This is a genomic window from Nonomuraea sp. NPDC049695, assembly GCF_040674955.1.
In the GTDB taxonomy this organism is placed as follows: domain Bacteria; phylum Actinomycetota; class Actinomycetes; order Streptosporangiales; family Streptosporangiaceae; genus Nonomuraea; species Nonomuraea helvata.
The window spans coordinates 1-89792 of the sequence record NZ_JBFANV010000041.1 but is presented as its reverse complement, the minus strand read 5'-3'; the positions used below and the strand labels follow the sequence as shown (position 1 = coordinate 89792).

Genomic DNA, 89792 nt, shown 5'->3' with positions numbered 1-89792 from the left:
TGGTCCGCGCCGACCCGGTCAACCCCGGGCAGGCCGTGCAGGAAAGCTCGCAGCGCCGCGTCGGACGAGGCGACGTCCGCGAGCGAGGTAGTCACCATGCTCATCGCGATCGGGTCCTTCTCGTGCGAGTCGGGGCCGGCCGCCCGTCCGGCGGGGCGGTGGAGGCGCGTTCGATCAGCTTGGTGTCGAGGACGATGCGGCTGGCGGCACCTCGGGCCTCCTTCGAGTCGAGCCGGCGCAGCAGCAGCCGCATGGCGAGCACGCCCTGCTCGAACATCGGCCGGTCGATGACGGTCAGAGGCGGCTTGAGCAGCGGGCCGGTGTCCAGATCGTCGAAGCCGATCAGGCTGACCTGGCCGGGGATGTCGATCCGCATGTCGTGCAGCGCTTTGAGCACGCCCAACGTCATGAGGTTGTTGGCGGCGAAGATGGCGGTGGGCGGCTCAGGAAGCGACAGCAGGGACATCGTGAGCTGGTAGCCGCTGTGCTCCTTGAAGTCGCCGACCAGGTCGTACTCTGGCGGCACCTCGATGCCCGCCTCGGCGAGCGTCCCGACGAACCCCTCGCGCCGCAGCCGCCCCGGGGTGGTGTCCAGGGTGCCGCTGATCGCGGCCACCCGGGTGTGCCCGAGGGCGAGCAGGTGCTCGGCCGCCTGCCTGCCACCACCCTCGTTGTCGACCAGCACGGCGTCGAACCGTTCGCCGCCCGCCAGATCGCGGTCCACGAACACCAGCGGCACGTCGGCGTCGTGGACGTGCAGCGGGGTCTCGTCCTGCTCGGTGGCGGGGGCGAGGATGACGCCGTCGACCCTGCGCACCATGTCCGCCAGCACGTCGTCCTCCTGCTCGCTGCTCTCGTCGCTGTTGGCGAGCAGGATGCGGTAGGGCTCCGTACGCGTGACGGACTCCATGCCCTTGACCACCGCGGCGAAGTAGGGGTTCGTGATGTCCGGGACGACGACGCCGATCGTGTTGGTGCGCCCGGACTTCAGCGACTGCGCCGCGGCACTCGGCCAGTAGCCCAGCTCGTCGATGGCGGCCTGGACCGCCTCGTACGAGCGCACCCGCTGACCCCGCAGGAAGCGCGAGACCGTCGCGGGAGAAACCCCCGCGCGAGCTGCTACGTCATGGATAGTGACCAAGTGAGCTCCAAACTGAAATCGATGTCAGTGATGATGGCAGTAAGCGGCCACGGAGTGTCAATGGCATGTTTCCAACTCGTTACACAACCAGGAGTTTTCCCATCTCAAGGCCATGAACACCCCACGGTTGAGACTGACCTACTGAAACCGTTGTCAGTTAAGGGCTGTCGGCGCTCCCTGTACCTGCGAGGCGACCTGCCCGCGCCGGCGCTGAGCACCTGCTCGGCGCGCTCAGTCCTCCTGAGCCGGCATGCGAAGGACGAAGCGGGCGCCGGTGTGGGAGTCCTCGATGGTGAGCGTCCCGGTGTGGGCCTTCGCGATCTCGCGGGCGATGGGCAGGCCGAGTCCGGAGCCTCCGGCGTCCCGGGTTCGCGAGTCGTCCAGGCGGGTGAAGCGCTGGAAGACGACCTCGCGCTTGTCGTGCGCGATGCCCGCGCCGTCGTCGAGGACCTCCAGCACCGCCTCGCCGTCCTGCTGCCGCACCGTCACGATGATGTGCGTCTCGGCGTGCCGCTCGGCGTTGTCCAGCAGGTTCGTCAGCAGGCGGGCCAGCTGCAGCCGGTCCGCCGTGACGATCACGCCCGACTGCAGGTTGGGGACGACCCGCTTGGCACGCGGCCTGGCGATCTCCTCGGCGGCCAGCTCGCCCAGGTCCACGGGCTCGCGGCGGTCCGGGGCGCCCGCGTCCAGCTTGGTCAGCGTGAGCAGGTTGGTGACGATGGCCTGGAGCCGGTTCAGGCTGGCGAGCACCTCGTTGCCCGTCTCCCGCCAGTCGGTGTCCTCGGGATAGAGCAGGGCCTCCTCGACCTGGGCGCGCATCGCGGTGATCGGGCTGCGCAGGTCGTGCGAGGCGTCGCCGGCGAACCTGCGCTGCTGCTCTATCGCGGCCTCCTGCCGTTCCAGCGCCGCTTCCATCTGCTCCAGCGTGTGGTTGGCGGTCTCGGCCAGCGCCCTGATCTCGTCGTCGTTCTCCGGGACGGGGACGCGCATCCCGCCGCCGCCTGCGGTGATCTTCGCCAGCTTCCTCGTGATGCTGTGGACGGGCGCGAGCGTCCTGGCCACGACGCGCGACACACCGAACCAGGTCAGCGCCGTCAGCAGCGCCGTCACGCAGATCTGGAAGATGATCACTTGCGGGCTGACGTACCAGGGCACCGCCGGGTCGAAGGCGTAGATGACCCATGCGCCGTCCGGCTGGTACGCGTGCATGGCGACCGCGACCTCGCACCGGCCGGGGAACGCGCGCAGGTCGCAGAGCTCCGCGACGTCGTTGGCCCGGTTCCGGTCCGGGATCGCCCTCGTCAACAGGGGCAGGCCGGCCAGGTTCGGCGTCGAGGAGACCACCCGCCCGACCGGATCGACGACCTGGATGCCGTCGAGGTCCTGGGAGATCACCTGCTGGGGAAGCTGGTTGCGCTTGATCAGGAGAAGCACCCGCAGCGCCTTGCTGGACACTTCCTGCGCCCGGGCGTCGACGACCTCGTTGCGGAGGCCGAACAGCACGAAGCCGCTGACGACGACGTTCAGCAGCAACATGGCGATGCTGGCGAACAGTGCCAGCCGTATCCGCAGCGACCGGCGCAACAGTGTGCTCACGCGCCTTCCCCCGGCAATCAGGGGACCATATTCCCCGCGTTCGCCGCTAATCCAGGGAGATTCCCTTACAAAGACGACAAACCTGCCGTAGCCGATGGTCGAGTAAGTGCCCGTCCTAAAACCCGGTAGAGATCACGTCAGCACTCGTCCCGCCGGTGTCGCGCCGTCTCCGGCGCTTCCCCGTCCCATGGCTATATGGCAGCGGCATTGATCTTCGTAGTGAGAGCCGTGGGACGAGTCGATGAGCAAAGTAGGACGTGTGGCCGCCGGCGTGGGCCTGCTCGCCGCCCTGTGTGTGCCCCCGGGCCAGGCCGTCGCCGATCCGGAACCGTCCCTCGTCGAGACGGCACCGGTCGCGGAGCTGGTGCTGGACGGGGATTCGTTCTCGCTCCAGGACGCCTTCGCGATCCTCGAAGGCCGACCCGTGACCGCGCGGCTCGCACCGGACGCCCAGGCGAACATGAGCAGGACGCGGGCGGGAGCGCTGGCGGCCCTCGACAACCAGCGGGTGTACGGCTGGAACCAGGCGCTCGGGCCGCTGAAGGACCGACCGCTCTCACCTGAGCAGGCGGAGCAGTTCCAGCGCAACGTCCTGCGCTCCCACGCCGCGGGCGTCGGGGAGCCGCTGCCCGACAACGTGGTCAGGCTGGCCCTGATCCTCAAGGCGAACCAGATGGCCAGGGGAACCGTCGGGGTGCGGCCCGAGGTGCCCCAGCGCCTGCTGGACATGGTCAACGCCGGGGTCGTGCCGCGGATGCCGCAGGTCGGCTCGCTGGGCACCGGGGACCTGCAGCCGCAGGCGGCGGCGGGGCTCGCGGCGCTCGGCGAGGACGCGCCCGTGCGTTACCGGGGCGAAGAGGGACCCGCCTCCGAGATGCTGCCGAAGGCCGGCCTGCCCAGGGACTTCACGTTCGAGGCAGGAGAGGCGCTGCCGATCATCAGCGGCAGCACCGTCCTGGCCGCCACGCTGATGGCCGCCGTGCACCGGGCCACCGTGCTCGCCGACCAGGCGGAGGCCGCCTTCGCCCTGTTCATGGAGGCGACCAGGGCCGAGCGAGGATCGCTCGACGCGCGTACCCACAAGGAACGCCACATCCCCGAGGAGAACGCGGTCGCCGCGCGGCTGCGCGCGATGGTGGAGGGCTCGGGCTGGATGACGGAAGAGGGCCGCAAGCGCCTCGACCCGGCGAACTACCACCCCCGGGTCCAGGACACGGTGTCGGTGCGGGCCGCGCCGCACATCATGGCCGGACTGCGGCACGTGCTCGCCGACGCGCGCCGGGCGCTCGTACGCGAGGCCAACTCCTCGACCTCCAACCCGCTGATCTTCAAGAGCGACAAGGGCCCGGGGTACGAGTTCGTGATGGGCGGCAACTGGGACGGCTCCGTCATGGGGCATCTCGCCGACACCCTGAATGCGGAGATCACCGACATCGGGGTGCTGTCGCAGGAGCTGTCAGGGCGGCTGCTGTCTCCCAGGTGGAGCTACGGCCTGCCGGCGAACCTCGCCGGCGGGACGGTCGGGCTGAACTCCGGGATGGTGCAGGTGCAGACGGTCGCCGCGGCGCTGATCCCGGAGATGCAGGCCAGGGCCACGCCGGCGGGAACGCTGTCCCGGCCGGTCAAGGACGGCCAGGAGGACCACAACACGATGGCCATGGCCTCCGCCCGGCACCTGCACGAGAACCTCGACCGGCTGGAGGTCGTCCTCGCGGTCCAGTACCTGATGGCGGCCCAGGGCATCGACCTCATCGCGCAGCAGATGTCCGGCCTCGCGCTCGGCGCCGCGACGCGGAGCCTCCTGACTGAGATCAGGAGGTACGTGGCGCCCCTGGGCGAGGACCGCTATCAGACCCCTGACCTGGAGCGGGCCGTCTGGCTGGTGCACAACGGGTACCTGACGCCGTCCCTCGCGCGCTGACGTGCCGACGCCACAGGCGGTCCGCGCCTCTTGACTGTGCGTGTAAGGTGCTCGAAGCGCCTGATCAGCATCCGCGACAAGGGTGATTCGCATGTCATACCCCTCCCATGATCGCTATGACCCCCGCCAGGGGGCGACCCGGCCGAGGGTGAATCCGGCGAAAGTGTGGGGAGGAGGCGTGGCCGCGGCCGTGGTGGCCGCACTGATCGTGGTCGTCGGAGTCATGATCAGCAAGAGGCTTCTCGGCATCCGCGTCCTCACCCCCGACGGCGCGCCCGCCTACGGCAGCGCGGCGACCACGGGATACGCGATCTCGGCCGCCGGCTTGGCGCTCATCGCGACGCTGCTGCTCTACATCCTCATGCTGTCGACGCCGGAGCCGACCAAGTTCTTCAGCTGGATCGGCGGGCTCTGCACCGTGATCATCACATTCCTGCCGTTCATGTACTCGGCGGGCATCCTCTCGCAGATCGCGACAGCGGCCATCAACCTGATCATCGGCATCGCCGTCCTGTCGTTGCTGGCGACGATCGGGCGTACGGCCATCGAGTACGTGCCGGATCCGGAGCCGTATCCGTACGAGCAGCCCCGCGGGTATGACCCATCACCCGGGTACGAGCAGCGGGGATACGAGCAGCCCCAGCCCCGGTACGAGCGGTCTCCTGATCACGGGCACTCTCGCGATTACGGGCAGTCCCGCGATTACGAGCAGTCCCGCGATTACGGGCAGCGCAGGCACCAGCGCCGGGACTACGACCCGTACGACTGATCGCGCACTGCGAACAGGATGTGGGTGCCGCCGTCCAGGGCTCCGGGCTCCTGACAGGCGGCCACCTCGTGCTCCATGAACCGGGCCCACCGGGAAGGATCGGCCTCCAACGCGGCGAGCGCGTCCAGGTCTCCCAGGGAGGCCCAGTTACTGGCGCTCGCCGCCACGATCTCGCCACCCGCGGCACGGGCCAGGGCCGCCAGGTCGCGGTAACGGAACATCTGGCACACGTGGGTGTCGATGCCCTGGCCGCCTTCGTGACGCAGGTCGCCGGTGCGCAGGATCCGGTCGTTGGCGTCCTCGCCGATCCTCTCGGCCACCTTGACCGCCCCGGGGAGCAAGTGCCGCCAGGCGCCGAGCAGCGACATGACCGAGCCGACGACGAGCCCGCCCGGCCGGCTGATCCGCAGCAGGCCACGCATCGCCTCCTCGGCGTGCTCGAAGGTGTACGACAGCGGCCCGCCGTACGCAAGTACCAGGTCGAACTCGCCGTCGGCGTACCGGCTGGTGTCGCAGACGTCGAGCACCTCCCGGCGCTCCACGGCGGCCTCGCTCACGGTGCCCCGCAGGTGGTCGGCGTTGAGCGCCAGCTGGACCGGGGAGAGGTCGGTGACCACGACGGTCGCGCCGAGGGCGGCCAGCTCGATGGTGAACCGGCCGGGCCCCGCGCCCACCTCCAGCACCCGGTCGCCCTGCTGGACGAGACGGGCCAGGAAGCGGCGGTGGATCTCCAGACTGACCCGGCCTCGGACATCGCCGGTGAGCCGGTCCCACTCGGCGTTGCCGAACTCGTCGAAGTACCGCCGCACCCGTTCCCGCGACTCGATCGTCATGGGGAGCATGATGACAACGGGGTGCCCGGCCGTCGACCGAATTACGGGTCAGGCCGATCTCGAGGAGAGCGAGGAGCGAGCCCTCACCGAGCGGTCGCAGGGCGCCGGATAGAGGCCGACTTATCGGGGTAGAGCCAGGACGGTCGCAGAAGAACGCGGGAGTCGCGCATGAGCACAGTGGTTGGAACCCGGAAAATGTCCGTCACCGATGGGTGCGCTCCGGGCGACCTGCTCTATCTGGACAACGTCAGCCCCACGAACGCCCACGTCGAGCTCACCCTCTGCGCGGAGGGCGAGACGCCGCTCGGCCCGTTCCGCTCGATGGTGCCCGCGCAGCGCACCCGGGCCTTGAGCCTGGACGACCTGGTCGACTCCGACGCCCTGACCTCGGACACCCCTTACTCCGTCGTGGTGGTCTCGGACGCGACCATGGTCGTGCATCTGACTCAGCGCGGCACCCCGCATCCCGAGCCGGCGACGGCCGGCAGCCCGGTGTTTCCAGGTCTCCCCTGAGGCTCGTGGGCGCTGACCCGCCCGCATGGTGGCGTTCCGTGCTTGTGCAACACGTCGTCAGAGGCGGCCCGATCGGGCGATGAGTCTGCGGGCCCGCTCCGACTCCAGTCGGTCATGGACCCGGCGTTCGGAGGCCAGACCGGGCGGCTCCGCCAACGTCAGCCGACCGGCCAGAGTCCTGATCGTCGGGTTCTCATAGAGCGTCAGCAGCGAAACCGACTCGCCGAACTCACGCCGGATCATCGAGTGGACGCGGGCCAGCTTCAGCGACGTCCCGCCCAGGTCGAAGAAGTTGTCGGTCACGCCGGGATCCGGCACGGCGAGAACGGTGGACCAGATCCCGGCAAGGCGCTCTTCCAGCCGGCCCTTCGGCCGAACGCCCGACGGGGCCGGTGACACCTCAGGCAACGCGGCCAGGTCCACCTTTCCGTTGGGCGTCAGTGGGAGCCTCGGCACCTCCGTGATGCTTCGCGGCATGAAGGCGGGGGGCAGCGTCGCCCTGAGCCTGTCCCGGAGCCGCGGCACCACGGAGGGGCGCGGCCGGGCCGGGACGACGTAGCTCACCAGCTCCGCCCCATCCGGTCCAGGCACGGCCAGGGTCACCGACGCCGTGATCGAGGGGTCACGCATGAGTGCGGCGTCGACCTCCGCGGGATTGACGCGATGCCCACGTACCTTGACGAGAGTGCCGGCCCGGCCTTCGAACGCGACGCTGCCGTCCATCCGGTACCGCCCGAGGTCTCCCGTCGCGAATCGGCCGACACCGGGCACGGGATCCGGTTGAAAGCCCTCGCCCGGCGGCAGCGCTTCGGCCAGCCACCGGCTGCGGACCACGATCTGGCCGACCTCGCCGAACCCGCAGGAGCGTCCCTCGGCGTCGACCACGAGGAGACGGCTGCCCGGAGCGCCAGGACCCAGCGCGACCGGCCGGCCCGGCCGCAGGACCCGCCAGGAGACCAGTTGCGGTGTCTCGGTCGTGCCGTACCCGTTGACGAGCACCGCGGCGGGTGCCAGCGTCGCGAGCCCGGCCACATCGCTCGGGGCCGGCGCATCTCCTGCGAGCACGATCAGCCGTACGGCAGGCAGCCGCACACCGCTGCCGCGCGAGGCTTCGAGGAGCAGTCTGGCCAGCGGTGGCGTGAGGTGGAGCACGGTCACGTGCTCCCGCGCCAGCCACCGCAGGAGCAAGCCGGGCGTGGACCGGGTCTCCGCGGTCGGCACGCAGAGCACGCCGCAAGCCCACAGCGGTGTCAGGACGTCGCGGAACAGTGGATCGTGCGACAGCCCGGCCAGCAGGGCGAAGCGGTCCGCGGGCCCGAGGCCGAACTCGGCGCAGTACCAGCGCAGGAAGTGCACGATCGGCTCCAGCCGCCCCACGACACCGGCCGGCTCGCCGGTCGTCCCCGAGGTGAAGGCCACGTATCCGGCGCTGTCGAAGCTCGTGGTGTCCGGCTCCCGCACGGCGGCTGCCGTCGTCGAGGCGGAGCCGTCCTGGGCGATGGACACCACCGTGAGATCGGCCGGGACCGGCCGGGGCCCCAGGGTCACCACGCAGCGCGGCCGGGCGCGGCCGAGGTAGTGGTTCAGACGGTCGGCCGGATACTCCGCGTCCAGCAGGAGGAGACGCCCGCCCACGGCCAGGACGCCCAGCACGGCGCCCACGAGGTGGGGCACGTACTCGGCGTGCACGGCGACCACGTCTCCCGGCTGTACCCCGGCCTGCCGCAGGGAGTGACGCAGGCCGCGGACGACCCGGCGGAGATCGTGGTGAGTGAGGTCGCCGTCCGGCCCTCGGACGGCAAGGCGGTCAGGAGCCCGGCGCGACGACCTGAGGAGCCGGCGCGCGAGGGCGGACGGCTCGACCGGCTCGTGCTCCAGCGGGCCCTCCGGATCAGGCAGGAGACGGGCCGCGCGGGCAGTCGTGAGCCGGTGCCGCCGCATCACCGTGTCCGGGGCGGTCGCGGCGGCCCGCAGGAGCATGGCGTACTGCTCCAAGACCTCCTCGGCCGCCTCGGCGGAGCAGACCGAAGGGTCGTGCACGAGGTCGATCCGGATATCCTCGCCCTGCTCGCTCACGTAAAGGTTCAGGTCGAACAGCGCGGGGGCGACGGGCGGCTCGACCAGCGCGGTACGCAGCCCCGCCAGCTCCGGAGGCTCCACCTCCGCGCCGAGGTGGTTGAACCAGACGTGGAAGAGCGGCCGGTTCCGCCCGTGCTGCTCGGCGAGCAGGTCGTAGGAGACGCCATGGGCCAGACCGGCGGCCACCTCGTCGCGGACCCGGTCCACCAGCGACCGGTAGTCGCTGTCGCCGGACCAGCGGACGCGGACGATCGAGGTGTCGACGAAGAAGCCGACCAGCCCCTCCGACTCCGCCGGCTCACGACGGGAGAGCGGGTACCCGAGACAGACGTCGCGCTCTCCCGTACGACGGCCGACCAGCTCGGCGAGCGCGGCCATGAGCGCCACGAAAGGCGTGGTGCGCTGCCGGCTCGCCAGCAGGCGTAGCCGCCGCGCCACCTCTCGTTCGAGCCGCACCGTCCGGCGGGTTCCCGCTCCGCGCGATTCGGTGGCCGTCCCTTCGAGCGGCAGGGGCAGGCTACGGTGGCCTTCGAGCCGCTGCCGCCAGTACTCCAGCCGCTGCGGGAGGTCGTCCTGCGTCTGGGCGTCCTGCCAGGCGGCGATGTCGCCGTAGCTGACACCCGGCGAGGGCGGTGTTGTCGGCGCGGCGCGGTAGGCGCGGCCCAGCTCCTCCAGGAGGACGCGTTCGGACTCCTGGTCGGTGGCGATGTGGTGCAGGAGCAGCACCAGCCAGTGCCTGCCGGCGCTCAGCCGGAGGAGGCGGGCCCGGAGCGGCGGCTCCTCGTCCAGGGCGAAGGGCTGCTGGATCAGGTGGGCGGCACGCTCGCGCGCGTGCTCCTCGTCCGTGACGCTTTCGACGTCGATCTGAACGGGCGCCGGATCGAGCACGCGGCAGACCGGCTCTCCGTCCCGGTCCACGAAGATCGTGCGAAGGGGTTCGTGCCTGGTGACGATGCCGGTCAGGGCCGTGGCCAGCGCCGCTTCGTCGAGCTCGCCCGCCAGGTCGATCGTCGTCGGGACGACATAGGCGAGGTCGCCGGGGTTGAGCCGCCACATCAGCCACAGCCGCCGCTGCCGAGGCGTCGGCGGATGCTCGCGCGGGTCGGGGCGGGACGGGATGGCGCCAGCGGGCCGGTGCTCGGTGGCCAGGCGCTCCAGGAAGCCGGCGAAGGTCGGATGCCGATGCAGCCAGTCGGCGGGTATCCGGACGCCGAGGGCGCGGCCGACGCGCATGACCATGCGGACCGCCGAGACCGAGTCGCCGCCCATGGCGAAGAAGTGATCGTCGTCCTGGAAGCTGGGTCGCCCGAAGACCTCGCCCCAGGCCGCGCGTACCGCGCCAGCCGGATCGGCGGGCTCCGGAGCCGGAGGAGCTGACGACGGCGTCTTCGCCGTCGCAGCGGACGACGTGCGGACGTACTCCGGGGGGACCGCGGCGGCCAGGCGCTTTCTGTCCATCTTGCCGTTGACGTTGACCGGAAGGGACGCGTGATGCACGAACCGCGCCGGGACGGCGTGCGGGCCCGCCGTACGGGCGATCGCCGCGCACAGCTCCACGACGGGCGGCTCGCCGTCGGCCGCCAGATGGGCGACGAGCTCGGTGCCGTCCGGCCCCGTCGTGGCGACCACGGCGGCCTGGCGCACCTGGGGGTGGGTGAGCAGGGCCGACTCGACCTCCCGCAGCATCACCCGGACGCCCCGGATCTTGACCTGGTCGTCGCACCGCCCGACGTAGGTGAAAGCGCCGTCGTCCGCGACGCGCACCAGGTCCCCGGTGCGTACGGCGAGGCCCGGTCGGCCCCTCGGATCGGCGACGAACCGTTGGGCCGACAGCTCCGGCTGCCCCAGGTAGCCGGAGGCCACGCAGTCGCCGCCGATCACGAGCTCGCCTGCGCCGCCGGTGGCCTGGTACCCGGTCTCCGGATCGACGACGATGAGCTCGGTGCCCGGATGCGGGTGGCCCAGCGGCATGAACTCCCCCGGCGCGGCTCCGGCGGGGGGCGGGCCGAAGTGGGCGAGGTTGTCGATCGTCGTCTCGGCGAGGCCATAGGTGTTGACGATGGTGGCGTTCGGAAGGAGCTTCGAGAGCCGGTGGTAGGTCTCCACCAGCCAGGGTTCCCCGCCCAGGGCCAGCGTCCGCAGCCCGGGCAGCCGTCTCCCGGCCGCCTCCAGGTACTCGACGAGCAGGCCCAGCAGGGTCGGGGTGAACTCCGCGAAAGCGATGCCGCGTGCCTCGATGAGGTCGGCGAGCGCGGGCGGGTCCAGACGCACATCGGAGGGGCAGACGACCAGCTCGCCGCCTGACAGCAGGCACCGGAGCAGGTCCGCGACGAACACGTCGAAGCTCGTGCCGGCGTACTGCAGGTGCGGTACGGGGTCGCCGCGCAAGGAGTACCTGTCCAGCCAGCCGTCGGCAGCGACAGCGGCGCTGTGGTGGCTTATCCCAACGGCCTTGGGCTGGTGAGTCGATCCCGAGGTCTGGTTGACGAAGGCGAGGTCGTGCGGGCCGACTCGTACCCGCGAGGACGACCACGGCCCTTGCGCGACCGTGCCGAGGGACATCGGCGCCGGTCCGGACGGGCATCGATCGACGGCGTCGGTGATCAGCACCTCGGCCCGGACGGTCCGCAGCACGTGCTCCAGCTGGGTGTCGGGGTGACCGGGGTCGAGAGGCAGGAACGCGACGCCCGCCTTCACCACCGCCAGCGCCGCCACGACCACCTCGATGTCCCGCTCCATCAGCAACGCCACGACCGTTCCTGGGGCGACGCCCCTGGCGACCAGGCCGCCGGCGAGGCGTTCGGCGCGCTCATCCAGCTCGCCGTACGTGATGCTGCGATCGCGGCAGCTCACGGCCGGCTCGCGCCGGCGTTCCGCGGCCACCCGGGCGAAGGCTTCGTGGATCAGGGAGATCCGGCTGCCTGTCCGCGTCGTCGTCGGCATGCCGGCCTCAGTGCGCGATCCTGGCGTGGCCCGCCGGGGAGAGGCTCGCGGCCTGGCGTGCCGACCAGTTCTGTCCCGCCAGGACGTGGACCATCCGGGCCCAGCCGTGCAGGATGTGGTTGACGGTCGCGTCATCCACCGCGCTGCTTCCGCTCTGTGCTCCCAGCCGGAGCGCGGGCCGCAGGCCGTCCTCCACCGGCGGTGGCTGTTCGAGCATGAAAAGGTCCACGTCCGCGCCCGACGGGCAGATCATCAGCCCGGTTCTCGCCGCGCGCGCCGTGCCGACGAGCAGATCGCGCTGCTTGCCGCCGGTCAACTGCTCCGGCAGGTAGAGCAGCGCCATCGACAATCCTGCTGCGGGGCCGCCGAGGTGGGGGGCGACGCTCTCGTACGGCAGGCGCTGGTCCGCCAGGGCGGCGAAGATCTCGTCGCGCAGCACCCTGAGGTAGTCGTTGACCGTTCCCGAGAGGGGCGGGAGCGCGAGGACGCCTTCGGTCGCCAGGAGCCCCACCACTGCGGCCTCGGCCTGCGTCTCCCGTGCCGCGAAGGTCGTGGTGAGGGCCAGCGGCGCGGGGAGGGCGCCGGCGAACGCCATGCGCAGGGCGGCGGCGGCGACGGCCAGCATGGAGCCCCGCGCCTTCCGCACGCGTTCGCGCAGGGCCGTGGCCGTCTCGACGTCGATGTCGATGTGGCCGCCGGGCAGGTCCGCCCGTGGATCGGGGCACGGGCCGGAGGTGCCGACGGACACGGGCCACTGCCGCCAGGCCCCTTTGACCGACCGTAGCCGCCGATCCAGTGCCTCGGCGTGGCCGGGGCCGTCCACCCAGGCCTGACGCGCCCGCCAGACCTCGACGTAGTCGTCCGGCTCGCCCCGGCGCTCCTCACCGAGCAGGTCGTCCACGAGGAGGTTGGCCGACCACGCGTCACAGACCAGCGGATCCGCGTCGACCACCAACAGGTGCCTGCCGTGCCGGGTGGTGAACACGGCCAGCCGTACGAGCGGTGACTGACCGGCCGGGAAGCGGCGGGTGGCGTCTTCGGCCGCCATCTCATAGGCACGGGACCAGCTTTCCGGCTCGGAGCCCTCGACGAGGTGGCAGGCGAAGCCGGCCTCGGCCACCGCGGCGATGCTGTGCTCCTCCTCGCTCGTGAACCGGCTGCGCAGGGCGGGCCGGCACCGGACGACCTCCGCGAGCCTGGCGCGGAGCATGTCCTCCCGCACCGGGCCGGACAGCTCGATCGCGGCCGTCACGCACGGCCGGGGCGGGCGGCGGGAGCACAGCAACGACCGCTGTGCGTGACTGTTCGGAAGCCTGGTCTCGGGTGGCACCGGCGGCTCGTACGACAAGGCACACTCCCTCCGAACTCTCAGGTCACGATTCACGGCCCGCGGAAGGAGCGGCAATATCAATTAAATGGGGTTCACATAACACGCGACTACCGGGCCGGGACGGCCGGCACCACGATCGATGTGTGCTGCCTTTATCACAGGGAGACCCGGAGCACGACGATCTGCTCCCTCTGGGCGGAAGCCCCTGGCGCATCTGGCGACATTTCGGATTACGCAGCGCGGGATTTCCGCTGCGTGACCTGCAGCAGGCACTCGCCGCACCCGCGTCGGAGCACCCCGACCCGATGTCGTCGCCCGAAGCCGTCCAGGCAGCGGTCGATCTCGCCTCCGACGGCAGGATAGGGATGGCGCTGCTGTGGCAGAACCCCCACATCTTCGAGCACGTCGTCGGCTGGCTGGCACGCCACGCGGGCGACGGCGAAACGGCTCCCAAGAGGACCAGGGAAACCCGTCGCCGCAATGTGGACACGATGGTCAAGTATCTCCAGCGTTATCACACGAAAAACGAGACCATCGGCTTCTTCGGCCCTGCGGCGTGGGGCAGTTTCGAGCCGACCGGCCCACGCGTGCGCATTTCCGCCGGCAAAGAGGTCGTGGAACAGGAGCGGGTGCATTTCGAGGACTGGGCGATCGACAGGCTGGCCGACACGCTGGCCCGCGCCCCTGAGATCCGCCGGCACCTGCCGCCCGCGTTCAGCATGGGGGTGACCCGCCTGGGGCGGGTCATCCTGCGGGTGGGGGCGCCGCCGCGCCGCCTGTCCAGGGCCGAGGTGAGCCTGCTCGACCTCGTGGACGGCACGCGCCGCGCGGCGGAGATCGCGGCGCGGCTCCCCGACGAGGCAGTGGCCCTCGCGATGCTCGACGCCTTCGCCGAGGAGGACATCCTCCACTGGGGCTTCGACATCCCGCTCGACCTGGCCCCCGAGCGTGCCCTGCGACGCCAGCTCCGGGAACTGCCCCCTAGCGCGCCGGTCCTGCGCGCGCTGGCGGGTATGGACGAACTGTGCGAGGTGCGGGACCGGGTGCAGGCCGCCCTCACCCCGGCCGAGCTCAAGGCCGCCCTGTCCGACGGTGAGGCCGCCTACGCACGTCTGGCCGAAGCCGGCGGCAGCCGGGTCAAGGACGCCGCCGAGTACGGCAGGCGGCTGTTCTCCTCGCGCGCCACGCGGGCGGTGAACGTGCGGCTCGGCCCGGGCGTGCTGGAGGAGCTTGCTTCCCCGCTCGCCCTCGTGCTGACCAGCGCTCGCTGGTTCTGCCACCGCGTCGGGGAGGAGGTCGCCGGCTGGCTCGGCGGTTTCTACGCCGAGCTCGCGGCTCTGTACGGCGAGGGCGACGTGCCCCTGGACGCCATCTGCTGGCGGCTCTACCAGACGATGGACCAGCCGAGCGTCCCCCATGTCCTCGAGGAGCTGGCGGACCGCTGGGCTTCGGTGCTCAAGGTGGGCCCGGGCGACCGCCACGTCCGCCTTGCCTCCGGCGACCTGGCCGCTGACGTGGCCCGGCGCTTCGCCACCGACTCCCCCCGCTGGTACGGGGGCCGGCATCACAGCCCCGACGTGATGATCGCCGCGCGGGGCGCCGACGCGATCAACCGCGGCGACTACCACTTCGTGCTCGGCGAGCTGCACGCCGGCGTCGTCACCTGCGACACCAGCGCCTTCAAGGAGATCCCGCCGGCTCCCGACGTGATCCTGCGCCCCGCCGAGGCGGCGCTGTCGCAGGGCGGGCCACGCTTCGTCCCGCTCTACTGTCGCCGGCCCAGGGCGCTGACCGGCATGAGCTACCCGGTCCCCGAGACCTTCTCGCCACGCTACGAGTACCTGTCCATGGGGCAGCGCGCGGGCGCCCGTACACCGCCGGGCGGGCGCAGCCTCGACATGGCGGCCATCAAGGTCGCGCCGTCGCCGGATGGTCTTGTGGCGACGTTCCCCGATGGGCGGGCGTACCCGCTGCTCAGCGTGGTGGGCGAGCTGATCGCGATGGCCAGCGCGCCGAGTTTCAGGATCATGCCTCTGTGGCCGCACAGTCCGCGGGTGACGGTGGACCGGCTGGTGATCTGCCGGGAGACCTGGCGGATCCCGGTCGAGGAGTTCGTGCCCGAGAGCGGTCTGCCGGATCGCGAGCTGCGCCGCCGGGTGCTGGCGGTGGCGGAGGAGCGCGGGATCCCGCGTCACACGTTCTGGCGTGCGGTCGACGGGGAGAAGCCCATCTACCTGGACCTGCACAGCCCCTTCCTGGTGCAGTTGGTGGCGCGGGCGGTCAAACGGCCGGAGAAGACGGCCGGCCACCTGACCTTCACCGAGATGCTGCCCACTCCGGAGGAGCTCTGGCTTCCCGACGGCGACGGTGAGTGCTACACCAGCGAGTTGCGGATCACGGTCGTGGAGAGCACCGCGCCGGGATCAGAACTGGGTCAGCGTGCCCGCGGCCATGACCTGACGCTCGGTGCGGAGGAAGACCCAGCGACCGCCGAAGAAGAACGCCAGTGAGGTGGCCGTCGCCGCGGCCAGCTCCACGAGCGGCGGCGCCAGCGGCGCGGTGCCGACGGTCAGGTGCCGGAGCAGGTCCAGGCACCAGGTGGCGGGCAGCGGGTAAGTGAGCACGCGCAGCGCCTCGGGCAGGACGGTCAGTGGGAAAGCCACGCCGGAGAACGTCGCCGCCAGCGCCATGACCGGGTCCAGCACGGCCTCCGGGCGGCGCAGCCGCAGCCCGGCGGCGGCTGCCAGATAGCCGAGTCCGCAGTTGCCGAGAAGCATGACGCCGCAGACCGGGATGCTCAGCACTAGCCCCGGGGGCGAGTAGGAGGCACCCAGGAACACCACGGCAACGGCGATCAGCAGGCCGCTGGACGCGACGGTGAACAGCGTCCCCGTGAGCACCGCGCCCAGCACGAACGCCTCCCGCGAGGCAGGAGTGGCCCAGGAGTGCTCCAGGACACCGGTCACCCGGTCGGAGCGCACCGTGCCCGCGACGCTCATGACCGCGCCCACGAGCAGGGACGCCACGAACACGCCGACGCCGAGCCACGCGGCCAGGTCCGTCGTCCCCACCAGGCGCGCCAGCCCGACCGCCGAGCCGTTGACCAGGAAGGCCGAGCCGAGCAGCAGCGCAGGCAGGGCGAGCTCGTACAGCGGCGTGAGCAGCACGAGGTTGACCATGCTGAGCGGATAGCGGCACTGCACCTGGAATTCGCGCCGCACGACGGCCAGTGTCACGCCCATCAGAACTGCCCCAATCGTCCCGTGCGCTGGCTCGACCGCAGCGCCCGGCCCAGCACCGCCGTCGCCAACACCGCGAGCACCACCCCGGCCAGCGGCAACATCGCGACCCGGGTGCCGTGCTCGGCGAGCGCGGTGGCGTTGAGCACCTGGTCCCTCAGCAGGTCCAGGACCTGTGTCGGCGGGAGCGCCTGGCTGATCGGCTGCAACCAGCCCGGGAGCACGGCGATCGGATACGTGACACCGCAGATCAGGCCCAGCACGCCGCGGAGCGCCTCGACCACGCCGTCCGCATCGCGGCAGTACAGGACGACGACCGAGGTGAGCGCGCCCAGCCCGCACAGCGGCGGCACCGACGCGAGGATGATCACCAGTCCGCCCAGCAGCCTCCCACCCTCCAGCGGGATGCCGAAAGCGAAGCGCAACATCAGCCCGACCACGCCGAAGAGCACCGCGGCGGGCAGGAGCTGGGCCGCCACCGGGCCGAACAGGATGCTGAAGCGCGAGGCCGGCGTCAGGTGGACCGCCTCCAGCGAGCCCTGCATGCGGTCGTTGCGCAGCGCCGTGCCCGGGCCCCAGAGCATCTCCGAGATCCACAGGTAGACCGCCCAGCCCAGGTAGATGAAGCCACCCACCTGTGCCGTCCCGGCGCGGGCGGCGAAGGCGTCCATCGCCTGGCCGCTGCCGCCCGAGTAGCCCAGCGCCTGGGCGTAGTAGGTGGCCGGGATGAGTACGGCGGACAACCCGATCATCACGAAGGTGCTCGGGTAGCGGGCCATCACCTGCCATTCCTTGCGTACGCCCGCCCAGAACGCGATGGCCTCACCTCGCATCGGCGCCCGCCGCGGTCAGGGCCAGGAAGGCGTCCCTGAGGCTCACCGGTTCGCTCTCGATGTTCTGGACGGCGATCCCGTGCCGCCCGAACACGGCGATCAGGCACGGCACCAGGTCGTCGGAGAGCTTGCTCATCAAGGTCATGGCCACCCGGCCGGCGTCCCGCTCGACACCGACCTCGGCGATCTCCTCCAGCTCCAAGGTGAGGGACCGGATCCGGGCCGCTCCCGGGTCACGGAACCGCATGTTGATCACTTGGGCCGCGCCGACACGCTGCTTCAGCTCATCCGGCCGGCCTTCGGCGATCAGGCTCCCGCGGTCGATGATCCCGATCCGGTCCGCGAGCGCGTCGGCCTCGGCCATGTCATGCGTGGTCAGGACGATGCTGTGGCCGGCCCGGCGCAGCTCTCGGATGTGCTGGTGCAGGTTCTCCGCCGCGTGCACGTCCAGCCCGTTGGTCGGCTCGTCGAGCAGGAGGACCGCGGGCCGGTTGAGCAGCGCGCGGGCGATCACCAGGCGCTGCCGCATGCCGGTGGAGTACTGCTCGACGTGGTCGTCGGCACGGTCCGCGAGCTCCATCCGCTCCAGGATCTCCTGGATACGCTCCCGCGAGCGCCGCCTGGACAGCCCGTGCAGTGCGGCGAAGTACTCCAGGTTCTGGCGTCCGGTGAGCTTCCAGTAGACGCTGCGCTCCCCGCCGAGCGCGACGCCGAGGAGCCCGCGCACCTGCTTCTGCCGGACGCGGGTGTCAAGGCCGGACACCCGGACGCGCCCCGACGTCGGCAGCAGCAGCGTGGCGATCATGCGGATGATGGTGGTCTTGCCCGCTCCATTACGGCCGAGCAGGCCGAACACCTGCCCGGCAGGCATCGTCAGCGTGACCTGGTCCACGGCGGGGGCGGCGGCACCGGGATAGACCTTGCGCAGGTCCTCCAGCTCCACGGCCGCGGGGCCCGCGTCAGGATCGGGCCAGGGCATTCCAGATCACCCCCTGTAGCCGCTGCGTGGCTCCCCCGGCGGGGAAGTGCCCGCCGGGCAGCCGATGAGTGACGAACGGACCGCTGGTGATCTCACGCCAGTGGGGCAGCACGTCGACGGGGACGTTGACGTCCTCGATCCCGCCCACGGCCGTGACCGGGCAGTCCAGCCACGGCCCGCCCGGCCATGCGGCCGTCTCGACCAGGCGCAGGTCGTCCCGCATGGCGGCCATGACCTGGTCCACGAGGTCGGGGAAGTCGTGGGCCTCCGGAGGCAGGCCGCCGTACGACATGAGCTTGGCCGGCAGCCGGTCGGGCGGCAGCAGGTGGATGGGCGCGTCGGGGTCCGGCCTGCTGGGCGGGCGGCAGGCGCCGACGACCACGTGACGTGGGCCCGCCAGGCCGGCCCCCGTCATGGCGAGCGCGAAGGCGCACGCCACCAGCGCTCCGGCGCTGTGGCCGTACAGCAGGTACGGCCGGCCGGCGAGCCCGGCCGCCAGTTCGGGCAGCATGGCGTCGATCAGCCGGGCCAGGTCGGTGATGCGGGCCTCGGCGTGCCGGCTCTCCCTGCCGGGAAGCTGGACCGGCCACACCTCGATGCCGCGGCCGGCGAAGGCGGCCGGCCAGCTCCGGTAGAAGGAGGCGCCGCCACCGGCGTGGTGGAAACAGATCAGGACAGTGGGCTCCCACGCACCGGGCTTCGCGAACTGGACCCACGTCATGAGCGGGCCCGGTCGCTCGCGGCAATGTACTCGGCCAGGCTCGCCACCGACGGATGCTCGAAGAGACTTCCCATGGGGAGTTCCACCGACAGCCCGTCGCGGATCCGCGCGCACAGCTGCACCGCGACCAGCGAGTTGCCGCCGAGTTCGAAGAAGTCGTCGTCGAGCCCGATCTGGTCGACGCCGAGCGATCCCGCCCAGAATCCCGTGAGAGCCCGCTCCAGCTCGGTCCTGGGCGCCACATAGGGGGTGTCGACCAGCCGTTCCTGGGTGTGCTGCGAGGTGACCAGATGAACGTTGGCCAGTTGCTGCTCCACCACCTCCACCGTGAGCTGTTCGGTTCTGCGCAGGGCAGTGTGCAGGCCCTCTGGGCAGATGATCACATGGGGTGCGGGTCGTTGGGCGAGCACCCGCCTGAGTGCTTCCAGGCCCATTTCCGGGCTGATTCCCGTGGCGGTGATCGACTGGGCGTAGTGGCTGTCGTAGGTCATGATCGCCCGCTCACCGGCCGGGCCTGGGCGGCCTGCCGCGTAACCGATGATCTCGGCGATCGCCCGGCCGTCCTCGTGCATGAGGGTGAGGTCGAAGACGTCCTCCCCCCTGTTCCTGGCGTGCGCCCAGAAGACGGGAGGCAGGGGTTCGTGCAGCGTCACGCGCTGCCAGGCCCGGACCGCTCGCCTGCCCCCGCCCTCCAACGCGTTCAGCGCCGTGTCGAGGAGGGCCGGGTGAAGGTGGAAGAGTTCGCACTCGGGCCAGAGCTCCGCGCCGAGCTCCACCCGTACGAGCCGGTCCTCATCGCCGGTCAGCAGGTCGGTGACGCTTCCGGCGTTGGGGCGGTCGGGTGCGGGGCGGTCGGACCGCGTGCACCTCGCGGCGATCGCGGCGAGGTCGTGCCGCGTCTCCCGGGGCTCCTCGCGAGCCTCCATCCTGCAGCGCATGTGGTGTGTCCACGGCCGCGGCTCGGCGCCGACCGGCGCCGAGGTCACCGTGACGGCATGACCTCGCTCGTCCGGCCGCAATGAGATGCGGACCTCCGTGGGGCCACTCACCCTGACCGGCGTGTGGAAGAGGGCGTCGCCGGCCGTCCCGGTCCCGCAAACGCCCTCGGCGTACGCCCCGAGCACCATCTCCAGCAGGGCGGCGGCGCTCAGCACCTCGTCACCACCGGCTCCGCCGCGGGAGGTCGTCCAGTGCCCGCCCGGCTCCAGCGTCGTGGAGAAGACGATCTCGTCCTGGGCGGACCGCAGGATCCGGCGATCCAGCAGGGCATGCTTGGCCGGCTCGAACCTCACCCCGATCTGCAGGTCCCGGAAGGCGTCCGGGGCGTCGCCCGTGGTGTCGGCCGCCATGCCGAACTCGGTCCACTTGGCCCATCCGATGGAGTGGACAGGCAGGTCACGCTGCGCGGCCCAGCGGGCGAAGGCGTCCTGCACGTTATTGGCGGCGCAGTAGTCGACCAGCCCGAAGCTGCCGGTGATCGCGGCGGTCGAGGAGAACAGGACCATGAAGTCGATCTCGTCGCCGAGCAGCCGGTGCAGCGCGAACGTCCCGGTCACCTTTGGGGCGAGAACCGCGGCGGCCTCCCGGTCCGTGCGTACCGCCATCATCCCGCCGCCGGCCACGCCGGCGGCGTGGAGGACGCCGTGCACGCGACCGTGGGCGGCACGAAGGCCGGCTATCGCTCCGGCCAGGGCCACCTCGTCGCTGACGTCGCATTGGATCGTCACCACCGTCGCCCCGGACTCCTCCAGCGCCAGCAGCCGGGCCAGCCGCTGCCGCAGGGGCTCGGCGGTGGCCGGGTCGGCCGCCAGCGCCGTCCACCGCTCCCTGGGTGGTACGGCGCTCCGCCCCAGCAGCGTCAGCGTGATGGGGCTCACCCTCGCCGCGAGATCCTCCGCCACCGCGAGCCCGATGCCGCCCAGGCCACCCGTGATCAGGTAGGTGCCGCCCGGCTCGACGACCGGACCGGCCTGCTCCGAGCCGTCCCAGCGCAGCGTGCGGTAGGCCAGCCGCCAGCGTTTCCGGCCGCGCCAGGCCACCTGGCGCTCGGGGACGCGGGCGGAGAACTCGGTGATGAGTTGCCTGGCGACCGTCCCGGCGGGCAGCGCGGCGGGCAGCGCCAGGTCGACGCTGCGCACGCTGACTCCGGCGACCTCGCGTGCGATGAGGAGGGCTGGTCCGAGCAGGGCCGCCTTCGCGGGGTCCAACTGCTCGGTGCCGGTGACCTCCTGGAGGTTGCTGGACAGGACGTGGACGCGCGCGGGCCGCGCGTGCTCGCCCCTGGCCAGTTCCTGACCCAGGTGGAAGAGGCTGGAGAAGCCCTCCGCCAGGGTCTGTTCGACGCTGTCGTCGGCCAGCACGTCGGGCCGCGGATCGGTCAGCGTGAAAGCGTGGACCACGTCGGTGGGCGGGTCGGCGGCCAACTCCCGCATGAGCATGTCGAGGTCGTCGGCGCTGCCGGGGCGCAAGGTGAACTCGCCCGGCGCGACAGCCTCGAAGCCCGCCCCGGAACGTGCCACGGTGACGCGTCGCCGCTTCCTGAGCTCTGCCACCAAAGCGTCGGCCACCGGGTGGCCGGAGGCCAGCACGAGCCAGGGCCCAGCAGGGAGCGGAGGCGCGGCCAGGAGGGAGTCCTCCTCCCAGTGCGGCACGTAGGCACACTCCTCCAGCGGGAGGGAGGCCCCGGATTCCGGGTCCTGCTCGGCCGCCTGCGGGTCCGGTTCCACCCAGTACGGCTGACGCTCGTAGGGATAGGGGGGCAGCGGCGTCCTGAGCCGCTTGCCCGACCAGCTCACCCAGTCGACGTCGACACCATTCACCCACAGCTCGCCCAGCGCCCTGGCGAGCTCCGGGCCGCCGGAGCCGCGACCCATGGTCGGGATCACCGGCACGGTGTCGCGTCCCAGGCACTGGCGGGCCAGGGTGGACAGCGTGGTCCCCGGCCCGGCCTCGGCGAGCACGACGTTCCCCATGCCGGCGAGGCGCTCGACGCCCTCGGAGAAGCGCACGGGTTCGCGCAGGTGCCGGGCCCAGTAACCGGGGTCCGTCGCCTCCTCGTCAGTGATCCAATCACCGCTCACGTCGGCCACGAACGGCACCTTCGGCGCCGACAGCTCGATGTTGCCCACGATGGCGGTGAACTCCGGCAGGCATGGCTCCATCAGGGCGGAGTGGAAGGCGTGCGACGTATGCAGCCGGGTCCATGCCAGGCCCGCCCGCTTGAAGGTCGCGGTGATGTCGTCGAGCGCGGCGAGCGGACATGCGACCACCGTCGATCGCGGCCCGTTGACGGCGGCGACCCCGGCCTCCCGGGGCAGCAGGCCGGCCACCTCGTGCTCCGTACCGGCCACCGCCAGCATCGCGCCGGGCGCCATCGCGTTCATCAGCCGCCCGCGCGCGGCCACCACGGCCAGCGCGTCGGGCAGGGAGAAGACGCCCGCGAGCGTCGCCGCCACGTACTCGCCGATCGAGTGGCCGATCATGGCCGTGGCGGAGACGCCGGCCGCCGCGAGCAGGCGTGCCTGCGCGTACTCCACGGCGAACAGCGCCGGCTGGCTGTAGCAGGTACGGCGCAGCAGGTCCTCGGCGTGGTCGCCGGCCTCGTCGGGGTAGAGCAACGAGAGCAGGTCGCGGTCGAGGTGGTCCCGCAGGAGTTCGGCGCACTCCTCCAGCGCCTCGCGGAAGACCGGCTCGGTCCGGTAGAGGTCGCCGCCCATGCCCACGTGCTGGGAGCCCTGCCCGGGGAACATCATCACCACGTCCCGGCGGCCGGTCACCGCGACGGCCGTCGCCGGGTTCGCGGGCCCGCCACCGGCGAGCGTGGCCGCGGCCTGTGACACGTTCGCGGCGACTACGGCCCTGCGGTACGGCAGTGCCGTACGGCCAACCTGCAGGGTGTAGGCGACGTCGGCCAGGTCGGCGGCCTCCCCTTCGGTCAGGGCGGCGGAGAGGCGGTGGGCGGAGGCGTCCAGTGCCGTCGCCGACTTGGCCGACAGCGGCAGGGTGTGCCAATCCCGCGGCGAGGCGGGCGCCGCGGCCCGCGGGGGCGCCTCCTCGACGATGAGGTGCGCATTGGTGCCGCCGATCCCGAAGGCGCTGACGCCCGCGCGGCGCGGGGTGCCCCCGTCCGGCCACGGTGTCAGCTCGGTCACCACGTGGAAGGGGCTGCTGTCCAGATCCAGCCGGGGGTTCGGGCCGGAGAAATTGATGGTCGGCGGGATGGCCCGGTGCCTGAGCGCCTGGACCACCTTGATCAGGCCCGCCATGCCGGCCGCCGGGCCGAGATGACCGACGTTCGCCTTCACCGACCCGATCGGGCAGCTGCCCACGCGCGTGTCCCCGGCAGCGCGGTAGGCCCGCGTCAGGCCCGCCACCTCGATCGGATCCCCGACCAGCGTGCCGGTCGCGTGCGCCTCGACGAACCCGATACTGCCGGGGTGGACCTCGGCCACCGCCAGCGCCTCGACGATGAGCTGTGCCTGGCCCTCCACTCCCGGCGCGGTGAACCCCACCCGGTCACCGCCGTCGTTGTTGACCGCCGATCCCCTGATCACGGCGTAGACGTGGTCGCCGTCCCCCAGCGCGTCACCGAGCCGTTTCAGCGCCACCACGCCGACGCCTGACCCGAAGAACGTCCCGCAGGCGTCCTCCGAGAACGGGCGGATGTGGCCGGTCCGCGAGTAGATGCCGCCCTCCACCCACGTGTAGCCCACCCGGTAGGGCAGCTCGACCTCGACCGCTCCGGCGAGCGCGTAGTCGCACTCGCCCGTCCGCAGCGCCTGACCTGCCAGGTGGACCGCGACCAGGGCGGTCGAGCACGCGGTCTGGACGTTGATGCTGGGGCCGCGGAAACCCAGCCGGTACGAGACGGTGGTGGCCAGGTAGTCCGGGCTGTTGCCGACCTCGATGCTCATGTCGCCGACCGCGCTCTTGACGGCCGCGTTGCCGGCGACGTTGCGCTGGCCGTAGTGGTTGTTGGCCATCCCGCCGAACACGCCGACCAGTCCGCCGATGGCGCTCACGTCGTAGCCGCTGTCCTCGACCGCCGCATGGCACGTCTCCAGGAACCATCGACCCTGGGGGTCGCGGATCTCCGCCTCGCGCGGGGTGTAACCGAAGAAGCGGGCGTCGAAGCCCTCCATGTCGTCGATGAGCGCGGCGGCGTTCACATAGTGCGGATGCCGGAAAACGCGCGGCTCCACGCCGGCGGCGAGCAGTTCTTCCTCGCTCAACCGGCTGATGGACTCCACGCCCGCGGCGAGATTCCGCCAATACTCGTCCGGGGTCGTCGCCCCCGGAAATCTGCACGCCATTCCAACGATCGCGATGTGGTCGTCACGCAGATCGTGTGCCATCGCTCCTCCGAACCCCCGGCGCGATACATAATTGCGGCCAACGTATTTGCCGGGCACGGTCCGGGCAATGTCATACTCCGCTGTACACCAGTGAATGACATTTCGATGGACATACCGCAGATCATGAAATCGGACGTGCACGGCCTGCGAAGCCGTGGCTAGATTCGGAGGCCGAGGGGCGGCGTCGCCTGTCTCCGTCGAGGTTCGCCGGGCGACCAACCTGTTCGCTCACACATCACCTCGACGAGAGGGGCTCCCCCGGTGACTACCGACCGAACGCCCGGAAATCGCATTGCCGTCATCGGCATGGCCGTTCGTCTCCCCGGCGCCGACGACCTCGAACAATTGTGGGCCAACCTGCTCGCCGGCGTGGAATCACTCACCGAGCTCACCGACGAACAACTGCGCGCCGCCCACGTTCCGGAAAAGCTCATTCAAAGCCCGGACTACATAAGACTGCGGCCCATGCTCGCGGACATGGAGTACTTCGACGCGAAATACTTCGGATACCACGCGCGCGAGGCGGAGATCGCCGACCCGCAGCAGCGGCTCTTCCTCGAGGTGTGCGGCACGGCCATGCAACAGGCCGGCTACGGTGCCGGTCACACGGGCCCGGTCGGCGTCTACGGCGGCAGCGGGCCCAACCGGTACAGCTACGAGAACGTCTACGACAACCAGAAGGTCTGCGACGCCGTCGGGGACGTGGCCGTCGAGATCAACAACAACCAGGACTATCTGGCCACGCGCGTGGCCTACGCCCTGGGACTGACCGGCCCGGCCGTCTCCATCGCCACCGCGTGCTCGACCTCCCTGGTCGCCGTGCATCTGGCCTGCCGCGCTCTGGCCGGCGGCGAGTGTGACATGGCCATCGCCGGCGGGGTCAACATCCACCTGCCCTACAACCGGGGACAGATCTGGGAGCCCAACAGCATCTACGCCAAGGACGGTCACATCCGGGCCTTCGACGCCGACGCCGGCGGCACCAACTTCGGCCACGGCGCGGGCGCCGTGGTGCTCAAGCGCCATGAGGACGCGCTCGCCGACCGAGATGACGTGCTGGCCGTCATCATCGGCTCCGCGGTCAACAACGACGGAGCGGCCCGGTCGAGCTTCACCACTCCCGCCCAGCACATGCAGGCCGCCGTCGTCACCCAGGCTCTGCGGGCCGCGGGCGTCCACCCGGACACGATCGGCTATGTGGAGGCCCACGGCACCGCGACCGCGGTGGGCGACCCCATCGAGGTCGAGGCGCTGACGCAGGCCTACCGGGAGGCCGGCGCAAGCGGGCGGCAGTCGTGCCCGATCGGTTCGGTCAAGACCAACATCGGCCACCTCGGGCCGGCCGCGGGCGTGGCCGGGCTGGTCAAGGCCGTGCTCGCCCTGCGGCACGGCCAGATCCCCGCGTCGCTGAACTTCACCACGCCCAACCCCCGCATCGACTTCGAGTCCAGCCCGTTCCGCGTCAACGCCGCACTGTCCCCCTGGCCCGCGGGTGACACTCTCAGGCGCGCGGGCGTCAGCTCCTTCGGCATCGGCGGGACCAACGCGCACGTCATCCTTGAGGAGGCCCAGCCGCCCGAGATCCTTGAGGAGGTCGCGCCACCCGAGCCCGGCACGCCCGGACGGGCGTGGCAGGTGCTGCCGCTGTCGGCCAGGTCGGACACCGCGCTGGCGACGATGCGGTCGGAGCTCGCCGACTTCCTGTGTGCCCACCCCGATCTCTCCCGCGCCGACGTGGCGCACACCCTCACCTCAGGCAGGCGCGCCCTCGAATGGCGGACCTTCCTCGTCGACTCCGCCGACGAAAACGCCTCGAGCCACGAAGGCGGCCAGAGCCACGAGAGCGCCGGGAGTGTCAGGAGCATCGGCGGCCCCTCATGCCTCGCCTCGAAGCAGACCCGGGTGGCCTTCATGTTCCCGGGGCAGGGCACGCAGCACGCCGACATGCTCGCCGAGCTCCACGCCGGCGAGCCGGTGGTGACCCGTACCGTCGAGGAGTGCGCGCAGCTCCTCCTCCCGCACCTGGGCTGCGACATCCGGGACGCGATCTTCAGCTCGCGCGGGGCGGGCGGGCCCGAAGCCCTGGACAAGCGGCTTCGCGAGACGTGGCTGGCCCAACCGGCGCTGTTCGTCGTGGAGTACGCGCTCGCCCGGCTCTGGCAGAGCTGGGGCCTGCGTCCCACGGCCATGGTGGGACACAGCGTGGGCGAGTACGTCGCGGCCTGCCTGTCCGGGGTGTTCACCCTGCCGCAAGCGCTGGAGCTGGTCGCCACGCGAGGACGGCTCGTCCAGTCGATGCCTCCGGGGGCGATGCTGGCCGTCCAGATGCGGGAGTCCGACCTCATGCCGCTGCTGACAGACTCGGTGAGCCTGGCCGCGGTGAACGGCCCCTCCTCCTGCGTGGCCGCCGGCCCGGAGGAGGAGATCGAGTTCCTGGCCGGCTGGCTGGACTCCCACGGCATCGGCAGCCGGCGGCTGCGCACCTCCCACGCCTTCCACACACCGATGATGGACCCGGCGGCCGAGGCCTTGCGGGAGGCGGTGGCCGCGGCCCAGCCGCAGGCTCCCGGCCTGCCTTTCGTCTCCACGCTCACCGGCAGGTGGATCACCGCGGAGGAGGCCACCGACCCGGGCTACTGGGCCGCCCAGCTCCGCGGCACCGTACGGTTCGAGCAGGCGTGCGGGACGCTGGGCGAGACCGGCGCCGTGCTGCTGGAGGTCGGTCCCGGGCAGACCCTCATGACGTTGGCCCGCCAGACGCTGGGCTCAGAGGCCACCGCCTTGCACTCCCTGCCGCGCCCCGGCTCGGAGCGCTCCGAAGCCTGCTCCATGGCGTTGGCCGCGGGGACGGTGTGGGCGCACGGCGCCGAGATCGACTGGCCCGCCGTCCAGGGCCCCGGCCGGCGGCGGCGAGTCCACCTGCCCACCTATCCCTACCAGCGGCAGCGCTTCTGGGTGGAGCCCGACCCGAAGCCCGCTCGATCCGCCGCCCAGGTGGAGACCGGCACGACGCTGGACGCCGCGGACGCGACCTTCATCCCGGCCTGGCGCCGCAGCGCCCTCGCGGCCGTCGGCCCGGCCCAGGACGTCGCCGACACCTGGCTCGTGCTGGGAGACGGCGAGGCCCCGACCGGCGAGCTCGCCCACGCGCTGTCGGCCCGGGGCGCCAGGGTGGTCCGGGTGCGTGCCGGGCAGGGGTTCGCCGACCTCGGTCAAGGCCGCTACGAGATCGACCCGGTCAGCCGCGACGACTACGACCGGTTGCTCGGCGCCCTGGACGCGGCGTCGGCTCGTCCGGAAGCCGTCCTGCACACCTGGACGGCCGGCACCGGCGACCCGAGGCATCTCGGGTTCTCCAGCGTGCTCTTCCTCACCCAGGCGCTCATGGAGACCTGGCCGGGGCACAGGACCGACATCCGCGTCGTGACCAGCCGGTGCTTCAACGTGTCCGGAGCCGACCCGGTCGACCCGCTCAAGTCCCTGCTGATCGGGCCCTGCCGGGTCGTGCCGACCGAATCGTCCGCGCTGACCTGCCGCCTCATCGACGTGTCCGACGACATGATCGCCGCGACCGCCGCAACGGAGACGCTCCTGGCGGAGATCACCGCGCCCGGAGCCGAGCGGACGGTCGCCTACCGTGGCGGGCGCCGGTGGGTGGAGGACTTCGAGCACGTCGCGCTGCCCGAGCGGACCGACCTCCCGCCGGCATTGCGCCGCCGTGGCGTCTACTTGATCACGGGCGGGCTGGGTGGCATCGGCCTGGAGGTCGCCAAGGAACTGGCCCGCACCATCTCCGCCCGGCTCGTCCTGGTCAACCGCACGCGGCTGCCCGAACGCGAGGAGTGGGACGACTACCTGCTCTCCCACCATGCCGACGACCCGGTCTCCATCCGCATCCGCGGCGTCCTGGAGGCCGAGGGTCACGGCGCCGAGGTGCTGATCCTCGGCGCGGACGTGGCCGACGAGAACGCCATGGCGGGCGTCGTCCGGCTGGCCCGGGAGCGGTTCGGCCGCGTCGACGGCGTCTTCCACGCGGCGGGGATCGCCGGCGGAGGGCTGGCGGTCATGCGGCCCCTGGACAGGGCCGAAGCGGTGCTGCGCCCCAAGGTGGACGGCACGCTGATCATCGATCGTCTGCTGGGCAAGGAGATCGACCTGCTCGTCCTGTTCTCCTCGATCGTGGCCGTCAGCGGTGACTACGGCATGGTCGACTACTGCGCCGCCAACGCCTTCCTGGACGCCTTTGCCCAGTCACGCACCAGCGGCTACCGGGCCGTCGCCGTCAACTGGTGCGGCTGGAGCGAAGTCGGCATGATCCCTCGGCTGCTCGGCGCGGAGAGTGCGCCCTCCGAACCCGGCGGGCCGGGCGGGTCCGCCCGGCATCCGCTGCTGGGCAGGCGTGTCCTCGGCACCGGCGGCGACATCGAGTTCTCCACCCGAATGGACCCAGGCTTCCACTGGGTGCTGACCGACCACCGCATGGCGGGTCTGCCCGTGCTGCCCGGCACCGCATACGCCGAGCTCATCACCGCCGCCTACCGTGAAGCCGTGCAGGACGGCCCCCTGGAGATCCGGGACCTGTTCTTCAGCCGGCCGCTGGCCCTGGAGACGGCACGCGAACTTCGGGTGACCGGCGTGCGGTCCGGTCCGGACGGCTTCCGGTTCACCGTCGCGTCGCGTCCGGCCGACGATCCCGCCGCCTCCTGGGAGCAGAACGCGCAGGCGAGCGTCTCAGCGGCCGATCCGGCCACGGGGGTCCGTCACGACCTCGAGGAGATCGCCGCACGCTGCGTACCGGTCGCCGGATCCGACGGCGAGCGGGACACGCCCTCCCCCGTCGAGTTCGGCCCGCATTGGCGGGTGGTCGAGACGGTGCGCGTGGGGGAGGGCGAGCAACTGGTCGAGCTGTCGCTCCCGGACGGCATGGACGGCGATCTCGCCGACTTCACGCTCCATCCCGCGCTGCTGGACGGCGCCACCGCACTCGGCCTGGAGCGCCCGGATCTCGCGGCGCGCGGGCTCAGCTTCCTGCCGCTCGCCTATGACCGGCTGGTCGTGCGGGGGCCGCTACCCCGGCGCGTCTTCAGCCATGTCCGCGCGACAAGCGACACGCGCGCCAGCGGCGACATCGACACCTACGACATCGCTGTCACCGACGAGAACGGCAATGAGCTCGTCGGCATCAGCGGCTTCGCGATCCGGTACATCGACCCGGCGACGGTTCACGAGTCGATCTCCGCTCCCGGCTGGGCCGGCGCGCCGGCAGCGTCGAGCGGGCGGGCCGACGCGGGAAGTGACACGCTGATCAGTCCGAGGGAGGGGCTGGACCTGCTGTGGCGGCTGCTCAACGGCCCGGCGGAGCCACAGTACGTGGTCTGCCGCGAACGGCCGGAGGAGCGCGGCCGGCGCATGGCGGAGAGCGCCGTGGACATCGCGTTGACCGCGAAGGCGCCGCTGTCCGGACAGCCCGCCCGCGAGCGGGGCGCGCCGCGCAACTTCGCCGAAGCCACCACCAAGACCGAGCAGATCCTCATGGAGCTGTGGCAGGACGCCTTCGGCGTCGACGGCCTCGGCCTGGACGAGGACTTCTTCGATCTCGGAGGCAACTCCCTGGTCGCGATCCAGGTGGCGGTCAAGATCCGGGAGAGGTTCGGCACCAACGTGCCCGGGGTCGTGATTCTGGAATTCCCCACCGTCCGCGAACTCGCCACCCGTGTCGAGGACGCGCTCGCCGAGAGCGGGGCAGGCCGCTAGGCCGTCGGTGGGGTGGTCGCACTCATCGTCAGGAGCAGTTGTGGCACACGACATCATCGACGCGGCCGCCGGCCGCTTTCCCGACCCCGCGTCGGCCGCGCTCTACGCCCACGCGTTACGCGCGGGCCAGATCGCGGCCACCGTCGCCGAGGTCGCAGCGGAGGTGGGACTGCCGGTCGCGGTCGTCTCCGCGGCCGTGGCCGACCTCCGGCGGCTGCGGCTCCTGCGAGAGGAGCGCTCCGGCGGGGGCGGCCGGCTGGTGCCTGTGGATCCGGAGGTGGCAGCGGCGGCACTCGTCTCCCCCATCGATGAGGAGGTACGGGAGCGCCAGCTCGCCATCAGCCGGATCAGGAGCGAGCTGAGCGCCTTCCGTCCCCAGTACGCCACCCTCCAGCGCGGCAGGCACGACGGCGCGGGCATCGAGGAGATCCACAGCCGCGAGGTGCTGGACGGCTACCTCTATCTCGCGGCCGAGCGGTGTTGTCAGGAGTTCGTCGCCTCCAGACCGAACCACGTCACCGACGACAAGGTGTCCCAGGGCGAACTGGCCATGGCCAAGCGCGGCGTGCGGGTCCGGCTGCTGCTGCAGCATGCCGCGCGCGCCGACATTCGCCTGCGCATGGACCTGGACGCGCTGCTCGGGCAGGGCATCGAGATCCGTACGGCCAGCGAGCTCTCGCGTCACGTGCTGGTGTTCGACGCCGATCTCGCCTTCCTGCTGAACGACCACGGCGCCGACGGCGAGCCGGTCGGCGTCGTCATCCGCAACCCGTCAGCGGTGCGGCTGCTGCTCGATCTCATCGAGGCCGCCTGGACCTCCGCCGAGCCCTGCGCCGGGCGGAGGATCGGCTACCACGAGGTGATGGAGCACCTGCACGGCACCATCATCCGGCTGCTCGCGGAGGGCCTGACCGACGAGGCCGTGGCACGTCGCCTGGGCATCTCGGTCAGGACCTGCCGACGCCACATCGCCACCGTCCTGCGTGGCCTGGACGCGGTGACCCGCTTCCAGGCCGGGGTTCGTGTGGGTGCCGCCGGCCGCGGCCGGAGCGCGACCGGCTGACGGCACCTTCGCGAGTCTCATTCCCCGGCCTCCGCGAGCTGCTCGACCAGGCCACGGATGGTGGGGTACCCGAGCATCGCCGTCACCGGGACCGGGATGCCGAGCTCCTTGCGGACCTTGGCGATCAGCGAGATCGCGAGCACGGAGTTCCCGCCCAGCTGGTAGAAGTCGTCGTCGACGCCCACCGAGTCCAGGCGGAGAACACTCATCCAGATATCGGCCAGCGTTCGCTCCACGCCCTCGCGGGGCTCGGCGAAGGGCGTGGAGATGTCGGGCCGGGGATCGCGCTCCTCCTCCGCTACCTCCGCGGCCCCGGTGTCCTGCCGGGTGAGGACCCACTGCACGTAGCGCTCGTCCAGCGATCCGGTGGAGATCACCAGGTGGTCGCACTCATCGATGACGGCCACAGCCCGCTCGAAGATGTCGGCCGCCTCCTCCGGCGTCATGTCGAAGGCGCCGGTGTGGCCCACCGGCAGTGCCGCGTCATCCGAGTCCGAGCCCCAGGTGTCCCAGTCGACGGTGATCCAGCGGGCGCCCGAGGCCAGGCGGTCGGCCATCACGTGCTGGTCGAGCGCGGCGTTCACGGCCGCGTACGGCCCCAGCGCCAGGCCGCCGAGCACCGCCGACAGCGAGGACAGGGTGATCCCGCGGACGTCCGAGCCGTTCAGCGCCTTGCGCAGCGCGTGGAAACCGTCCACCTTGGGCGGGAAATGGGCCTGGCAGGCCTGCCTGCTCACCATGTGCGCCGGGCCGTACCCCGCGGGGTCGGGGTTGACCGCGGCGTGAACGACCAGGTCGATGCGCCCGAAGGTGGACAGCGTCTGCTGGACCGCGGCGGTCATGGCCGCTTCGTCGGTGGCGTCCGCCGTCAGGACGAGGAGGTCGCCGCCGGCGTCCACGATGTCCACGAGCCGGGCCAGGCGTTCCGCCGCCGCCGAGCCCGGCTCGGCGGCGGCCAGCCGCGCGCGCCACTCGCTGGGGCCGGGCATCTCGGTACGCGTGGTCAGAGCCACCCGGCAGCCTCGCCGTACCGTGAGATGGCGGGCCAGGATCAGCCCGACGTGGCCGAGACCGCCGGTGATCATGACCACGGAGCCGGGCGGGAGCGCGCCGTCGGGCACCGGCGGGAGCGGCACCTGGTCGTACGAACGGGCCCAGCGTCCCGAGCCGCGCAGCGCGATGGGGCCGGCGTACTCGGCCACGGCCTCGGCGAGCACCCGGCCGGCCATGGCGGGGGACGGCACGTCGATGTCGACGTGCCGGCATCGCCATCCCGGGTTCTCCTGAGCCAGCACGGTCAACAGCCCGCCGAGTGCCGCCTGCGACGGACAGCTGGGCACCGACCCGGCGACGCTGACGGCGTTCTCCGTGACCACTAGCAGGTTCACCGGGTCCGTCGGCAGATGCGCGGCCAGCGCGCCGGCCAGGGCGATCACCGAGTGCGTCCCGCCGGCCGGCTGCTCGTCCGCGGTGAGGCCAAACGTGTGCACGACCGTGCGCGGGGGGTACGGCAGCGCACGGAGGAACTCCCGGAGATCGTCGGCGTCGTCGGGCCGGACGGTGAACCCGCCCCGGCCGTCCGCGCCGAAGGAGAGGGAGGGCCGAACGACGAACGTGTCGGCGCCGATCCGCTGGAGCCCGGCCGCGAGTTCCTCGCCGAAGTCGCCGGCTGCGAGCACCAGCCACGGACCGACCTTCCGCAGGTCCTCCTCGCGGTCGGCGGGCGCGTGGGGGCGCACTGCGGGCTCGTGCCGCCACCCGGCGAGGTAGGTCCACCGTGCCAGATCCGAGGTGCGGCCCTGCACGGCGGGCGGGGCCGCCTGCGACGGCTGGGGCGTCGCGTCGATCCAGTAACGGCGCCGCTGGAAGGGGTAGGTGGGCAGCGGGACACGTCGTGCGTGCCCGGCGTCCAGCGGGGCCCAGTCGAGCGTGGCGCCTGCCATCCAGAGCTTCGCGACCGTGGCCAGGAACCACGCCCGGGCATCGGGTGACGCGGAGGGCGCGACGTCGATCCTGACCGCCGGTCCGCTGCCTTGTTCCGCTGCCGGGTCGCCGTACGAACCGGTCATCGTGGTGTCGAGCACCCGTCCGATGCTGCAGCCCAGCTCGCGCAGCCGGGCCACGAGCGCGGTGATGGCGCTCTCGCGGGCCGGTGCCGCCGCCTCCGGCGTCTCGCCGACCGCCGCCGCCAGCGACCGCCACCACCGGTCCGGTATCCGATCGAGCTCGCCGAGGTGGAGGTCGACCAGCGGATCACGGACCCGGGTCTCCCCTGTCAGCGGGCGGCCGGGATCTTCCAGCGCCCGGCACGCGTCGGCCACATCGGCGGCGACCACGGCCATGCGGACCGGGAACTGCGCCCGCGACTGCCGGAGCGTGAACGCCACGTCCTGGAGGCTGATGTCCGGGTGGGCGGTGAGGTGGGCGGCCAGGTCTCGGGCCGCGGCCTCGAGCGCGACCTTGTCGCGTGCCGACAGCACGAGCAGGTGAGGGCCGGGCTCGTCGGCCCTGGCCGGTCGCGCGGGAGGCTCCTCCAGCACGACGTGGGCGTTGGTGCCGCCCAGCCCGAAGGAGCTCACCCCGGCCCGGCGCGGGTGTGCCCGTTCCGGCCACGGCTGCGGCCGGGACAGGACGGTGAACCGCTCGCGGACGGCGGTCAGCTCAGGGTTGGGGGTGGCGAAGTTGGACGTGCCCGGCAGGGTCCGCCTGCTCAGCGCCAAAGCCGCGCGGATGAGGCTGGTCGAGCCGGAGGCACGGTCCAGGTGACCGATGCTGGGTTTGACCGATCCGAGCACCACGGGCGCGGCGCCGCCCTTGGGAAAGGCCCTGGCCATGGCCGCCAGCTCGATGGAGTCGCCCAGCATCGTGCCGGTCCCGTGACACTCCACGTAGCCGATCGTCTCAGGGCCGACACCCGCGAAGGAGATGGCCTCCTCGATCACCGACGCCTGGCCGTCCACCCCGGGCGCCGTGTAGCCGGCGCACGCCCGGCCGTCGTTGTTGACGGCCGAGCCGAGGATGACCGCGTCGATGTGGTCGTTGTCAGCGATGGCGTCCGACAGCCGTTTCAGCACCACGACCGAGACGCCGTTGCCGATGACGCTGCCGCGGGCGTCGGCGTCGAAGGCCCGCACCACACCGTCCGGCGCGAGGATCCCGCCCTCCTGGAAGGAGTACCCCAGGCCGTGCGGCACCTGGACGAAGGCGCCGCCGGCGAGCGCGAACTCGCACTCGAAGTTCAGCAGGCTCTGCGCCGCCAGGTGCACCGCCACGAGGGAGGTCGAGCAGAAGGTCTGCACGGTCACGCTCGGTCCGCGCAGGTCCAGCTTGTACGACAGCAGCGAGGACAGTGAGTCGCGTTCGGTGCCGATCGCCATCATCAGCTCGCCGCCGGGCTCGGCCAGGATGCGGCCGGCGACCTGCAACGCGTACATCGAGTAGCCGCTTCCGGCGAAGACACCCACCCGGCCGGGCATGGCCATCGGCGGGTAGCCGCTACGTTCGAGGGCTTCCCAGGAGACCTCGAGGAGAAGCCGGTGCTGCGGGTCCATCGCCTCGGCCTCGACGCGGGAGAAGCCGAAGAAGGGCGCGTCGAACATCTCGACGTCCTCCAGCGGTCCGCCGACCCGCACGTAGGCGGGGTCGGCGAGCTGGGCGGCCTGCACGCCCGCCGCCAGGAGCTCCTCCTCGCTCAGCCTCCGGAGCCCGTTACGGCCGGCCATCAGGTTGTCCCAGAACTCCTCGACGTTCCGCGCGAGCGGGAGCCGTCCGGCCATCCCGATGATGGCCACAGCGGCGTCGTAGTCGACCTCACTCATCGTCGGCTCCGTCCTGGGCGGCGTTGCGCCGCCGTGCGATGCGCTGCCTGCGTTGTTTCGCCCGCTCTTCGGCGCGTCCGCCGGCGTCCGCGGATTCGGCAGTGGACCCGGCGGTGGGCGCGGTGACCGACGCGGCGAGCGTGCCCACCGTGGGGCACTGGTAGATGATGTGCGCGGGCAGCCGGTCCAGCTCCAAGACCTGCCGGATCGCGGCCACGATGCCCACGCCGGTCAGCGAGTTGCCGCCCAGGTCGAAGAAGTTGTCGTTGACGCCGACCTGGTCGACGCCGAGCGCCTCGGCCCAGATCTCGGCGATGACGAGCTCGGCGTGCGACTGTGGAGCCATGTACGGGGTGGACAGGTCCGGTCGCGCGTGCCTGGCATCGCCGCGCCCGCGCTTGGCGGCCGTCTGCACGTCCTCGATCGTGTAGTTGCGGCTGCCCTCGACCTGGGCGGAGAAGTCCTGCGTGGACACCACGACGTATGGCTCGGGCCGCGCGAGCACCCGCAGCAGGCTGCGCCAGCCCTCCTCGAAGCCGATGCCGAAGCGTTCCCGGTGCAGCCGGTAGAAGTCGGCGATGACCGGTTCGTAGCCGTCCAGGCCGGCCTCCCAGCCGTTCCACGTCCATTCGCCCCAGCCGACGGAGATCACCCTGGTCTGTGGCAGGGGCTGGGCCTGCGCGAACGCGTCGAGGAAGGCGTTGGCCGCAGAGTAGTCCGCCTGACCGAGCGCCCCGGTGACGGAGGACACCGAGGAGAAGAGCAGCAGGAAGTCCAGCTTCTCGTCCTTGAGGGTGTTGGCCAGCGCCAGCGTGCCGGCCACCTTCGGCGCCAGCACCAGGTCGATGTCCTGCATCGTCTTGAACTGCATCATGCCCATGCCGGGGACGCCGGCGGCGTGCAGCACTCCGTGGAGCTCGCCGAAGCGCTCCTTGGCCGTGACGATCGCGCGCTCGACGTCAGCCTGCCTGGCCACGTCCCCGGCCACCACCACGACGTCGGCGCCCATCGCGGTGAGGCCGGCCAGCGCCTGGACCCGTCTGCGCACCTCGTCGCTGGCGGCGGGGTCGGCCAGGATCGTCTCCCAGCGCTCGGGCGGCGGCATGACGGTGCGGCCCATGAGGACCAGCCGCGCCTGATAGTGCTTGACCAACCGCTCGGCCATGGCCAGGCCGAGCCCGCCGAGCCCGCCGGTGATGAGGTAGACGCCACCGGGGCGGATGGAGGTCACCGGCTCGGCCACCATCTCCGGGGCCTGCAGGATCTCGTAGTCCGGCACCCAGCGCCGCCCGCCGCGCAGCGCGACCAGGTGGTCGCCGTACTGTGAGCCCAGCTCGGCCATGAGGTCGGCGATGGGCAGGGGCTCGCCCTCCACCAGGTCGATCACCCGCAGGGTCACGCCCGGGCACTCGACCGGGATGATGGTGCACGGTCCGAGCACGGTGGCGCGCTCGGGCCGGATCACCTCGCTGCCGATCACCTGCTGGACGCCCGCGGTGACGACGTCGAGCTTCCACGGCGGGGCTCCCACGTCGAGCATGGCCTTGACGAGGGCCACCAGCGTGTGCGCGCCCCGGCGCACGGTCTGCTCGGCCGTTTCGCCGCCCATGGACCACAGGTGGACCACTCGTGAGGGGACGCGCGACCGTTCACGCAGGCTCGTCAGCAGCTCCAGAGTGTCCTGACTGTTGCCGGGCCGGATGCGGTAGCCGTCCGGCAGTTCCTCGTAGCGCTCGCCTGGCCGGACCATCGTGACCTTGGTGACCGCGGCCGCCAGCCGCTCCCCCAATGCCGAGCCGTCGTCGGTGAAGATCAGCCAGTCGTCCCCGTCCGGACCGTCGACGGGCGGCCGCGGCGTGCGCTGCCGCCACACGGGCAGGTTCATCCACTGCGACTCCGGCAGCAGCGGCAGCGTCTCGTACTCGTCGACGAGGCTGTCCACGTCGATCTCGCCTGCGTGCTCGTTCTGGGAGCGGTGCCCGGCCGAGGGGTTGAACCAGTACTCCTCGCGCTGGAAGGGATACGTGGGCAGCGGCACGCGGCCGGGTGCCCATTCCTGCTCGGAACGGTGGTAGGACTCCCAGTCGAAGGTGACCCCTGTCAGCCACAGCTCGCCGATCGCCTCCGCGAGTGTGCGGTCATCGCCCCGGTCCTCCGCCGCCGCCGGCAGCGTGGAGACCACCAGAGGCCAGCGGGCCCGGTCACAGTCGGAGTGCGCGCGGACCATCGCGCCCAGCGACCGACCAGGACCGATCTCGATGACGGCCATGTCCTGGTGACGGAGGAGTTGCGCGAGACCGTCGGCGAACAGGACCGGCCGGCACATGTGCCTGGCCCAGTAGCCGGGGTCGGTGACGAGGTCGGCGTCGGCGACCTCACCGGTCACGTTGGAGATGAACGCGGAGGTGGGCGCGTTGAGCGTGACCGACTCCCGTACCCAGGCCGTGAGCTCCTCCGCCTTGGGCCCCAGCATGCTGGAGTGGAAGGCATGGGTGGTGTCCAGCTCGCGGCAGGCGATCTGCGCCGCACGCAGCCGGAGCGCGAGCTCCTGGACGGCGGCGGTGGGGCCGGCCACGACGGTCTGGCCGGGGTTCACCACGGCCAGATCGATCCTCTGGCCCTCCAGGTCCGGCTCCCGAGCGCGGAGCTCGGCCCAGGAGATGCCCACAGCGAGCATCGATCCGCCGGGCAGCTCGGCGATGAGCTCGGCGCGGCGGGCGACCAGCCGGATGGCGTCCCCCAGCGACAGCACGCCGGCCAGGCAGGCTGCCACGTACTCCCCCAGGCTGTAGCCGACCATCAGCGTCGGCGTCACGCCCCAGTCCAGCAGGGTCTTGGCCAGGGCGTACTCCGCGGCGAAGACAGCGGGCTGGGCCAGGCGGGTCTCCGACAACGCCGTGGTGGGGCCGGCGACCCGCCCCAGGGCGACCGCCAGGTCATCGGCCACGACGGTCCGGCCGGTCGTGAGCGGAGCGAGCAGGTCGAGGTCGGAGTGCCGGGCGAACTCCCGCAGGACATGGTCCAGGTGACGTCTGAAGACCGGCTCGGTCTCGTACAGCCGGCCGACCATGCCGGCGTAGTGCTCGCCGACGCCCGCGAACACGAAGGCCACCCTGCGTCCGCGCGACGGGTCGTGCCGGGTCATCAGCGTGGCCTCCGGGTGTGCCCCGCCCTTGAGCACGGTCGCCGCGGCCTCCGTGGTGGCGGTGACGCATGCCCTCCGGTGCGCGAACAGGGCACGCCCTTCCTGCAGGGTGTAGGCGACGTCCGCGCACAGCTGTCCCACCGTACCGGCCAGGTGGTCGCCGAGCAGGTGCCGGTACTGGTCGGCCGCGGTCTCGGAGCGTGCCGACAGCGGCAGGACGTGCCATGTGCGCGGCGACTCGGGGCGCTCTCTCGGCGGCGGGGCCTCCTGCAGCACGATGTGCACGTTCGTCCCGCCCATCCCCAGGCCGTTGAGGCCGGCCAGGCGGGGCCTGCCCGGCTGCGCGGGCCAGGGAACCGGCCGGCCCGCGACGTAGAACGGGCTGCGGACGAAGTCGATCTCCGGGTTGGGGATGTGGTAGTGCAGCGACTCGGGGATCAGCTCGTGGCGGAAGGCCTCAACCACCTTGATCAGGCCGGCCACCGACGCCGCGCGGTCCAGGTGGCCGATGTTGGTCTTCACCGAACCGATCGCGCAGTACTGACGGTCGCGTAACTCCTCGCCGGATCGGGCCAGTTCCGCGGACTTGAACGCCCGGGTCAGCGCGGCCACCTCGATGGGGTCGCCAAGTTCGGTCGCGGTGCCGTGCGCCTCGACGTAGGAGACATCCCGGGGCGAGACCTCGGCGTCGGCCAGTGCTTCCGAGACGGCCGCCGCCTGCCCGATGATGCTGGGCGCCGCGTAGCTGAACTTGGAGGCACCGTCGTTGTTCATGGCCGACCCACGGATGATCGCGAAGATGGTGTCGCGGTCGGCCAAGGCGTTGCGCAGCGGCTTGAGTATCACGACGCCCGCGCCGTCCCCGAAGATCGCGCCGCGTGCCTGCTCGTCGAAGGTCCGGACGTGACCGTCCGGGCAGACCTGGCCGCCCTCCACGTACAGGTGCCCGACCCGATCGGGCACACGCACGCAGACGCCGCCGGCGACCGCCATCTCGCACTCGCCCTTACGCAGGCTCTGGCAGGCCATGTGCACGGCCGCGGCCGAGGTCGAGCAGAAGGTCTGCACCGACACCGCCGGCCCCGTGAGGTCCAGGCGGTAGGCCACCATCGTAGCCAGGGCGTCCTTCTCGTTGCCGGTGATCACTTCGTAGGGGTCCATCGCGGCGAGGACCTCGATGTCACCGAAGCGGTCGATCATGTACATGCTGATGTTCATGCCGGCCCACACGCCCACCCGGCCGCGGTTGTCCGCCCGCCCGTAGCCGGCCTGCTCCAGCGCCTCCCAGACGACCTCCAGGAAGAGCCGCTGCTGCGGATCGGCTATCTCGGCCTCACGGGGCGAATAGCCGAAGAATCCCGCGTCGAATCCTTTGATGTCGTCGAGAACCGGCCGCACCTTGACATAGTCGGGGTGCGTGAGCAGCCGGGGATCGACATTCGACACCTGCAGTTCCTCGTCCGAAATCTGCACGAACGACTCAACGCCATCACGCAGATTCGCCCAGAAACTCTCGACGTCACGCGCTCCCGGAAAACGCCCGGCCCGGGCGATGACGGCGATATCGTGGTCTCGAACCGGGTGCTCGAACACTGTGGCTCCCTCCGCCTATGCCGACCGCGACCGATGCTGCCCCATCGCCCGCCGGGCGTCCATATCCGTACGCTGACAGCATCCTGCCAGGCAATAATGGCCACCTCCGGGAAACGGATTTCCGTGTTGACACGCGTGCGCCGCCCGGCGAAGAATCCCGGCATGACCCTGATCGGCGTGGTGGGCGCGGGGGTGATGGGTGTCGGTGTTGCGCAGAACCTTGCGGAGGTCGGACACCAGGTCATCCTTGTCGACCAAAAGGATGACATTTTAAATGAGGCGCTCAGGCGACTGGCACAGAATTGCCGGCTGGCGCCCATGCTCCGGGGCGAGCAGGTGGACGTGTCCGCCGTCATGAGCGCCGTCAAGACCTCGACCGCACTGGAAGACCTCGGCGGGACCGCGACGGTGATCGAGAACGTCACCGAGGACATCGCCATAAAAAGGGACGTTTACCAGCGGCTCGACGCGATCTGTCCGGAGGGTACGATCTTCATCGCGAACACCTCGGCCATCCCGATCACCACGCTCGCCGCCGCTACCGGCCGGCCGGGCAACGTGGTCGGCGCGCACTTCATGAACCCCGTCCCCATGAAGACCGCGGTCGAACTCATTCCCGGCGTGCACACCTCCGAGAAAACTCTGGAACGGGCCCGCGCGTTGCTCGCCGAGATGGGAAAAAGGGCGATCGAGGTGACGGACTCCTGCGGCTTCCTGTCGAACCGAGTATTGATGCTCACGATTAATGAGGCCGCTTTCCTGGTGTATGAGGGAGTCGCCTCGGCGAGCGCCGTCGACGATGTTTTCAGGAGCTGCTTCGGCCATCCGATGGGGCCGCTGGAGACGGCTGACCTCATTGGCATCGACACCATCCTGCACAGTGTCCGGGTGCTGCACTCGTACTTCGCCGACAGCAAGTACCGCCCCTGCCCGCTCCTCATCCAGATGACCGACGCGGGACTGCTCGGGCGGAAGTCCGGGCAGGGCTTCCACAGCTACCGCTGATTGACCAAGGAAAGGCTTCGAGATGCGCGAAACGGTCGCCGACATCATCTACGGCTTCATCCGCGGACGCTTTCCCGAGATCGAGATCACTCATGACGACGACATTTTCGCGCTGGGTTTCATAAACTCGCTGTTCGCCATGGAACTGGTCATGTTCATCGAGCAGACCTTTGCTGTCACCATCGCCAACGACGCCTTGCGCCTGGACAACTTCCGCACGGTGAACGCGATGGCGGGACTGGTGCAGCGGCAGGCGGCGCCGGTCGCGGCGCGTGAGATCGGATGACGATCTCCCTGCCGCGCCGCAGCGCCGAGCAGGTGCTGGACCGTGCCTCCGCGCGCAGGTTCGTGGCCGGTCACATAGCGGGGTCGGCCGACGCGTTCGACCGGCGCGGGGACCTGCCCGAGTCGCTGTTCGAGGCGATGGCCGAGGCCGGGCTGTGGGCCCCCTTCCTCTCCGCCGACCAGGGCGGCGCGGGCGTCTCCTACGCCACGCTGGGCTCCATCCACGAGGAGGTCGGCCGCGGCTGCTCCTCCGTGCGCAGCCTGCTCACCGTGCACACCATGGTGTCCTTCGCGATCAGCCGCTGGGGGAGCCAGGAGCAGCGGCAACGCTGGCTGCCGGAACTCGCCTCGGGGCGCGTCCAGGCCGCGATCTGCGTCTCCGAGTACGAGGCCGGCAGCGACACCGGGCGCATCGGCACCACCGCCCGGCGTACGGACCGGGGCTGGGTGCTCGACGGCACCAAGACCTGGATCACCGCGGGACGGCGCGCGGGACTCTTCCTGGTCTTCGCCCGCACGGGCTCGACGATCGCCGCCTTCCTCGTGCCCCGGGACACGTCCGGCGTCGAGATCACCCCGATCGATGGCATCCTCGGCACCCGGGCCAGCCTCCTCGCCACCGTCGGGCTCCGGGACGCGGAGCTGGGCCCGGAGGCGCTGCTCGGCCCGGAGAACTTCGCCGCCGGCATGCTGTTGGCAGGAACCCTCGACATGGGCCGCTTCAGCGTGGCCGCGGGCTCGGTGGGGATCGTCCAGGCCTGCCTCGACGCGTGCGCCGCCTACACCACCGGCCGCATGGTCGGTGACTCCCGGCTCCGGGATCTGCAACTGATCCGCGCGAAGATGGCGGACATGGTGACCGACGTCACCGCCGGCCGGCTGCTCTACGAACACGCGGGGCGCCTGAAGGACAGCGGCAACGCCGAAACGATCATGGCGACCTGGATCGCCAAGTACTTCGCGTCCACCGCAGCAGCCCGTCACGCGGCCGAGGCCGTGCAGATCCACGGCGCGCACGGCTGCGGGCCGGAGTACCCGGTGGCCCGCTATTTCCGTGACGCCAAGATCATGGAGATCATCGAGGGCAGCTCGGAAATCCAGCGACTCACCATCGCCGAAGCCGCCTACCGCCGGAGTGAACCATGACCGGTGAGAGTGCGAGCCGTACGAAGATCAAATGTGTCGTCTGGGACCTCGACGGCACCCTGTGGGACGGCGTCCTCCTGGAGGACGAGGAGGTCAAGCTCCGCGACGACATGGTCGAGCTCATCCACGTGCTCGACCGGCGCGGCGTGCTCAATTCCGTGGCCAGCAGGAACGACGCGGCCCTCGCGATGGCCAAGCTGGCCGAACTGGGGCTGGCGGAGATGTTCGTCTATCCCCAGATCGGCTGGAACGCCAAGTCCAGCTCCGTGGCGACCGTCGCCAGGCGGCTGAACGTCGGCATCGACGCCCTCGCCTTCATCGACGACCAGGAGTTCGAACGGGCGGAGGTGGCACGGGCGCATCCCGCCGTGCTCTGTCTCGACCCCGCGTCCGCCGCCGGCGCGATCGCGACGCCGGCGTTCACCCCGAGGTTCGTCACCGAGGACTCGCGGCGCCGGCGCGAGATGTTCCGCAGCCAGATCAGGCGGGAGGACGCCGAGGAGGACTTCGTCGGGACGCCCGAGGAGTTCCTGGCGCAGCTCGGCATGCGCTTCACGATCCGCGCCGCCACACGTGCCGACCTGCAGCGCGCCGAAGAGCTCACCGTCCGGACCAATCAGCTCAACTCGACCGGCCGCACCTACTCCTACGAGGAGCTCGAAGCGCTCTGCGCCAGCCCCGACCACCTCGTCCTGGTGGCCGAACTGGAGGACGTGTTCGGCACATACGGGACGATCGGGCTCGCGCTCGTGGAACGAGGCATGCCGTACTGGCATCTGCGTCTCCTGCTGATGTCCTGCCGCACCATGTCTCGTGGAGTGGGAACCGTGCTGCTCAACCACGTGATGAGCACGGCGCGCGGACACGGCGCGAAACTGCGCGCCGACTTCGTGCAGACCGGCCGCAACCGCCTGATGCAGATCACCTACGCGTTCGCCGGCTTCGTCGAGGCCGAACGGGACGGCGCCCACGTGGTCCTCGAGTCCGACCTGGAACGCATCCAGGCACACGCCCCCTACATCGAGGTCATCGCACCCTAGTCAGGAAGGACGGCGACATCCATGACGCTCGCCCCACGGCCGTTGATGCTCTCACCTCGCGTCCTGACTCCTGAGGAGTTGCGGACCCGGGTCCATGTCGCCGCCCAGGAGGGAGTGAACCAGATCTGGCTGGAGCAGCAGCCCGACCAGCGCGACGCCACGCTCATGGCCGCGGCCTACCTGGCCGCCGAGCCGCGGATCACGGTGGGGACGGCGGTGCTGCCGATCTACGCCCGACACCCGGTGTCCATGGCCCAGGCTGCCTCGACGCTCGCCGAGCTGTCGGACGGCCGTTTCCTGCTCGGGCTCGGCTACAGCCACCAGTTCGTCAACGAGTACGTTCTTGGGCAGCGGCAGGGTCCGCCGATCGCCGTGATGCGCGAGTACCTGTCCATTGTGCGCACCCTGACGGGCGAGGGTTCCGTGAGTGTGGAGGGTCGGTTCTTCAGCGCGCACGCGCAGTACACGAATCCCGTACGTGATGTGCCCCTCTATCTGGCCGCCCTGCGCCCGCAGATGATCCGCCTCGCGGTCGAGTTCGGCAAGGGCATCGTGATCTGGCTGTGCTCGCCCCGCTATGTGCGGGAACGCATCATGCCGGTCGTCCGCGAGGCGTGCGCGGAGTTCGGCAGGCCGCAGGACGACTTCGACATCATCACCATCCTGCCCGCCTACGTGGGCGAGGAGGCGGAGGAGCGCACCGCCACGTGGGTCAAGAGCGTCGCCTCCTACCGGATGTTGCCCTACTACCGCCACGTGCTCGACGCGTACGGCAAGCCGGACCCCCGGGAGCTCTGCCTGATCGGCGCGCGGGAGCAGGTGAGGGAGCAGCTGAACGAGTTCCGGGAGGCGGGCTGCCTGCCCGCCCCCTCACCCATGCCCGGAACGGAGAAGGAGTTCCTGCAGACCGTGCAGGCCGTGCAGAGCTGATCTCAGACACCCTCGTTCAGCAGATCGAGGTCCAAGGCGACCCTGGTCAGCCCGGCCTTGTTGCCCACGCCCACCTTGCGCCTGATGCGGTGCACGTACGTGTCCACGGTGGCTTTCGACAGCCCGAGGCGCGACCCGATCTGCTTGTGGGTGAATCCCTGCGCGACCATGGTCAGCACGTCTCTCTCCCGCGGGCTGAGCTCCATCTCGGCGTGGGCCTTCACCGTGCCTCCGTTGCCCGTGGGAGCGAGCACGTCGCGTAACTCCTGGGTGATGTACATGCCGCCGACCGCCACCGCGTTCGCGGCCGAGAGCAGAGCCGAGGTGCTCACGTCCTTGCCGACGTATCCCCGGACACCGACGAGGAAGGCCTCGCGCACCACATGAGGGGCGATGTACGTGCTCATCACGAGGACGGCGTAGTCGGCCGCGCAGCCCGACAGAGCCGGCAGGCCGCCCCCCGTGCCGCTGTAGGGGTCGACGACAAGCACCACGTTGCCGCCGACACCGTTGGGTAACTCAATCTGCTCCACCGCGGGGAAAGAGCCCAGGAAGGAACACGACGAATCATGAGACAGGACATCGATAGCCCCGCGGATGGAAACCGAGCTGTCATCTACCACGACTGCATGGAACACCGACAAAATCGCGACACCTCCAGCCACCGGAGAAGTACCACCGGGAAGTGGGCTACCTGCCTACCATGACCGTCTATATCTCTTCTATGTTGATCTCGCGTCAAAGGACGATCGCGGTCGGATGAATGCAGGGAAGGGGTCAACTTTTGCCTGACTTCATTTCCGATGTATTGCCTGTCCGGCCTCGTCGGACAGTCTGGTCCTGCGATCAGAGGATGGCGTAGGACGCGCTCAGGAAGGACACTGGGACATATGGAAAGTGCCGTGAGTGTCAGTGGCCTGGTCAAGAAGTACGGGGACGTGCACGCCGTGTGCGGTGTCGATCTGGAGATCAGAGCCGGCGAGGTGTACGCGATCCTGGGGCCGAACGGGGCCGGGAAATCCTCCACCGTGGAGATCCTCGAAGGCCATCGCGACCGGGACGCGGGTGAGGTCAGCGTGCTGGGCGTCGATCCCCGAAAGCCCACCAGGCATTGGCGGGCCCGCATGGGAATCGTTCTGCAATCGGCGCGCGACCTCCCGGAGATCACCGTACGGGAGGCCGTCCGGCACTTCGCGTCGTTTTTTCACCGCCCCAGAAATCCCGACGAGACAATGGAGTTGGTCGGGCTGACGGAAAAGGCGGACACACGAATACCCAGGCTCTCCGGCGGCCAGCGGCGCAGACTCGACGTCGCGCTGGCTGTCGTGGGCGATCCCGAGCTGCTCTTCCTCGACGAGCCGACCACCGGCTTCGACCCCGAGGCGCGCCAGCAGTTCTGGGGCCTGATCCGCGGATTGGCCGGCACCACGGTGGTGCTGACCACGCACTATCTGGACGAGGCCGAAGCACTCGCCGACCGCGTGGCCGTGATCGCCGGGGGCCGCATCGTGGCCGAGGGGGATCCGCGCACCCTGGGCGGCCGTGCCATCGCGAAGGCCACGGTGAGCTGGGCGGACGGCGAGATCCAGACGGACACCCCGGCCAAGGAGGTCGTCGAGCTGGTCACGCGCTACGGCGGCGAGGTTCCCGAACTGCGTGTCACCCGTCCCACGCTGGAGGATGTCTACCTCAAGCTGATCGAGGAGAACGCATGACGACAGTCGGCACGGCGGCCGTACGGTTACCCGGCGTGTGGCGGATCGGATGGTCCCGGGCGGTCCTGGAGCTCAAGATGTTCTTCCGGGAACGAGATCAGGTGGTCTTCACCTTCTCGCTGCCGATCGTCCTGCTGCTCCTGTTCGGTTCCATCTTCGGCGGCGCCTACGAGGGCACCGGGCTGACGGTCGCGCAGGTATACGCCTGTGGGCTGATCGGCGCGGGCATCCTCTCCGTGAGCCTGCAGAACCTCGGCATCTCCATTGCCATCGAGCGCGACGACGACGCCCTCAAGCGCCTCAAGGGCACCCCGATGCCCAGGTCCGCCTACTTCCTCGGCAAGATCCTCAGCGTGATCGCCATGACGGCGATCGAGGTGGCGGCGCTGCTGGCCGTGGCCGTGCTGGTCTACGACCTCCGGCTCCCGACCGGCGCGACGGCCTGGTTCACCTTCGCCTGGGTCGTGCTCCTGGGGCTCGTCGCCGGCTGCCTGCTCGGCATCGCGATCAGCAGCCTGCCCCGATCGGCCAAGAGCGCCACCGCCGTCATCACTTTCCCGTTCATCGTCCTGCAGTTCATCTCCGGTGTTTACATCCCCATCTCGCAATTGCCGGACTGGCTGGTCTCCGTGGCGGCGCTGTTCCCGCTCCGGTGGGTGTGCCAGGGCCTGCGGTCGGTCTTCCTGGGTGAGGCGGGTGTCGCGCTCGAGCCGGCCGGATCGTACGAACTGGGCAAGGCGGCCGTGGTGCTCGGTTTGTGGGCCGTTGGCGGGCTCATCCTGTGCCTGACCACTTTCCGGTGGACCCGCCGCCAGGACACATGATCACCCAGCCGGGTCTCTCGTTGGATTCCTCGTCCGGAGCTTGATGTTTCTCCATGGCCACTCAGACGGAATGCACGCCTGAACTGCTCCGCTACGTGCGTGAGGTCTCGCTGCGCGAGGACGCCGTCCTGCGCGACCTCAGGGAGGAGACCGCCGCGCTGCCCGCCGGGAGCACGCTGCAGGTCATGGCGGAGGAGGGCCAGTTACTCGGCCTGCTCGTCGCACTCGTGGGCGCGCGGGCCGTGTTGGAGATCGGCACCTTCACCGGCTACAGCACCCTCTGCATGGCGAGGGCCCTGCCTCCCGACGGACTGCTGGTGACGTGCGACATCACCGAACGCTGGCCGAGGATCGGCGCTCCCTACTGGCGCCGGGCCGGCGTGGCGGACCGCATCGACCTCCGCGTCGGCAACGCCGTCAAGGTCCTGGCCGACATCGAGGCCACCATGGGGCGTGCGATATTCGACGTGGCCTTCATAGACGCCGACAAGGCGAACTACGGGCTCTATTACGAGGCCGCGCTGGACCTGGTGCGCCCCGGCGGACTGGTCGTCATCGACAACACGCTCTTCTTCGGCCGGGTCGTGGAGGAGGACGCCAGGGACACGGACACGCTGGCCATCCGCGGCCTCAACAACCGCATCAGGGACGACGAGCGGGTGGACATCTCTCTGCTGCCGTTCGCAGACGGCATCACCTTGGCCCGGAAGAGACGGTGAGGTGACTCCACCGCCCGGCCGGCAGGAACCCCGCCACGGTCGGACCCGGCCGAGAAGCGCCCCTCACGGCCCTCCAGCAGCACGACCGCCGAGTCGGCGACCGCTCGATCGAGGGCGGTGCCGAGCTCGGTGAGCATCTGGATCGAGATCGCGTTCGCCTTGCCGTCGTCCATGGTGATCGTGGCGACGGAGTCCTTCAACCGGTAGCTGACGAGATCACTCATGATCCACAGAATAATATTCTGTGGGCTCAGGTGTCACGCAGGCCCGCGAACAGGTCCTCCTCGTGGTCGGGCGCGTCCACCTTGCACAGCTTCCGCTCGAACGCCTCGTGCGCGAACGCCTGGTGCTGCGCCTCCTCGGGCATGCGGAGCAGGAAGATGTTCTCTCCCTGGCTTTCGTGCGCCTTGAGCGCCTTGAGCTTGCGCTCGACGAAGGGCGTGACGTCGACGAGGCTGGTGACGCGCTCGTCAGGGGTGCCGAAGTCGTCGGACGGCTCGAAGCCGCCGAGATCGACCCCGCTGTCGCGCATCAGCTCGAACATCCGCTTGATGGCGGCACGAGGAATGGCCGTGTAGTAGAGCTTGTCGGGAATGCCGGTCGACTCGGTGGCCGCCACCGTGATGCGGTGGGTCTGAACGTGGTCGGGATGGCCGTAACCGCCGCCGCCCGTCTCGTCGTACGTCACCACGACCTGAGGCCGGTAGTGCTCCATCAGCGCGGCCAGCTTGGCGGCGGCCGTCTCGACGGGCACGTTGGCGAACGCGTCGGGGTGGGCGTTGGCGTCCCAGCCGTCCATGCCGGAGTCGCGGTAGCCGAGCAGCTCCAGGTGGTCGATGCCCAGGTGGGACACCGACTCACGCAGCTCGGCCAGCCGCCGCTCGGCCACCGCCGCGTCATCGTGACCGGGCTCGCCCGGCTTCACACCGCCCTGGTCGTCGCCCTGCTCGCCGTTGGTGCAGGTGACGAGGACCGTGCGGATGCCTTCGTCGGTATATCGGGCCAGGATGCCCCCGGTGCTGAGGCACTCGTCGTCGGGGTGGGCGTGTACGACCATGAGGGTGAGTTGGCGATCCATGGGCCGAAACACTACTCGCCGGCCCCGACAGTTCGGCCCGCCGGCCTGCGCCTGGCCGCCCCGGCAGTTCGGCCCGCCGGCCTACGCCGTGCCACCCCGGCAGTTCGGCCCGCCGGCCTACGCCGTGCCGCCGGGAACCTGGCCGCCCTGGCGGGCCAGCTTGCCGGCGCGCAGGCGGGCGGCCGCCGCCGCGCCCCGGTCGCCCAGGGTCTCGGCGAGGGCCGCCTGCTTGAGCCAGTTGTACGGGCTGCACGGGCGCACGTTGACGCGCTCGCTCACCAGCACCCGGGCCACGTCACGCCGTCCCGCCCGCAGGGCCGACTCCAGCAGGGTCCTCTGTACGGCGTCCCGCTGCGCGTGGCTGCCGCCGAACTCGTTGACCCGGTGCCGGATCGGGTACAGCGCGTCCACCACCGCGTCGTGGTCGCCCTTGCCGAAGGCCACCAGGGAACGGCACACCGGCAGGCCCACCCGCAGGGTCATGTCCTGGTTGGTGACGCCGGGACGCGGCGCCATCACGTACGCCTCCCGCGAGGCGATCAGTTTCTCCGCGTCCCCGATCCGCCCGGCGCCCACGTACGACATGACCGCGTGCATGTCGTTGAACGCGTAGAACGGCTCCCCCACTTTGGCCGGCCACGCGTCGGCCAGGGCGCGCCACCGTTCCTCCTGCTCCGAGCCCTCCAGGAGGAGCCGCCAGAGCAGGGCGGCGGCGTCCAGCAGCTCCATGCACGACTGCCCGCCGGCGAGCACCGCGTCGTAGATCGCCAGCGCCCGCGCCTCGTCGCCCGACTCCAGCGCGTAGAGGCAGTAGTGCCACCAGGTGTGCACGTTGAAGAACGTGCCGGTCGACCAGTCGGGGAGCCGCGCGTCGAGGTAGCGCACGCCTTCCCCGAACCGCCCCTGCATCTCGTACGTGTGCACCACCGCGTGGATGCCCCACACGTCGCGCGGGTTCAGCTCGACCGCCCGCAGACCGACCTCCTCCGACCTGTCGTAGTGACCCGCCTCCTCGAGGCCGAAGGCGTACATGCCCAGCACATGGCCGAAATGCCGGTCCTCTTCCCGCCAGGCGTTCAGCGCCCCGCCGATCCGGTCGCGCAGCGAGCGCGCGTCGCCGGTGAAGAAGTCGACCTGGTGCCCGGCGGCCAGCGCGAGGGCGTCACGCGGATGCTCCACGGTGATCTCGCCCAGGAGCCGCCCGCACGTCAGCCAGTCGCCGCCGAGCAGCGCCCGCACCGCTGCCACGTGCGCACGCTCACGCGGCAGCAGCGACGCCTCGCCGACCCGGCGCAGGAACACGGAGAAGCGCTCCCGCGCCGCGCGCGCGTCCTCCACGTCGGTGGTGAGCAGCCCCAGGTACGCCGCCAGGACGTTGCCCATCGGGAAGTCGGGCGACTCGGCCAGCGCCGCGTCGGTCTCGGCGTCGACCTCCACCCGCAGGTGCAGCAGCTCGTCGATCGCCCGGTCGTAGTGCCGTACCGCGGCGGCACCGGCCCCGGTCACCGCCAGGCCGTGCTGGTCGTTCGTCACCGGACCAATGTACCTACCGATCCGGTGGGGAATAGGGCCAACGCCTTCGATCGCCGCGCCGGACCCCGGGCGCGGCGATCGAGCTCTCGACGGCCCCTACGCCGACCGGCCGGTCACCACGGCCCGTCCCATGGCCGGATCGTCGCAGAACGCCCCGTCGATCCCCAGCTCGACCAGCCTCGACAGCCAGCCCATGACGTTCCCGGTGGCCCGGGCGTAGACGGGGCTGGCCGGGTTGCCGAGCCGGTAGTCCGCCGGGAGCTGCGAGTTCTCGTTCCGTACGGTCCACACGTGCACGGCGAGCCGCCGCCGGTGCGCGTCGGCGATCAGCGTGGTGGGCTCGAGCGTCTTGCCGGAGGCGTCCTGGGGCACCACGCGCCGCGTGTCCACCCCGATCCCGTTCGCGTAGGTGGCCACCTCGCGCAGCCCGTCCGGCGTCACCATGTCGTCATAGGTGCGGGTGCTCCCGGAGGCGACCCAGTCGTACGGCGCGCCCCCGAACGTGATCAGCTGGATCAGCGGCAGCCTCGTCTTGGAGCGCAGCTCGCGCAGGTTCGCGGTCTCGAACGACTGGATGTACGCCTTGCGCACGTGGTAGCGGTTCAGCACGTCCAGCAGCGGCTCCTCCAGCGACAGGCCGATGGAGTCGAAGTACGTCGGGTGCTTGGTCTCCGGGTAGACGCCGACGCCGTGCTCCAGCGCGAGCTTCACGACCTCCTCGAAGGTCGGGATCTCCGGCAGCCCGTCGAAGGCCGTGTTGTCCGGCCGCAGGTCCGGCACGCGCTCCTTGGCGCGCAGCGTCTTCAGCTCGGCCAGCGTGAAGTCCTCGGTGAACCAGCCGGTGACCGCCCGCCCGTCCACGGTCTTGGTGGCGCGCCGGTCGGCGAACTCCGGGTGCGCGGCCACGTCGGTCGTGCCGGAGATCTCGTTCTCGTGCCTGGCGACCAGCACGTGGTCCTTGGTGGAGACGAGGTCCGGCTCGATGTAGTCGGCGCCCATCGCGATGGCGGTCTCGTACGACAGGAGGGTGTGCTCGGGCCGGTGGGCGCTCGCGCCCCGGTGGCCGATCACGATGGGAGCGTGGCCGCGGCGGTCAGCCGTGGCGGGAGTCGTCTGGGTCAGCACGACGGCGACAGTACCGCCGGCGAGGACACCGGCCAGCACGCTCGCGAGTAACCTGCGCATGCTCGTCATGCGCGCAAGGTAAACCACTCAGGTGGACCGTGAGTTACGCGTGAGCACACAGAGGAAGACGTACGGAAACGCCCCTTTCCAACCTCCCCTCGACGCATCCGTCACATGGAAGATAGGTGACCATGACGGATCTCAACGGACGCGTGGCCCTGCTGACCGGCGCGTCGGGCGGCATCGGGCAGGCCATCGGACGCCGGCTCATCGCCGCGGGGGTCAGGACGGCCTTCACGTACGGCACCCGCTCCGGACACGCCGACGACCTCGTCGAGCAGGCGCGGGCGGCCGGTGTGGACGCGATCGCGCTGGCGGGCGACCTGGCCGACCCCCAGGTCCCCGCCGCCCTGCTCCGCACCGCGACCGACGCGCTCGGCCCCGTCGAGCTGCTGATCTCCAACGCCGGCTACGCCATCCAGCAGGACTACACCGCGGTGGACGCGGTGACGTGGGACCGCACGATCGCCGTCAACCTGCGCGCCCCGTTCCTGCTGGCGCAGCGGGCGTTGCCGGGGATGGCGCAGCGGGGGTTCGGGCGGGTGCTGTTCATGTCGTCGATCGCGGCCTTCACCGGCGGCATCGTCGGCCCGCACTACGCGGCCTCCAAGGCGGGCCTGCACGGCATGCTCCACTTCCTGGCCTCGCACGTCGCCTCGCACGGCGTCACGGTCAACGCGCTGGCGCCCGCGCTGATCCAGGACACCGCCATGCTCCCCGCCACGGCCGACCCGCATCTCCTGCCGGTGGGCCGGTTCGGCCGCCCGGAGGAGGTCGCCGACCTGGCCCTGGCCGTCCTGCGCAACGGATACCTCACCAGCCAGGTCCTCAGCCTCGACGGCGGCGCCTACCCCCGCTAGATCCAGCCGTCCCGCCGGCTGGTCTCGGATCTGGTTGACGACGCCCTGCCGTACCTCGAGCGGCCGCCGGCATCGTCCACCAGCGACCGGTCGAGCTGGTGACCACGGAAGTCTCCCGCAGGTCGCGATGGCCATCTGCGCAACATTGCGACTTTGGTCGCTCCCAGGACCTGCCTTGGACCGATGCCCGCCAGGCAAGGCGTCTCTAGCGTCGTGGCCATGACGCAGAAGCTGGGATCCAGGCGAGTGCACGAGATCGACGCGGTCCGCGGGTTCGCGCTGGCAGGCATTCTGGTGGCCAACATCGGGTTCTTCTCCGACCCGCGCTACGCCGTGAGCATCGGCACGATGCCCATCACGGACGGGCCGGTCGCATGGTTGGTCAGCACGCTGGTACTGACGAAGTTCTACATCCTGTTCTCGTTCCTGTTCGGCTACTCCTTCACGCTCATGTCGCGTGACGGCGTGAGCGTGAAGGCCAGGATGGCGCGGCGGTGCCTGGGGCTGTTCGCGATCGGGGTGGCGCACGGGTTTCTGCTGTGGATCGGCGACATTCTCACCCTGTATGCCGCGCTGGGGCTGATCCTGCTGGCCATGCGCGGCGCCTCGGCCAGGAGGGCCTTCGCCGTCGGCTGCTGGATCATCGGGGTCATGTCGGTGCTCTGGCTGGTGCTGGCCGGACTCAGCCTGCTGGACCCGGCGGGCGGCACGGCGCCGACGGTGGACGCGGCGGCCGGGGCGCGGGTGGAGGAGCTGGTCAGGAGCGGACCGGTGGGCGTGCTGACGTTCCAGGCCCAAACGTATCCCGGGCTGGCCGCCATGGTGTGGATCGGGCAGGGGCCGATGGCGATGGCGCTGTTTCTGTTCGGCATGGCAGCGGGCAAGTCGCGGCTGTTCGAGAATCCGGAGCGCTGGGCCCGCCTCGTGCCGCGGATCCAGTGGGTCGGCTTCGGCGCCGGGCTGCCCGCCGCGAGCTTGTTCACATGGGCGCAGAGCCAGGGGGACGCGCTCGAACTGGTCTCGCTGGCCGTGAACAACGTGACCTCGGTGCTGCTGACCGCCGCCTACGTGGTCACCTTCCTTCAGGTGATCAGGCGCGTGCCCGCCGTCGGCCGCGCGCTGGCTCCGGCAGGACGGGCGGCGGCCTCGAATTACATCGGGCAGTCGGTGCTGTGCTGCCTGGTGTTCACCGGCTACGGGCTGGCGCTGGCGGGCAGGCTGTCGCCGCTCGCTGTGATGGGCGTCGCGGCGGCGATCTACGCGGTGCTGCTCGCCCTCAGCGCGTGGTGGCTGCGCGGCCACCGGTACGGCCCGGTCGAGTACGTGCTGCGCTGGTTCACTCGATGGGCCAGGCCACGGGGATAACGCGGCTCGTAGACGTCGATTTCACGCTGCGTGAAGGGGCCTGTGGATCGGGCGGTTCACCGCCGGAGAGACCGCTCCTCGCTGAGGATCAACGGGGCGCGGGCAGCTCGCCCGAGCCGCGGACGACCAGCCGGGTGGGCACCAGCGCCCTGCGCGCCTTGGACCTGTCGCCGTCCAGCCGCGACAGCACCAGCTCCGCGGCCTCCGCCCCCATCCGCGCCGGGTCCTGGGCCACGACCGTCAGCGGTGGGTCCAGGCACTCGGCCAGGGGCAGGTCGTCGAAGCCCACCAGCGCCACGTCCTTGCGGCCGGCCCGCGACAGCGCCACCACCGCGCCCATCGACGCGAAGTTGTTGGCCGCGAACAGCGCCGTCGGCGGGTCTGGTAGCGCTAACAGACGCATTGTGGCGCGGGCCGCGGCCTCCTGGTCGTGTCCGGTCTCCACCAGGGCGCGCTCGAACGGCAGGCCGGCCGCCTCGAGCGCGTCGCGGTAGCCCTGGAACCGCTCGCGGCGGGTGTAGAGGGCGGCGGGCACGTCGCCGAGGAAGCCGATCCTGCGGTGGCCGTGGGCGATCAGGTGAGCGACCCCGGCCCTGGCGCCCTCGCGGTTGGCGCTGACCACGCTGTCGGCGGTCAGGCCGACGGCCGGGCGGTCGAGGAAGACGATCGGCAGGCCGGCCACGCGCTCGTTGCGCAGCTGACGGTGGTCGCTCGTGGCCGAGGGGACGACCATGAGCGCGCTGACCCGCCGGGCCAGGAACGTCGTGATCAGCGACTGCTCGAGCTCCGCCGTCTCGCTGGAGTTGCCGACGATGAGAGTGAGCCCGCGGGCGCGGATCGCGCTCTCGATGCCGCCCGCGACCGTGCCGAAGAACGGGTTTCCCATCTCGGGGATGACCAGGCCGATGGCCGCGTCGCGGGCGCCGACCCGCATGTTGCGGGCCATCAGGTTGGGCTGGTAGCCCAGCTTCCTGACGGCGGCCATGACGCGCTCGCGGGTTTCGACGGCGACCGGGCCGTCGTCGTTGAGCACCCGCGAGACCGTCTTCGCCGTGACGCCGACCTCACGCGCCACATCTGTCATCGTCGGACGCCGCATTGCGCCCATGTTAGTGGCCGCCCATCAGGACAATCCGATGGCCTCCGCCGCGCCCTGATCAGCCACCACCGCCTTGCCCTCCGAGACCTGGAGGGCGCCGGTCATGATGGCCACGACCTCGGCCATGCTGTGGTCGCCCGGCTTGATCTGGGCGACCCGGCGGCCGAGGCGCTGGATGTGGATGCGGTCGGCGATCTCGAACACGTGCGGCATGTTGTGGCTGATCAGCACCACCGGGGTGCCCCGGTCGCGGACCCGCCTGATCATGTCGAGCACCTGGCCGGACTCCTTGACGCCGAGCGCGGCCGTGGGCTCGTCCATGACCACGACGTGCGTGGCCCACGCCACCGCCCTGGCCACGGCCACGCCCTGCCGCTGGCCGCCGGAGAGCGACTCGACCGGCTGGGTGAGCGAGCGCAGCCCGATCTTGAGCGCGTCCATGTGCCTGGCCGACTCCTCGCGCATGCGCTTCTTGTCGAGCAGGCGGAAGACGCTGCCGAGGACGCCGGGCTTGCGGAGCTCGCGGCCGAGGAACATGTTCGTGGCGATGTCGAGCGAGGCCGCGACCGCGAGGTCCTGGTAGACGGTCTCGATGCCGTGCTGGCGGGCGTCGATCGGCGACCGGAGGCGCACCGGCTCGCCGTCGAGCAGGATCTCACCGGAGTCGGGCTGGAGCGCGCCGGTCAGCGCCTTGATGAGGCTGGTCTTGCCGGCGCCGTTGTCGCCGATGACGGCGAGCACCTCGCCGGGCATCAGGTCGAAGTCGGCGCCGTCGAGTGCCGTCACGTGGCCGTACTTCTTGACCAGGCCGCGGGCCTGGAGGACGGGGGTCTGGGAGGCGGGGGTCGTCATCGATTCCTCCTGCGCGAGAGCTGGTCCACGGCCACGGCGAGGATCACCAGGACGCCGGTGATGAGCGTCTGGTAGATCGACGGTACGCCCATCAGCTGCAGGCCGTTGCGGAACACCCCCACGATGAGGGCGCCGACCAGCGTGCCGATCACCAGGCCGCGCCCGCCGAACAGGCTCGTCCCGCCGAGCACGACCGCGGTGATGCTGTCCAGGTTGTCGGTCTGGCCGGCCTGCGGGTCGCCCACGCCGGTACGCGAGACGAGCAGCAGGGCGGCGATGCCGTACACGAAGCCGGCCAGGGTGTAGACGCCGACGGTCAGGCGGGCCGTCCTGATGCCGGTCAGGCGGGCCACCTCGGGGCTGTTGCCGAGCGCGTACACGTGCTTGCCCCATGCCGTGGAGCCCAGCAGGTACGCGAAAAGCAGGAACAGCAGGATCGTCAGCAGCGAGCCGTAGGTGACGTTCGTCTGGCCGACCTGGAACGTCTGCCCCAGGAACGTCAGCAGCGGCGGCAGGTCCGTGACCGTCTGCTCGTTGGAGTAGATGTGGGTCAGGGCGAAGACCACGTTCAGCATGCCGAGCGTCACGATGAACGGCGGCAGCGAGATCCGCGTCACCAGCAACCCGTTGACCAGCCCGAACAGCGAGCAGAGCGCGAGCCCGGCGACGAGTGCCAGCACCGGCGGCAGGCCGCTGTCCACGGCCAGCTTGGTCATCACGATGCCGCCGAACGCCATGATGGCGCCGTTCGACAGGTCGATGCCCGCGGTGAGGATGATCAGGGTCTGCCCGATGGCCAGGGTGCCGACCACCATGACCTGCTGGATGATCAGGGAGAAGTTCGGGCCGGTGAGGAACTGGTCGGTCCTGAGCCCGAAGAACACGCAGGCCAGCAGGAGCGCGACCAGCGGACCGGCGACGGGCGTGGTGATCAGGCGACGCGGCAGCGTCGCTTCCATGACAGCCATGTCAGCCCCAGCAGTTCGCGAGGCCGAAGGTCGTGTCCTTGGCCTCGACGCCGGAGGTGGGCTTGTCGGTGATCAGGGTCACGCCGGTGTCGGTGTAGCCGGAGACCTTCTTGCCGGACTTGGCGAAGTCGGCCACCGCCTTGACGCCGTCCTCGGCCATCTTGAGCGGGTACTGCTGGCTCGTGGCGGCGATCTCGCCGGACTTCACGGCCTTCGTGCCGGTGCAGCCGCCGTCCACGGAGACGATCAGCACGTCCTTCTCGCGGCCCTTGGCCTTCAGCGCCGTGTACGCGCCCAGCGCGGCGGGCTCGTTGATCGTGTAGACGACGTTGATGTCGGGGGCCTTCTGCAGGCAGTTCTCCATGGCGGTCTGGCCCTTGGCCTGGTCCCCCCTGGTGTCCTGGGAGCAGACGACGGAGGGGTCGCCCTCCTGGATCCCGTACCCCTTCAGGAAGCCGTCGTGCCTGAGCTGGCCGACCGTGACGCCGGGGGCGAGGTCCAGGGTGGCGATCTTGGCGGGCTTGCCGGCCATGGCGGCCTTGGCGTACTGGCCGATCAGCTCGCCGGCCTTGAGGTTGTCGGTGGCGAACAGGGCGTCCGTGGCGTCCTGGGGGTCCGTCGGGGTGTCGAGGGCGATGACGAGCACGCCGGCGTCACGGGCCTTCTTGATCGCGGGGACGATCGCCTTGGTGTCGCTCGGGGTGATGAGGATGCCCTTCACACCGGCGGCGACCATGTTCTCGATGGCCGTGATCTGGGAGGCGTTGTCGCCGTCGAACTTGCCGGCGGCGCTCATCAGCTCCAGGCCGTTGGCCTGGGCGGACTTCTGCGCGCCTTCCTTCATCTTGACGAAGAACGGGTTGGTTTCGGTCTTGGTGATGAGCCCGACCTTGGGGGTGGAGGAGGAGTTCTGGCCGCTGCCTCCGTTGCCGCCGCCGCAGCCGGTGACGAGAAGGGCGGCGGCCAGGAGTCCGGCCGAGAGCTTTGCATTCATGGGCGGTTCCTATCAGGGGGGACCCGATGTCATCGTTGACATATGTCAACGTTGACATCCGCTGTGCTGCGATGATGGACTCCGATCCGAGAAACGTCAATGCCCCCATGCCGTAACAAATCGGCAACGTGCCTGAAAGGCAGGCTCGATGATCGCTGTCCTGGGCGAGTGCGTCGCCGACGGCTTCACCACCCGCTCCCCCGGCGACCACCCCCTCGGCCCCCGCCCTGCCACCCCCACCTCCTCGCCTCCCCCTGTCACCACCGAGCGCGGCGCGGGGCCGGGCGCCGGCGGTGACGCGGGCGCGGCTGGGTTGGCGTTGCAGGTGCTGCCGGGCGGCGGCCCCGCGAACACGGCAGTGGCACTGGCGCGGCTCGGGACCGCCACGCGCTTCCTCGGCCGCATCTCCGGCGACGTGTTCGGCGAGATGTTCCGCCGGCACCTCACCTCGTCCGGCGTGGACCTGTCGGCAGCCGTCGAGGCCAGGGAGCCCAGCACGCTCGCCGTCGCCGCCCTGGACCCCGGCGGGCAGGCCGAGTACACGTTCTACGCCGACGGCACCGCCGACTGGCAGTGGAGCCCGTACGAGCTGGACCTGAAGCGGCTCGGCCCGGCCGCCTGCCTGCACACCGGCTCGCTCGCGCTGGTCAGGGAGCCGGGCCGGACGGCGGTGGAGGCGTTCGCGAGGGAGGCCGCCGAGCGCGCCACCATCTCCATCGACCCGAACGTCCGCCCCACCCTCGCGACCCGGGAGGACTACCCGGTGTCCCGCTGGTGCGAGTTGACCGACATCCTCAAGCTCAGCGACGACGACCTGGGCTTCCTGCTGCCGGGCGTGCCGATCGAACGCGCCTGCGACACCTGGCACGCCGCAGGCGCCCGCCTGATCGTCGTCACCAGGGGCGCGGCGGGCGCGCTCGTGTCCCTGGACGGGGAGAGAGCCGAGGTACGGGCGCCGAAGGTGAACGTCGTGGACACGGTCGGCGCGGGCGACTCCTTCACCGCCGGACTCCTGCACAGCCTGTCCGCCAAGGGGCTCCTGGGCGGCCGCCTGGACGGCCTGGACCTGGCCACGGCGGCGGAGGCGGCCGAGTTCGCGGCCAGGGTGGCGGCTCTCACGTGCTCGGTCGCGGGAGCCAACCCGCCCTGGGCCGCCGCGCTCTGACTATCATCCAGCGTGATCAGCTCACCATCGACGATGTTCCGTAGCCGTTCCAGACGAAACGGGCGGTCGTCACCGCGTCGTCCCCGTCGCCCGTGATGAGCTGGTGGATCGCGATCCCGTCAAGCTCGCGGTACTCGCACCATTCGTGGTCGGACGTGAGCACGAGATCCAGCCCCAGGTTCACCAGCAGGTCGAACACCAGCCCGCGGTTCGCCTTGTCCACCCCAACGAACACCTCGTCCAGCAGGATGAACCGCGGGCACCCGGGATCGGTCTGGTAGTGCGCGGCCACGGCGGCGAACAGCGGCAGGTGCAGCGCGATCGCCTTCTCACCGCCGGACAGCGCCCCGTGCAGCTTCCTGGTCAGCTCCTGCCACCCCTGCCCGTCACCCCGGTCCAGCTTGACCACGAAGCGGTGCCAGGCCGTGTAGTCGAGCACCTTCATGAGCTGGTCCTCCCAGCCGGCCGACCAGTTGCCGGCGCGGGCCTCCTCCACGCGGTCCCTGAAGAAGGCGTAGAGCGCCTCCTTGTCGGACTCGCTCAGCCCCGCCGGGTCGCGCAGCAGCAGGTCGCGGGCGGCCCGCGTGCCGGGCGGCTGGGTAGGATCAACCTGCCAGACCAGCCGGACGGCCACCCGCGAGGCGGTGCGGACCCGTTCCAGGCGCTGGTTCATGCTCTCCACCAGGGCGCTCGCCTGCCTGATCCGGTCGGCGAGGTGCCGCCGCGTGTCGCCCGCCAGCGTCCGGTCGAACAGGTCCCGCTCGGCCACCGTGATGTGTGAGCGCCGCTCGTCGCGCTCCTTGCGCAGCGCCTCGCCGAGCGCCGCCGCTCCGGCCCGGAGGCCGCCGGCGGTGGCGGTCAGCACCTGAACGTCCTCGTCGGCCACCAGCTCCAGCTCGGCCCGGCCGGCGAGGATCTCCCTGGCGTGGTGGAAGGCGTCCTGCAGCCGCGCCTCGGCCTCCTTGACGCTCCGTTGCTCGTACGGCACCTCCGCGAGCTGCTCGGCCACGGCCCCGGCCGACTCCAGCACGGCCCGCACCCCGGTGTCGTGCACCGGCTCGGCCGTCACGCGCGCGTCTGCCGGCAGGTGCCCGGCCATCAGACGGCGGAACCGTTCCGACGCCTCCTCCCGCGCGCGGCCCGCCTCGGCGTGTCTCCCCTCGGCCGTGCCGAGCTCGCCCCTGAGCCGGCCGAGCCGGGTGTTGAGCCGGGTCAGGTCGTCGGTGATCGAGCGGATGATGCGGCGGCAGGCCTGGTACGCGAGCTGCGCCTCCTGGAGCAGGTCCAGCACCCGCGCCTGATCGGCGTCGATCGCGGACTCCACGGCCGCGAGCTTCTCCGCCAGCACCACGGCGGCGGCCGCGGCGGCCTCGGCGCGCTCGACGGCTCTGACGGCGAGCTCCTGGTATTCGGCCGCGCTCGCGGTGGCGTGCCGGGCGCGTTCCCTCGCGGCACGGGCGTCGGCCCGCCGGTCGTGCCAGGCGGCGCCGGCCGCCTCGGCGGTGCGCAGGGCCTCTTCCAGGTGGTCGAGCGCGGGTGTCGCGGTGGGCAGGGCGTGCTCCGCCGCCAGCTCGGTGAGCCGCCGCAGCGACCGGCCGGCCTCCTTCTCCCGCTCGTGCAGGCGCAGTTCGTACGCCCGCAGCTGGTCCTCCAGCAGCGCGACCTTCTTCACCGCGCCGTCGAGGGCCTCGACCGCCCGGGCGTACGGCTGCCTGTCGGGCCTGCGCCGCAGCTCGGCGGAGAGCGTGTCGCGGTCGGCGTCGACCACGGCGAGCAGGTGGTCGCACTCGGCGATCGTGCCCGCGAGCTCGCCGAGCCGGTCGTCCAGCTCCGCGATGCGGCGGCGCCTGGCGCGCTCGCGAGCGGTGGCGCCGATGTAGGAAGGCTCGGGCTTGACCCAGCGGCCCGCCGCCGGCCCGAGCCGCCAGGTGCCGTCGGCGCCGACGACGGCGGGATGGTCGACGCCGATCGCGCTGGGCGCGAACGCGATGCCCGCCAGCACCGTGTCGGCCCGTACCGGCGAGTCCGCCTCGGTGAGCAGCACGTGGGCCAGGCTGTAGCCGGGCGCGGGCTTGGCCAGCGACGCCACGGCGAACGCGTCGTGCTCGCCCTGGTCGAACCCGCCGTCAGGGCGCAGCCACAGGTCCAGCAGGCCCGCCGCCTCCAACGCCGCCTCCACGCCCGCCTGTGCGACCGGGTCGAGGCCCGACCTGAACGCCACGGCCCGCCACAGCGGGGCGCCGGGGCGGCCGTCCCTGGCGGCGGTGTCCCGGGCGTGCGAGGTCGGGGGCTCGATGACGGCCTGGTCGTTGAGTCGTTCGCGTTCGCGGGTCAGCTCGGCGCGCTCGGCCAGCAGCTTGTCGCGCAGGCCCGTCAGGTGCTGCTCGCGGTCGGCCAGCCTGACCGCCGCCGCCGTACGCGCGGCGGCGACCACCTCGTCGGCCTGCTCCGATCGTTCGGCCGCGCCCGCCGTCTCCTCGGGGTCGAGCTTGAGCTGTGTGCAGCCTTCCGCCCAGTCGGCGAGGGCGGCGGCCAGGTCGCGGGCTCGCTCGTCGCGCAGGCGTTCCGCCTGGTCGTGGGCCGTGCGGGCGGCGGCCAGGGCGTCCCGGGCGCGGTCGCGGTCCTGCTCGGCGGCGGTGCGGCCGTTGATCGCCTGCTGGTGCTCGGCGGCTCCGGCGCGCACCTCGCGGATCTGGGCGATCCGGCTGGTGACGGCGGCCCGCGACAGCTCCCGCGCCCGGTGCACGGCGTCCTCGCCGTCGAAAGCACACCCGACCTCGGGTGCGCGCCCCCTGCCGGATGCGGGCCCACTCCCCAACGCCCGGCCACCATCAGACGCACGGCCACCGCCAGGCGCGACGCCGCCCCCGAACGGATCCCCGTCCTCGGACGCAGCGCCACCGTCCGGTGCAGGACCGCCCTGGAACGCACGGCCACCGTCCGGTGCAGGACCGCCCTCGGACGCACGGCCACCGTCGGGCGCAAGGCTGCCCTTTCGTGCACGGCCGCCCTCGGACGCGTGCCCATCGTCAGGTGCAGCGTCGGCATCGAAGGTGCGCCCGCCGCTGAGCGCGGTGCCGCTGAGCAAGGGGCCACCGGCGGGTGCGACGGCTCGGGCGGCACCGGCTTCGGCGCCACCGGCTCCGGCCTGCGCACCACCAAGCCTAGCCGGCGCGACGCCGGGCTCGAGAGACGCGCCGACGGACCCGGGAGGCGCAACGCCAGGCCCACCCTGCGCGACGCCGGATCCGGGAGGCGCAACGCCAGGCCCGGGAGGCGTGGCACCGGATCCGGGAGGCGTGGCACCGAGGCGAGGCGCGTTCGGGAGAGCCTCGGGGTGGGCGTCGTCGAGGTCGTCGGCCTCCCAGGTGGATCCCGCTCGTTCGGACTCCTCGTGCGCGGCGAGGAGGCCGGCGCGTTCGGCCGCGTGGCGGGCCTCCGTCCTGGCGCGGTCGGCGAGCGCCGCGGCGGAGCGGGCCGTGGCGGCGGCCGCGGCAGCCAACTCCTGCTTGGCGGTGGCAGACCGGGCGGCCGCGCCCGCCTGGTCGCGGAGGCGGGCGGCCGTCTCGTGCGCGTCCTGCGCCTCCGTGCGGAGCCGGTGCAGCTCAGAGCCCGCCCGGTACGCCTCAGCCTCCTTGAGCCCGTCGATCTGCGCGGCCAGCGCCAGCTCCTGCGCCTCCTCCTCGCCGAGCCGCGCGGTCGTGGCGGCCAGCTCGTCCTCGGCCTCCTTGAGCGCCTCCCGCCTGGCCTCGGTCTCGGCGGCCAGCGAGTCCAGGGCGTGCCCCGCGGACAGCACCCCGGCGGCGGCGGCCCGCAGCACGCGCTGGGCGTAGTCGCGCTGCCGGGCGGCCAGCCGGTCGGCCTCCTCCACGTCGCGGTCGAGCAGCCGCAGCTCCTCGCGCTGCCGGTCGAGCCGTTCGAACCCTTCGGCGATCTCGTGGATCTCCCCCTCGCCGAGCGGCGGCAGGGCGCTCGACAGCAGGTCGGACAGCAGGCCGGGGTCGAGGCGTTCGGAGAGCTTGGGGGTGCGCAGCTGGCGCAGCGCGGTCAGGAGCGAGTCATAGCGCTCCTCGTTGAGTCCCGGGTAGAGCGTCTGGCGCACGACGGCGCGGTAGGCGTCGGCGGAGTCGTGGACCTGGCCCGACGTGCCGAGCTCCTCGATGAGCTGGGCCTTGGTCAACGGCTGGCCGCCCTCGCCGGTGAGGCGGATGCCGTCGGGGGCGTCGACGCGGGCCTCTGTCGTGAAGTAGACGGCGCTGACGTTCCTGGTGTGGATGGTGGCCTGAAGCCGGGCGCCGCAGGTGAACCAGCGGCCGTCGGCGTGCCGGAACTCCAGCCACACGTAGCCGACGCGGGTGGTGCCGCCGGCGCCGTCACCCATCAGGTTCCAGTGCATGGTGCGCTCGGTGCCGCCGAACGTGGACAGCCGGCTCGGCTTGAGACTGGCCTCGAGCACGTACGGGAAGAGCAGCTCGAGCACCTTGGACTTGCCGCTGCCGTTGGGCCCGCGCAGCAGCAGCCTGCCCCGGTGGAACTCGAACACCTCGTCGTAGTAGCGCCACACGTTGAGCACTCCGGCGCGTACGGGGACCCAGCGGGCGTCCATCCCCTGCATGGCGCGGGCGGCGGCGGTGAGCTCGGTGACTGTCATGAATCCTCCTGAACGGCCGGGTCGACCCGGTAGCGGGCCGCGGCGGGCAGGGCGGCGACGCGGTCACCCGTACGGCGGGCCAGCCCGAACATCGTGAGCACCTCCAGCGCGTCGGCGGCCAGCCGCGGCCCGCCCTCGTCGGACTGGTACGCCCTGGCCCACAGCGGGAAGCGGCGCAGCAGCTGCGTGGCCTCGGCGTCGAGCCGGGCGGCGGTGACGGGACCGGAGGAGACGAGCAGGTCGAGCATGAGCAGGGCGGCCACCTTGGCGTGGCTGCCGTCGTCGGGGAACCTGGTGTCCGTGGCGGTGGCGTCGGTGTCGACGAGCAGGAAGCCCTCGGCGCGTTCCTCCAGCACGAAACCGGCCTCCTCCGCGGCGCGCCTGACGATCCGGCGGCCGGGGAGCGAGGCCGCGTAGGCCCACTGGTCGGGGGTCAGTTCGTCGCGGTAGACGACGGGCTCGTCGAGCAGGCGGCGGATGAGCGAGTGCCTGGCCCACAGGTTGCGCTGGGTCTCGGTCGGCTCGTCGCCGCCGTACCGCGCCTCGGTGGTGAGCGCGTCCCATGAGCCGGACCCGATCCGGGAAGGGGGCACGGGGGCGGCGAGCAGCCTGATCACGCGGGTGGTGTCGACGCGGTAGAGCACCTTGGCCTCCTCGTCGTCGAGGTAGGCGTCGGTGGCGCCGTCCATGGCGATGATCGCGCCATGGTGTTCGAGCAGGTTGAGCGCGTCCACGAACGCGGCCCGTTCCTCGCCCCTGACCGGGTCGAACGCGGGCACCTCCGCCTCCACCGCGGCCGCGTGGACGACGCGCCGGGCCAGCATGCCGATCGTGGTGACCGGCGAGGTGAGCAGCTCGGCCGCGCACAGGCAGAGCAGCGTGTAGCGGCGGCGGTCGAACGGGGCCCTGGTGGCGCGGCGGCGCCGGGCGGGCCGGGTGGCGCTCGGCTCCGTTCTGACCTTGATCAGGCGGGCGTACCCCTGGCGCGGCTCCACGACCAGCCGCCAGCCGCAGAAGTAGTCGAACCACTGGATCAGCGGCTGCCGCCGCTTCCTGATCAGGTCGAAGGCGGCGGGGTCGTCGTGCTGGGAGATGAGGGGGCGGCGGAGCAGGGTTCTGATCGCCCGCGCGATCTCCTCCTTCTCGGCTCTGACGAGCTGGTTGGCCAGGCTGCTCACGCTCCCACCACCCACCTGTGCAACCCCTCACCGGCCTCCCGGTCGTGAGGCGCCTCGATCGAGCGCACGTCGATCAGGTAGTCGGGCCCCCGGAACCACCCCTCCGGGGTACGCAGCACCGCCACCGCCCCGTCATCGGGCGCCCGCAGCACGATCTCCACCCGCCCGTCGGAGGTCACGGCCCGCCGGAACCCGGTCGAGTCGGGCCGTTCGGCCAGGGCCCTCCCGAGCAGATCGAGCAGCCGGCCGAACGTGTCGTGATCGAGCTCCCCCATCTGCGACAGCCGCATGGCCCCGGTGGTGGCCAGCGCCGACCAGGCGGCCTCCAGCTCCGCCCGCTCCTTCTCGGCCCGCGCCCTGCGCTCGGCCCGCAGGCGGTCGACGTCGCGCACCCTCCCCGTACGTCCCATCCGCTCGTTGCGCCCGCGCGAGCGCAGCAGCGCCGACACCTCCACGGGTTCGGCCTCCGACCACGCCACTCCGGCCGGGATCAGCTCGGCGTCCGCGTGCCCCAGGTGCGCGTGCCGGGCGGAGCCCAGCCCGAAGGCCGCGTCCCACAGCCGATGGGCGTCGTCCTCGCTCGGCGCGCCCGCGAACCAGCGGGCGAGCGTACGGAAGTCCGCCGCGGCGCTGGAGGGACGGCGGCGGGAGTCGGTGATCCGGTCGAGCACCTCCAGCAGCGAGACGACGGCCCGCCGCGCCACGTCGTGGAGCAGCCGCACCCGCGCAACCTCCCCGTCGTCGGGCGCGAACCACAGCCGCAGTGCCTCCCACCTGGCCGCCCTGGCCGCCAGCCACGCCGTGGCCCCGTCCGTGCCGGGCTCCTCCGGCAGCTCGGCCCCGTTGAGCGCCCGCGCGTGCAGCACGTCGACGCCGTGCCCGGCCACCGCGCGCAGGGCGGCGGCGACGGTGTCGCCGCGCTGCTCCAGCGTGCCGGCGAACTCCTGCAAGTAGGCCACCGTGGCACCCTTGACCTCGTGGTACGTGCTCAGCTCCGCCGCCTCGACGCGCAGCAGCCGCTGCAGCTCGCCGTTGAACCGCCTGGTGTTGTCACGCAGCCCGTCGAGGTGGCACTCCAGCTCTTGCAGGGCGGCGAAGATGCGCCGGTCGCACCGGGGATCGGGGTCGCGCAGCAGCCGCTCCAGCTCTCCCAGCCGCTCGGCGATCGCGTCGAGCACGCCGGTCTGCAGCGCTCCGGCCGAGTTCAGCACCGCCATCGCGTGCCGCGCGCCGGCGAGGGCCGCCTCGCCCCGTCTGGTCAGCGTGTACTGCAGGTTCTTGCGCTCGTACTCCTCGGCGTTGGCGAAACTCCCGGCGTGGTCGAAGACGACGTCGAGCAGCCCCCACCCGGCGAGCTGCCTGAGCGCCCCGGCCAGTTCCTGCTCGCCGACCGGGGCGGCTGCCCACTCGGCCGCCCGCAGCCCGTCCCGCACCTCGTCGGCCGTCAGCGCCGTCTGGAGCCGCTCGGCGGCCTCGCCGAAGGCGTGGAGGACCGCCGTGTGCAGGTCGGCCCGCTCGGTGGTGGCGAACCGGAACATCTCCGGCGGCACCCGTGGCTGCTCAGCCATCGCCCCGCTCCCCTCGCCGCGCGATTTCCACGCGCGCAACCGTAGCGGGAAGCCCCCGCGCGACGGCCGCTGTTTGCGAGCAGATCACACGGGTACGGCGGTGCCATTGGAAGGGAGGCCGGGATGGCGGAGTTCGAGGCGACGCGGAGTATGCCCGCAAACAGCACGATCGTGTACGGTGTCGCGTCCGATGTGGACATCATGGACAGATGGCTTCCGAAGGGCCTGTCGGTCGCCGACGCCGGCCCCGGCACGCTGGAGGCCGACGGCGACCTGGTGCCCGGCCCCGGGCCGCACGAGGGGCTGTTCCGTGCCTCGGAGGAGCAGCTGCGCGTGGAGTGGGGCGGCCGCGACCACCCGGGCTACGCCGGCTGGCTCCAGGTGTCCGACGCGGCCGCCGGCGCCAGCGAGGTGACCGTGCACATTTCCCTGCTCGACGAGCCCGACTCGGGGGCCCACGCCGACGAGGTGCGCGAGCTGCTCGACCGCTCACTCGACCGGCTGGCCGACGAGGTGAGCCGGCGCCAATCCGGCTGACCCGGACTTGGCGGAGCCTGACCGGATCTTGGGCGTCCGATGGGCTAGTCGTCGAGCGCCAGGGTGAGGCGGCGGGACAGGCCGGTGTTCCTTCGGTGGCCCAGCCGGTGGACCGCCATCTCCAGCGCCTCCCGCTGGCCCACCAGCACCACCCACGCCTTGGCCCGGGTCACCAGCGTGTAGAGGAGCTTGCGGCGCAGCATGATCCCGCCCGACTCGGCGACGATCGGCGCCACCACGAACGGGTATTCGCTGCCCTGCGACCGGTGCACGCTGATCGCGTAGGCGTGGGTCAGGTCGTCGAGCTCGTCGAAGCCGTAGCGCACGCGCTCGCCGTCGTCCGTCAGGATCTCGATCATGCGCTCTTCCTGGATGACCGCCGTGACCGTCGCGGTCTCTCCGTTGAAGACCCCTTTGTCGTAGTTGTTGCGGATCGGCATGACGCGGTCGCCCACCCGGAAGACCGTCGAGCCCGACCAGTGCTCCGGTTTGTCGTCGGCCGCCGGGTTGAGCTGGTCCTGGATCAGGCGGCCGAGGGCGGTCGCCCCCGTCTCGCCCTTACGCATCGGGCAGAGCACCTGCACCTGGCCGGGCTCGACGTTCTGCTTGCGCGGGATCGCCACCATCGCCAGGTGGGCCACGCGCCGCGCGACCTGCGCGGGATCGTCGAGCTCCTCGAACCAGAAGCCGCCACCGGCCGTGCGGACCGGCAGCCGTCCGGCGCGGATGCGGTGAGCGGCGTCGATGATGCCGCTGCCGTCCGCCTGCCGGAAGACGTGGGTGAGCCGCATCCGCGGGATCGCCTCGGCCCGCAGCAGGTCGGCGAGCACGTCGCCGGGCCCGATGCTCGGCAGCTGGTCGCTGTCGCCGATGAGCAGCAGGTGGCTCCCGGACGGCACGGCCGCGGCCAGCCGGGTGGCAAGGTGCAGGTCGAGCATGGACGCCTCGTCGACCACGATCAGGTCGGCCTGCGACGCCCGCTCGTCGAACAGCGTCTCCGGATCGGGATCGGGCTGCTGGGCGAGCATCCGGTGGATGGTCATCGCGGGCAGCCCGGTCAGCTCGGACAGGCGCTTGGCCGCCTTGCCCGTGGGCGCCGTGAGCGTGACCGTGCCGCCCGCGGCCCTGACCGTGGTCGCGATGGCCTTGACGGTGTGGCTCTTGCCGCACCCGGGGCCGCCGGTGATGACGGAGACGGTGCTGGTCAGAGCCATGTTGACGGCGGCGCGCTGGTCGTCGTGGAGCCCGGGGTCGTCGCGGAAGGAGCGCAGGGGCAGGGTGGAGCGCGCCTGCATGAGCCGGGTGATCTGCTCGGTCAGCGCCACCTCGCGGCTGTGCACGTGCTTGGCGTACACCACGGGCGTGCCCCGCTCGTCGGGGCCGGCCTCCACGACCACCCGGCGGTCGGCGATCAGCGCGTCGATCACCGGGCTCACCAGGGTCTGGTCCTGCTCGATCAGCTCCGCCGTCTCTCTCACCAGCGCGGCCACCGGCAGGTAGCAGTGGCCGTCGCGGCTGCCGGCCGCCTCCAGCCGGTCGAGCAGCGCCGCCTTGATCCGCTGCGGGCTGCGCTCGGGCACCCCCGACTGCAGCGCGATCTTGTCGGCGATGCGGAACGCGATGCCGCGCACCCGCCCGATCAGCCGGTAGGGGTCGGTGGCCAGGACCTCGTCGGCGTCCTGGCCGAACACCTGGTAGATCTTGGCCGCCAGCAACGGGCTGACCCCGAGCCCCTGGAGCGTCACCATCAGCGCGGCGATCGCCTTCTGCTCCTGCCACGCCTGGACGATCTGGCCCTGCCGCTGCGGCCCGATGTTGACGACCTCGGTGAGCCGCTCGGGCTCGCTGTCGATCACCTTGAGCGTGGCCTCGCCGAAGTGGTCGACGATCGCGTACGCCAGCCGCGGCCCGATCCCCCTGATCAGCCCCGACCCCAGGTAGATCCGGATGGCCCGCACCGACGAGGGCGACACCCGCTCGCACCCGCTCACCGAGAACCGGCGGCCGTGCCGCGGATGCCGGCCCCACTCGCCGAACAGCCGCAGCGTCTCGCCCGGCTGCACGCCGGCCAGCGCCCGCCCGGTGGCCACGAAGTCGGGCTCGCCGTCGGCGCTCATGCGCGCGACGGTGTATTCGTCCTCCCGGACGTAGACGAGCTGCTCGACCGACGCCTCCACACGAGAGATCCAACCACCCGCCACCGACAATCGGTCACATGGCGGTCGGATATGTGCGGGCCCCGCTACATGCGGTGGGCCGCTGGACGCGCCCCACCATAGGTCTCCGGCTCGGCGTCGTGCCACGGCTCGCCGTGCAGGGGGTGCAGCGCCTTGGTCGCGTCCAGCCAGATGAACGCGTCGTAGCGGCGCCCCATGACCGTGGGCACGTAGTTGCCCCAGCGCTCCCGCTCCGGGTGGTACACGACGCCGATCGCCCGGTGCCCCATCGGCTCGTCGTAGAAGGCCGCCCTGGAGCCCGCCCTGGAGTCCTCGGGCGGGACCACGAACAGCGCCTCCTGCCCGGCGACGGCCTCGTGCAGCAGCGCCTCCAGGGACGCGGGCCGCGCCGGCGGCACCCGCATGACGTGGTGCTGGGCGCCCCACCGTTCGGCTGCCACCACGGACCCGTGATGGCTGCCGAACCCCACCAGCACGGCGTCCTCGCCGTGCCGCTCCCGGGCGAGCTGCCCGAGGGTGGTCATGCCGGCGGCGGCCATGTCGGTGGCGCGGGCGTCGCCGATGTGCGTGTTGTGCGCCCACACCACGCCCTTGGCCCCCGAAGAACCGGCGCCGTGGAAGTCCGCGAGCCGGTCCATGGTGTCGGTCATGTGGACGTCCCTGATGTTCCAGGACTCGGGGCCGCCTCCCACCATGGCCCGGTAGTAGCGCTCGGCCCCGGCCACGGTCTCGGCGTTCTGCAGGGCGCTGAATCCCCCCTCGTCCTCCGGAGCCGCGCGGATCACGGACTTGAGCAGGTTCACCACCTCGTCCTCGCAGGTCTCCGGGACCAGGCGGGTGGCCAGGCCGTACTGCTGCGGGTCGTGGCCGTAGGCCTCGAAGCAGTAGAGCGCCCCCATGATCGAGTCCATCTCGTCCGGCAGGTGGGCGGCGGCGTAGCGGCGCACGGAGCGCAGCGACTCCCACAGGCTGTAGACGTCCAGTCCGTGGAAGCCGCAGCGCTGGTCCGGCGGGAAGCCGGCGTTCCAGCGCCGCAGCCACCGGCAGAACTCCACGACCTCGTGGTTGGCCCACATGAACGTGGGCCAGCGCTGGAACGTGTAGAGCGCCTCGAAGGGATCGGTGTCGCCGGTCACGGCCCGGTGCACCCGTTCGCAGTCGGGCCAGTCGCCCTCGACCCCGACGAAACCGAATCCCTTCTCGGCGATCAGGCGGCGGGTCAGTTCCGCCCGCCAGGCGTAGAAGTCGTGCGTGCCGTGGCTGGCCTCGCCGATCAGCACGAATCTGGCCTCGCCCACGCGCTCCAGCAGCGGGTCGAGGTCCCCCGGGCCGGTCAGCGGCAGGGCCGACCGGCGTACCTCGTCGAGAACCGTCATTCGTCCTCCTCCGCGAGCATCCGCAGGCATTCGCGGGCCAGCTGCAGCTCCTCCCGGACCTGGACCACCATGACGGGGACGGCCGCGCCGTACGCGCTGACCGGGCCGTCGTCGTGGCGGTTGCCCATGACAGGAGGCTCGATGCCGAGCAGGCCCAGCCGGCCGCAGACGGCCTCGCGTACTTCTGGCTGGTCCCAGCCGATCTCCCCCGTGAAGACCAGCGCGTCGATCCGCCCCAGCGAGGTGGCCGCGGCGGCGATCTCCCTGCTCACCCGGTGGCTGAACACGCCCAGAGCCAGCTCCGCCGCCGCGTTGCCCTCCCGCGCGGCCGCCACCAGCTCGCGCGTGTCCCCGGACAGGTTCCCCGACAGCCCGAGCAGGCCGGAGTGCCGCTCCAGCCCCTCGCCCAGCTCCTCCAGCGTGAGATGGCCGCAGGACAGCAGCCACAGCAGCATCCCGGGGTCCACGCTGCCCGAGCGCTTGCTCATGGGCAGCCCGTCCAGCGGCGTGAAGCCCATGGACGTGTCCAGGCTGCGCCCGCCCGACACCGCGCTCACCGAGCACCCGCCGCCCAGGTGCGTCAGCACCAGGTCCAGCTCGGTCAGCGGCTTGCCGAGCAGCTCGGCCGTCCGGTCGGCCGCCCACGCGTACGACAGGCCGTGGAAGCCGTAGCGGCGCAGGCCGAAGCGCTCCCGCCACGACAGCGGCAGGGCGTAGAGCGCGGCCTCCTCCGGCAGCCCCGCGTGGAAAGCGGTGTCCGGGCAGAGCACGTGCGGCACGGCGGGCAGCTCCTCGCGAGCCGCCTCCAGCAGGGCCAGCGCCGGCGGCAGGTGCAGCGGCGCCAGGCTCGTCAGGCCGCGCAGCGCCGCGGCCGTCTCGTCGTCGGCCACCACCGGAGCGCGTACGAGATCGCCGCCGTGCACCAGGCGGTGCGCCACGGCACGGATGTCGCGGCCGAAATGCCCGCCGAGGAACGCCGCCAGCTCCTCCCTGGCCGAGCCGGGGTCGATGGCGCGCTCGGCATGCGCGCTGTCCAGCACGCACCCGCCCTCCACAAGATCCAGTCGAAGGCTCGACGAGCCGGCGTTGACGGTGAGCACCGCCGCCGACTCCGTCACTTGCTCGTCGATCGCCCGGCTCATCCCGCTCGGCTACCCGCCGACACAGCCACAAAACCGGACGAAACTCTGGGGCTCCCGCTTTACCGCGCTCAGGGGTTGCCTCGTCTGGACCTCGGGTAGTCGTGCGCCATGGACATCACCCTGATGGTGAACGGCGTGTCCCGCGCCGTGACAGTGGACCCCCGGATGTCGCTGCTCGACCTGCTGCGCGAGCGGCTGGGGCTGATCGGCGCGAAGAAGGGCTGCGACCACGGCCAGTGCGGGGCCTGCACGGTACTGATCGACGGGCGGCGGGCCAACTCCTGCCTGGCCCTGGCCGTCGCGATGGACGGCTCGGAGATCACCACCGTCGAGGGGCTGGGCCACGAGGACGAGCTGCATCCCCTGCAGACGGCGTTCATGGAGCACGACGCGTTCCAGTGCGGCTACTGCACGCCCGGCCAGCTCTGCTCGGCGGCCGGGATGCTGGGCGAGCCGGGCCCGAGCGCGATCACCGACGACCTTCTCACCGACCCCGGCCTGACCCCGGAGGAGATCCGCGAACGGATGAGCGGCAACCTGTGCCGGTGCGGCGCGTACGTCAACATCGTCAGCGCGATCGCCGAGGTCGCGCCGTGAAGACCTTCGAGTACGCCCGCGCGGAGAGCCCTTCTGACGCAGTGAGCAGGTTCGGGCCCGGCGCCATGTACCTGGGCGGCGGCACCAACCTGGTGGACCTCATGCGGCTGGGAGTGGCCCGGCCCGACCACCTGGTGGACGTCAGCCGGCTGCCGCTCGACGCGATCGAGGAGGCCGGCGACCGGGTCCGCGTCGGCGCCGCCGTACGCAACAGCGATCTGGCGACCGATCCCCTGGTGCGCTCCCGCTACCCCATGCTGGCGCGGGCGGTGCTGAGCGGCGCGTCCGGCCAGGTGCGCAACATGGCGACGGTCGCCGGCAACCTGCTGCAACGCACCCGCTGCCCGTACTTCCAGGACGTGACCAGGCCCTGCAACAAGCGCGAGCCCGGCTCCGGCTGCCCGGCCATCGAGGGCGACCACACGAACCTGGCCATCCTCGGCACCTCGCACGCCTGCGTGGCCACCCACCCGTCCGACATGGCGGTCGCGCTGGCCGCGCTGGGGGCCGAGGTGCACGTCACCGGCCCGGGCGGTGACCGGATCGTCCCGATTCCCGGGCTGCACCGGCTGCCGGGCGACGCGCCCGAGCGGGACACCGTGCTGGAGCCGGGCGACCTGATCACCGCCGTGGAGCTGCCCGCGCCGCCGCCGGGCGCCTCGCTCTACCGCAAGGTACGCGAGCGGGCCTCGTTCGCGTTCGCGCTCGTGTCCATCGCGGCCGTGCTCGACGTACGCGACGGCGTGGTCGCCGGCTGCCGCATCGCGCTCGGCGGCGTGGCCCACGCGCCCTGGCGGGCCGAGCGTGCCGAACAGGTGCTGATCGGCGGCCCCGCGACGGGAGAGGCGTTCCTCACCGCCGCCGAGGCGGAGCTGGAGCAGGCCCGGCCGCTGCCGCGCAACGCCTTCAAGCTGCCGCTGGCCCGCAATCTGATCGTCCGCACGCTCGAGGAGCTGGCATCGTGAACCGCGTCGAGGGCCGCGTCAAGGTCACCGGGCTGGCCACGTACGCGGCCGAATACCCGGCCGAGGGCGTCACCTACGCCTATCCCGTGCAGTCACGGATCGCCAAGGGCCGCATCAAGCGGATCGACGGCGGCGAGGCGCTCGCCATGCCCGGCGTGCTGGCCGTGCTGTCCAGCGAGGACCCGCCCCGGCTCGGCGAGAAGGCCCAGGGCGAGCTGGCGCTGTTCCAGAGCCGCGACGTCGCCTACCGGGGCCAGATCGTGGCCGCCGCGGTGGCCGACACGTACGAGAACGCCCGCGCCGCCGCGGACGCGATCGTCGTCGAGTACGAGCAGGACCTCCACGACGTGACCCTGCGCGCCGACCACCCCAACCTCTACCAGCCGGAGCGGGTCAACCCCGACTACCCGTGCGACACCGTGAAGGGCGACGTCGAGGCCGGGCTCGACGCGGCCGAGACCGGCATCGACGTGACCTACACGACGCCCGTCCAGCACAACAACCCGATGGAGCCGCACGCCGCCCTGGCGCTGTGGGACACCGAGGACAGGCTGCTGGTGTACGACACCGTGCAGGGCACGTCCGCGAGCCGCGATCTCATCGCGAAGACGCTGGGCCTGCCCAGGGAGCAGGTCCGCGTGGTGTCCAGGCACGTCGGCGGCGGGTTCGGCTCGAAGGGCACGGCCAGGGCGCAGGCCGTGCTGGCCGCCCTGGCCGCCAAGGCCGTCGGCCGCCCGGTCAAGGCCGTGCTGACCAGGCAGCAGATGTTCGACGTGACCGGCTACCGTACGCCGACGATCCAGCGGCTGCGGCTCGGCGCCGACGCGGAGGGCCGGCTGACGGCACTGGAGCACGTGGCGTACGAGCAGAGCTCGACGCTGGTGGAGTTCGCCGAGCAGACCGCGACCCCGAGCCGCGTCATGTACGCCACGCCCGCGCTGCGCACCGCGCACCGGCTCGTCCGGCTGGACGTCGCCACCCCGTCGTGGATGCGCGCCCCGGGCGAGTGCCCCGGCATGTACGCGCTGGAGTCCGCCATGGACGAGCTGGCCTACGCCGCCGGCATCGACCCGATCGAGCTGCGCGTGATCAACGATCCGGAGGTGGAGCCGGAGAGCGGCCTGCCGTTCAGCTCCCGCAATCTGGTGGCCTGCCTGCGTGAGGGGGCGCACCGCTTCCACTGGGACCGGCGCGACCCCGAGCCCGCGCGCCTGCGGGACGGCGAGTGGCTGATCGGCACCGGCGTGGCCGCCTCCACCTACCCGTCCAGGCGCCGGCCGTCCAAGGCCGTCGTCACCATGCGGGAGGGCGACTTCCTGGTCCAGATCGCCGCCGCCGACATCGGGACCGGCGCGCGTACCGCGCTGACCAGGATCGCGGCGGAGGCGCTGGGCGTCGCGCCCGACCGGGTCCACGTCGAGCTGGGCGACAGCGACCTGCCGGACGCGCCGCTCGCCGGCGGCTCCATGGGCACGGCCTCGTGGGGGTCGGCGATCGTACGCGCCTGCGAGGGGCTCAAGGTGAACGGCGCGGTGGGCCACGCCGACACCACCGAGGAGGTCAAGCGGGACGCGGAGCTGGCCAGGCACGCCTTCGGCGCCCAGTTCGCCGAGGTGCGGGTGAACTCCGTGACCGGCGAGCTACGCGTCTCGCGCCTGCTCGGCGTGTTCGCCGCGGGGCACATCGTGGACGCCACGCTGGCCAGGTCGCAGTTCGTCGGGGGCATGACGATGGGCATGGGGATGGCGCTGATGGAGGAGACGTTCACCGACGAGGAGTTCGGCGGCTTCCTCCGGCGCGACCTGGCCCAGTACCACGTGCCGGCCTGCGCGGATGTGCCGGACATCGAGGCGGTCTGGCTGGAGGAGGAGGACGGCGAGCTCAACCCCATGGGCATCAAGGGCATCGGCGAGATCGGCATCGTCGGCACGGCGGCCGCCATCGGGAACGCCGTGTACCACGCCACCGGCCACCGCGTGCGCGACCTCCCGATCACCCCGCCCAAGATTATCGACCTGATGTTTTAGCCCGCTTTGCCAAGGAAGGAGGATTCCTCGTTCCAAAGGCGGGAGGCGGCGTGAAGAACGAGTCGGACCAGGAGCGGGCGGACCGGAACTTCGTGGAGCTCCTGCAGGGCGCGCGCGTGGCGGTGACCGGAGTGCAGGTGCTGTTCGCGTTCCTGCTGACCGTGCCCTTCTCGCCCGGCTTCGTCAAGCTGGACCTGGCCGACCGGTGGCTGTTCTACGTGGCGCTGGTCAGCGCCGCCGTCGCGTCGATCTGCTACATCGCGCCGACCGCGCAGCACCGCGTGCTGTTCCGGCAGGGGCGCAAGGAGATCCTGGTACGGCGCTCCAACTTCTACGGCATCGTGGGCGCGCTCGCCCTGGCGATCTCCATGGCCACGGCCACCCTGCTCGTGATCGACTACCTGTTCGGCTCCGTCCTGGCCTGGACCACCGGGGGGATCCTGGCGGCGCTGGCCCTGTGGACCTGGTTCGGCCAGGCGGCGCTCAGCCGGCCGGACGGCAAGGATCAGTCCTCGGGCGGGAGCTCGGTGTCGTCATCCGCGCGCTCGCGCGAGTAGGCCGCCCGCGCCACCATGTACGCCGCCACCGACACGGTGATCACCTGCGAGACGCCCGCCAGCAGCAGCGGCCCCGCGTTCGCCCAGGTGGGCCGGTGCAGCCACATGGCCAGCAGCACCAGGAGCACGCCGAGCACCTGCGGTTTCGTGCCGGCGTGCATGCGGTTCAAAGTGGTCCGGAAGCGGACGAGCCCCACCCCGGCCGACAGCGCCAGCGCCGCGCCCAGCAGCAGGCAGGCCGCCGCCGCCACGTCGAGCGCGCTCACCGCGCCTGCCTCATCGTGGCCTCCTCATCGTGACCGGCCCGAGAAGAACCTGGCCAGCACCACGGACCCGACGAACCCCAGCAGCGACAGCACCAGCAGGACCGGCAGGTCCGAATAGTCGTCCATGACCACGGCGAACGCGCCGACGACGCACATCGACAGCGAGGTCAGCACGTCGAGCGCCACCGACCGGTCCAGCATCGTCGGCCCGCGCCCCAACCGGTAGAGCGTCGCGAGCGCCGCGCACCCGAGCAGCCCGAGCGTCACCAGATAGACCGTCGTCATGGCACCTCCTGCCTGTCCCGCGTGCGCCGCCGTCATGGAAGCTCCTGCCTGTCCCGCGAGGTGCCGAAGGCCGCCACGACGCGCGACTCCAGCCGGGCCACGTCCGCCCGGACGGCCTCGGTGACGTCGCCCGGGCGTCCCAGCACGTGCAGGACCAGCTCACGCTCCTCGGGGTAGGCCTCCACCACGAGGCTGCCCGGCACGGTCGTCAGCGCGACCATGATCAGCACGGTCATGGCCTCGGACGACGTGCGCAGCCGTACCCGGACGATCTGGGTGGGCGGCGCGCCTGGCCGCACCGCCCAGAGCACCACGCGCGCGGTCGAGACCGCCAGGTCCCGGCCGAACCAGAGCAGGAAGCCCGCCAGCGCCACCGGGTGGATCCTGATGCCCGGGTCGAGGACGGGCAGCGGCAGCAGCGACGTCACCACCAGCCCGGCCACCAGCCCGCCGAGCACGTTGCCGGCCGTCAGGTCGCCCCACAGCGTCACCCACACCACCGCCAGCCAGGCGACCAGCGCCAGCCGGGGCATCACCGCCTGCTCCCGAGCACCGCCGCGATGTACGGCTCCCGGGCCGACAGCTCGACGGCCGCCCGGTGCGCCAGCGCCGACAGCGGCCCGGCCAGCACGGTGAACGACAGCCCCATCGCGACCAGGGCCGCCACCGCCCCCGACAGGGCCACCGGGAGTACGGCCGTCGTGACGGTCGGCTCCTCGCCGGTGTACTCCTCGCTCTCCAGGACCGCGCCCGCCCGCACGGCCCGCGGGGCGCCCCAGAACGCCTTGCCCCACGTCTTGGCGACGGCGTACAGGGTGAGCAGGCTCGTCATCAGGCCCGCCACCACGAACGCGACGGGCAGGGGTCCGCCGTGGGACAGGCTCGCCTGCACCAACAGCAGCTTGCCGAGGAAGCCCGACATCGGCGGGATGCCCGACAGGTTCATGGCGGGCACGAAGAACAGCACGGCGAGCAGCGGCGCGGTCCTCATCAGGCCGCCCATCCTGGACACCGACGTGGTGCCGGTGCGCAGCTCGACCAGCCCGGTCACCAGGAACAGGCTCGTCTGCACGGTGATGTGGTGGAGCATGTAGAAGATCGCCCCCGCCAGCCCGGCCACCGTGGACAGGCCCACGCCGAACACCATGTACCCGAGGTGGCTGACCAGGGTGAACGAGAGCATGCGCTTGAGATCGGTCTGCGCGACCGCGCCCAGCACGCCCGCCAGCATCGTGGCCAGCGCCACCCACATGAGCAGGGTGGACACCGGCCCGCCGGGGAAGAGCAGCGCCTCGAGCCGGATGATCGAGTAGACGCCCACCTTGGTGAGCAGCCCGGCGAACACGGCCGTGGCCGGGGCGGGCGCGGTGGGATAGGAGTCGGGCAGCCAGGCCGACACGGGGAAGATCGCCGCCTTGATCGCGAAGGCCAGCAGCAGTGTCAGCTCTACCAGCATCTCCACCTGGTCGGGCAGCCTGGCGAACCGCTCGGCGAGCTGCGCCAGCGACAGGGTGCCGGTGGCGGCGTAGGTGATGGCCAGCGCGATCAGGAACAGCATCGACGAGGCCAGGGCCATCAGCGTGTACGTGGCGCCCGCCCGGATCCTCGGCTCCGTGCCGCCGAACGTGAGGAGCACGTACGAGCCGCTCAGCAGCAGCTCGAACGCCACGAACAGGTTGAACAGGTCACCCGACAGGAACGCGTCCGCCACCCCCGCCACCATGACCAGGAAGGCCGGGTGGAAGATCGCCATGGGGGCGTCGTGCTCCTGCGCGGCGTAGGCGTTGGCGACCGAGTAGACCATGACGCAGAACGTCACCGCCGACGACACCAGCAGCACCAGCGCGGACAGCCGGTCGGCCACCAGGGAGATGCCGATCGGCGCCGGCCACCCGCCCAGGTCGGTGACCAGCGGGCCACGCGCCTCGGCCGCCCTCAGCAGCACCACCGACACGGCGACCGAGACGGCCAGGGTGGCCAGGCTGATGAGCGACTGCACCCGGCGCAGGCGGCCGCCGATCGCCAGTTTCACCCCTGCGGCGAGCAGCGGCAGGAGGACGGGCAGGCACACGAGGCGCTCGATCACCCGCACTCCCACCCCACCGGCGCGGGTCGCGGTCCTTCGGAGGGCGGGCAGGGGGCGGCGGGGCCTGGAGGGCGCATGGGTCAGTCCTCGCCTTCCAGTTCGGGATCCTGGGCGAGGGCCTGGCGCTCCCGCTCCTCCCTGATGGCCGCGCGCATCTGCCGGCGCGCCTCCCGCTGCCGCGCCTTGAGCCGGCGCCGCAGCGCCCGTTCCCTGGCCGCCTGCTCCTGCCGCCCCCGCGCGTACTGCTCCCGGAGCTCGTCGATGCGCTCGAGGTTGTCCATGGCGAGCGTGTCGTCCCGGAGCCCGGCCTCCTCGAAGCGCCGGTGCATGTCCTCCTCCGACAGCCCTTCCTCCCGGCTGGCCCGCATCCACTGCTCGAGCTCGGTGTGCACCCTGGAGATGCGCCGCTCCAGGTCGGCCTCCTGCAGCCGCTCCCGTTCCGCCTGCTCGGCCTCCATCCGGGCCAGCTCGGCCCGCTGCTCGGCGACCAGCCGCCGGTAGGCGTTCTGCCGGGCGCGTACGGCCTCGCTCAGCTCGCCCCGGCGGGCGCGCAGGCGCACGCGCCGGTCCTCGGTGTCGTCCTGGACCTCGTCGCTCCCGCACAGCTGCCACGACCGGTGCACCAGGGCCAGCAGGAACGCGGTCACACCCAGGGTGATCACGATGGCGGTCAGCACCATGGCCTGCGGCAGCGGGTCGGCGATCCCTTGGGCGCCCACGAAGGGCGGGGCGCCCGCGTCGCCGCCGGCGGTGACGATCAGCAGGTTCACGCCGTTGCCCAGGACGATGACGCCGGCCAGCACGCGTACCAGGCTCCGCTCCAGCAGCAGCGTGACCCCGGTGGCGATCATCGCGCCGCAGGCCAGGAACGGCAGCAGGGTGACGGTCACGCGCTCTCCTCGGCGTCGATCTGCCGATCGAGTTCGGCGCCGAGGGCGCGCAGGATGTCCTGGACCATGCCGACGACGGACACGTACACGCCGAGGTCGAACAGCAGCCCCGTGCCCACGTGCAGGTGGCCTGCCAGGGGGACGGTCACGTCGGTGGCGAGCAGGTCCAGCGCCGCCCGCCCGAACAGCAGCCCGGCCAGCGCCGTGCCCGTCGACAGCGTGAGCCCGGCGCCCATGAGGACGCCCGCGTGCATCGGGACGGCGGCGGCGAGCTCGTTCCGCCCGCCCGCCAGGTAGCGCACGGTGATCGCCATCCCGGCCACGATGCCGCCGGCGAACCCGCCACCGACCGCGCTGTGCCCGATGAACAGCAGGAACACCGAGAGCACCAGCACGGTGCGGAACGTCAGCCTGGCCACCACCTCGAACGCCAGCGCCCGCTGCCCGCGCGGGAGGGCGGCAGCCAGCCAGCGGGTGCGGTCGGCGGCCGCGTGCGGGCCCGGCTCGATGTGGTACGACGTGCGCCGCAGGAACACCAGGCTCGTCACGCCCAGCGTCAGCACGACGAGCACCGTGCTCTCGCCCATGGTGTCCCAGGCGCGGATGTCGACGATGAGGGCGCTGACGATGTTCCTGGCCCCGGCCTGCTCGGCCGCCGCCCCCATGAGCGCGCCGACCGGCTGGGCGGTCCGCGCGCCCATCGCCAGCATGCCCGCGCCCGTGACCACCACGGCCACGGCCAGCCCGAGCCCTGTCCTGAACCAGAACGGCAGCCGCCCCCTGACCGGTCCGATCGGCAGCCGCCGCAGCACCAGCGCGAACACGACGAGGCTCACCGTCTCGGCCAGAAACTGGGTGAGCGCCAGGTCGGGCGAGCCGTGGACGAGGAAGAGCAGCGCCGTGCCGTACCCGGTGATCCCGACGACGACGCCCAGGAGTATGTAGGCGCGGGCGAACAGCGCCAGCGCGGCCGACGCCACGATGAGGACGGCGACGAGGGGTTGCTCGGGACGCTGCCAGGCGACGACGGGCACGTCGAGGCGGGGCGGGCCGCCGGACGCGAGGGAGAACACGCCGACGCCGATCGCGGCGAACAGGGTGAGCATGAGGTAGTCGGGCACGGATCCGCGCTGGACGAGGCCGGTGAGCTGGATGGCGAAGCGGTCGAGCCGCCGTACCGCCGACCAGAAGACCTGGCCGGAGTCGAGCACGTGCAGCGCCGCTCCCGCCCTGGCCACGGGCTCCCTGGCCAGGAAGAGCGCCACCCCGGCCGCCAGTGACACGGCCGACAGCAGGAGCGGCAGGGAGAAGCCTCCCCACAGCACCACATGGGTCTCCTGCCCCTTGTCGCGAAAAGTCGCGATATATCCGGACAGGGCGTGGCCGTACCAGGACGCGAACGGTGCCAGCACCAGCCCGAGCACCGACAGCAGCGCCGCGGGCCCGAACATGGCCGCGGGCACACGAGGCGCCGAACGGGGGGTCTCCCGCGCCGCCACCCCCGGCTTGTCGCAGAACGCCCCCCACAGGAACCGCAGCGTGTACGCCGCCGTCAACGCCGACCCGGCCACCACGCCCGCCAGCACGAACGGCGTACCCAGGAGCGTCTCCAGCGCGGCCTCCTTGCCGGCGAACCCCACCAGCGGCGGCAGCCCCGCCATCGACGCCCCGGCCAGCACCGCGACCGCGCACACCCACGGCATCGACCGGCCGCCCCCGCTGAGCTCGCGCAGGTCGCGGGTGCCCGCCTGGTGATCGACGATGCCCACCACCAGGAACAGGGCGGCCTTGAACAGCGCGTGCGCCAGGAGCATGGCGGCGCCGGCCAGCGCCGCGCCGCCGTTCCCCGAGCCGAACAGCACCGTGAGGAGGCCGAGCTGGCCGACCGTGCCGTAGGCGAGCAGCCGCTTGAGGTCCGTCTCGCGCAGCGCCCGCCACCCGCCCAGCAGCATCGTGACCACGCCGAGCGGCACGGCCACCTCGCGCCACGGAGCCGCATCCCCGAGCGCGGGGCCGAGCCTGGCCAGCAGGTACACGCCCGCCTTCACCATGGCGGCCGCGTGCAGGTACGCGGAGACGGGGGTGGGGGCGGCCATGGCGGCCGGCAGCCACGTGCTGAACGGGAAGATCGCCGACTTCGACAGCGCCCCGGCCAGGATGAGCACCACGGCGGCGGGGCCCACGTGCGGCGGATGGGCGAGGATGTCCGAGATGCGGTACGTGCCCGCCGCCTGGCCGAGCAGGACGAACCCGGCCAGCATGGCGAGACCGCCGATCGTGGTGATCCACAGCGCCTTCATCGCGGCCCGCCTGCTCGGCCTGCTCTCGGGGTCGTACCCGATGAGCAGGTAGGAACAGAGGGTGGTCAGCTCCCAGAAGACGTACAGCAGGAGCAAGTTGTCGGCGGCCACCAGCCCCAGCATCGAGCCGGCGAAGCCCGACATGAAGACGCCGTAGCGCCCGAGCCCGTCGTCGCCCCGCGGGAAGTAGCGGGCGCTGTAGATCATGATCAGCGCGCCCACGCCGGTGACCAGCGACATCATGAGCACGGCGAGCGCGTCGACGCGGAAGGCCAGCTCCAGCCCGAGCGGGGGCGCCCACGTCCGGCTCTCCCGCGCGGGCAGCCGCCCCAGCGCCGTGGCGAGGAAGGCCGCGGCGGGAGGGAGCGCGAGCACGGCCAGGGACGCGCGCCTGACCAGCCAGGGAGCGCACACCGCCGCCACCGCGTGCAGGATCAGCAGCGACTCCATGGGCTCCTCGGGCGGGCATTTCCGGCTACGTCCGCCAATCTCTCCCGTCGGGGCCCCGCTGAGGTGCAGGCACAGCCAGGGTTGACCCGAACGACACCAGTCCCACACCGTGGTGTGGGACTGGTGTCGTCGTCTTCAGGCCTTGGCTGAGCAGGCGCCGGGGCGCGGCGCGGCGGCCGTGATCAGGTACCGGTCGATCTGCCGCTCCACGCAGGTCGAGCCGCCGCGGTACGCGGTGTGGCCGTCGGCGTCGTTGGTGAGCAGCACGCCGTTCGACAGCTGGGCGGCCAGCTGCTGGGCCAGCTTGTACGGCGTGGCGGGGTCGCGGGTGGTGCCCACCACCAGGATCGGCGGCGACCCGGCGGCCCGCACCTTCTTGGCGAACCGGGTGCCCTTGACCGGCCAGTACGGGCAGCGCGACTCGGGATGGTCGACACAGCTGATGGCCATTTGCGCCTCGAACGAGTTGTCGTAGGTGCCGTCGGACCGTCGGCCGTTGTAGTCGTCGGCGAGCAGCAGCAGGTACGTGCCGTCGCCCTTGAACGCCGCCGTCAGCGCCTTGCGCAGCATGGGCCAGCTCGCCGTGGAGTACAGCGAGGCCATCACACCGGTCCTCGCGACGGCCTCGCTGACCTGCCGGCCGTCGTACGTGTTGCGCAGCGGCGCCCGGTCGGCCCGCTTGTACAGCGCCTCGAGCTTCTTCAACGCCGCGCCGATCGAGTGCTGCCGGAACGGGCAGCCCTTGGTCTTGAAGCAGTCGCGCAGGAACGACTCCGTCGCCACCCGGAAGCCCAGGGCCTGCGACTGGGCGAACTCGGGGCCCGCCTGGCTCGGGTTCTCCGCGCCGTCGAGCACCATGGCACGGATCCTCGTGGGGAACAGGTCGGCGTACCTGGCGCCCAGGTAGGTGCCGTACGACCAGCCGAGATACGTCAGCCGGGTCTCTCCGAGCGCGGCCCGCATCACGTCCATGTCCCGGGCGGCCTCGCCGGTGCCGACGTGCGCGAGGAGCTGCTTGCCCGAGGCGGCCTTGCAGTCGTCGGCGAAGGCCTTGGCCCACTGCTTGGCCTGCTTGACCTCGGTGCCGTCGTCGGGCGTCGGGTCGGTGGAGAAGTACGCGTCCAGCCCGAGGGGGGTCAGGCAGCGTACGGGAGCCGACCCGCCGACGCCGCGGGGGTCGAAGCTGACCACGTCGAACCGCTGCCGGACGGCGGCGGAGACGGCCGCCTTGCTCGCTTTCAACGAGTCGACGCCGGATACTCCGGGGCCGCCGAAGTTGAGCACGATCGAGCCGATCTTTTTACCGGTGGCCGGCAGCCGGACCAGGCTGATCTTAATCTGCCTGCCGCCGGGCTGCGAATAGTCGAGTGGCACTCGTAATTTGCCGCATTGGTATCCGTTGCCGCAGGAGGACCAGGCCACTCGCTGCGCGTAATACGCCTCGAGCCTGCCCGGACCCGCGGCCCGGGCCGTGCCGGAGAAACCGGCGGCGGCGACCAGGACCGCGATGACGGGCGAAATGATTTTGATTAGACGTCGCATGATTGAAATGTGAACGGAATTCCTTGCGACGCCCTTTAAAAGCGCTGGCATAGATCACTTGCAAGCATCGTGGAGTGCGGCGGAGAGGAGCTCGGCCAAATGGCGGGCCTGGCGGCCGGTCCGGGCGGCGGCGATCTGGGTGCGGCAGGAGAAGCCGTCGGCCAGGATCGCCTGATCCGGGCCCGCGGACCGGACGGCGGGCCAGACGGACTCCTCAGCGCAGGCCACCGAGACGTCGTAGTGCGAGCGCTCGAAGCCGAAGTTTCCGGCCAGTCCGCAGCAGCCCGCGTTCAGCACCTCCGTGCGGATCCCGAAGCGGTCGAGGACCGCGCGGTCGGCGTCGTACCCCATGATGGCGCTCTGATGGCAGTGCACCTGGGCCACTGCCTCCCCGCCTGCGGAGTCCGGGCGCCAGTCGGGCGCCCGCGACTCGAGCAGCTCCGCCAGCGTCAGCGTCCGCTCCGAGACGAGCCGCGTGTCCGGCGTGTTCAGCAGCTCCGGTCCGTCGGCGCGGAACACGGCGGTGCAGCTGGGCTCCAGACCGACCACCGGCACCCCCGACTCGGCCCACGGCCGCAGCGCGCGCACGCTGCGGGCGAGCACCCGGCGGGCGGTCGCGAGCTGTCCCGTGGAGATCCACGTCAGCCCGCAGCACAGCGGCACCGGCGGCACGTGCACCTCGAACCCGGCCGCCTCCAGCACGCCCACCGCCGCTTGCCCGATGTGCGGGTCGAAGTTGTTGGTGAACGTGTCGGCCCACAGCACGACCTTCCCCCGCGTCCCCGCCCGCGGCGTGCCGCGCCGCTTGAACCAGTCGGTGAACCGCTCACTGGCGAAGCGGGGCAGCTCCCGCTCCCCCGCGATCCCCCCGAGCGCCTTCACCAGCCGCGACAGCCCCGGCGCGTGCGTCAAGGCGTTGACCGTGCGGGGCGCGACGGAGGCGAGCGCGGCCCACCTCGGCAGCCAGCCCAGGGAGTAGTGCTCGCGCGGCCGCAGCCGGTGCCGGTAGTGCTGGGCGAGGAACTCGGCCTTGTACGTGGCCATGTCCACGTTCACCGGGCATTCGGACCTGCAGCCCTTGCAGGCCAGGCAGAGGTCGAGCGCGTCGCGCACCTCCTTCGACCGCCAGCCGTCCGTGATCAGCCCGCCCCGTACCATCTCGCCCAGCAGGCGGGCCCGCCCGCGGGTGGAGTGCTCCTCCTCGCGCGTCACCCGGTAGCTGGGGCACATCACCCCGCCCTCGAAGGTGTGCTGGCGGCACTTGCCGATGCCGACGCACCGGGTGGCGGCATGCCCGAAGCGGCCGTGGTCCTGCGGGTAGTCGAAGAACTTGTGCCGGGGTTCGAGCGGGTAGAAGTGCCGCTGGGCGAGGTCCTGGTCGAGGCGGTGCGGGTGGACGACCTTACCGGGGTTCATCCGGTTGCGAGGATCGAAGACGGCCTTGAGCCGGCCGAACGCCGCCACCACCTCGTCGCCGAACATGCGGGGCAGCAGCTCGGCCAGCGCCTGCCCGTCGCCGTGCTCCCCGGACAGCGAGCCGCCGTAGGAGGCCACCAGGTCGGCCGCCTCCTGCGCGAACGCCCGGTATCGGGCGATCCCGTCGTCGGTGTGCAGGTCGAGCGGGAGCCTGCCGTGCACGCACCCTTGCCCGAAGTGCCCGTAGAGCGCCGAGTCCTGGTAGCCGTGGCCGCGCAGCAGCCGGGCGTAGTCACGCAGGTACTCGCCCAGCCGCTCGGGCGGCACGGCCGCGTCCGACCAGCCCTCGTACGTCTGCCGCCCCGTCGGCGGGTAGGCCTCCACGCCCAGCCCGGACTCGCGCCACCGCCACAGCCGGTCCTCCCTGGCCGGGTCGCCGAGGAAGGTGTGCGTCGCGTGCTCCCCGACGTCGCGCATCAGCTCCTCGGCCCGCTCGCGCGCCTGGTCCGGCGTGTCGCCGCCGAACTGCACCAGCAGCCACCCCGCCCCCTCCGGCAGGTCCTGGAGCGCGGGATCCCCGGGGTGCTCCTGCCGGGCGAGCCGGTACATGTTCTCGTCCATGGCCTCCAACGCGATCGGCCGGTGCCGGGCGACGGCCGGGACGGCGTCCGCGGCGGCGAAGATGTCCTCGAACCCGAGCACCGCCAGCGCCCGCGCGGCCGGCTTGGGCACCACGGCCAGCTCGGCGCGGAGCACGGTCGCCAGCGTGCCCTCGCTGCCGACGAGGGCGCGGGCCACGTTGAAGCCGTTCTCGGGCAGGAGCTCGTCCAGGTTGTAGCCCGAGACGCGCCGCTCCAGCTTGGGGAAGCGGAGGCGCACCAGCTCCATGGTGTCGTCGCGCAGCTCGCGGAGCTGCCGGTAGATCTCGGCCGGCCGGCCGCCCCCGGCCTGGATCCTGGCGTACTCGGCGTCGTCCGTCGGCCCGACCCAGGTGCGGACGCCGTCGTAGGTGAGGATCTCCAGGCGCAGCACCGACTCCGCCATCTTCCCGTACGCCTGCGCGGACGCCCCGCACGAGTCGTTGCCGATCATGCCGCCGATCGTGCAGTTCGGATGGCTGGACGGCCTCGGGCCGACCATGAGCCCGTACGGCGCCAGCTCGTGGTCGACCGCGTCCAGCACCGCCCCGGCCTGCACCGTGACCTTCCTGGCCGCGGCGTCCACGGACTCCACCGTGCCGCAGTACTTGGACCAGTCGATCACCACGGCCACGTTGCAGCACTGCCCGGCCAGGCTGGTGCCGCCGCCCCGCGACAGCACCGGCACGTCGCGGGCCCGGCACGCGGCCACCGCCGCCACCCCGGCGTCGAGCGTGTAGGGCACCACCACGCCGATGGGGACCTGCCGGTAGTTGGAGGCGTCCCGGGCGTAGGCGGCGCGGCTGCCGGTGTCGAACCGCACCTCGCCGTCCACGGTCTCCTCCAGCCGCCGGCGCAGCGGCTCGACCTCGATCTCGCGCGGCCGGGACGGGTGCGCGGCAGGTGCTCTGACCAGGCTGTCCATGGCTGGCCCGTACCCGCGGAAGCGGCCTCTAGACGCCGAGCAGATCGGTCAGGCCGTCGGCCTTCCGCGGGTCGTGCCCGAAGGTGCCGGTGACCGACCGGTTACGGCACCCGGGGACGGCTCGGGGCGTACCGGGAGGAACACGGTGACGGCGACGGAGGCCGCGGCGAGGACGGCCATCGCCGCCGCGGGCGAGGTCCGCTGCGCGAGCAGGCCGGCGAGGACCGCGGCGACGCCCTGCATGGCCATCATGCCGGAGGAGTGCAGGCCGAGCGCGTGCCCGCTCAGCTCGTCCGGGGTCAGCTCCATGAGGCGGTGCTGGAGCAGCAGGCTCGCCGCGTACCCGACGGAGGCGAGCGTGACGGCCGCCGCCGTCACCGGGGTCGCGGGGCCCACGATGAAGATCAGGTACGGAGCCGCGAGCAGCAGGTGCAGCGGGGTGACGAGCCGGGTCCGCCCCGCCGGAGGGATGAACCGCCCGGCCAGTACGTCGCCGGCCAGCATGCCGGCCGCCGCGCAGGCGAACAGGAGGCCGGCGTGCTGGGGAGCGTACGGGACGAACAGCGACTCGCAGCCGACGACCAGCCCGTTCGGCACCCAGAGGGCGACGTAGACGCGGCGGCGCGGTGCGGACGACCACAGCAGGACGTTGCTCCGCCAGGTCTCGGCGGCCGAGGGCCGTCCCTCCGCGCGGGGCGGGTGTTTCTTCAGCCCGGCCACGGCGACGGCCGCCACCAGGTACAGGGCGGCGCCGGCCAGCAGCGTGCCGCGCGGCGACAGGGTGGAGACCAGCACGCCGCCGATGGCGAAGCCGCCGATCTGCATGGCTCCGGAGGCCATGTTGAGCGCGGAGCGGCCCAGCAGATACCCGCCGGAGGCGAGGATCTCGTTGAGCAGGCCGTAACGGACGCCGCCACCCAGCGACGCGAGCAGGCCCTCCGCCAGCAGGATCACGAGCATCGCCCACACCGGCAGGCCGGGGATCGCCAGCGCGGCCGTGCTCAGCGCGAGGACCAGCCCCAGCCCGGCCAGCGCGGCGCGCGGGGGTAACCGGTCGGCGGCCGACAGGAGCGTCGCCGCCCCGGCCACCTGGGCCAGCGCGGGGCCGAACATCGCCAGCCCCGACAGCAGCGGATTTCCGGTGGCGGCGTAGACGAGCGTGCCGAGAGCGAGCCCGCTGACCGTCTGGGCCGCCACCTGGGCCGCGGAGGAGACGAAGAGGGGTGTGAACTCCGGAGCGCCGAACAACTCGCGGTAAGTGCGCATGATCCTGGAGTCTCGATGGCGGCGGGGCGAGGCGCATAATGTTTCGCGGGGAGGCGAAACATCGTTGGGGTTCTGGCGGATCAGCGCGGACACGCTGGCGAACGGACGCTTCGTCGTCTCGCCGCTGGCGGAGGCCATCGCGGCCCTGAAGACGCTGGAGCTGAGCACGGCCGCGCATCCGGGCGAGCGGGTGTGGCTCGACGCCCACCTGCCGGCCTACCGGGCGCGGCTGGCGGACGACCCGATCACGGCGCTGCTCGTACGGGCCGCGCTGGGGCGTACGTGGAACGCCGACTTCCTCACTCCCACGCCCACCGGCGATGACACCTCCTTCGAGGAGGAGCTGGCGAGCATCCGGGAGACACCGCCCGCCCAGGCCCGCGAGAACCTGACCGAGTCGCTCGGCGGCCCGCTCCCGCCCGCCCTGCACCGCTCCGACCTGCCGGAGCGCCTCGCCGCCCACGTGGAGTGGGTGTGGCGGGAGTCCGTGCTGCCCTACTGGCCGAGGCGCCGCCGCGTCCTCGAGGCGGACGTCGTCGCCCGTACGGCGCGGCTGAGCCGGGGCGGCTGGGCCGCCGCCCTGGACGGCCTGCGCCCGGGGATGCGCTGGCTCGGGGACGGGCGGCTGCGCATCAACGCCTTCGACTACCCGCCGCGGGACCTCACGGGCGCCCGGCTGATGTTCGTCCCGGTCACGCCCCGCCAGGCCTGGGCCACGTGGGACGACTCGGACCGCTCCGCGGTGGTCTACCCGTGCTCGGGCACGCTCGCCGACACCCCGGCGGAGCCGCCGGAGGCGCTGGGCCGCCTGATGGGCCATGCCCGGGCCGGTGTCCTGGTGCTGCTGGACTCCCCGAAGAGCACGACCCAGCTCGTGGCCCTCACCGGCCAGGGCCTGGGCTCGGTGGGACGCCACCTGAAGGTCCTGCTGGACGCGCGCCTCGTGGGCCGCAGGCGCTCGGGCCGCTCGGTGCTCTACTACCGCACGGAGACCGGCGACGTCCTGGTCCGCGCCCACACGGCGGAAACCGGTTGACGGGGCCGCGATGATGGCGGTGATGAACGAACGGCGCATGGTGCGCATTTCCAAATACCTGTCCCGGCACCTGCGGCACGATCCGCAGCGGATCGGACTGACACTGGACGCCCACGGATGGGTGCCGGTGGACACGCTGCTGCGGGCCGCCGCCGAGCACGGGTTCCCGATCACGGCCGCGGAGCTGTGGGAGGTCGTCCAGTCCAACGACAAGCGGCGCTACACCCTCGACAACGGCCGGATCCGGGCGAACCAGGGGCACACGGTGCCGGTGGACCTCGACCTCCCCGCCGTGCAGCCGCCCGAGGTGCTGTTCCACGGCACGGTGGCCCGGGTCGTCGGGGCGATCAGAGCCGAGGGCCTGCGGCCGATGAACCGGCACCACGTGCACCTGTCGGCCGACCGTCAGACCGCGACGCGCGTGGGGGCGCGGCGCGGCATCCCTGTGGTGCTGACGGTGGCGGCCGGCGCCATGCACGCCGACGGGCACGTCTTCCACGTCAGCGCCAACGGCGTGTGGCTGACCGGCCACGTGCCGCCCGGCTACCTGGGGTTCCCCTCCTGACGCCGGGCGAGGAGGGTGTCGCGGGCGGCCATCAGGGCGAAGCCGAGCAGGTTGGCGCCCCGCCACGTGGCTGGCGAGGCGGCGCGCGAGTCGGACGCCGCCAGGCCGATGCCCCACACCCGGTCCACGGGGCTCGCCTCCACCAGGACCCGGTCCGACGTCGCGAGCAGGAACTCCGCCAGCTCCTCGTGCGCCCCGAACTTGGCGACGCTCCCGCGTACGACGATGTCGAAGCGGCGCGCCTCCCACGTCGCCTCGTCGAAGCCCCGCACCGTCCGCCCGAGTGACTTCGCCTCGTTCGGGTGGCCGGCCGTGAGGATCTTGTCCGCGCTCTCCCCGTCCCCGAACAGCCACGCCTTGTGCGCCATCATGTAGTGCTCGGCCGAGGCGTACGTGTGGCCGTCCTCGGTGAAGCTGACCGGCCACCACTGGCTGAGGCACCCGGCGCCGACGCCGCCGTCGCCGGCAGGCTGATGGCCCCAGAAGTACAGGTATTTGAGGCGCCAGCCGGCCTCCTCGGCGGCGACGGCCTCGTCAACGGTCATGGGGAGCACCCCCACACCCTATGACGCGGCCCTCCCGAGGCGCTCGGAGATTTCCCGCAGCACCGGCAACAGCTCCGGCGGGTCGAGGACCTCGAAGTCGAAGCCCTTGACCGCCACGTGGACCGCCAGCTCGTCCAGCGAGTTGGACCCGGCCAGGAACAGGCACGTCCCCGCGTCCACCGCCTCCAGCCGTCCCGCTCCCGGCGACGTCCGGGGCGCGACCTCCTCCAGGGGCGCGTGGAACAGGATGCGGGCCTGGTAACGGTAGGGCGCGGAGGTGATGGCGCGCGACACGTACGACGCCGCGTCCTCCTGCGGCAGCGGACGCGAAGCACTGCGCGTCGCCCGCGAGGACGGTGGGCAGTCCCGTCAGCCTCCGCACCTCCTCGCGCAGGGGGAACCCGCGCCAACTGGGCATGT

The 89792-nt window shown here is 71.7% G+C and carries 61 protein-coding genes and 1 pseudogene; 24 read left to right on the top strand and 38 right to left on the bottom strand.

The annotated features are described in order from the left end of the window. Positions 1 to 100 precede the first annotated feature (100 nt). Together AB0J64_RS30935 and AB0J64_RS30930 are read right to left on the bottom strand one after the other, a co-directional pair. Entirely contained in the window at positions 101 to 1141 is a 1041-nt protein-coding gene (locus AB0J64_RS30935) for a LacI family DNA-binding transcriptional regulator (protein ID WP_364034451.1), read from the bottom strand. Between the two features lie 231 nt (positions 1142 to 1372). Further along, on the bottom strand, positions 1373 to 2737 hold the full coding sequence (locus AB0J64_RS30930; protein WP_364034448.1) for a HAMP domain-containing sensor histidine kinase: 1365 nt from the start codon (positions 2735 to 2737) through the stop codon (positions 1373 to 1375). A 241-nt stretch (positions 2738 to 2978) separates the two neighbouring features. Between AB0J64_RS30930 and AB0J64_RS30925 the strand changes: the two genes are divergently transcribed. Next, positions 2979 to 4658, top strand: coding sequence for an aromatic amino acid ammonia-lyase (locus tag AB0J64_RS30925; RefSeq protein WP_364034445.1), 1680 nt, complete (start codon positions 2979 to 2981; stop codon positions 4656 to 4658). A gap of 91 nt (positions 4659 to 4749) precedes the next feature. Beyond that, positions 4750 to 5427 (top strand): DUF6069 family protein, encoded by a 678-nt coding sequence (locus tag AB0J64_RS30920; protein WP_364034442.1) that lies wholly within the window; start codon positions 4750 to 4752, stop codon positions 5425 to 5427. On the opposite strand, the gene AB0J64_RS30915 is transcribed toward AB0J64_RS30920, so the two are convergent. Further along, entirely contained in the window at positions 5409 to 6260 is an 852-nt protein-coding gene (locus tag AB0J64_RS30915) for a class I SAM-dependent methyltransferase (protein WP_364034439.1), read from the bottom strand. The genes AB0J64_RS30920 and AB0J64_RS30915 overlap by 19 nt on opposite strands. A 195-nt stretch (positions 6261 to 6455) precedes the next feature. Between AB0J64_RS30915 and AB0J64_RS30910 the strand changes: the two genes are divergently transcribed. After that, complete coding sequence (locus AB0J64_RS30910; protein WP_364034436.1) at positions 6456 to 6773, top strand: sensory rhodopsin transducer; 318 nt, start codon at positions 6456 to 6458, stop codon at positions 6771 to 6773. 57 nt (positions 6774 to 6830) lie between these two features. Here AB0J64_RS30910 and AB0J64_RS30905 read toward each other — a convergent pair whose 3' ends face one another. Both AB0J64_RS30905 and AB0J64_RS30900 read right to left on the bottom strand, forming a co-directional pair. Further along, the gene (locus AB0J64_RS30905) at positions 6831 to 11795 is read right to left on the bottom strand and encodes an amino acid adenylation domain-containing protein (protein WP_364034433.1); all 4965 of its coding nucleotides are present in this window, start codon (positions 11793 to 11795) and stop codon (positions 6831 to 6833) included. 7 nt (positions 11796 to 11802) lie between these two features. Then, positions 11803 to 13143 (bottom strand): condensation domain-containing protein, encoded by a 1341-nt coding sequence (locus tag AB0J64_RS30900; RefSeq protein WP_364034430.1) that lies wholly within the window; start codon positions 13141 to 13143, stop codon positions 11803 to 11805. Positions 13144 to 13268: 125 nt separating this feature from the next. Between AB0J64_RS30900 and AB0J64_RS30895 the strand changes: the two genes are divergently transcribed. Continuing rightward, positions 13269 to 15635: a lantibiotic dehydratase gene (locus AB0J64_RS30895; RefSeq protein ID WP_364034427.1), complete on the top strand. Its 2367-nt coding sequence runs from the start codon at positions 13269 to 13271 to the stop codon at positions 15633 to 15635. Here AB0J64_RS30895 and AB0J64_RS30890 read toward each other — a convergent pair. Genes AB0J64_RS30890 through AB0J64_RS30870 form a run of 5 tightly spaced genes read right to left on the bottom strand, consistent with a single transcriptional unit; the run spans position 15549 to position 24251 of the window. Further along, complete coding sequence (locus tag AB0J64_RS30890; RefSeq protein ID WP_364034424.1) at positions 15549 to 16367, bottom strand: ABC transporter permease; 819 nt, start codon at positions 16365 to 16367, stop codon at positions 15549 to 15551. The two genes, AB0J64_RS30895 and AB0J64_RS30890, sit on opposite strands and share 87 nt — an antisense overlap. Then, positions 16367 to 17197 (bottom strand): ABC transporter permease, encoded by an 831-nt coding sequence (locus AB0J64_RS30885; RefSeq protein ID WP_364034421.1) that lies wholly within the window; start codon positions 17195 to 17197, stop codon positions 16367 to 16369. The genes AB0J64_RS30890 and AB0J64_RS30885 overlap by 1 nt, the downstream gene beginning before the upstream one ends. Beyond that, positions 17187 to 18176, bottom strand: coding sequence for an ABC transporter ATP-binding protein (locus tag AB0J64_RS30880; RefSeq protein WP_364034418.1), 990 nt, complete (start codon positions 18174 to 18176; stop codon positions 17187 to 17189). Before AB0J64_RS30880 ends, AB0J64_RS30885 begins: the two co-directional genes overlap by 11 nt. Beyond that, positions 18157 to 18897: an alpha/beta fold hydrolase gene (locus AB0J64_RS30875; RefSeq protein ID WP_364034415.1), complete on the bottom strand. Its 741-nt coding sequence runs from the start codon at positions 18895 to 18897 to the stop codon at positions 18157 to 18159. Before AB0J64_RS30875 ends, AB0J64_RS30880 begins: the two co-directional genes overlap by 20 nt. After that, positions 18894 to 24251 (bottom strand): SDR family NAD(P)-dependent oxidoreductase, encoded by a 5358-nt coding sequence (locus AB0J64_RS30870; RefSeq protein WP_364034412.1) that lies wholly within the window; start codon positions 24249 to 24251, stop codon positions 18894 to 18896. Before AB0J64_RS30870 ends, AB0J64_RS30875 begins: the two co-directional genes overlap by 4 nt. Positions 24252 to 24512: 261 nt before the next feature. Between AB0J64_RS30870 and AB0J64_RS30865 the strand changes: the two genes are divergently transcribed. Beyond that, complete coding sequence (locus AB0J64_RS30865) at positions 24513 to 30005, top strand: SDR family NAD(P)-dependent oxidoreductase (RefSeq protein WP_364034409.1); 5493 nt, start codon at positions 24513 to 24515, stop codon at positions 30003 to 30005. 40 nt (positions 30006 to 30045) lie between these two features. Next, positions 30046 to 31068: a helix-turn-helix domain-containing protein gene (locus AB0J64_RS30860; RefSeq protein ID WP_364034406.1), complete on the top strand. Its 1023-nt coding sequence runs from the start codon at positions 30046 to 30048 to the stop codon at positions 31066 to 31068. 17 nt (positions 31069 to 31085) lie between these two features. Here AB0J64_RS30860 and AB0J64_RS30855 read toward each other — a convergent pair whose 3' ends face one another. Together AB0J64_RS30855 and AB0J64_RS30850 are read right to left on the bottom strand one after the other, a co-directional pair. Next, entirely contained in the window at positions 31086 to 34886 is a 3801-nt protein-coding gene (locus AB0J64_RS30855) for an SDR family oxidoreductase (RefSeq protein WP_364034403.1), read from the bottom strand. Then, positions 34879 to 39624 carry an SDR family NAD(P)-dependent oxidoreductase gene (locus AB0J64_RS30850; protein ID WP_364034401.1) on the bottom strand — a complete coding sequence of 1582 codons (4746 nt, stop codon included), beginning with the start codon at positions 39622 to 39624 and terminating at the stop codon, positions 34879 to 34881. The genes AB0J64_RS30855 and AB0J64_RS30850 overlap by 8 nt, the downstream gene beginning before the upstream one ends. 33 nt (positions 39625 to 39657) lie before the next feature. On the opposite strand from AB0J64_RS30850, the gene AB0J64_RS30845 reads away from it, so the two are divergent. From AB0J64_RS30845 to AB0J64_RS30825, 5 genes are read left to right on the top strand one after another with little or no spacing between them, the layout of a single operon-like run. Next, entirely contained in the window at positions 39658 to 40629 is a 972-nt protein-coding gene (locus tag AB0J64_RS30845; RefSeq protein WP_364034398.1) for a 3-hydroxyacyl-CoA dehydrogenase family protein, read from the top strand. Between the two features lie 22 nt (positions 40630 to 40651). Continuing rightward, the gene (locus AB0J64_RS30840) at positions 40652 to 40915 is read left to right on the top strand and encodes an acyl carrier protein (protein WP_364034395.1); all 264 of its coding nucleotides are present in this window, start codon (positions 40652 to 40654) and stop codon (positions 40913 to 40915) included. Next, complete coding sequence (locus AB0J64_RS30835; RefSeq protein ID WP_364034392.1) at positions 40912 to 42060, top strand: acyl-CoA dehydrogenase family protein; 1149 nt, start codon at positions 40912 to 40914, stop codon at positions 42058 to 42060. The genes AB0J64_RS30840 and AB0J64_RS30835 overlap by 4 nt, the downstream gene beginning before the upstream one ends. Continuing rightward, the gene (locus AB0J64_RS30830) at positions 42057 to 43100 is read left to right on the top strand and encodes an HAD-IIIC family phosphatase (protein WP_364034390.1); all 1044 of its coding nucleotides are present in this window, start codon (positions 42057 to 42059) and stop codon (positions 43098 to 43100) included. Before AB0J64_RS30835 ends, AB0J64_RS30830 begins: the two co-directional genes overlap by 4 nt. A 21-nt stretch (positions 43101 to 43121) precedes the next feature. Further along, the gene (locus AB0J64_RS30825; protein ID WP_364034387.1) at positions 43122 to 44030 is read left to right on the top strand and encodes an LLM class flavin-dependent oxidoreductase; all 909 of its coding nucleotides are present in this window, start codon (positions 43122 to 43124) and stop codon (positions 44028 to 44030) included. Positions 44031 to 44032: 2 nt separating this feature from the next. On the opposite strand, the gene AB0J64_RS30820 is transcribed toward AB0J64_RS30825, so the two are convergent. Then, positions 44033 to 44563, bottom strand: a complete 531-nt coding sequence (locus tag AB0J64_RS30820) for a response regulator transcription factor (protein WP_364034384.1) — start codon at positions 44561 to 44563, stop codon at positions 44033 to 44035. Between the two features lie 357 nt (positions 44564 to 44920). Here AB0J64_RS30820 and AB0J64_RS30815 point away from each other — a divergent pair, with 357 nt between their 5' ends. Genes AB0J64_RS30815 through AB0J64_RS30805 form a run of 3 tightly spaced genes read left to right on the top strand, consistent with a single transcriptional unit; the run spans position 44921 to position 47288 of the window. Further along, positions 44921 to 45745, top strand: a complete 825-nt coding sequence (locus AB0J64_RS30815) for an ABC transporter ATP-binding protein (RefSeq protein ID WP_364034381.1) — start codon at positions 44921 to 44923, stop codon at positions 45743 to 45745. Beyond that, positions 45742 to 46569 (top strand): ABC transporter permease, encoded by an 828-nt coding sequence (locus tag AB0J64_RS30810; protein ID WP_364034378.1) that lies wholly within the window; start codon positions 45742 to 45744, stop codon positions 46567 to 46569. The genes AB0J64_RS30815 and AB0J64_RS30810 overlap by 4 nt, the downstream gene beginning before the upstream one ends. A gap of 53 nt (positions 46570 to 46622) precedes the next feature. Beyond that, entirely contained in the window at positions 46623 to 47288 is a 666-nt protein-coding gene (locus tag AB0J64_RS30805; RefSeq protein WP_364034375.1) for a class I SAM-dependent methyltransferase, read from the top strand. A 38-nt stretch (positions 47289 to 47326) separates the two neighbouring features. Here the strand turns inward: AB0J64_RS30805 and AB0J64_RS30800 are convergent. The 4 genes and pseudogenes from AB0J64_RS30800 to AB0J64_RS30785 all read right to left on the bottom strand — a co-directional run. Further along, positions 47327 to 47512: pseudogene (locus tag AB0J64_RS30800) on the bottom strand (enoyl-CoA hydratase-related protein); the annotation flags it as partial. Positions 47513 to 47538: 26 nt separating this feature from the next. Then, positions 47539 to 48366, bottom strand: a complete 828-nt coding sequence (locus AB0J64_RS30795) for a PIG-L family deacetylase (RefSeq protein ID WP_364034372.1) — start codon at positions 48364 to 48366, stop codon at positions 47539 to 47541. 117 nt (positions 48367 to 48483) lie between these two features. Then, positions 48484 to 49899, bottom strand: coding sequence for a tetratricopeptide repeat protein (locus tag AB0J64_RS30790; protein ID WP_364034369.1), 1416 nt, complete (start codon positions 49897 to 49899; stop codon positions 48484 to 48486). Between the two features lie 96 nt (positions 49900 to 49995). Continuing rightward, positions 49996 to 51093, bottom strand: coding sequence for a glycerophosphodiester phosphodiesterase (locus tag AB0J64_RS30785; protein ID WP_364034366.1), 1098 nt, complete (start codon positions 51091 to 51093; stop codon positions 49996 to 49998). A gap of 122 nt (positions 51094 to 51215) precedes the next feature. Between AB0J64_RS30785 and AB0J64_RS30780 the strand changes: the two genes are divergently transcribed. Together AB0J64_RS30780 and AB0J64_RS30775 are read left to right on the top strand one after the other, a co-directional pair. Further along, positions 51216 to 51944: an SDR family NAD(P)-dependent oxidoreductase gene (locus AB0J64_RS30780; protein ID WP_364034460.1), complete on the top strand. Its 729-nt coding sequence runs from the start codon at positions 51216 to 51218 to the stop codon at positions 51942 to 51944. A 219-nt stretch (positions 51945 to 52163) separates the two neighbouring features. After that, positions 52164 to 53309: a DUF418 domain-containing protein gene (locus AB0J64_RS30775; protein WP_364034363.1), complete on the top strand. Its 1146-nt coding sequence runs from the start codon at positions 52164 to 52166 to the stop codon at positions 53307 to 53309. An 88-nt stretch (positions 53310 to 53397) separates the two neighbouring features. Here AB0J64_RS30775 and AB0J64_RS30770 read toward each other — a convergent pair whose 3' ends face one another. The 4 genes from AB0J64_RS30770 to AB0J64_RS30755 are packed head-to-tail and all read right to left on the bottom strand — an operon-like array spanning position 53398 to position 57222. Next, positions 53398 to 54408 carry a LacI family DNA-binding transcriptional regulator gene (locus tag AB0J64_RS30770; RefSeq protein ID WP_364034360.1) on the bottom strand — a complete coding sequence of 337 codons (1011 nt, stop codon included), beginning with the start codon at positions 54406 to 54408 and terminating at the stop codon, positions 53398 to 53400. Positions 54409 to 54432: 24 nt separating this feature from the next. Then, entirely contained in the window at positions 54433 to 55260 is an 828-nt protein-coding gene (locus AB0J64_RS30765) for an ATP-binding cassette domain-containing protein (protein WP_364034357.1), read from the bottom strand. Beyond that, positions 55257 to 56219, bottom strand: a complete 963-nt coding sequence (locus AB0J64_RS30760; protein ID WP_364034354.1) for an ABC transporter permease — start codon at positions 56217 to 56219, stop codon at positions 55257 to 55259. The genes AB0J64_RS30765 and AB0J64_RS30760 overlap by 4 nt, the downstream gene beginning before the upstream one ends. Positions 56220 to 56229: 10 nt before the next feature. Beyond that, entirely contained in the window at positions 56230 to 57222 is a 993-nt protein-coding gene (locus AB0J64_RS30755) for a sugar ABC transporter substrate-binding protein (RefSeq protein WP_364034351.1), read from the bottom strand. 148 nt (positions 57223 to 57370) lie between these two features. Between AB0J64_RS30755 and AB0J64_RS30750 the strand changes: the two genes are divergently transcribed. After that, positions 57371 to 58387: a carbohydrate kinase gene (locus tag AB0J64_RS30750; RefSeq protein ID WP_364034348.1), complete on the top strand. Its 1017-nt coding sequence runs from the start codon at positions 57371 to 57373 to the stop codon at positions 58385 to 58387. A 16-nt stretch (positions 58388 to 58403) separates the two neighbouring features. Here AB0J64_RS30750 and AB0J64_RS30745 read toward each other — a convergent pair whose 3' ends face one another. Genes AB0J64_RS30745 through AB0J64_RS30735 form a run of 3 tightly spaced genes read right to left on the bottom strand, consistent with a single transcriptional unit; the run spans position 58404 to position 65784 of the window. Then, positions 58404 to 63038: a TIGR02680 family protein gene (locus AB0J64_RS30745; RefSeq protein WP_364034345.1), complete on the bottom strand. Its 4635-nt coding sequence runs from the start codon at positions 63036 to 63038 to the stop codon at positions 58404 to 58406. Further along, on the bottom strand, positions 63035 to 64216 hold the full coding sequence (locus AB0J64_RS30740) for a TIGR02678 family protein (RefSeq protein WP_364034342.1): 1182 nt from the start codon (positions 64214 to 64216) through the stop codon (positions 63035 to 63037). Before AB0J64_RS30740 ends, AB0J64_RS30745 begins: the two co-directional genes overlap by 4 nt. Continuing rightward, positions 64213 to 65784, bottom strand: a complete 1572-nt coding sequence (locus AB0J64_RS30735; protein ID WP_364034339.1) for a TIGR02677 family protein — start codon at positions 65782 to 65784, stop codon at positions 64213 to 64215. Before AB0J64_RS30735 ends, AB0J64_RS30740 begins: the two co-directional genes overlap by 4 nt. A gap of 123 nt (positions 65785 to 65907) precedes the next feature. Here AB0J64_RS30735 and AB0J64_RS30730 point away from each other — a divergent pair, with 123 nt between their 5' ends. Further along, positions 65908 to 66321 carry an SRPBCC family protein gene (locus AB0J64_RS30730; RefSeq protein ID WP_364034336.1) on the top strand — a complete coding sequence of 138 codons (414 nt, stop codon included), beginning with the start codon at positions 65908 to 65910 and terminating at the stop codon, positions 66319 to 66321. Between the two features lie 44 nt (positions 66322 to 66365). Here AB0J64_RS30730 and AB0J64_RS30725 read toward each other — a convergent pair whose 3' ends face one another. The 3 genes from AB0J64_RS30725 to AB0J64_RS30715 form a co-directional block, all read right to left on the bottom strand. Beyond that, entirely contained in the window at positions 66366 to 68498 is a 2133-nt protein-coding gene (locus tag AB0J64_RS30725; protein ID WP_364034333.1) for an ATP-dependent RecD-like DNA helicase, read from the bottom strand. 65 nt (positions 68499 to 68563) lie between these two features. Further along, positions 68564 to 69874, bottom strand: a complete 1311-nt coding sequence (locus AB0J64_RS30720; RefSeq protein WP_364034330.1) for an erythromycin esterase family protein — start codon at positions 69872 to 69874, stop codon at positions 68564 to 68566. After that, positions 69871 to 71016 carry an acetate/propionate family kinase gene (locus tag AB0J64_RS30715; RefSeq protein WP_364034327.1) on the bottom strand — a complete coding sequence of 382 codons (1146 nt, stop codon included), beginning with the start codon at positions 71014 to 71016 and terminating at the stop codon, positions 69871 to 69873. Before AB0J64_RS30715 ends, AB0J64_RS30720 begins: the two co-directional genes overlap by 4 nt. Before the next feature lie 108 nt (positions 71017 to 71124). On the opposite strand from AB0J64_RS30715, the gene AB0J64_RS30710 reads away from it, so the two are divergent. Genes AB0J64_RS30710 through AB0J64_RS30695 form a run of 4 tightly spaced genes read left to right on the top strand, consistent with a single transcriptional unit; the run spans position 71125 to position 75162 of the window. Next, positions 71125 to 71613, top strand: a complete 489-nt coding sequence (locus AB0J64_RS30710; protein ID WP_364034324.1) for a 2Fe-2S iron-sulfur cluster-binding protein — start codon at positions 71125 to 71127, stop codon at positions 71611 to 71613. Then, positions 71610 to 72578 (top strand): xanthine dehydrogenase family protein subunit M, encoded by a 969-nt coding sequence (locus AB0J64_RS30705; protein WP_364034321.1) that lies wholly within the window; start codon positions 71610 to 71612, stop codon positions 72576 to 72578. The genes AB0J64_RS30710 and AB0J64_RS30705 overlap by 4 nt, the downstream gene beginning before the upstream one ends. Then, positions 72575 to 74605, top strand: a complete 2031-nt coding sequence (locus AB0J64_RS30700) for a xanthine dehydrogenase family protein molybdopterin-binding subunit (protein WP_364034318.1) — start codon at positions 72575 to 72577, stop codon at positions 74603 to 74605. Before AB0J64_RS30705 ends, AB0J64_RS30700 begins: the two co-directional genes overlap by 4 nt. Before the next feature lie 50 nt (positions 74606 to 74655). Next, complete coding sequence (locus AB0J64_RS30695) at positions 74656 to 75162, top strand: DUF6328 family protein (protein WP_364034315.1); 507 nt, start codon at positions 74656 to 74658, stop codon at positions 75160 to 75162. On the opposite strand, the gene mnhG is transcribed toward AB0J64_RS30695, so the two are convergent. From mnhG to AB0J64_RS30650, 9 genes are all read right to left on the bottom strand, one after another. Next, positions 75111 to 75428 carry a monovalent cation/H(+) antiporter subunit G gene (gene mnhG, locus AB0J64_RS30690; protein ID WP_364034312.1) on the bottom strand — a complete coding sequence of 106 codons (318 nt, stop codon included), beginning with the start codon at positions 75426 to 75428 and terminating at the stop codon, positions 75111 to 75113. The two genes, AB0J64_RS30695 and mnhG, sit on opposite strands and share 52 nt — an antisense overlap. 24 nt (positions 75429 to 75452) lie before the next feature. Continuing rightward, the gene (locus AB0J64_RS30685; protein ID WP_344984464.1) at positions 75453 to 75713 is read right to left on the bottom strand and encodes a monovalent cation/H+ antiporter complex subunit F; all 261 of its coding nucleotides are present in this window, start codon (positions 75711 to 75713) and stop codon (positions 75453 to 75455) included. 32 nt (positions 75714 to 75745) lie between these two features. Then, on the bottom strand, positions 75746 to 76246 hold the full coding sequence (locus tag AB0J64_RS30680) for a Na+/H+ antiporter subunit E (RefSeq protein WP_364034457.1): 501 nt from the start codon (positions 76244 to 76246) through the stop codon (positions 75746 to 75748). Beyond that, entirely contained in the window at positions 76246 to 77796 is a 1551-nt protein-coding gene (locus tag AB0J64_RS30675) for a Na+/H+ antiporter subunit D (protein ID WP_364034454.1), read from the bottom strand. The genes AB0J64_RS30680 and AB0J64_RS30675 overlap by 1 nt, the downstream gene beginning before the upstream one ends. A gap of 83 nt (positions 77797 to 77879) precedes the next feature. After that, the gene (locus AB0J64_RS30670; protein WP_364034309.1) at positions 77880 to 78689 is read right to left on the bottom strand and encodes a Na(+)/H(+) antiporter subunit C; all 810 of its coding nucleotides are present in this window, start codon (positions 78687 to 78689) and stop codon (positions 77880 to 77882) included. Continuing rightward, positions 78686 to 81439 (bottom strand): Na+/H+ antiporter subunit A, encoded by a 2754-nt coding sequence (locus AB0J64_RS30665; protein WP_364034306.1) that lies wholly within the window; start codon positions 81437 to 81439, stop codon positions 78686 to 78688. Before AB0J64_RS30665 ends, AB0J64_RS30670 begins: the two co-directional genes overlap by 4 nt. Before the next feature lie 135 nt (positions 81440 to 81574). Further along, a complete protein-coding gene (locus tag AB0J64_RS30660) occupies positions 81575 to 82981 on the bottom strand; it encodes an alpha/beta hydrolase (RefSeq protein ID WP_364034303.1) in 1407 nt (468 codons plus the stop codon). Between the two features lie 54 nt (positions 82982 to 83035). After that, positions 83036 to 85960, bottom strand: a complete 2925-nt coding sequence (locus tag AB0J64_RS30655) for an FAD-linked oxidase C-terminal domain-containing protein (RefSeq protein ID WP_364034300.1) — start codon at positions 85958 to 85960, stop codon at positions 83036 to 83038. Positions 85961 to 86008: 48 nt separating this feature from the next. Then, the gene (locus tag AB0J64_RS30650; RefSeq protein ID WP_364034297.1) at positions 86009 to 87226 is read right to left on the bottom strand and encodes an MFS transporter; all 1218 of its coding nucleotides are present in this window, start codon (positions 87224 to 87226) and stop codon (positions 86009 to 86011) included. Between the two features lie 64 nt (positions 87227 to 87290). Here AB0J64_RS30650 and AB0J64_RS30645 point away from each other — a divergent pair, with 64 nt between their 5' ends. Next, positions 87291 to 88262: a helix-turn-helix domain-containing protein gene (locus tag AB0J64_RS30645; RefSeq protein WP_364034294.1), complete on the top strand. Its 972-nt coding sequence runs from the start codon at positions 87291 to 87293 to the stop codon at positions 88260 to 88262. 22 nt (positions 88263 to 88284) lie between these two features. Next, positions 88285 to 88827 (top strand): RNA 2'-phosphotransferase, encoded by a 543-nt coding sequence (locus tag AB0J64_RS30640; protein ID WP_364034291.1) that lies wholly within the window; start codon positions 88285 to 88287, stop codon positions 88825 to 88827. Here AB0J64_RS30640 and AB0J64_RS30635 read toward each other — a convergent pair. Together AB0J64_RS30635 and AB0J64_RS30630 are read right to left on the bottom strand one after the other, a co-directional pair. Beyond that, positions 88806 to 89372, bottom strand: coding sequence for an NADAR family protein (locus tag AB0J64_RS30635; RefSeq protein WP_364034288.1), 567 nt, complete (start codon positions 89370 to 89372; stop codon positions 88806 to 88808). The two genes, AB0J64_RS30640 and AB0J64_RS30635, sit on opposite strands and share 22 nt — an antisense overlap. An 18-nt stretch (positions 89373 to 89390) precedes the next feature. Continuing rightward, positions 89391 to 89666, bottom strand: coding sequence for a hypothetical protein (locus AB0J64_RS30630; protein ID WP_364034286.1), 276 nt, complete (start codon positions 89664 to 89666; stop codon positions 89391 to 89393). Positions 89667 to 89792: the final 126 nt, after the last annotated feature.

Excerpts from the sequence above, each read along its gene's own strand:
- AB0J64_RS30925 (WP_364034445.1), top strand. The coding sequence starts at position 2,979 with ATGAGCAAAGTAGGACGTGTGGCCGCCGGCGTGGGCCTGCTCGCCGCC.
- AB0J64_RS30920 (WP_364034442.1), top strand. The coding sequence starts at position 4,750 with ATGTCATACCCCTCCCATGATCGCTATGACCCCCGCCAGGGGGCGACC.
- AB0J64_RS30915 (WP_364034439.1), bottom strand. The coding sequence starts at position 6,260 with ATGACGATCGAGTCGCGGGAACGGGTGCGGCGGTACTTCGACGAGTTC.
- AB0J64_RS30910 (WP_364034436.1), top strand. The coding sequence starts at position 6,456 with ATGTCCGTCACCGATGGGTGCGCTCCGGGCGACCTGCTCTATCTGGAC.
- AB0J64_RS30905 (WP_364034433.1), bottom strand. The coding sequence starts at position 11,795 with ATGCCGACGACGACGCGGACAGGCAGCCGGATCTCCCTGATCCACGAA.
- AB0J64_RS30890 (WP_364034424.1), bottom strand. The coding sequence starts at position 16,367 with ATGGGCGTGACACTGGCCGTCGTGCGGCGCGAATTCCAGGTGCAGTGC.
- AB0J64_RS30885 (WP_364034421.1), bottom strand. The coding sequence starts at position 17,197 with ATGCGAGGTGAGGCCATCGCGTTCTGGGCGGGCGTACGCAAGGAATGG.
- AB0J64_RS30880 (WP_364034418.1), bottom strand. The coding sequence starts at position 18,176 with ATGCCCTGGCCCGATCCTGACGCGGGCCCCGCGGCCGTGGAGCTGGAG.
- AB0J64_RS30875 (WP_364034415.1), bottom strand. The coding sequence starts at position 18,897 with ATGACGTGGGTCCAGTTCGCGAAGCCCGGTGCGTGGGAGCCCACTGTC.
- AB0J64_RS30870 (WP_364034412.1), bottom strand. The coding sequence starts at position 24,251 with ATGGCACACGATCTGCGTGACGACCACATCGCGATCGTTGGAATGGCG.
- AB0J64_RS30855 (WP_364034403.1), bottom strand. The coding sequence starts at position 34,886 with ATGAGTGAGGTCGACTACGACGCCGCTGTGGCCATCATCGGGATGGCC.
- AB0J64_RS30845 (WP_364034398.1), top strand. The coding sequence starts at position 39,658 with ATGCTGCCCCATCGCCCGCCGGGCGTCCATATCCGTACGCTGACAGCA.
- AB0J64_RS30840 (WP_364034395.1), top strand. The coding sequence starts at position 40,652 with ATGCGCGAAACGGTCGCCGACATCATCTACGGCTTCATCCGCGGACGC.
- AB0J64_RS30835 (WP_364034392.1), top strand. The coding sequence starts at position 40,912 with ATGACGATCTCCCTGCCGCGCCGCAGCGCCGAGCAGGTGCTGGACCGT.
- AB0J64_RS30830 (WP_364034390.1), top strand. The coding sequence starts at position 42,057 with ATGACCGGTGAGAGTGCGAGCCGTACGAAGATCAAATGTGTCGTCTGG.
- AB0J64_RS30825 (WP_364034387.1), top strand. The coding sequence starts at position 43,122 with ATGACGCTCGCCCCACGGCCGTTGATGCTCTCACCTCGCGTCCTGACT.
- AB0J64_RS30815 (WP_364034381.1), top strand. The coding sequence starts at position 44,921 with ATGGAAAGTGCCGTGAGTGTCAGTGGCCTGGTCAAGAAGTACGGGGAC.
- AB0J64_RS30810 (WP_364034378.1), top strand. The coding sequence starts at position 45,742 with ATGACGACAGTCGGCACGGCGGCCGTACGGTTACCCGGCGTGTGGCGG.
- AB0J64_RS30805 (WP_364034375.1), top strand. The coding sequence starts at position 46,623 with ATGGCCACTCAGACGGAATGCACGCCTGAACTGCTCCGCTACGTGCGT.
- AB0J64_RS30795 (WP_364034372.1), bottom strand. The coding sequence starts at position 48,366 with ATGGATCGCCAACTCACCCTCATGGTCGTACACGCCCACCCCGACGAC.
- AB0J64_RS30785 (WP_364034366.1), bottom strand. The coding sequence starts at position 51,093 with ATGACGAGCATGCGCAGGTTACTCGCGAGCGTGCTGGCCGGTGTCCTC.
- AB0J64_RS30780 (WP_364034460.1), top strand. The coding sequence starts at position 51,216 with ATGACGGATCTCAACGGACGCGTGGCCCTGCTGACCGGCGCGTCGGGC.
- AB0J64_RS30775 (WP_364034363.1), top strand. The coding sequence starts at position 52,164 with ATGACGCAGAAGCTGGGATCCAGGCGAGTGCACGAGATCGACGCGGTC.
- AB0J64_RS30770 (WP_364034360.1), bottom strand. The coding sequence starts at position 54,408 with ATGCGGCGTCCGACGATGACAGATGTGGCGCGTGAGGTCGGCGTCACG.
- AB0J64_RS30765 (WP_364034357.1), bottom strand. The coding sequence starts at position 55,260 with ATGACGACCCCCGCCTCCCAGACCCCCGTCCTCCAGGCCCGCGGCCTG.
- AB0J64_RS30760 (WP_364034354.1), bottom strand. The coding sequence starts at position 56,219 with ATGGAAGCGACGCTGCCGCGTCGCCTGATCACCACGCCCGTCGCCGGT.
- AB0J64_RS30755 (WP_364034351.1), bottom strand. The coding sequence starts at position 57,222 with ATGAATGCAAAGCTCTCGGCCGGACTCCTGGCCGCCGCCCTTCTCGTC.
- AB0J64_RS30750 (WP_364034348.1), top strand. The coding sequence starts at position 57,371 with ATGATCGCTGTCCTGGGCGAGTGCGTCGCCGACGGCTTCACCACCCGC.
- AB0J64_RS30745 (WP_364034345.1), bottom strand. The coding sequence starts at position 63,038 with ATGACAGTCACCGAGCTCACCGCCGCCGCCCGCGCCATGCAGGGGATG.
- AB0J64_RS30735 (WP_364034339.1), bottom strand. The coding sequence starts at position 65,784 with ATGGCTGAGCAGCCACGGGTGCCGCCGGAGATGTTCCGGTTCGCCACC.
- AB0J64_RS30730 (WP_364034336.1), top strand. The coding sequence starts at position 65,908 with ATGGCGGAGTTCGAGGCGACGCGGAGTATGCCCGCAAACAGCACGATC.
- AB0J64_RS30720 (WP_364034330.1), bottom strand. The coding sequence starts at position 69,874 with ATGACGGTTCTCGACGAGGTACGCCGGTCGGCCCTGCCGCTGACCGGC.
- AB0J64_RS30715 (WP_364034327.1), bottom strand. The coding sequence starts at position 71,016 with ATGAGCCGGGCGATCGACGAGCAAGTGACGGAGTCGGCGGCGGTGCTC.
- AB0J64_RS30710 (WP_364034324.1), top strand. The coding sequence starts at position 71,125 with ATGGACATCACCCTGATGGTGAACGGCGTGTCCCGCGCCGTGACAGTG.
- AB0J64_RS30685 (WP_344984464.1), bottom strand. The coding sequence starts at position 75,713 with ATGACGACGGTCTATCTGGTGACGCTCGGGCTGCTCGGGTGCGCGGCG.
- AB0J64_RS30680 (WP_364034457.1), bottom strand. The coding sequence starts at position 76,246 with ATGCCCCGGCTGGCGCTGGTCGCCTGGCTGGCGGTGGTGTGGGTGACG.
- AB0J64_RS30665 (WP_364034306.1), bottom strand. The coding sequence starts at position 81,439 with ATGGAGTCGCTGCTGATCCTGCACGCGGTGGCGGCGGTGTGCGCTCCC.
- AB0J64_RS30660 (WP_364034303.1), bottom strand. The coding sequence starts at position 82,981 with ATGCGACGTCTAATCAAAATCATTTCGCCCGTCATCGCGGTCCTGGTC.
- AB0J64_RS30655 (WP_364034300.1), bottom strand. The coding sequence starts at position 85,960 with ATGGACAGCCTGGTCAGAGCACCTGCCGCGCACCCGTCCCGGCCGCGC.
- AB0J64_RS30650 (WP_364034297.1), bottom strand. The coding sequence starts at position 87,226 with ATGCGCACTTACCGCGAGTTGTTCGGCGCTCCGGAGTTCACACCCCTC.
- AB0J64_RS30640 (WP_364034291.1), top strand. The coding sequence starts at position 88,285 with ATGAACGAACGGCGCATGGTGCGCATTTCCAAATACCTGTCCCGGCAC.
- AB0J64_RS30635 (WP_364034288.1), bottom strand. The coding sequence starts at position 89,372 with ATGACCGTTGACGAGGCCGTCGCCGCCGAGGAGGCCGGCTGGCGCCTC.